The following is a 115,343-nucleotide window of genomic DNA, read 5'->3' as shown; positions in this document are numbered from 1 at the left end:
TCGTGTACGGATAGAGCAGCACGACGTCGCCGCCGTCGTTGCGGAACACGGCCGGACGCGCGAGCTTGTCGCGAAAGAACTGCGCGACGGCCGGCAATCGTTCGACGATGCCGGCCCACATCTGCACGAGCGTATCCGCCAGCACGTCGTCCGGCGCGGCGAGCAGCGCGCGCCACGCAGGCGGCACATCGACATCGGCCGGAATCTCGTGCGCCGCGAGCCAGACGCTGCCGCTCGCCCGGAAGCGCTTCAACTCTGCCGCATAAACCGGTGCGGTCAACTCGATCATCGCGTGTCACCCTCGAAGGCCGGAACCCGCGCATTCTACTGCCCGCGTCGTCGCATCGATCGCGAATCGTCGCGCCCAGGCCACCTGCCATGCGCGTCTTCTTGGTGCCCCACGCTGCCGCGAGTATGCTTGCAGTTCGCTAACCGTCATTCACCCCCACCGATGGATTTCGACGTCATCGTTCTCGGCGCAGGCATCGTCGGCGTATCGGCCGCGCTGCATCTGCAGGATCGCGGACGCAAGGTCGCCCTGGTCGATCGCGGCGCGCCCGGCGAAGGCACGAGCTTCGGCAACGCGGGGCTGATCGAGCGCTCGTCGGTCGAACCGTATCCGTTCCCGCGCAGCCCGTTCACGCTGATGCGCTATGCGCTGAACCGCTCGACCGATCTCTACTGGCACAGCGCGTCGCTGCCCGCATTCGCGCCCTGGCTGGCACGTTTCTGGTGGGAATCGGCGCCGCTGCGTCACGCGGCAGCGTCGCGCGACATGCTGCCGCTGATCGAGCGTTGCATCGTCGAGCACGACGCGCTGATCGCGCGGGCCGGCGCCGGCGAGCTCATCCGCGCAAACGGCTGGCTGGAAGCGTTCCGCACGCCGGCCGCATTCGAACGCGGCGTGGCCGACGCCGGACTCACCGCGCGCCGTCACGGGCTCGGCATCACGCCACTCGATGCCGCCGCGCTGCTCGCGCACGAACCGAGCCTCGCGCCCGGCTTCTGCGGCGCGCTGCACTGGCTCGATCCGAAAAGCGTCGTCGACCCGTCTGCGCTCGTCAAAGCGTACGCGCACCTCTTCGTGCAAGGCGGCGGCACGCTGCTGACGGGCGATGCCGCGAGCCTCGAGGCCCTGTCGCCGGGCTGGCAGGTCAGGACGCAGGACGGCATGGCCGCCGCGCCGGCCGTGGTCGTCGCGCTCGGCCCGTGGTCCGACACGGTGTTCGGCAAGTTCGGCTACAAGATCCCGCTGCGCGAGAAGCGCGGCTATCACATGCACTACGCGCCGTCCGCGCGCGGCGTGCCGTCGGCGCCGATCGTCGATCGCGAATACGGTTACGTGATCGCCCCGATGAAGCGCGGGCTGCGGCTGACGACCGGCGTCGAAATCGCGCGTCGCGGCGTACCGCCCACCGGCGTGCAGCTCGAACGCGCGGAACGCGTCGCGCGGCCGGTGTTCGGTTTTGGCGAGCGGCTCGACCCGCAACCGTGGCTCGGCTTCCGGCCGTGCACGCCCGACATGCGCCCGGTGATCGGCCCCGCGCCCGCGCATCGCGGGCTGTGGTTCGCGTTCGGGCACAACCATCACGGGCTGACGCTCGGCCCCGTCACGGGCCGCCTGCTGGCCGAGATGATGACGGGAGAAGCGCCATTCACGGATCCGACGCCGTATCGCGCCGATCGCTTCTGACCCGGCACCGCATCGACGCGCGCTCAGTCGAGCGCGCGGCCGAAGATGCGGATCACTTCGTCGAGATGTTCGGCCATCGCGCGGCGCGCGGCGTCCGGGTCGCGTGCGCGGATCGCATCGAGGATCGCGCGGTGTTCCTGCTCCGACCGGTGCGGCATGTCGTTCGGCATGTACAGCGACTGCAGCCGCTGGAACATCAGGTCGTACTTGTGCGCGAGCAACTGCTTGATCATCAGCGCATACGCGGCGTTGTCGCTCGCTTCCGCGATGCGGATATGAAACAGCCGGTCGCCCGGATGCGTGAGCGAGCCGCTGCGGTTGTCGTCCTGGTTGCGCAGGAACGCTTCGTGGATCCCTTCGATCTGCTCGTCCGAGCCATGCTTCGCGGCAAGCGACGCGGCTTCCGGCTCGATCAGCCGGCGCGCCTGCAACAGCGCGAACGGCGGGATTTCGGTATCGAGGTCGAGTGCGATACCGAGTTCGGGATCGATCTCGATGATCGTGAAGGGCGTGGCCTTCGCTGCGAGCTCGGGCGTGGGCTCGGGTGCGGCGGCCGTTTCGGGATGGCGCACCTTCACGCCGTCGCCGACACGCACGCTCACGAGGCCGCTCACTTCGAGCGCGATCAGCGCCTCGCGCACCGACGTGCGCGATACGCCGAACTGTTCGGCCAGTTCACGCTCGGGCGGCAGATAGCTGCCCGGCGGAAAATCGCCGGACTCGATCATCGCACTGAGCTTGTCGGCGATCTGCTGGTAGAGACGGCGGTTCTGAATCGGCTGGATGGACATACGTTGATGCAGGTGATCGGTTTCGTTCCGGACGGTCTGACGAATCGAACAGACCGTTCGCGCCTATTTTATATGCCGCGCTTCACCGCGCCCGGCACCGCGTAACAACGCGCGGCGGACCCGCCCCACAGCGCGTGGCGCTCGGCCGCCGACAGCCGCGATTCGGCCCAGCGTTCGACGATCGACGCGACTTCGTCGTACGACGCGGCCAGCAGGCACACGGGCCAGTCCGACCCGAACATCAGCCGCTGCGGGCCGAACGCGTCGAGCGCCGCGTCGAGACACTGCTCGATATGCCGGACGTCCTTCCCGCGCAGGCCGCGCTTCCAGTCGGCTTCGGTCACGAGGCCCGACAGCTTGCACGCGACATGCGGCAGCGCGCCCAGCTCGCGCAACGCGGCGCGCCAGCGCGCGAGCGCGGTGTCGTCGCGCTCGAAGTCGGCGAGCGCGGGCTTGCCGACATGATCGAGCACGAGCCAGTGCGCGTCGTGCCGCGCGCAGAATGCTTGCACGTCCGGCAACTGGCGCTCGAACACGAGCACGTCGTACACGTAGCCGTGCGCCTGCAGCCACGCGATGCCGCGGTTGAAGCCCGGCTCCGCGACGAACGCGCCGGCATCGGCTTCGTCCTGCACCTGGTGGCGGAAGCCACGCAGCTTCGGGCTGCGCCATTCGGCGATACGATCCGCGAGCTGCGGCGCGGCAAGATCCTCCCAGCCGACCACCGCCGCGATGCGCGCATCGTCGCGCGCGAGATCGAGCAGGAACGCCGTCTCGTCGCGCCCGGCGCGCGCCTGCACCGCGATCGACGCGCCGAGCGCCTGCGCATGCATCAGCGGCCATAGCGCGTCGGGCAGGTAGTCGCGGGCGAGTACCCCCATCCCGGCGCCGATCCACGGGTAATCGGCGGCGCGATAGCGCCAGAAGTGCTGATGCGAATCGATGCGCACTGCGCCCATGATGCCCTCGTGTCCGGTCGCGACGGCGGCAGCACGCGCCACCGCCGCTCGACGCAACGTTCAGTCGTACAACACCGCCGCGATCTTCGGATCGTCGATATTGGTCTTGTCGTACCAGTAGAAACCGGTATCGATGACCTTCGGCAGCTTCTCGCCCTTGATCGCCTTCACGGCCGCCTCGACGGTCTTGTAGCCGATCCCGATCGGGTTCTGCGTGATCGCGCCGGCCATCAGCCCGCTGCGGATCGCGTCCTTCTGTTGCTTGCCGGAATCGTACCCGACGATCACGACCTTGCGCTTCATCTCGCGCACGCCATTGACCACGCCGATCGCCGAGCCTTCGTTGGTGCCGAACAGCCCCTTGAGCTTCGGATACGCCTGCAGGATCGACTTCGTCACCTCGGTCGACTTCAGCTGGTCGCCTTCACCGTACTGCACGGTCACGACCTGCACCTTCGGATGCGCCGCTTTCATCCGTTCGAGAAAGCCGTCGCGGCGGTCGATGCCGGTGCGGCTCGTCTGGTCGTGCGCGACCACGGCCACCTCGCCTTCGTCGCCGATCAGCGCGGCGAGCTTGTCGGCGGCGAGCGACGCGGCGGCCTTGTTGTTGGTCGCGGCCGTCGTCACCGGGATGTCGCTGTCGACGCCCGAGTCGAACGCTATCACCGGGATCTTCTCGGCCTGCGCCTTCTTCAGGAGCGGCAGCGCGGCCTTGCTGTCGAGCGCCGCGAAGCCGAGCGCAGCCGGCTTCTTCGCGATCGCGGCCGACAGCATGTCGATCTGCTTGTCGACCATCGCCTCGGTCTCGGGGCCTTCGAACGTCACCTTCACCTTGTAGTCCTTCGCGGCCTGCATCGCGCCCGCCTTCACGGCCTGCCAGAACTGATGCTGGAAGCCCTTCGAGATCAGCGGGATGTAGGTTTCCTGCGCCTGCGCGGCGGCCGTGACGCCGACGGCGAACGTCAGCCCGACGATCGCGTTCAACACCTTGCTCCTGATCACTTCGCGTCTCCTTTTTTCGTATCGACTGGAACGACTGGGACGCCGGCCGGAACCGGCGATGAAGCACATGCCTGCGTGAATGCGTGCGTCAGCGGCGGCGCCGGCGCAGGATGTCGACGTAGACGGCCAGGATGATGATCACGCCCGTCACGACCGTCTGCCACTCCTGCGCGACCGACATGATGCGCAGGCCGTTCGTCAGCACGCTCATGATGAACGCGCCGATGATCGTGCCGACGATGCTGCCCGCGCCGCCCGACAACGACGTGCCGCCGATCACGACGGCCGCGATCGCATCGAGCTCGTAGCCCTGCCCGAGCGCGGGCTGCGCGGAATTCAGCCGCGATGCGATCAGCAGCCCGGCGATCCCGCACACCGCGCCGCTGAACGTGTAGACCGCGATCTTCCACGCGTCGACGTTGACGCCCGACAGCCGCAGCGCTTCCTCGTTGCTGCCGAGCGCGAACGTGTAACGGCCGAAGATCGTCCGGTTCAGCACGATCGATGCGCCGATCGCGACGAGGAACAGGATCAGCACCGCGTTCGGAATCGGCAGCGCGGGGATCAGGTTGCCGATCAGTGAATCCTGCGCGATCGACGTGAAGCCCGGCGTGTCGTTGAAGTAGATCGGCCGCGTGCCCGAAATCACGAGCGACAGCCCCTTGAGCAGCATCATCATGCCGAGCGTCGCGATGAACGGCGGCACCTTCATCTTCGCGATCACGAAACCCGACACGCAGCCCGACAGCGCGCCGAAGAACAACGCGGCCAGGATCCCGAGCGGCAGCGGCATGCCCCAGTTCGTCAGCACGACGCCGGCCATCACCGCGCAAAACGTCATCAGTGTGCCGACCGACAGGTCGATGCCCGACGTGATGATCACGTAGGTACAGGCGACGGCCAGCACGCCGTTCACTGCAGTGGCCTGCAGGATCGCGACGAGGTTGTCGACTTCGAGAAAGTTCGGCGACGCGATGCTGAAGAACACGATCAGCAGCACGAGGCTCGCGAACGCGAGCAGCTTCTGGCGCGCAGCCGGGTTGAAGAAGCGGGCGCGGAAGCCGGATGCGCCGGCCGGCGTGTCGCCGGACGCGAGAGGCGGAACGGGATGCGTATCGTTGGACATGATCGTAGGGGCTGAATCAGGACAATACGGTCGACTCGCGCTGCGTCGCGAGCTGCATGATCTTTTCCTGCGTGGCGTCGGCCGCGCGCAATTCGCCGGTCACACGCCCTTCGCACATCACGAGAATCCGGTGGCTCATGCGTAGCACTTCCGGCAATTCCGACGAGATCATCACGATCGCCTTGCCCGCGGCGGCGAGCGCGTCGAGCAGCTTGTAGATCTCGCTTTTCGCGCCGACGTCGATGCCGCGCGTCGGCTCGTCGAAGAACAGGATGTCGCAGTCGCGCAGCAGCCACTTCGCGATCACGATCTTCTGCTGGTTGCCGCCCGACAGCAGCCGCGCCGGCTGCGCGACCGACGGCGTGCGGATCGCGAGCTGCCGCACGTACGACTGCGCGGTGTCGCGCAGCGCGCGCGCATCGAGAAACACGCCGCGGCGCACGAAGCGGCGCAGGCTCGACAGCGCGATGTTGTTCTGCACGTCCATCCCGACCGCGAGCCCGAAGTGCTTGCGATCTTCGGACAGGTAGCCGATGCCGTGCTTCACCGCATCGGCCGGCGTGCGGATCGTCACGGTCTTGCCGTGCACGCGGATCTCGCCCGCGTCGACCGGATCCGCGCCGAACACCGCGCGCGCGACCTCGGTGCGGCCTGCGCCCATCAGCCCCGCGAAGCCGAGAATCTCGCCGCGCCGCAGCGTGAAGCCGACGTCGCGAATCGCGCGGCCGCGCGACAGCCCGCGCACTTCGAGCGCGACGTCGTTCGCGGACGTATCGGGCGGCGTGCGGGATTCGGTGGCGAGCTGGCGGCCGACCATCATCGCGATGATCGCGTCCATCGACGTGTCCGCCATCGGCACGGTCGCGACGTACTTGCCATCGCGCATCACGGTCACGCGATCGGCGATCTGGCGCAGCTCGTCCATCTTGTGCGAGATATAGACGATGCCGACACCGTGCGTGCGCAGGTCGCCGATGATGCGGAACAACTCGGCGATCTCCGCGTTGTTGAGCGCGGCGGTCGGCTCGTCCATGATCAGCACCCGTGAGTCGAACGACAGCGCCTTCGCGATCTCGACCATCTGCTGCTTCGCCACCGTGAGCCGACCGACCGGCGTGCGCGGGTCGAGATCGAGCCGCATCCGCGCGAAGATCGCGGCCGCGTCGCGGTTGAGTGCCGCTTCGTCGACGAACACGCCGAAGCGGCCGCGCGGCTCGCGGCCGATGAAGATGTTCTGCGCGACGCTCAGGTGGTTCATCAGGTTCAGTTCCTGATGGATGATGCCGATCCCGAGCGCCTGCGCGGCGCGCGGATCGGCGATCTCCACCGCGCGGCCGTCCATCCGGATCTCGCCTTCGTCGCGTGGGTAGACGCCCGCGAGGATCTTCATCAGCGTGGACTTGCCGGCGCCGTTCTCGCCCATCAGCGCATGCACTTCGCCGGCACGCAGGTCGAAACGGCAATCGTCGAGCGCCTGCACGCCCGGGAAGCGCTTGCCGATGCCGGTCAGCGCAATCAGCGGCGGCACGGTGTTCGGGTTCAGGTCGGGTTGCATGGATCGCCGCCCTTAGCCGATCGCACGGTCGAGATGCGTATAGCCGCCGTCGACGAACAACCATTGGCCCGTCGTGTGCGATGCGCGTTCGGACAGCAGGAACACGGCCGTATCGGCAATTTCCTCGGCCGTCGTGAAGCGCTTGCCGAGCGGCACCTTGCCGGCGATGGCGGCCAGCTTCGCGTCGGGATCGTCGAAACCGGCGAGCCAGTTCCGGTACAGCGGCGTCATCACCTCGGCCGGGATCACCGCGTTCACGCGCACGCCGTCGTCGCGCAACGCGACGGCCCATTCGCGCGTCAATGCAAGCTGCGCGCCCTTCGCTGCGCAATAGCCGCTCGTGTTGCCCTGCCCGGTCACGGCCGTCTTCGACGACAGGTTGACGATCGCGCCGCGCGTCGCCTTCAGGTGCGGCACGCAGTAGTGCGCCATCACGTAGTAGTGGATCAGGTTGCGTTCGAGCGACGCGACGAACGCATCGCGCCCGGCATCGAGCCCGATGCTGTCGTTGACGCCCGCGTTGTTGACCAGGCCGTCGAGGCGGCCGAAACGCGCGATCGTTTCCGCAACCGCGTCGCGGCACCGCGCATCGTCCTGCAATTCGACGGACACGCACGTGGCCTGCGGCTGCTTCTGCACGAGTGCGCGCCAGAACGCATCGTCGGGCGCGTGGCGCGCGAACACCACCGGGATCGCGCCCTCTTCGGCCAGCCGCATCGAGATCGCGGCGCCGATGCCCGACGCGCCGCCGGTCACGATCACGACCTTGTGTTGCAGATTCAAATCCACTTCGCGTCTCCGTCGTTCATGTTGTCGGCACGCATGACGCGCGTCGCGCGCGGCCGTGCTTCAGCCGCGGAACCGGTATTGCTCCAGCGATTCGGGCTTCATCTCGATCGAGAAACCGGGCGCCGTCGGCGGCATGTACGCCGCGCCGCGCACCACGCACGGCTCGACGAAATGCTCGTGCAGGTGATCGACGTACTCGGTCACGCGCCCTTCCTTCGTGCCGGAAATGCACACATAATCGATCATCGACAGATGCTGCACGTACTCGCACAACCCGACGCCGCCCGCATGCGGGCACACGGGCAGCCCGTACTTCGCGGCCATCAGCATCACCGCGAGAATCTCGTTCACGCCGCCGAGCCGGCACGCATCGATCTGCACCACGTCGATCGCGCCGCGCGCGATGAACTGCTTGAACAGCACGCGGTTCTGGCACATCTCGCCGGTCGCGACCTGCACCGGCGCGATCGCCTCGCGGATCTTGCGATGCCCTTCGACGTCGTCGGGGCTCGTCGGCTCCTCGATGAACCAGGGCCGCGCGAACGCCAGCTCGCGCACCCAGTCGATCGCTTCGTCCACTTCCCACACCTGGTTCGCATCGATCATCAGCTTGCGATCCGGGCCGATCACCTCGCGCGCGATCGTCACGCGGCGGATGTCGTCTTCCAGGTTCGCGCCGACTTTCAGCTTCACGTACTCGAACCCCGCTTCGACGGCTTCGCGGCACAGCCGCCGCAGCTTGTCGTCGCTGTAGCCGAGCCAGCCGGCCGACGTCGTGTAGCACGGGTAGCCGTCGCGCTCGAGCAGCGCGATCCGTTCGGCCTTGCCCGGCGCCTGCCGGCGCAGCAGGTCGAGCGCTTCGTCCGGCGTCAGGCAGTCGGTCAGGTAGCGGAAGTCGATCGTGCGCACCAGCTCCTCGGGGTGCATCTCGGCCACGAGCCGCCACAGCGGCTTGCGTTCGGCTTTCGCCCATAGATCCCATACCGCATTGACGACGGCGCCCGTCGCCAGATGGATCGCCCCCTTGTCGGGGCCGATCCAGCGCAACTGGCTGTCCGACGTGACGTGGCGCCAGAAGCGGCCCATGTCCGCACGGATCCAGTCGAGGTCGAGGCCGACGACGAGGTGACGCATCGCGTCGATCGCCGCGCAGCAGATCTCGTTGCCGCGCCCGATGGTGAACGTGAGCCCGTGACCTTCGAGCCCGTCGCGGTCGGTTTCGAGCACGACGTAGGCCGCCGAATAATCGGGGTCCGGATTCATCGCATCGGAGCCGTCGAGCTGGCGCGAGGTCGGGAAGCGCACGTCGAGGACGCGCATCGATCGAATGATAGGCATGACGAATCGTCCGCGAAAGTAAATCAGGCCTGCACGGTGCGCTGGCGTTGCTCGCCGAGACCGTCGATGCCGAGCGTGATCACCTGCCCGGCGCGCAGATAGACGGGCGGTTTCTGCCCGAGACCGACACCCGGTGGCGTGCCCGTCGAGATCACGTCGCCCGGCTGCAGGCTCATGAAGCGGCTCAGGTAGCTGATCAGGTGCGGCACGCGGAACACCATCGTCGCGGTCGTGCCGTTCTGGTAGCGATGGCCGTCGACGTCGAGCCACAGCCGCAGCCCATGCGGATCGGGCACGTCGTCGGCCGTCACGAGCCACGGACCGAGCGGCCCGAACGTGTCGTTGCCCTTGCCCTTGTCCCACGTGCCGCCGCGTTCGAGCTGGAATTCGCGCTCCGACACGTCGTTCACGACGCAGTAGCCGGCGACGTGCGACAGTGCGTCGCCTTCCGCGATGTAGCGGCCGCCCTGGCCGATCACCACGCCGAGCTCGACTTCCCAGTCGGTCTTCTCCGAGCCGCGCGGAATCTCGACGTCGTCGTTCGGCCCCGAGATCGCACTCGTCCATTTGCCGAACACGACCGGCTCCTTCGGTACGTCCATCCCCGATTCGGCCGCGTGGTCGGAATAGTTGAGCCCGATGCAGATGAACTTGCCAACGCGGCCGACGCACGCGCCGAGCCGCGGCGTGCCTTCGACCAGCGGCAACGACGACGGTGGAATGCCACGCAGCCGCGCGAGCGAGGCCGGTAACAGCGCGTCGCCGGCGATGTCGTCGATCACGCCGGACAGGTCGCGGATCTGGCCCTGCGCATCGAGCAGGCCCGGCTTTTCGTGGTGTTTGTCGCCAAATCTCAGCAGTTTCATGTCGTCTTGAGCGGAAACGGAAAGTGAAGGGGAAAGCGCGGTCAGTTTGACCAGCCGCCGTCGATCAGGTGGATCGCGCCGGTCGTGAACGACGCTTCGTCGGATGCGAGGTACAGCGCGAGCGCGGCCACTTCTTCCGCGCTGCCGATGCGGCCGATCGGCTGGCGCGCAACGAACGCCTGGCGCACCTCGTCGGTGGACACGTGGCGCGTGCGCGCCTGGTCCGCGATCCGCTGCTCCAGCGACGGCGACTCGATCGTGCCCGGGCAGATCGCATTGCAGCGGATGCCCCGCTCGACGAAATCGGCGGCCACCGCCTTGGTCAGCCCGATCACGGCCGCCTTGGTGGTGCCGTAGACGAAGCGGTTCGGCACGCCCTTCACGCTCGATGCGGCCGACGCCATGTTGACGATCGACGCGCCGCCGGCTGCGAGCATCGCGGGCAGCAGCGCGCGGATCAGCCGGTACATCGACGTGACGTTCAGGTTCAGCGAGAACGACCATGCGTCGTCGTCGCAGTCGAGGATCGAGCCGTGGTGCACGAAGCCCGCGCAGTTGAACAGCACGTCGAATGCGCGCTCGCTCGCGGCGAGCGCCGCGACGTCCTGCGCATCGGTGACGTCGAGCCGCCGCGTGGTCAGCCGGCCGCCCGCGCGTTCGGCGTCGGCCTCCAACCGCACGAGCGCGGCTTCGTTGATGTCGGTCGCCAGCACGTCGGCGCCCTCACTCGCGAACCGCAGCGCGGTCGCGCGGCCGATGCCCTGCCCGGCCGCCGTCACCAGCGCGCGCTTGCCCTGCAATCTCATGAGCAACTCTCCCGAAAAAGCCGGCCGCCCGTCGGCCGATTGGCACAAAGGACTAAAGGTCCAACCAATCATAGGAAGTGATTTCGCGTTTGTCACGGAATCGGGATTCAGTATTTACCCGGGCGGGGAAATCGGGCGGTTGCGCAAAGATTCGGCATTCGACGGTGCCCGGGAGCCCATCCAGGGATCCGCGCAACGCCAATACCGGCGGGTTTCCTGGCCGATTGACGGCACACGCCCGGTGCCGCAGCGCGCCAAACTGACAAAAAAGTCATGTTCGCGTCAGGGTCTCAACGGGATGCGCGCGCCATCATGGCGTACCGGACTGCGCCTCCGGTCCATCGCCACCCCGCCCGCGTTCGATCCCTGCGGGCACCTCCGTCCCCCGGCGATGGGCTCCGTGACTGGGCGAGCAGACACGGCGCGCAGGCCGATTTTCCGCCCCGGACTTCGTGTCCGGGGCGTTTTTGTCTGTGGTTTCCCAAGAAAATAAGCGTGGATTGTTTCTAAATCGGCAAAAGGTAATTTGAGCCAGACAGGATGTTTTTTCCGGTCACAGACGCTTACATTTAGCGCACCACTCATGGAAACCGCTACGGATTCGCCATCGGGTAGTGACATCCACTGCCACGGCCGAACCGCACGAGCTTTAGGAAACGGCAAAATGAAGGCCTCCAAATCCCTGCCTGCGCTCGATCCCGCCGACGTCCACGTCGAAATCCTCGAACGTTCCGATACGCTGCTCGTCGTCCGCTGGGTCGAGCCCGGCCGCTGTCATTACGGTGAACAGCGCTGGCGCCGCCGCTTCGCGCAACGCACCGGCACCTGCGCGCTGTCGCGTCAGGTGATCCAGCGCGGCGACGAAGTCTTCCGCCCGGCCGAGCGCCCGGCACCCGCGAACGCGGCCGCGATGATCTCCGCCGCCGAAGTGCTCGCACTGGCCGGCGGCAGGTAAATCCTGCCGGCCGCGCGTCACGGCACGCGGCACCCTACGATGCGCCAGCGCTAGAAGCGCCGGTCTAATTCCCCCGCTTGTCTGCCACGCCCGCGCACACTATCGTTACACCACTCAATGTAACGATTACGCGCCGCGGCCGCCCGGTCGCGCCGATGGAGGCAGACATGCATGCATGGAGCGCGCGCCACGTCCCGGCGCAAGGCGGCAAGGTCGCGGTCGTGACCGGCGCCAACAGCGGGCTCGGCTGGCAACTCGCGGAAACGCTGGCCGCGAAAGGCGCGACGGTCGTGATGGGCTGCCGCGACGCCGCCCGCGCCGCGCAGGCGGCCGACGCGATCCGCCGGCTCCATCCCGATGCCCGCGTCGAAGTCGACGCGCTCGACCTCGCCGATCTCGCGTCGATCGCACGCTTCGCGGCCGATGTGGCCGAACGCCATGGCCGCGTCGACATCCTCTGCAACAACGCCGGCGTGATGTTCCTGCCGCGGCGCCAGACGCACGACGGCTTCGAGATGCAGTTCGGCACCAACCACCTCGGCCATTTCGCGCTGACCGGCCATCTGCTGCCCGCGCTGCGCGCCGCCCGCCGGGCGCGCGTCGTGACGATGTCGAGCGGCTTCAACCGCGGCGGACGGATCCGCGTCGACGACCTGCGCGCCGAGCACCGCTACAACCGTTATCTCGCCTATTGCGACAGCAAGCTCGCGAACCTCGTGTTCGCGATCGAACTGCAGCGCCGGTTCGAGCGCGCGGCATTCGCCGGGATCAGCGTGGCCGCGCACCCCGGCTACGCGGCGACCAACCTGCAGTTCGCGGGCCCGGCGATGGACAGCTCGCCCGCCCGTGCCGCGCTGATGCGGGCCGCGAACCGTTATCTCGCCCAACCAGCCGACCAGGGTGCGCTACCCGCGATTCATGCGGCAACCGCGCCCGATCTCGCGGGCGGCGCGTATCTCGGGCCGTCCGGCTGGTTCGAGTCGCGCGGGCTGCCGGCGCCCGCGCGCGTGCCGCGTGCGGCGCGCGACGTGGCCTCGGCGGCGTTGCTGTGGGAAGCCTCGGAAGCCGCGACGGGCGTGCGTTTCCTCAGTTCGGGCGCGCCGGCCGGACGCGCGCCGGGACGACCGTTCGACACGACGGCCGAGGTGCGCTGAAACACGCATCGCCCTCCGTCACAATCTTCATACTTATTGCATCACCCGAAAAGAAAGCAGGTTGAAAGCCTGATTTGACGCGCTACTGTTACCACCCAGGAAACAATCTATCGTCAAAATCAGCGTTTACCCTGAACCCTCCGATGACTAAGATTTGATCAATCGCTTAAGACATGGTGTCGCGAGCGAACTCAATAAAACACCGGAGGTCATCATGAAATCGCTCGTTTCCGCAGTCGTTGCCGCTGCCGCCCTGTCCGCTTCGTTTGGCGCATTCGCTCAAAGCACCGTGACCCGCGCTCAAGTGCGCAACGAACTGGTTCAGCTCGAAAAGGCCGGCTACAAGCCGGGTCTGGCGAGCCCGTACTACCCGAACGACATCCAGAGCGCCGAAGCGCGTGTTCATGGTGCCGACACCAGCGGCTACGGCGCACAACCGGCTCCGGCCGTCCACTCGGGCGCCCCGGCTGCAGCGTCGTCGAACGCTCGCGACTCGATCTTCTTCGGCCAGTAAGCCGATGCGCCCTCGGCGGGCGCCGCGCGTCGCGCGATGAAGAAATATCCGGACGAGCCCCCTTGCGGGGCTCGTCCTTTTTTATGAAACGCATACCTCCGCCGCCCGGCAACGGGTGGCTTCGCCCGGGCGCCTCGCGTCCGGGCGCTTTTTCATTTCCGAGGGATGCGTGCTAGCAGGATGAAGCCGCGCGCACCCGTCAATGCGGCACGGCCGCGGCGGGCGCCGAACGCGACAACACGCGCCACCGCGACAGCAGCTCGTCGCGATCGATGTAGCAGCCCTGCAGGTGCCGGCGGCCGGTGGACGGATCGAACTCCGTGCGCGCATGCATCACGCGCCGGTTGTCGAACGCCCACATGTCGCCCGCCCGCAGCCGGCGCTGCACGCGAAAACGCGGCTCGCGCGCGAGCGCGAGGAACCGCCGGTACGCACGATAGACGGCCGCGACCGAGCCGGCCGGTGCATCGAGCGGCCCGCGCAGGAAGTTCGCGACGCGCACCTCGGTGACGTTGCCGCGCGCATCGAGCCCGATCACCGGCGCCGAGCAGCGGTAGTCGCTGTGCGCACTCTTGTTCCAGAACTCGAACGGCGTCGACGCGAGTTGATCAAAATCGGCCGGATGCTCGCGCCGCAGCGCATCCGCGAGCGCGAAGCCGTCGAGGAACACGCTGTCGCCGCCGGTCGCGTCGTTCGCGAGGCAATGCAGGAACTGCACGCCCGGCTGCAATTCGCGGGTCGGCAGATCGGTATGCGGCGGCAGGTTCAGCGACGTATACGCATTGCTGTCCGGACGCGGCTTCGATTCGACGTCGAACAGCACACCGAAATTGCTCTCGCGAATCAGGCCGATGCGGCGCGCGATCTCGTCGACACGGCCGCGCTCGGCCGGCACGCCTTCGACGAGCGTCAGCCCGGTGCGTTGCAACGCGGCGAGCCACGCGAGCAACGCGCCGTCGTCCTCCATCACGTCGCGCCACGCGAACACGCCGATGGCCGTCGCGTCGTCGCCGGCCCACACGTGCCGCCCGTGCGCGGCCTGGCGCTCCGCGCGCGACGCGTCGTCATACGCATGCGCGCGCAACCAGCCGGGCGACCACGCGCTGCGATGCCCGTCGTTCCACTCGACATGCAGCGCGCCGTCGGTTTCGACGTGCACCGTGAGCGCGGCGAGATCCTCGCGCGCGTCGGCGATCTCGAACACCTGTTCACGCGTGACGGCGTGCACGCACGCGGAACACGCGCAGTTGTCGCGCAGCCAGTCGAAATGAAACGGCGATCGTCGCGTGTCGCTCCACTCGACGTCCACCGCGCCATCGGCGATCGTCGCCGCTGCAATGGCCGCGTCGGCCGAAAACGTCCGCCAGTCCTCGATACGGTGTTGCGCTGCCTGCATCGTTGCCTCCCGGAAACGCCCGCTACGCGTGTGGTGCGAGCAGAAACCCGCCGACCGTCCGGTGCAGCCGCGCCGCCTGCGGGCTCGTTTTGAGCGCGCGCCAGCAGCCGTGCACCAGCCCCTCTCCCATCCAGTAGTGCGCGACACCGCCGGCCGCGCGAATCCGTTCGACGTACACGCGCGCATCGTCGCGCAGCGGATCGTGTTCCGCGCCGATCGCGAGCACGGGCGGCAGGCCGTCGAAACGCGCCGCCGCGAGCGGCACCGATGCGCGCAACAGCGGGTTGCCGTCTCCCAGCGCATCGAGCAAGCCGCCTTCCCAGTACAGCGCGCGATAGCGATGGACGTCGTCGAGCGTCAGCATCGGCGCGTGCGCTTCCGTTTCGCGCGCGGGCGATTGCGGTTCGAACCCGAGCATCGGATAGACGAGCGCGATGCCGTCGACACCGCCTTCGTCCGCATCGCGCAACGCGGTGGCCACGGCTGCCGCGAGCATGCCGCCCGCGCTGTCGCCCGCGAGCGTCAGCGGCTGCGCGCACGGCCCGAACGGCCAGCGCGCATCGCGCGCGGCGCGCGTGACATCCAGACAATCTTCGAGCGCGGCCGGCGCGCGATGCTCGGGCGCCAGCCGGTAATCGACTGCGATCACGTCGAGCCCCGTATCGGCCGCCAGTTGCGCGGTGATCAGCGCATGACTGCCGAGCGAGCCGACGACGAAGCCGCCGCCATGAAAGAACAGCACGGTGCCGCGCGGCGCACCGTGCGCGGACGTGTAGCGCCGCAGCGCGATCGCGCGGCCGTCGGGCGCCTGCCAGACGGCGTCCTGCTGCACGATCCCGGCCGGCAGCGCGGCCGGGGTCCATTCGGCCGCGAAGCGGTCGTAGAGGCGGCGCTGCTCGCCGGCCGAGCGTGCCGCCGCGTCGGCCGGATACCACGCGTCGACGGCTGCAACGAACGTCGCGATTTCCGGTTCGAGCATCGTGTGCGTTCCGCGGTCGAAGGTTCGCGCCGCCTAGCGGCGCGGCGGCAGCCCGATCACGCGGCCCGCATACGCGGGTGCCGCGCAATCGCGCTGCAACGCATTCAGCTCGGCCACACGCGCGGCCACGTCGTCGTCGAACGGCGCCGACTTCGTGCCGTCGCGCGTATCGACGTGCAGCAGCATCTGCTCGCTCGCCGATACCGCGCCGTCATGCCCGGCCGCGAACAGTTCGAGATACAGGTGCAGCCGCTTCGCGTCGTGCGCGAGCACCCGCGCATCGACGCGCACCTGCGTGCCTTCCTTGATCTCCTGCAGGTAGTTCACATGCGCTTCGAGCGTGTAGACCGAGCGGCCCCGCTCGCGACGCGCGGCGTCATCGAGGCCGATGCGATCCAGCAGCGCATCGGTCGCGAAGCTGAAAATCAGCAGGTAGAACGCATCGCGCAGGTGGCCGTTGTAGTCGACCCATTCGGGTCGCACGACGTCGCGGTAAATCGTCAGCGGGGTATCGCCGGTCATCGTCTCTCGTCCTCAGTCTTCGAATCGCATGCCGTGCCGCGCCTTCACCGCGGCGATCGACTTCAGCACCTCGGTGATGCACTCGTCGCGATAGCGTTCGAGTTCCTTGATGCTGCGCGTGCCCTGCTGTTCGGTCGTACCTTCGACGACGCTGTCGATCAATGCATCGGTGAGCGTGGGCGCGACCAGCTTCGTCCACGGCAGTTCGAGCGCGGGGCCGAACTGCTGCATGAAGTGTCGCATGCCCGCGTCGCCGCCGGCGAGCGTGTAGGTCAGGAACGTGCCCATGAACGACCAGCGAATGCCCGCGCCGAAGCGGATCGCGTCGTCGATCTCGCCGGTCGTCGCGACGCCTTCGTTGACGAGGTGCAGCGCCTCGCGCCACAGCGCTTCGAGCAGACGATCGGCGATGAAGCCCGGCACTTCCTTGCGCACGTGCAGCGGCCGCATGCCGAGCTTGCGATAGATCTCCATCGCGCCTTCGACCGCTTCCGGCGATGTGCGCGCGCCGCCGAGCACCTCGACGAGCGGCAGCAGGTAGACGGGATTGAACGGATGGCCGACCACGCAGCGCTCCGGATGCGTCGCCCGCGCGTAGAAATCCGTCGGCAGCAAGCCCGACGTCGACGACGCGATGATCGCGTCGGGCTTCGCCGCGCGGCTGATCTGCTCGTGCAGTTCGAGCTTCAGCGCCTCGCGCTCGGGCGCGCTTTCCTGGATGAAATCCGCATCGGCGACGCATGCCTCGATCGTCGATACGAAACGCAGCCGTGCAGGATCGGCGCCGGGCGCCAGGCCGACGCGTTCGAGCGCGGGCCACGCGTTCGCGACGTTCGCGCGCAGCCGCTCTTCCGCGCCCGGTGCCGGGTCCCAGACGACCACGTCGAGACCGTGCGCGAGCGCGCGGGAAATCCATCCGCTGCCGATCACGCCGGTGCCGATGGCGGCGAACGTCTTGATGTCGGTCTTCACAGCCATGTCAACGCATCCTTCAAATCAGGGGAAATCGGTGGGCGGCCGCGCCTGTGCGTGCCGCCGCGTCATGTCAGTCAGTCGGCGAAACCGCTCACGCGAACTCGGCGATCGCACGGCGTTCGAGCGGACGCTCGCCGCGCGCCGGCAAGCCGAGCTTGCGGCGGCCTTCGGCCGGCGTCAGCACGCGGCCGCCGAGCCGTTCGACGATCTCGCGCGCGCGCTCGACGAGCGTGCCGTTGGTCGCATGCACGCCACGATCGAGCCAGATGTTGTCTTCGAGGCCGACGCGCACGTGACCGCCGAGCAGCATCGCCTGCGCGACCATCGGCATCTGCATGCGGCCGATCCCGAAGCCGGCCCAATGCGCGCCCGGCGGCAGGTTGTCGACCATCGCCTTCATCGTGCCCGTGTCGGCCGGTGCCCCCCACGGGATGCCGAGGCACAGCTGGAACAGCGGCGGATCGTCGAGCAGCCCTTCCTTCAGCAGTTGCTTCGCGAACCACAGATGGCCCGTGTCGAAGATCTCCAGCTCCGGCTTCACGCCGAGTGCCTGGATGCGCTTCGCACCGGCGCGCAGCTGCGCGGGCGTCGACACATAGATGTAGTCGCCGTCGCCGAAATTCAGCGTGCCGCAATCGAGCGTGCAGATCTCGGGCAGCAGCTCCTCGACGTGCGCGAGACGCGTGAGGCCGCCGACCAGGTCGGTGCCCTTGCCGAAACGCATCGGGTCCTCGCCCGGGCCGATCTCGAGATCGCCGCCCATGCCGGCCGTCAGGTTGATGATCACGTCGACGTCGGCCGAGCGGATGCGGTCGACCACTTCGCGGTACAGGTTCGGGTCGCGGCTGCCGCGCCCCGTCTGCGGATCGCGCACGTGGCAATGCGCCACCGTCGCGCCGGCCTTCGCGGCCTCGATCGCGGCGGCCGCGATCTCCTTCGGCGTGACCGGAATCGCCGGATGCTTGCCGACCGTATCGCCCGCGCCGGTGACGGCGCAGGTGATGATGACTTCATGGTTCATGCTGGTTGCCTCGCTTGAATCAGGTTGTGTCGCAATGCGGATGTTTCGTCAGGGCGCGCCGGGTGCGGCGCGCAAGCCGTCACAGGCCGAGATATGCCTTCACGGCCGGCAGCCCGTCCTTGCCGTCGAACGTCTTGACGCCCGCGAGCCACGGATCGAGCACCTGCGGGTTCTTCTTCAGGTACGCCTTCGCGGCATCGGCCGGCTTCGTCTTGTTCATCACCGACTGCATCAGCTGGTTCTCGAGCTGCGTCGAGAAGCGCAGGTTCGTGACGAGCTTGCCGGCGTTCGGGCAGCGCGAGATGAAATCGGGCGCGGTGAGCGTGTACACGCGCGCTTCGCCGTAGTTCGGCCCGAACGACGCGTCGCCGCCAGAGAGATAGTTCATGCTGAGCTGGATGTTCATCGGATGCGGTTCCCAGCCGAGGAAGACCACCCACTTCTTCTCGCGGATCGCGCGCTCGACCGTCACCAGCATCCCGGCCTCGCTCGATTCGACCAGCTTGAAGCCGCCGAGCCCGTACTGGTTCGTGTCGATCATTTTCTGGATCGTCGCGTTCGCGCTGCTGCCCGGCTCGATCCCGTAGATCTTGCCGTCGAGTTCCGCGCGGTGCTTCGCGATGTCCTCGAAGGTCTTCAGGCCGGCCTGGTATTCGTAGCTCGGCACCGCGAGCGTCGCCTTCGCGCCCGACAGGTTCGGCGGTTCGACGACGTTGATCGACTTGTTGTCGAGGAACGGCTGGAGCTGCTTCTGCTGCACGGGCCACCAGTAGCCGAGCGACACGTCGAGCTGCTTGCTCTTCAGGCCGGCGAACGAGATCGGCACCGACGCGATCGTCGTGGTCGGCTTGTAGCCGAGCGCCTCGAACACGGTCGAAGCAAGCGCCGTGGTCGACGTGATGTCGGTCCAGCCGATATCCGCGAAACGCACGGTACGGCACGTCGCGGCATCCGTTTCGGCCTGCGCCGCTTGCGTGAACGCGCCGGTCGCCAGCACGGCCGCGGCAAGCGCGGCGATCTTCGTCGACTTCATGGTTCGGTTCCTCCCGGTTGGACTCGCGGCAGCCGGTGCGCGGGGTGTGCCCGGCCTGCATCGTGGGAGTAAAAGTAACGAGCCATATTGGCCGCGAGAAGACCGGCGGCGACCTGTTCTTGACTATTTGCGACTATGAGTGGAAACCACTAGGTTTCTTGAGAGGCTTGATGGACGGGGTTTTCATGGGAATGACAGATGGATTCAGCTTGTCCACATGCGGCGCGACATATTCCCTTCTGCCGGGCAGGGACGGCGTGCCGGTGCAGCGCCGGGCTCGGGGCGTGCGCGCCGCACCGACGAACGGGTGTCATGGGCACGTGTGAAGCTGGCCCGGCCTCCAGCAGCCGAAAGCGCGTTTCGTATTGCGGAATCCACGTCGAATTCCCGCGCCGCCGCCTTTTCGTCGCTTGAAAACTTGTTTTGCATTGCAAAAATCGCAACGTATCCCATTGAAAAACAAGAAAAAATAATGTCTTATGTCTTATATAAGACATCGCCAAAAGCTCAACGGGCGGCGTTACTATTTATCCCATGCAGTTCGCTTCGACAGACGTAGCGGGCACGCTCAACCAGTTACCCAAACGCGCTTTGCTCTCAGGAGATTGACATGGCCCAGTATCAAGACGACATCAAGGCAGTTGCCGGTTTGAAAGAAAACCACGGCAGCGCGTGGAATGCGATCAGCCCCGAGTACGCCGCCCGCATGCGTGCCCAGAACAAGTTCAAGACGGGCCTGGACATCGCCAAGTACACCGCCAAGATCATGCGTGCCGACATGGCCGCCTACGACGCCGATCCGGCCAAGTACACGCAGTCGCTGGGTTGCTGGCACGGCTTCATCGGCCAGCAGAAGATGATCTCGATCAAGAAGCACTTCAACAGCACCGAACGCCGCTACCTGTACCTGTCGGGCTGGATGGTCGCTGCGCTGCGCTCCGAGTTCGGCCCGCTGCCGGACCAGTCGATGCACGAAAAGACCTCGGTCAGCGCGCTGATCCGCGAGCTGTACACGTTCCTGCGCCAGGCCGACGCCCGTGAACTCGGCGGCCTGTTCCGCGCACTCGATGCCGCCACGGACGCTACCGCGAAGGCCGCGATCCAGGACAAGATCGACAACCACGTCACGCACGTCGTGCCGATCATCGCCGACATCGACGCCGGTTTCGGCAACGCGGAAGCCACGTACCTGCTGGCCAAGCAGTTCATCGAAGCAGGCGCCTGCTGCATCCAGATCGAAAACCAGGTGTCCGACGAGAAGCAGTGCGGCCACCAGGACGGCAAGGTCACCGTGCCGCACGAGGACTTCCTCGCGAAGATCCGCGCGATCCGCTACGCGTTCCTGGAACTGGGCGTGGACGACGGCATCATCGTGGCCCGTACCGACTCGCTGGGCGCCGGCCTGACCAAGCAGATCGCCGTGACCAGCACGCCGGGCGACCTGGGCGACCAGTACAACGCGTTCCTCGACTGCGAAGAACTGTCGGCCGATGCACTGGGCAACGGTGACGTCGTCATCAAGCGCGACGGCAAGCTGCTGCGTCCGAAGCGCCTGCCGAGCAACCTGTTCCAGTTCCGCGCCGGCACGGGCGAAGCGCGCTGCGTGCTCGACTGCATCACGTCGCTGCAGAACGGCGCCGACCTGCTGTGGATCGAAACCGAAAAACCGCATATCGCACAGATCGGCGGCATGGTCAGCGAGATCCGCAAGGTCATCCCGAACGCGAAGCTGGTGTACAACAACAGCCCGTCGTTCAACTGGACGCTGAACTTCCGTCAGCAGGCGTACGACGCGCTGAAGGCAGCAGGCAAGGACGTGTCGGCCTACGACCGTGCGCAGCTGATGAGCGTGGAATACGACGAGACGGAACTGGCCAAGCTGGCCGACGAGAAGATCCGTACGTTCCAGGCCGACGCATCGCGTGAAGCAGGCATCTTCCATCACCTGATCACGCTGCCGACGTACCACACGGCTGCACTGTCGACCGACAACCTGGCCAAGGAATACTTCGGCGACCAGGGCATGCTCGGCTACGTGGCCGGCGTGCAGCGCAAGGAAATCCGCCAGGGTATCGCCTGCGTGAAGCACCAGAACATGTCCGGCTCGGACATCGGTGACGATCACAAGGAATACTTCAGCGGCGACGCAGCGCTGAAGGCGGCAGGCAAGGACAACACGATGAACCAGTTCTGATTCCGGTCATCTCCAGGCGAAACGCCAACCCTTCGGGGTTGGCGTTTTTTTTATCCGGCGCAATCGCGCGCGGCGTGCTCGTCAACCATCGACCTGCGTAATTTCCGCGACCACCCGCACGAACACATCCGCCAGCACCGTCGGCTCGACCGGCACCACCAGCGCGCACACCGACCTTGCGTCTTCATCCCCAATCGGCACGAAGACGACCCCGTCGATCCCGAGGCTCGCCATCCGTTCCGGCACGATCGCCACGCCGTGCCCGGCCGCGACGAGATTCAGCATCGACGTCTTCGGCGACACGATTCGGGCGGCAGCCGGGACGAATCCCCGCTTCAGGCAAAGATCGATCACGACGCGCGCGAGCCCGCCCCGCTCCCGATACACGGCCGATACGAACGGCTCGTGCCGCAGCCGCGAGATCGCCGTGCGCTTGCGGCCGGCCAGCGGATGCTCGGCCGGCACCGCCACGCACAAACGCTCGGCCGCGAGCTCGACGAAGCGCACGCGCGGATCGCGGCGCAGCACCGGCAAACGAACGATCCCGATATCGGCGTTGCCGTTCGCGATCTCCAGGACCTGATCCTCGGACGATGCGCGGTCGAGATCGATCCGCGCGCCCGGACACGCGCTCATGAAGCGCTCGAGCACCGGCATCAGGCTGCCGACGGGAACGGTGCTGGAATGCAGGAGCCGCAATACGCCCGCCTCGCCGCGCGACAACTGCGCGCCCTCGTCGGCCGCGGCGGTCAGCGTTGCCGGAATCGACGCCACGCGGTCGCGATAGATTGCGCCGGCCGGCGTGAGCCGCACACCCCTCGGCTCCCGGTCGAACAGCAGGAACCCCAGTTCGTCTTCCAGTTGACCGATCTGCCGGCTGAGCGCCGACTGCGCGACGTGAAGCGCGCCCGCGGCCGGCGTGAAGCCGCCGAGATCGGCCACGGTCAGGAAATACTGGATTTGCCTCAACGATGGCATGCCGAAATGAGATGGATAAGCGCCTGATTTGATATTTGCGTTATACCGTCGCGCTTCCCAGAATGGAAGCCTGCCGTGCCGGACCCACCGTCACCGCCACCTCGCCGGAGCCGCCCTCGTCGTGACTACTCTCCTGTCCTATCTGCTGGTCGTTGCCGCCGGTGTCAGCGTGGCATTGCAACAGGTGCTCAACGCCAACCTCCGCGCGCAGCTCGGCTCGCCGTGGTGGGCCGGCTCGGTCAGCTACCTCGTCGGCCTGGCCGCGATGCTCGCCGTCGCGCTCCTGTCCCCGCATCCGCGCCTGAGCGGCACCGTCACCGGTGCCGGGTCGTGGTTCAGCTGGACCGGCGGATTGTTCGGCGCGGTGTTCGTGGGCATCGCGATCCTGATGGTGCCGCGACTGGGCGCCGCGACGACGCTCGCGCTGATCGTCGTCGGGCAGATGACCGGCGCGCTCGCCTTCGACCACTTCGGCGTGCTCGGCATCCAGCAGCATTCGGCCAGCCCGATCCGCATGGCCGGCGCGGCGTGCCTCATTCTCGGGGTGGTGCTGGTTCGCGCGTGACGCGTCCGCGCCCGATCAGAAGTTGTGCTTCAACCCGGCCGTCACCGCCAGTTGCCGACGGCTGGTCGAGTTCGGCAGGTTCGGAATCTGCGCGTAGTTCGCCGAGCCGCCCGTCACAGGATCGGTGCCGATGCCGTGCCCCGCCGCCTGCTGGAAGATGCCGACCGTATAGAGCGTCGTCTGCTTCGACAGGTTGTAGGTCATGCCCAGGTTCGCCTGATGAAACTTCGGCGAACCGCTCGCGTCGCTCTTCATCGCGTTGTAGATATACGCGGCGCCCAGCGTAAGCGCCGGCGTGACGGAGAAAGTCGCGTTGACCTCGACGATGTCGAAGCGCGCGTCGGCGCCATGCGGATGCGTGGTATCGGCGAAGTACAGGCTGTCGTCGAGCGTCGTATGCGTATAGACGACGCCGAGCGTCGCCGGCCCGATCGCATACGACCCGCCCGCGCCGATCGCCCTCAGCGCGCGCGCGTTCTGTAGCTGACAGTACATGGCTGCCGGATTCGAACACGCGAAATCGCCGATATAAGCTTGCGCGCCGCCCAGCGCCGCATCGAGCGGATGATTCAGGTCGAGCACGCCGACGCCGAACGAGAACGGCGCGTGGTTGTAGCTCGCCGCCAGCGCCCAGCCGCGTTGCCGCGAAAAATCCCCGGCGACGCCACCGAACGAAAACGTGCCGCTGAACGCAAACCCCGCCACGGTGGGGCTCGCGTACTGCACCGCGCTGTTCAGGTTCAGCGCCGCATTGAGGTTGTCGACGTCGCCGATATGCGCGCCATACAGCGTCGCCCACGGAATGCTCGACGCGTACGGCGCGAGCGTCGTCGTGTAGGAGTCGAACTGGCGGCCGATCGTCAGCGTGCCGTAGCGATCGTTGGTCAACGCAATCCATGCGTTCTGGTTGAACAGCGTATCCGCCTGCAGAAGATTGCCGTTGTTCATCCAGAAGCTGTTCTCCAGCTTGAACGCGACAGCCGTGCCGCCGCCGAGATCCTCGTTGCCGGTCAGGCCGATGCGCGGCGGTGCGAGGTTGCCGCCCGTCAACTGAACGTTGCGGCCGCCGCGTACCGCACCATCGGCGCCCGTCGTCTGCTGGTTGTTCGTGATCGTGATGCCGGCGTCCACATCGCCATACAGCGTGACGCTGCTCAACGCATGCGCCCCTTGCGTGACGGCGAGCGCCGCCACCGCCGCCGCGATCCTGCGCGGCGTCGTCAGATCCTTCATCGGTCGTCTCCCCCTGATACGTCGTATCCGTGTCGCGGCGCATACCGGAATCGGAATGCGCCGGCCCGTCAGCATGCGTGCGCGGCCGAAGTACCGGCCACGCACGCACCCGCCGCTACGCTCATGCGTAGTTCATCATCACCGACTTGCTTTCCGTGTACTGGTCGATCGCAGCGCGCCCCAGTTCGCGACCGAAACCCGCCTGCTTCATCCCGCCGAACGGCATCGCGTTGTCGAGCAGCGGGAAAATTTCGTTCGTCTCCATCTTCGATCTTCCTCGAGTTCCTGAATGGGTTGGTCAGTAGCGATCGGCGACGCCGTCGATCCCGCGTGCCTGCAACGCGCGAACGAGGCCGGCGCGCACGGTCGCGACGTCGGAAAAGGCAGGACGGCGATGCGCGGCGACTTCGGCGGCCGTATAAGGCTTGAAGTCGCGCGGCAGCGCGTCGCGGTTCAGGGTCGTGAGTACCCAGTTGAGCACGTCGGCCAGATCCTGGTCCGACAGCGCCGAGTTAGACGCGCCGGGCACGCGCATCACGTACTCGCGCCCGGCCGGCAGATGCGTGAAATAACCGAGCGAGTTCGCGAGCGGCGGTACCTTGCCGGGGATACCGCCACCCGTCGCCGTGTGGCAGCCCATGCAGTTGAGCACCCAGTGCTGCCGCGCGAGCGTCGCGTCCGCCGCGCCTTCGGCATGCACGGGTGCTGCGGCCAAACCGACCACCGCCCCGGCCAGCATCAGCAGCGACGACAGGCGACACGACACACTGCCGAGCCACGACGACTCCGCGCACCGCGTGAGCGATGCGGCGTCGCCAACACGAGGCGCGCGGGCGAGCCTCACAGGCCGAGCCCCTTGACGACGACTTCGCGTTGCGCATGCACGGCCGTGCCGTCCATCGCCTTCGCGCGCGCCGCGCGGATATCGGCCGCGGTGAACGGCTTCGCGTCGCCGTGCTGCGCGTTGAGATCGAACACGACGTAGTTGAGCACGTGCGCGATGTCGTCATCGCTCGCGCTCGCAAACGACGGCATCTTGAAGTTGTAATGCTTGTCGCGCACCTTGATCTCGCCGAACATCCCGTGCAGCAGCGTCGCGACCAGCTGCGCGCGCCCCGCCTCGGCCGTCGCGTACTTGCCCGGATACTCGGTCAGCGGCGGCGCGAGGCCGTCCTGCCCCTTGCCACCCGCCTGATGGCACACCGCGCACTGCGCGTCGAACACGCTCTTGCCGGCCGGGTAATGCACGGTTTCCTGCGCGCCGGCCGCGCCCGCCAACACGAAGGCCGCCACGGCCGTCAAGCATACGACGGCGATCTTTCCAGCTTGCTTCCCTTTCATTGTTTTGCAGCTCCCAGCAGAACCGAAACCGAACAGTGATAGTTCGAATTACCGTTGGCCATGCACCAGTTGATGTCGTTGTTCAACGACAGCTTGTACAGCGGCTTCTCGCGCTCGTTGCGGTTGCAGAAGCACTTGCCGCACGACGTCTTGCCGCAGCAATCGTTGTACGACACGATGTAGTCCGAACCGTCGTGCGGATTGCGGCACGTGCCGATCCACGTGATCGGCGATGGCGTCGTGCCCGGCGGGCAACTGCTCGACGTGCCGCCGCAGCAGCTGCACAGCCAGCCGTCGATCGCGCAGTATTTCCAGTAGTCGCAGCTCATCGGGTCATCGCTTGCCGCCGTTGCGGCGCCGCCCGATGCCGCCGACGCGCCCGACGCCGCATCGGCCGCATACGCGGTGCGATCGACCGGCAGCAGCGGCAGCATCGCCGATCCCACCAGCACCTTGCCGAGCTTCGCCATCGCGCTGCGCCGCGAACTGTGCTGCGCGACGCCGCGCGCCGACCGCTCGAACCATGAATCAAACAGGCCCATGTCGTTGTTCTCCCTTGACGTTGAAAGAGGGTCGGCCGGTCATGCGTGCTGCGCGTGCGCGTCGTGGTCGTGGCCGTGATCGCCATGCACGAACTGCTGCAGCGATGCGACGCCGCGCTCCTTCGCCTCGAACAGGCTCTCGAGATGCTCGCGCGTGTTGACGAGCCCCTTCGCGCGCACCGTGCCGGTTTCATCGAGTAGCACCGCATACGGCAGCTTGCCGATCTGGTACGCGAGGCCGAGCTCCTGCGACAGCACGTACGGGAAGCGCCCGAGATCGTGCTTGCGCGCGAAGCGCGTGTGTTCGTCGACCTCGCCGTCGCTCGCGAGCACGATGTTCACCGGCGTCGCTTCGCTCGCCTGCAGCGAGGGCAGCAGCGGCAGCAGCTTCTTGCAGACCGGGCACGTCGGCGACAGGAAGAACAGCAGCGTCGCCTTGCCCGACGCCTCGAAGCCGCCGACCTTCACCTGCGAGCCGCGAATGTCGGTCAGTTCGAAGGTCGGCGCGATCGCGCCGACTGCCGGCCCCTTGTCGATCATCAGCGCGCCGGCCGGCATGATGCGTTCGTACAGGATGCCGATCTGGCGCACGAGCGCGAGACAGATCGCGCCGAGCGCGAGGACGGCCACCCACAGCAGGGCGGTGGAAACGGTGAGAGCGGTTTGCATCATGAATTCCTCAAGTGGGAAAGGCGCGGGTCGTTGGCGAGCAGCACGTCGACGGTGAGCAGCGCGCAGACGATCAGCAGCACGGAGAAGAACAGCGTCAGGTAGTCGAACCACACGACCGCGCGTGCGCCCGGTTCGACGAGCGCGGTCGCGGCCAGCGCGGCGAGCAGCAGCGCGCGCCCGGCATGCAGCCAGCCGATGCCGCGCGGTGCATCGGTGCGTGCCGCTGCGAAGCCGGAACAGCCGCAGTCGATGTCGGTGTGGCCGCGCAGGAGATTGATCGCAATCGCGGCGGCGAACGCCAGCAGCAACGCGATCAGGCCGAGCGCGCCGGCCGTGCGCGTATCGGGAAACAGCAGCGCCGCGGCGCCGACGACTTCCGCGAGCGGAATCGCGAACGCGACGGGCGCGGTCAACGCGTCGGGCAGCAGCCGGTAGCCGGCCAGCGCCTGGCTGAAGGCGGCGGGCCGGCGCATCTTCGCGACGGCACCGAGCAGCACGACGACGGCAGCGCCGGCCTGCGCGCTGGTGGCAAGGACGGGATCGAGTGTCATCGCGGCCTCACGGGTTGACGAGCAGCGACGACGTATTGCCGATCTGCTTCTCGACGTGCTGCAGCTTGCCCGTGCGCGCATCCAGCACGACGAGGTCGGACGTCGCCGTCAGCCCGTAGAACAGCGGCTTGTCGTCCTCGCTGACCTGGATCGACACGAGCGGATCGATCTTCTGCTGCGCGAGATCCCAGCGCGCGATGCGCTGTTTCGACTTCAGGTCGACCACCCACACCTGCGTGCCGGGATCCTTGTGCGAGCCGTCACCGCCCTTGTGCATCAGCACGTAGTAGCGGTTCTGCCTGGCCTGCACGGCGGTCTGCTGCATGCCGCCCGGGCGCCAGCCTTCGGCGCGCTCGGCGTCCGTCAGCAGCGGCCACGACTTGCCGAATACCGGCTTGTCGCCGCTGAAGTCCGCGCTGCGAACGTTGCCGCCGTAGGTCGTGAACAGGTAGTCGCCCTTGTAGCGCGACGCGTTCACGAACGCCGGATCCTGGTCGACGTCGATGAACGCCTCCGACATCGCGCGCTTCGTTTCCTTGCCGTTCGCATCGAGCGTGACGGTCAGCGCCTTGCCGCTTTCGCACAGCGCGGTGAAGCGATCGTTGCCCGACGGATAGGCGAGCACGCAGGCCGCCGTGTCGATTTCCGACAGCACCTTCTTCGATACGGCGTCGATCACCGTCACCGACGCGGCCGGCGTGATGTTCGCGACGTACAGCCGCTTGCCGTCCGCGCTGAACGCCGTGTTGTACGGCGACGGCACATGCTGCGCATGCTTCGCCGGAATCGCGATCTCGCCTGCGTGATCGAGCGTCGTGTTGTCGGTCATCTCGACCACGTCGGTGCGCGTGCCGTGCGAGCCGCGCGAAAAGTAGGTCGTCGCGACGAAGCTGGTCCGGTGATCGGGCGAAATCGCGAAGCCGGGGCCGAAGCCGCCGTCGATCTGGCCGAGCAGCTTCTTCGCATCGGCGTCGTACGCGTAGATGCGCCCGTCGGTCATCGACGGCATCGAGATGTCGACGATATAGACCTCGTGCGGATGCCACGGCGGCATCTTCTGCACGACCAGCTCCTCCGGTTGTTCCGTCGCGTTCGCGCTGCCGATCCATGTCGCCGCGAACGCCAGCGTCGCCGCGAGCACCGCGGTTCGTCGCCTTGTTCTCATGTCGCCTCCAGTTGGGGAATCACGTGATGTGGGGCGACTGTAGTTCGACAATAAATCCGGTCAGCACCCGGACCGGCACCGCGTGCGTGCCGATTCGGGATATTGGAAAACCGCCTGAAAGCCACGCCGGCTGGCGGCTTCCGACCCTCTGACGAATGTGCCCGGAATAGCGCTCCCCCTTATTGCGCCGACCGCACGGTCGGTTTAATCTTGCGCGGTCCTGATCGATGCACCTGGAGGCGCTGTGTTCGTGTTTCACGAGAGGTTCGACAACGCGGACCGGCATGCCGAGGCGCTGCGCGGCTGGAACCAGCGTTACGACCAGATCGGCTCCGGCCCGTATCGCAGCGCGATCAAGCATGCGGTGCTGGACGGCATGCAGCTGTTCCAGGAAGCCGCCAACGTTCGCATCATCCAGCGCGGACGATTGCCGCATGACCATACGGTGTTCGGCATGCCGCTCACCGGCTCGGGTGCGTTCGCATTCGGCGGCGTGCGCATCGAACACGGCACGATGGTGATGGCGCGCGGCGGTGCGCCGTTCGAGCTGCATTCGCCCGACGACATGTCGCTGATCGGCGTCGTCGCCGACGGCGAACTGATGCAGCAGGTCGAGGATGCGGCCGACGTCCACCTCGACGAAGCCACACTGCGACGCGGCATCGTCGACATGCCCAACGCCGTGCTGATGCGCGCGAGTGTGCAGATCGCCACGCAACTCGAGCGCGTGCTGTCGGCACCCGATACCTACCGCGACGCACGCGCGCAGCGCGAACTGCGCGGCGAGATCGGCAACGTGCTCGTCGATCTCCTCACCTACCGGATTCCCGAACCGTCGAACCGTCTCACGCACGCCTGCCGCGCCGACATCGTGCGCCGCGTGCACGACTACGTGATCGGCCATCCCGAAGCACCGGTCGACGTGCTGAGCCTGTGCGCGCAATTGCGCGTGAGCCGGCGCACGATGCAGAACAGTTTCCAGTCGGTCGTGCAGACCAGCCCGCTGCACTACGTGCGCTCGCTGCGCCTGTCGCAAGTGCGGCGCATGCTGCTCGATACGCGGCAGGCCGACCTGCCGATCAGCGACGTAGCCGCGCGCTGGGGCTTCATCCATCTCGGCCATTTCGCGAACGCGTACAAGGCGCAGTTCGGCGAGTTGCCGTCGACCACCGCGCGCCGCTCCGTGCGCGGCGCAAAAACGCGCTGACGCCGCGCAAAACCCGCGATAATCTCCCGCTGACCGTTCGGCGCGCGCGAGCCGGCCGCAACGCATGCCCATCCGCTCGCCGCCCCGTGCGATGCGCGACGACCACCGGATTCCATCCCCTGCCCCGATGCCCGAGGATTTTCACTTCCTGCTGCTGCCCGGCTTCTCCGCGCTTGGCTTCATGTCCGCGGTCGAACCGCTGCGCGTCGCGAACCGCTTTCGCACCGAGCTCTATCGCTGGCACGTGATCAGCGCCGACGGCGCGCCCGTCGCCGCGAGCAACGGCATTCCGGTCGCCGCCGAAGCCGCGTGCGCGGAGGTCGACAAGGTCGATACGGTGTTCGTCGTCGCAGGCTTCGATCCCCTGACGTGCTATACGCGCGCGATCGGCGACTGGCTGCGCCGCCAGCACCGTCATGGTGCAACGCTCGGCGGCATCGACACCGGCAGCTTCGTGCTCGCGGAAGCCGGGCTGTTCGACGCGTCGCAGCCGCTCACGCTGCACTGGGAAGCGCTGGCCGCGTTCCGTGAACGCTACCCCGGCCTGAACGCGACGCAGGAGCTGTTCGAGATCGACGAGCGGCGCATCACGTGCGCGGGCGGCACCGCGTCGATCGACATGATGCTCGACCTGATCGGGCGGCGGCACGGCGCCGATCTCGCGGCGGCGATCTCCGAGCAGTTCGTCGTCAGCCGGATCCGGCAGCGCTCGGACAGCCAGCGGCTCGAGATTGCGGCGCGCTACGGCGTGCACAACCGCAAGCTGATCCAGGTGATCGGCACGATGCAGCGGCACATGGAAAACCCGCTCGGCTCCGATGCGCTCGCGCAGGAGGTATCGATCACGCGGCGCCAGCTCGAGCGGCTGTTCAGCGCGACGCTGAACGACACGCCGACGCATTTCTATCTGAACCTGCGCCTCGATCGCGCACGTGAACTGCTGCAGCAGACCGACATGAGCATCACCTCGGTATGCGTCGCCTGCGGGTTCGAATCGCCGTCGCATTTCTCGCGCACGTATCGCGCGCGATTCGGCTTGAGCCCGCGTAGCGACCGGCGTGCGACGCGCTGATCGTCACGGGTTTCAAGCACAATCCGGCGCGGTATTGCGCGTTCCGGCAGCGTTTCCCGACGCTCGCTGAACAATGCCGGTGATTGATCGACGGACTGAAGCGGTCATCGAAAATAAATTGGAATGTCGCTGAAAATGTTCTGTAACATACCAAAAAAAGTTAGATAGGCAGCCTAACGACATGCGTGCCGCATCCCGACGCATGTCGAGCGCCGCGGGCTGCCAACCGATATCGATCCGATCCGAGGGGTATGACATGACGATGCACGATTCTCCGTCGCCGCACCTGCCTGCCGTTCGCTTCTTCGCGCGCTTCTCGGCCTGCTTCTCCCGCTCTTCGCCCGCCTGTTTCTTTTCGACCTGACATTTAGGGTTCCTTAGTCAGTCGACACCCCCAACACCGCTTCGCCGCACCGGCTCCATCGAGCCGGCGCACGGGCCGTGTCGTGCCTGCGCGCCACGAACGCGCGGGCGTGTCCAACCGTTGAGATGAGGATCACGTATGCAGACATCACGCAAAGCACTGCCGCTCGCCCTGGGTCTCGCGCTCGGTTTCGGCATCGTCGGCGGCACCGCGGCCGATACGAAAGTGTCGAATCCGCAAGCAACGAGCCTGCGCGAAAGCCTGACACGCGGCGTCACGCCGCCGGCCGCCAAGGCCGATACGGCCGCCGGGCAGTTCCGCGCCGACGGCGTCGCCGTCACGCTGTACGCCCCCGCGTATCGCGCGAAGAAAACCGCCACGACGCCCGCTGCTACCGCACGCGACTTCGTCGCGTCGCAGGCCACGCAGCTCGGGCTCGACGCGACCGCGCTCGCAAGCCTCGTCGTCACGTCGGAGCGCAGCGATGCCGATTTCACCGTCGTGCGCCTGCAGCAGCAGGCAGCCGGATTGCCCGTGTACGGCAGCGATATCGCGGTGACGGTCGCGAAGGACGGCCGCATCCTGTACGTCGCGAGCAACACGATCAACGGCGTGGTCGCGACCTCGCGCAAGTCGCAGGCCGTCGACCAGCAACAGGCGCTCGACCGCGCCCGCGCGTATCTCGGCGTGAGCGGCTTCACGAACCTGGATGCGCAGCTCGTCGCCTTCGTCGACAAGGCCGGCACGCATACCGCGTGGAAAGTGCGCGGCCGCCCGAACGACGGCCCGAAAGGCGACTGGGAACTGCTGATCGACTCGGGCAGCGGCGAAGTGCTGCGCGCCGAGGACAAGGCGTTCTACGCGACCGACGGCACGGGCTTCGTGTTCCGGCCCGACCCGCTGTCGCCGACCAAAAGCAGCTACGGCAGCACGGGCTACAAGGACAACAACGACGCCGATTCGTCGCAACTCACCGCCGCACGCGTGCGCGTGACCTTGAAGGATCTCGCGCAGTCGGGCGCGCGTTACTCGCTGTCGGGCCCGTATGCGGTATGCGTCGATTTCGACGCGCCGCTCGACAACGCGTGCCCCGTACAGTCGACGCCCGCGTTCGAATTCACGCGCGGCAACCTGTATTTCGAGGCCGTGAACGCGTACTACCACATCGACACGTTCCTGCGTTACGTGAACCAGACGCTCGGCATCAAGGCGATGCCGTACCAGTACACGGGCGGCGTGCAGTACGACCCGCACGGCGAATCGGGCGACGACAACTCGTCGTATTCGTCGAGCAGCGGCCGGCTGACCTTCGGGCAAGGCGGCGTCGACGATGCGGAGGACGCGGACGTCGTGATCCACGAGCTCGGGCACGGCATCCACGACTGGGTGACGAACGGCGGCCTGTCGCAGCAGGAAGGGTTGTCGGAAGGCACCGGCGACTATCTCGCCGCCGCGTACAGCCGTGACTTCAACCAGTGGAGCCCGTCGGATGCGCAGTACCACTGGGTCTACAACTGGGACGGCCACAACGAGTTCTGGGGCGGCCGCGTGACCAACTGGAACGTCGGGCGCACCTATGCGCAGGCGCGCGGCGCGGAGATCCATACGGCCGGCCAGTACTGGGCCTCATGCAACCTCGTCGCGCGCGACGCGATCGGTGCGCAGGCGATGGACAAGGCGTTCCTGAAGGGGTTGTCGATGACCAACGGCTCGACCAACCAGAAGGCCGCCGCGCAGGCCGTGCTGACGGCTGCGTCCGCACTGGGCTACAGCAGCGCGCAGCTCACCGCGATCGGCAATGCGTACAACCAGAGTTGCACGTACGGCGTGATCGTACCGAAGAAGTCGTAATTCCGCAGCAGGCGGGGGCGTATCGCACGACCTGCGGCACGCCCTCTTCCTCGACATCGCCATCCTCACGAGATCGAACATGCCTACTCTGAAACTGACCCGCCTGAGCGCCGCGCTCGGCGGCATGCTGCTGACCGCCGCCGCGCACGCGACGCCGGTATGGATCACGCTCGGCGACGCGGCGTTCCGCCAGTTGCAACGCATCGACGCGAGCGCCACCGCGCAATACAGCACGACGCTCGACGCCGGCAAGACGGCCGACGGCGCCGCGCGCCGCGAAACCGTCCACGTCGTCGAGATCGACGATTCACGGCTCGGCGAGCTGGCCCATGCCGTCCACCATACGCGCGGCCACGGGCCCGGCTATGTCGTGCACGACTCGTTCGACGAAGCACGTCAGGCACTGCAGCCGTTGCCGCCGACCCTCGCGAAGCAGGCCGCCGCCTCCGTGTACAAGGTCTCGAATGCGCCGCAGATCGGCACGTGGATCCAGCAGCTGCAGGCCAGCAACATCGTCGGCACGATCACGTCGCTGTCCGGCTTCACGAACCGCTACTACACGACGTCGCACGGCGTCGCCGCATCGGACTGGCTCGCCTTGCAGTGGAAGCAACTGGCCGGTTCGCGCGCCGACATCGCCGTCGAACAGTTTGCACACACGGGCTTTCCGCAGAAATCCGTGATCCTGACGATCCGCGGCAGCGATCCGGCCGCGGGCACCATCGTGCTGGGCGGCCACCTCGATTCGACGGTCGGCCGCACGACGGAGAACACGCGCTCGCCCGGCGCGGACGACGATGCGTCGGGTATCGCCAGCCTCACCGAAGCGCTGCGCGTGCTGCTGGCGAACAACTACCGGCCGAAGCGGACGATCAAGTTCGTCGGGTACGCGGCCGAGGAAGCCGGCCTGCTCGGCTCGAAAGCAATCGCGAAGCAGTTCCGCGCGCAGAATGCGAACGTGATCGGCGTGCTGCAACTCGACATGACGAACTACAAGGGCGATCCGAAGGATATCTACCTGATCACCGACTACACGAACGCGTCGCAGAACACCTACCTGACGAATCTGGCGAAGATCTACCTGCCGGAACTCGCGATCGGTACGTCGCAGTGCGGGTATGCGTGCTCGGATCACGCGTCGTGGAATGCGCAAGGGTATCCGGCGTCGTTCCCGTTCGAGGCCGACCAGAACGACAGTCCGTATATCCATACCGTGAACGACACGCTGGAGAATTCGGATCGGCAGGCGAATCACGCGTTGAAGTTCGGCAAGCTGGCGCTGGCCTACGCGGTCGATCTCGGTGGCAATGGCGGCACCGCTGTAAAGCCCTGACGGCGTGCGGCCGGGAAGGAGGCGGCGGCATGTGCTTCCTTCCCGGCGCCCCCGGACAAATTCAGATGATCTCGTCCAGCGTCCCGTAAAGACGCATGCCCACCGCCCGCGCAACTGCCGCGGAAGCCGGATTGTCGAGCTGGCACCGGTACTGCGGCTCCAGCCCTTCGCGACAGGCCGCGACACTCATCGCGCGCACGACGCCGCGCGCGTGGCCGTTGCCCCTGAATTCAGGCAGCGTCAGCACGCCCATGTCGGCCAGGCAGGAATGCCACCACGCATAGACGCTACCCGCGCATACCAGCCGAACCTGCTCGAATGCACCGAAGACGCGCCAATGATCGAGTTCGACGCTGGCCGTATCGAAGTCGTCCGCCGGCATCGCGGCGGTGAATGCGTCGAATACCGGTCGATCCGCCGGCGTCAGCGCCCGGACCGTCGCGGGAATCGCGTGATTCGGCAGATCGGCCAGGGCCGGCGCGGAATAGTAGAAAAGATTGTCCGCACCACACAAACCGCCGCCCGAGGCCGACAGGCGATCGACGAACGCGGCCATCGTCCACGCATCCGCTTCCTCCAGGCGCAGCGTGTGCGCAACCTTTTCCTGCACGACGATCCGGTTTTTCCCGTCGGTCGGCACGAGGATCATGCCCTGCTCGTCGTCGAGCGCGGAACTGACGGCGATCTGCAGATCGTTGCCGTCATGAACGCATCGGTCTCCCGAAAACTTCTGCTGCCAGAACGCGTCGATCCATTCGTTAAACACTGCCCACCTCTCGATTGTTTGACCGGCCGCCTCGCGATACCGCGACGGGCTCACCGCCAGCTTCGTGCGCGCGTCCGGATAGAATCGGCGTTCGACCACTCCGCTTTCGAGGTTCCGCCATGACCGATACCAGCCGCTCCTTCGACGATCTGTCGCCCGCTCGCGTCACGACGGCTTTCGACCTGCCCGGCCACACGACCGTCCGCTCGCTCGGCGTCGCGCAAGGCATCATCGTGCGCTCGCGCTCGATCGTCGGCTCGTTCGGCGCATCGCTGCAGACGATCTTCGGCGGCAACATCACGCTCTATACGTCGCTGTGCGAGAAGGCCCGCCAGCACGCCTTCGACAAGATGCTCGCCGATGCGCGCAAGCTCGGCGCGAATGCGATCGTCGCGATGCGCTACGACTCGACCGAGATCGGGTCGGGGGTAACCGAAGTCATTTGCTACGGCACGGCCGTCGTCGTCGAACCGACATGATGCCGGACGCCGGCGAACCGCGTGACGCCGTTCCGCCGGACCGGCCGGCCGTGCGCCGCCCGCTGTCCCGAAATTGTTTCGACGCATCGCCGGCCGTACCCGATCGCACCCGGGCAACCTGCCGGCGAAGCCGCGTAAAACGCATGCGAAGTTTTCGATTGACGCGCCGCGCGGTTCCCTCTTAACATCGCACTCGTTTTCATTCATGGAGGCTTCTGTGCCTACCGATGCGAGTTGTAGTTGGTCCTGTACCAACCTGACTGCCGCCTGAGGAAGCTTCGCAGAGCCTTGTCTTCTGCCGCATCCCGGGATAGCAGGATGCGGTGTCTTTCAGGATCGGCGTGCCGTCGATCCGAAATTCCCGTACTCGACAATTCAATCGCCGCTCGACACTTGGGCGGCTTCCGTACGTGACCCGCGTCGCGTGCGCGTGTCCGGCCGCATGCTCGCGCGTGCGCAGCCCAGGTTCACGCACGTGTTGCGCAAATAGACAGGAGTTCGAAATGGACGACGACCCTAGCCGATTAAGCTGCGCCGGCGCGCGTTCGCACGCCATGCCGGCGAACACCCGACTCCCAGCCTCTTATCAGCCGATCGCGCCCGACGCGGCGCGGCGGGAAGCGTTCGTCCGTCGTTGACGTCGTGACGCTCCCGCCGTGTGCCGCCCGGCGCCTGGAGCACGCATGACACGACTCGATATCTCCGCTCAGCCGCACCGGCAACACCGGCTCGGCCACGGCAGCCGCAAGGACGCTCACCCGCGTCGCCACCTCATACGTCATGTGCGTCTAGCCGCCACGGTTCCGTCACACGCTCCGCGATGACGCCGACCGGATCGCGCACACCACGCCCCGCCTTCTCATGTGCCGGCAACGCGGCAACGACCGCCGTTCGGCACCACGCCATGTCCGATGTACCGGGAGAACACCATGCAAAACCGTATGAAACTCCACGCCAGCCGGCTGATCCGCGACAGCTACGTCTACTTCAAGATGCCGTACGCACTGCTCATGCATTTCGACCGGGTCGCGGCAGCCTATGACCAGCTGGATCGCAAGCAAAAGCTCGCGTTCTCGTTTCCGGACCAGACCGACGGCTTCCTGCCGTTCGGGCTCGAATACTCGCATACGCCCGAGCGGCCGGATCTGTGCGACCGATTCTGCTACTGGGTCGCGCGCCGCGACGCGCATCGCGGCTTTCCGCTGGTGAAGTCCACGTTCTACCGCGAGTTGGCCGCCTATGAAGCCTGCATCAGCGCGATCGCGCAGGATCTGCTCGACGCGGTGTGCGACAACCTCGGCGGCACGCCGCAGCCGCCGGTCCGGCACAGCTCCTACCTGCAGCTCTGCGCGTACGACCAGCATCACGGCAGCCATGACCGCGCGTATCTGCAGGATCCGCACGAAGACGGCCACCTGCTGTCGTTCATCCGGCCGACCGCACCCGGCTTGATCCTGCTGCCGGATGCGTCGCCGATTTCCGCGCTACCGCGGTCCGACGAAATGATCGTGCTGGCCGGCTCGCTGCTCGAAGCGCTCACCGACGGCGAAGTGCCGGCGATGCAGCATGCCGTCGAACGCCCGCGCACACGCACACCGCGCAAGTCGCTGATGTACTTCGTCAATCCCGACCTGTCGGCCGGGCACGCCAGCACGATCGTCAACCAGCGTCCGCTGGACTTGCGCGCGCTCGCGGAACGCCGGCACGTCGCGTTCGGCAACCGCATGCTGTGCCGCCCGTGCGCAGCCTGACCCGCGTCATTCCGCCCACCTTTTCCCCGGAGAATCCATGCTTGGACGCTTCCTCCCCGTCGAAAACCGGTTTTTCGACCTCTTCGACACGCATGCGCAGCACATCGTCCTGGCCGCGTGCGAGGTTCAGATGCTTCTCGACAATCTCGACGATGCCGAGCTGGCCATGGCCAACGTCCAGACCACCGAACGAACCGGCGACAAGCTCGCGCACGATGCGATCGACCTGTTGCACAAGACCTTCATCACGCCGCTCGATCGCGACGAGATCCACAAGCTGGTCACGACGATGGACGACATCCTCGACCTGATGGAGGACGTCGCGACCACCGTCGTGGTCTACGACCTGAAGTCGGTCACCGCGGAGGCCAGCGAACTCGCGGACATCGTCGTGCAGGCGGCGCTGCAGGCGCAAATCGCGGTGAACCGGCTGTCCGACATGAAGCTGTCGGCGGAGATCCTCAAGGCATGCGAAGAGATCGACACGCTCGAAACCCGTGCCGACCGCGTGCTGCGATCCGCGATATCGAAACTCTTTCGCGACGACATCGACGTGAAGACGCTCATCAAGCTGAAGGGCGTCTACGACCTGCTCGAACGCATTACCGACAAATTCGAGGATGTCGCGAACATCATCGAAGGCATCGTGCTGGAAAACGCCTGAGCGAATCAACAAGATGCATTCGATACAACTCGCCCTATGGATGGTCGCGACACTGGTGCTCGTCGCGCTCGTATTCGACTTCATGAACGGCTTTCACGACGCGGCGAACTCGATCGCCACCGTCGTGTCCACCGGGGTGCTGAAACCCCAGCAGGCCGTCGTGTTCGCGGCGGCGTTCAACGTCATCGCGTATTTCATCTTCCACCTGAAAGTCGCGCAGACCGTCGGTAAAGGCACGATCGATCCCGAGATCGTCGACCACTACGTCGTGTTCGGTGCGCTGATCGGTGCGATCGGCTGGAACGTGATCACGTGGTACTACGGGATTCCGTCGAGCTCGTCGCATGCGCTGATCGGCGGCCTGGTCGGCGCAGCGCTCGCGAAGTCCGGCTGGAGTTCGCTGAACATCGACGGGCTGCTGAAGACCATCGCGTTCATCTTCATTTCGCCGCTGCTCGGTTTCATCCTCGGCTCGCTGTTCATGCTCGGCGTGTCGTGGCTGTATTTCCGTACCGCACCCAGCAAGGTCGACCGGCGCTTCCGTCGGCTGCAACTGCTGTCGGCCGGGCTGTACAGCCTCGGCCACGGCGGCAACGACGCGCAGAAGACGATCGGCATCATCTGGATGCTGCTGATCGCGACGGGCTACGCGTCGGCGACCGCCGATGCGCCGCCCGCGTGGGTGATCGGCGCGTGCTACCTGTCGATGGGCCTCGGCACGCTGTTCGGCGGCTGGCGCATCGTGCGCACGATGGGCCAGAAGATCACGAAGCTCAAGCCGGTCGGCGGTTTCTGTGCGGAAACCGGCGGTGCGATGACGCTGTTCCTGGCATCGTTCCTCGGCATTCCGGTGTCGACCACGCACACGATCACCGGCGCGATCGTCGGCGTCGGCGCGACGCAGAAGCTGTCGGCCGTGCGCTGGGGCGTGGCCGGCAACATCGTGTGGGCGTGGGTGCTGACGCTGCCCGCGGCTGCGTTGTTCGCAGCCGGCGGATGGTGGCTTGGGCACCGGATCTTCTGATGCAGGCGGCCCGCGCGCTTCACCGCGGCGGGCTGCCCGTATCGGTCGAGCCCACCGTGATGCCGAACAGACGTTGACCTTCCGGCGTGTCCTCGACTCTCCAGCCCTCGGCGCTCAGCGCCGCCCGGATCCGGTCGGCTTGCGCCCAGTCCTTGCCTGCCCTCGCGCGCTCACGATCGTCGAGCAACACGCGGACGTGTTCCGGAACGTCGATCGCAACCGGCCGCCATTCACGCAAACCGAGGCCAAGCACGGCGTCGAAGCCGTCGACGGTCGCTTTCAGGGTCGCCGGCGGCAGATTGCTCCTGACCAGATCCCACAGCACCGCGAGCGCCCTGGGCAGATTCAGGTCCTCGTTCACTTCGGCGTCGAATCGCGCAGCGAAATCCGCATCGACACGCCCGCCGTCCGGCCAGCCGGCATAGACCTGCCGCAGCCGATTCAGTGCGGTTTGTGCCGCCTCGAGCGACGCCCACGAGAAACGCAGCTTGCTTCGATAATGGGCCGTCAGGCACAGGTAACGGTACGCGAGCGGATCGACATTCCGGCTCTGCAAGGTCTGCAGACGGACGAAATCGCCACTCGACTTCGACATCTTCGCATCGGCATCGGCCTCGTCCTCGGCCTCGCGTGTCAGAAAGTGCCCGTGCATCCAGTAATTCGCGAGCTGCGTGCCGTGGGCCGCCCGCGTCTGCGCGATCTCGTTGCTGTGATGCACGGCGACGTGATCCTCGCCGCCGCAATGGATATCGAACAAGGTCCCGAGATACTTCGCCGACATCGCCGAGCATTCGATATGCCAGCCCGGAAAGCCGCGCCCCCACGGGCTGTCCCATTCCATTTGCCGCTTGACGTCGGCCGGGCTGAACTTCCACAACGCAAAATCCGTGATGCTCCGCTTCTCGCCCAGCGCTACCCGCTTGCCCGCCTGCAGCCCGGTGCGGTCCAGCCGCGCGAGATAACCGTAGTCATCCTGCCGACTGGTATCGAAGTAGAGGCCGTCGTCCGTCCGATAGACGTAGCCGGCCCGGTCGAGCGTCTCGATGAACGCGATCTGTTCGGCGATGTGATCGGTGGCGCGGCACCAGACCGTCGGCTCGAGCAGGTGGAGCGCGCGCCAGTCCCGGACGAACGCCTCGGTGTAGCGCCGGGCGATCTCCCACGCCGATTCGCCGGTTCGACGGCTCCCCTTCTCCATCTTGTCTTCGCCTTCGTCCGCATCCGAAGTCAGGTGGCCGACGTCGGTGATATTGACGACGTGCCGGACCGCGTATCCGTTGCGCTCCAGCACGCGGCGCAGGAGATCCTCGAACACGTAGGTTCTCAGGTTGCCGATATGGGCATCGTCGTAGACCGTGGGGCCGCAGCAATACATGCCGACCTGCCCGGGATGGATAGGCGTGAACGGGCGCACGGTACGCGACCAGGTGTCATACAGCGCAAGCGGCATCGAGTTTCTCCGTCCGGAAAGGGTCGGCCCAAAAACAAAAAGGCCGCCTGTTTTGCATCACAGGCGGCCGGAAGGCGATTGCTTGAATGTTTAGCGAGTTCGCTAGACGCAACTTCCCCCAGGCATGTTCTGACAACATGCGCGGATCAGCGAGGAGGGGGAAATGGTGCGATCAAGCATGCGGACGATGCTAACGCCTATAGACGGCAATGGTCAACACCGTCGAGCCGTCGTTCCCGGTGACGATCCCGTGGCAGTGGCCACGCGGCCGGCACTGACCGGACGGATCTCATGCCCGCTTGCACCCGGCAAAAAAAAAGCGCGAACCTCGGTTCGCGCCAAAGAGAGACCTCTCGCTGAAGACGTCACTACCCCACACAACACTGCTCAGAACGAATGCCGCATCCCGATCCGCACGTCGGCCTGCGTCTGCGTCGTCGACGGCGTGAAGCTGTAGCCCACCACCGCATCCACGCCTTGCGACGCGCGCAGGTAATCGCCGGAGAGGTACACGTCCGTGCGCTTCGACAGCATGTAGTGCAGGCCCGCCGTGCCCTGGTTCCAGTGATGGCCTTCGAAGCGCGTGTGCTGGTAGCCGGCGATCAGGCTCAATGCCGGCGTGAACTGATACGAGCCGCCGCCTTCATAGACCTGCATGTGCGACGACTGGCCGAAGCCCTTGATCGTCGTGTACGAGAAGTTGCCGTCGAGCGTCAGCTTGCCGATCGTGTAGCTCGTGCCGATGCCGAAGGTGCCCTGGCTGTCGACATCCATCGGCGTGTTCGCGAACAGGTCGGTGCGTGCGCCGGTCGCCGGATCGACGGTGACGGTCTGCTGGCCGAGGAACGTATGCGTGCCGATCATCGCGTACGGGTCGAACGCATAGATGCCGTTCGGGTTGTTCAGGCGCGTGTACGCGGCACCGATCGAGAAGTCGCCCTTCGTGAAGCTCGCACCCGCGCTCCATGCGCTGTTGCGATGGAAGTTGCCCGCGACGTTGCCGAACGAGTACATCGCACCGAACTTGAAGCCGCTGAGGTCGTTCGACAGGAACTTCACCGAGTTCGGCAGGCGGTCGCCGTTGAAGCGGTCGAAGTCGCCCTGGTGGATCGCATAGCCGCTGCCCCACGCGGAGATGTTGTAGATCGATACGAGTTCGTTCGTGATGTCGAGCTGGTTACCGAACGACAGCGTGCCCCAGTCGTTCTGCAGGCCGACATACGCCTGGCGGCCGAATTCCGAGCCGCCGAAGCCGAGCTGCCCGGTGCCGAGGCGGAAGCCGCTCTCGAGGGTGAACACGGCCTTCAGGCCGCCACCAAGATCTTCCGTGCCCTTGAGGCCGAAGCGGTTCCCGTACGCGACGCCGTCGTCGAACTTGACCACGTGCGAGCCGCCCGTGTTGTTCACGTACGTGATGCCCGCGTCGAGAATCCCGTACAGCGTCACACTGCTCTGCGCATGCCCGATGGCAGGTACACAGGCCGCGCATGCAAGCGCGGCGGCTACGGCAACTTTCGTATGCTTCATTATCGACCACCCTCCCTGAACCGTTCGATGGAAAGAACCTCGTGCCGGCGCGCGCTGCGATGCGCCGGTGGATTCGAATTCGGTACGCCCGCTGGCTTTGGTATTTCGTTTTCCGCAATAACGCAGCCATTGGCGAAAAATACAAACCCATATTTCGCGCCACCCGTCTGAAGGCGACACCAAATGGTCACGATGCGACTGGTCGGGAAAACACGTAGACGGGCGGCACGGTAAAAACCGGCCGCCGCGAGGGCGGGAATCAGCGACCGTCGAGGGCCGCGCGCACGGCCGGCAGGCCCGGTGCGCCGGCCGCCGTCGTCACGCCGTCCAGCCAGCCGGCCACCAGCGCCGGGTCGGCCTTCAGCGCATGCTGCGCCGCGAGCGCGGGCGACGTCTTGTGGTCGAGCATGTCGGCGATCATCCGGTTCTCGACGTCGACCGAGAACGTCATCTGCCGGAACAGCCGCGCGAGGTTCCCGCACTGGCCGGCGAACCCGGCGCGCGTGACCGTATTGACCGTCGCGCCGCCGTAGTTCGGGCCGAAATACGCATCGCCGCCCGACAGGTAGGTCAGGTGGAACTTCGTGTTCATCAGATGCGGCTCCCACGCCAGAAACACGATCCAGCGCTTGTCGCGCACCGCGCGCTCGACCTGCGTGAGCATGCCCGTCTCGCTCGATTCGACGAGCGACCAGTTCGCCGGGCCGAGCGCATGGTCGGACAGCAGCCGCTTGATGTTCTGGTTCGCGGGCGCGCCGGGCTCGATCCCGTAGATCTTGCCGCCGAAGCGGTCCGCGTAGCGCGCGAGATCGGCGAACGTATGCACGCCGGCGGCCGCCACGTAATCGGGCACCGCGAGCGTGAACTTCGCGCCGCTCAGGTTCGCGTGCAGCACGTCGATCGATTTCTCGTCGACGAACGGCTTCACGAGCGGCGCCTGCGCGGGCATCCAGTTGCCGAGGAACACGTCGACCTGCCCTTTCTTGAGCCCCTGGTACGTGATCGGCACCGACAGGTTCGCCACGTCCTGCCGGTAGCCGAGCGCCTTCAGCACGACGCCCGCCATCGCGTTCGTCGCATCGATGTCGGTCCAGCCGGGCGCCGCCATCTTCACGTCGCTGCACGTCTGCGGGTCGGCCGCGTGCGCGGCCTGCGTCGTCATCACGCACGCGGCCGCGGCGAGCGCCGCGCCGATCCGGATTGCTGCATTGCATTGCCGTTCCATCGTCCGCTTCCTCCGTCGTTCGTCAGTGATCGCGATCCGGGACGCTCAGCGCCCGACGCGCGGAAAACGCGCCATCGCCTCGAGCGTGTCGAGTTCGATGTGATTGCGCATGTAGCGCTGGCTCGCGTCGGTGAACGGCTGCCAGTCCCACGCCTGGATGCGGCCCTGCGTCGTCGCCGCGTAATGGAAGCGCCGGCGCCGCTGGCTCGCGCGCACCTGCCGGTCCAGTTCGGGCAGGTTCCAGCGCTGCGCGGCTTGCGCGCGGAACGCGGCGAGCACGTCGGCCGCCTCCGGCGTGCCGGCGAGGTTCGTCAGCTCGCGCGGGTCGTCGGAGAGGTTGTAGAGCTGGTCGGGATCGGCCGGGCAATGCACGTACTTCCAGTCGCCGCTGCGGATCATCACGACCGGTGCAACCGCGCCTTCCGCGAGGTATTCGCCGAGCGCAACGTCGTGTGCGGGCGTGCCGTGCAGGTGCGGCACGAGGCTCGCGCCATCGACCGGGTCGGGCCAGCCGCCGGCCGGTGCGGCGCCGGCCAGGTCGACCAGGGTCGGCAGCAGGTCGACGTGCGACACGGGTCCGCGCACGCGCGCGGCACCGAAGCGGCCCGGCGCATGGACGATCAGCGGCACGCGGCAGCCGCCTTCGAAGAACGTCATCTTGTACCAGAGCCCGCGTTCGCCGAGCATGTCGCCATGGTCGGACGTGACGATCACGATCGTGTCGTCGGCGAATCCGCATTGTTCGAGCGCGGCCAGCACGCTGCCGAACTGCGTGTCGACGTAGGACGTCGCGCCGTAATAGGCGCGGCGCGCGGCGCGGATCTGCGCGTCGGTGGGCGGCGTGCGGTCGTTCTCGCAGACGAAGCGCAGCCGCTGCGAATGCGGATCGCTTTGCGCCGCGTCGAGCCGCACGGCCGGCATGTCGATCTCGTCGTCGCTGTATTGATCCCAGTATTCGCGCGTGATCGCATACGGGTCGTGCGGATGGGTCAGCGACACGACCATGCAGAACGGCCGTGCATCGTGCCCGGCCGCGCGTTCACGCGCGACGTCGTACAGCTTCTGTTTCGCGGCGAACGTGACCTCGTCGTCGAAATCGAGCTGGTTCGTGCGCACGCACGGGCCCGCCTCCAGCACCGAACTCATGTTGTGATACCAGCTCGGCCGCTCGGTCGGGCTGTCCCAGTCGGGCACCCAGCCGAAATCGGCCGGATAGATGTCGGTCGTGAGCCGCTCCTCGAAGCCGTGCAGCTGATCGGGCCCGCAGAAATGCATCTTGCCGGACAGCATCGTCCGATAGCCGCCCGCGCGCAGGTAGTGCGCGAACGTCAGCGTTTGCGCCGGTAATTCGGCGGCGTTATCGTAGGCGCCGATCCCCGACGGCAGCTTGCCGGTCAGCAGCGAGAAACGCGACGGCGCGCACAGCGGGCTCGCGCAATACGCGGCGTCGAATACGACGCCTTGCGCGGCGAGACGGTCCAGCGTCGGCGTGCGCGCGACGCGATTGCCATAGGCCGGCAGCGCGAACGGCGTGAGCTGGTCGGCCATCAGGATCAGGATGTTGGGTGTCGGGTTCGTCATCGGCAGTCGTGGGGAAAACGGTGTTCGAATGGAACGGCGCGCCGCTCGCGCGGCGAGACGTCCGGCATGACGGAAGCAGCACGAAGAAAGTGCCGCACGTGCGGCCCGCGACTGGCTAGAATCGCGGAATGCCTTGCGCGGCGGCCCTGAAGCGGGAGGCGAAGCGCATGTGCCGTACCGTCCGATGCACTATCGCCCGCCCGAATTCGCGCGGGAAGGCGTCCGGCCCTTATGGGGCCATTAGAGAGACTTATGTCGAAATCCGAACCGTTACCGTCGATGCAGGCGCTGCGCGCGTTCGAATCGGCCGCCCGGCTCGCGAGCTTCACGGCCGCCGCGCGCGAGCTCGGCTCCACCCAGCCGGCCGTGAGCCAGCAGGTGTTCCAGCTCGAGGCCGAACTGGGCGTGCCGCTGTTCGAGCGCAGCCCGCGCGGCGTCACGCTGACGGCCGACGGCCAGTGCCTGTACGAAGCGGTGCGGGTGAGCCTCGACACGCTGCGCGGCGCGACCGCGACCCTGCGTGCGCGCCGCGAGCATGGCGCGCTCACGATCGTCACCGACTTCGGCTTCGCGACCTACTGGCTGATGCCGCGCCTGGCCGGGCTGAAGCGCGTGATGCCGGATGTCGACGTGCGCGTCGTCACGTCACAGGATTACGACGCGCAGCGCGACCACGGCGACATCGCGATCCTGTTCGGCGACGGCCACTGGCCGTCGTGCACGGCCGCCCGCCTCTTTCCGGAATCGGTCACGCCCGTGTGCTCGCCCGCGTTCCGCGACGCGCACCCGCACGTCGCGCGGGCCGAGCACCTGCTCGGGATGCCGTTGCTGCACGTGCAGCCGACTCGCCCCGAGCGCTGGCTGTCGTGGTCCGGCTGGTTCGACGCGCACGGCCTCGATACGGCCGCCGCCGCGCGCGGCGTGACCTTCAACAGCTACGCGCTCGTGATCCATGCGGCGCTGCTCGGCGAAGGCGTCGCGCTCGGCTGGTCGCCGCTCGTCGACGAACTCGTCGCATCCGGGCAGCTCGTCAAGCTCGTCGACGCGCCGGTCGTCACGTCGCGCGGCTACTTCCTGGTGCGGCCGCCGCAGCGGCCCGAGCCGGACGCGACCCACGTGTTCCGGCGCTGGCTGCTCGACGCGTGCGCGAGCGCGTAACACCCCTTCCCGCCCCCGCGCGCTGGCGCACCGATACCAGCCACACGGCGCGTTGGTTCTATCCGCCCCAAAATCGTCCTGATTTACTTGAGCCTCCCGCTACCCGCGCGGCGCGGCGCTTTCGTGCGCCGCCGCACGGCCGTGCGCCCATGCCATCCGAGGAGTCTCATGACCGCCGAGCACCGCCCCGATCAATTCGTCCTGACACTGTCGTGCCCGAGCGCGGCCGGCCAGGTCGCCGCCGTCGTCGGCTTTCTCGATCGCCATCGCTGCTATGTCGATGCGCTGAACGTGTTCGACGACGACCTCAGCACCCGCTTCTTCGTGCGCTGCGTCTTTCATCCGACGGATGAAACGCTGCAGATCGACGCGCTGCGCCACGAATTCGCGCCGATCGCGGCCAGCCTCGGCGGCGAGCAGGGCGACATGCAGTGGGCGATCCACGACGTGAACGCACGGCCGAAGGTGCTGATCATGGTGTCGAAGCTCGAGCACTGCCTCGCGGACCTGTTGTTCCGCTGGCGGATGGGCGAGCTGAAGATGGACATCGTCGGCATCGTGTCGAACCATCCCGACTTCGAACCGCTCGCCGCGCAGCACGGGCTGCCGTTCCGCCACTTCCCGATCACGGCCGACACGAAGGCGCAGCAGGAAGCGCAGTGGCTCGACTTCTTCGAGTCGAGCGGCGCCGAGCTCGTGATCCTCGCGCGCTACATGCAGGTGCTGTCGCAGGAGACGAGCGCGAAGCTCGCGAACCGCGCGATCAACATCCATCATTCGTTCCTGCCCGGCTTCAAGGGCGCGAAGCCGTATCACCAGGCGCATGCGCGCGGCGTGAAGCTGATCGGCGCGACCGCGCACTTCGTCACCGACGATCTCGACGAAGGCCCGATCATCGAGCAGGTCGTCGAGCGCGTCGATCACGCGTTGCGCCCGGAGCAACTGCTCGCGGTAGGGCGCGATGTCGAATCGCTCACGCTGGCGCGCGCGGTGAAGGCGTTCATCGAGCGGCGCGTGTTTCTGAACGGGGATCGGACGGTGGTGTTTTCCTAACGCGCGAAGGGCGCGACGCTCATGTGGAAGCCGACGGCACGCGCGCGTGCGTCGTGCCGATGCGACGCGCCCTGCGCCGCAGGTACAGGTTGTTCAGGATCAGCGCCGCGCCCGTCAGCGCGGCGCCTGCGATCTGCGCACGATTGGGCACGACGCCCGTGAATGCGGAAACGGCAAAGGCCGCGATGGGCACGATGTCCATGAACAGCACGCCGTTCATCGGCCCGAGAATCCGGTTGCCCGTCATCCAGAGCAGGATCGCGCCGAAGCCGGCCACCGGCCCCATGTACACGAGATGCGGCAGGACCGCGTGTACCGCGGCGAGTGACGGTGCCGCGATCCGGTGCGTGACGACCAGCAGCAGATTGACCGCGACGATCGTGGTCAGTCCGAGCCACGTCGTGAAGGTCGTGTATTTCAATGCCGACCAGCGGGTGAAGCGCGCCGCGCCGAACGTATAGACGACCCAGCACAACGCGCCGACGACGATCAGCGCGTTGGCCGCGTAGTGCTGCGGCTCGTGCAGCGCGGCGATCACGTCCCCGCGCGTGATGACGAGGGCCACGCCGGCAAAGGACAGCACGACGAACAGCACCGACACCGGCGCGGGCGCGACCCGCCGCACCAGTGCGTTGAGCAGCAGCCCCATCATCGGCTGCGTCGCCATCATGATCGACGCCGTCAGCGCCCCTTCGTCGCCGGCCAGTTGCTGGCCCAGGAACACGAACGACCCGAACCCGCAAAAGCCGATCGACCCGAGCAGCCACGCAAGCGCCACGGGCTCGCCGGCCGAACGGAACGCACCGGGCCCTTCGACGAGCCGCAGCAACGCGATGAAGCCGATGCCGGCGATCAGATAGCGCAGCGACGTGAACGTAAAGGGATCGATGTACCGCAACGCATCGGTCATCACCGGAAACATCACGCCCATCAGGATCGTCGCGGTCACACATGCCACGACGCCTTTCCCGTACGCGTTCGCGGCGGGCGTTGCGAGTGTTGCATCATTCATGACTGATCATTCCCAAATTAATTGAACAATGATGCCGGTGCGGCTGCGGCGCGAGTCAAGCTAGTTGTCGTCTCGGTCATGCTGCCAATGGCTCTATATCGGTCGAGCGCGTATACGTTTTGACGATGCAGTCGCGCTCGGGGTTCAGTGTTACCGCGCCGATAGGCGTCCAGTTCCGGGTGGCGCCCGACCAGCGCCGCGGATTTCGTTCTCGCGCCTGGAGATATACCTCGTGACGGGCGGCAAGGATCGCGGCATCTTCACCCGCATGACGCTGGGCGGGACTGACGTAGCGGATGCCACTGTGCCGGTGATCATGGTTGTACCAATGCACGAAGTGCGAAGCCCAGCGGCGAGCCTCATCGAGGTTGGCAAAGCCCTTGTCGGGGAACTCGGGGCGGTACTTCGCCGTGCGGAACAGGCTTTCGACGTAGGCGTTGTCATCGCTCACGCGCGGGCGCGAGTACGAAGGCTTGACACCCAGCCAGTTCAACATCGCCAGGACAGTCGTGGCTTTGAGGGTCGAGCCATTGTCGCCGTGCAGCACCGGCCTGGTCGCCATGGCATGGATGCCTTCGGCCAGCGCCGTACGCTTGACCAGATGCGCCGCATGGTCGGCGTCGTCACTGTCGTGCACTTCGAAGCCCACGATCTTCCGGCTGTACACGTCCAGAATCAGGTACAAATAAAACCAGCGCCCCACGATCTCGGCAGGCAAGTACGTCATGTCCCAACACCACAGCTGGCGCGGTGCAGTGGCGATATGCGTGGTTGGCGGGCGGCTCTTGCGCGGTGCCTTGGCGCGGCCCCGGTGCTGGTTCTGCCCATGCTCGCGCAGTACGCGCTGGAAGCTCGATTCGCTGGCCAGATACACGCCTTCGTCGGCCAGCATCGGGACGATGCGCGCCGGGGGCATGTCGGCAAAGCGCGGCTCGTTGGCCACCTGCAGAATCTGCTCGCGCTCGGTGGGTGTCAGCGCGTGGGCCGGTGTCGGCCGCACCGCGCCGGGTCTGCCATCACCCGATACGAGCCCATGGTTGGCCTTCCAGCGCTGCAGGCTGCGCTCGTCGATGCCGGCGACCTCACAGGCCTGCGCCAGCCGCGCACCGGCCTGTTGAGCCGCTTCAATGTCCTGGGCCAGGGTCTGGCGATCTTCGAGCCCGATCATTCGTCCTCGCTTCTGTTCTTGTTGAAGATCGCCTCGACTTTTTTTGACAGCACCAGCAGCGCTGCCGTCTCAGCCAGCGCTTTGTCCTTGCGGCGCAGCTCGCGCTCGAGTTCCTTGATGCGCCGACGGTCTTCCTTGGTCTGCTGCGGGCTGGCGCGCTTCTCCGCGGGTTCGGCAAGCGCTTGCGTTGCGCTGTCACGCCATTGCTGTAGTTGCTGTGGATACACGCCGTGTTCGCGGCACCAGGCGCTGCGGGTGGCCTCGTCCATGGCTGCCGTGGTAATGACTGCCTCCAGCCGAGCCGCTGCCGTCCAGCTGCGTTCTCGCGCCGGCTTGGCCAGTTCCTCACCGCGCCAGCGTTCCAACGTATCTGTGCTCACCCCAATCTCCCGAGCCACCACCTCCAGCGGGGCGCTCTCCGGCGGCAGCAACCGCGCCACCGCTCTGTCCTTAAAACCTTGTCCGTATCGAGCCAACTTGTTCTCTCATCATCGCCCCCTTGTTGCGGAAATCGGTGGCAAGGGGGCCGTCGCCTTCGGCGACGGCAACCCACCACCATCTACGAAACTTGAATTCAGGAAAGATTCAAGTTTCTATCGGGGCGACAACTATTTTGCCGCGGGGGGGCTGCGCGCAGCGGCCGTGTCACATCAACTTCGTTGCTGTCGTTGCCTGCCCTTCACGATTTCGATGCAGGCGCCCGGAATGCCTCCCGACATTTGAAACCGATCATTCTCAAAATAATCAAAAAAAATCAGGTCAGCGCCCGCATTGCGATATCGACGATCGATGCCAGTTCCGCCTCCGACGCGCTCGACTTGCCCAGCACGCGCATGCCCTGGATCAGGCACAGCAGGAACCGGCCCACCTCTTCCGGATCGAGATTCCGGTCGAACTCGCCCGACTGCTGGCCGCGCGCGATGGCCAGGCTGAATTGCGTGCCGATGCGCAACAGGGTCGATTCGATGTACGGGCGCAGCGCGTCGTCGCCGGGCAGAAGTTCGACGGCCGAATTCGTGATGAAGCAGCCGCGCCGCTCCGATAGCCGCACACCGATTTCCGTGTAGTACAGCAGCGCATCCCGGAGTGCCTGCCGGGGCGGCAGGTCCGCCGCGAGACGCTCCTTGAGCCGCGCGATCGCGCCTTCCGCGTAACGGTCGAACGCGGCGACCAGCAACCCGTGCTTGTCGCCGAACGTACGATACAGGCTGCCGCGAAAGACGCCGGTCGCCTCGCACAACGCGTCGATCGACGTCGCGTGATACCCCTGCTCCCAGAACACGCGTGCGGCCGCGTCGATCACCTCGTCGGTGTCGAATTCGCGTGGGCGCCCCCTGTCACGGGCGCCGGAAGATGTCGAGGTCGGGCTCATGGAAGCCGATATTAGAACCGATCATTCCCAAAATCAAGCGGCCGCGCCCGGTGGCGTGACCGGACTTCCGGAATGGGACACGCCGGCCCGATCAGCGTGGCGACGGATCGAAGCCGGGAAACTGCTGCGCGGCGTCGCCGGGCGAGAGGGTCGCAATCGCGCGCTCCAGCGCGCCGGTCCGGATCAACTGTCCGCACGCGCGGCAACGATAAAGCGTGGACTGCATGGTTTCATTCACGGCCATCTCATCGAAGTTCGACGTGGGCACGGGAAACCGCTGGCATTTGAAACACGGCATCGCCCCCTCCGGACGAGAATCCGATTCCCGGCGCGCGTTCAGCTTCCGGATTGATCCGTTCGAGAAGCGGCCAGCAAATCCTCGGCAAAATGATAAAACCCGTGTGCGGCGTGCGTGTTGACGATCCACCTGACAGGAATCCGCGTCTCGCCGTAGCTGGCGCCGGCCAGTTGGCCAAAGACGGCGCCAATGGTATCCGCGTCACCCGCGAGATTGACCGCCGCAAGCATGCCCGACTCGAAATCGTCGTTGTGATAGAACGCCCACAACGCAGCTTCCAGCGTATCGATCACGTAGCCCGACGATGAGATTTCATCGCGCGTCTTTTGCTTGTACGCGCCGCGCGCAATTCGCTCGACCGCCGGCGCGAGCGGATGTTGATCCCAATACCCCGGCAACGGTGAAAACCGGTCGCTCAGAATCTCCTCTTTCGAAAACCCCGCGAACGCCCCCCACATCAATGCCGCAAAGAACCGGCAGGCATCGACCGCTTCCTGCGCGCCATGCGTGAGCCGCGAGCTTTCGGCTGCGAAGTGCACGGCCTTGTCGAAGTCGCTCGCATAGAACAGCACGACGGGAGCGAGCCGCATCAGCGAGCCATTCCCGGCCGAATTCGGATGCGTATCGCCAGAAAACGCATTCCCCGTTTTCAAATAGCGATCGAGCGCGGCCCGCGTGGTGCCGCCGATATCGAAGCATTCCCCCGTCGGGCTGTATGCGCCGAACCGATACCAGTAGGAAAAAGCCAGCATCGCATGGTCGGGATTGAATCCATGCGAATGGACAAGACTGTACGCGAGACAGCATGCCATGCTCGTATCGTCGGTCCAGTCGCCGGCCTTCAGATGAAAGGGGCCGCCACCGACGATATCGGTGACCGTCGCCCTGTCTCGCGGCGAAAATTCGAGGGTGGTGCCCAGCGCGTCGCCGATTGCCAGCCCCAGCATCGCGCCGCGGAATCGATCGATGATATCCGAGCAATCGGCACCGATCTGCTGCTGAACGTCCCGTAGGGTTTCACGGTCAGCCCGCGGATTCCGGTTCCGGAACTTGAAATACTCGCTCAGCCACGGTGTCTTGAGCACCACATCCGCATTGGTGAATCGCCCGGAATACGGCATGAACCCCATATCTTCGGGATACTGACTTCGTCGCGCCGCACGCGCGGCAGCCCGCTCGACGGCCGCTCTCTGCTCTGCCGACAACGCGGCGTCCTTGTCGCTCATCACTGCTGTTCCATTGTGATATTCCATGAACCGTTCGCGGGATCGTGCGTCCGATCGAGCACGTTGAACGGGGTATCAGGCTTGAACAATACCTCCGCTTCCCGAGGATATTCGGAAAGCGTGCTGACCGAAACACCCGTGCGGGACGTGATGTTTATCGTTACCTTGCCCGGGAATACGCCATCCAGATCGGTCGTCGTCGACAGGAAGGCCTTGTCCTGGAAGACCCCGCCGACCGGGAACAACTGTTCAACCTGTTCATTGGTCAACCGCACGTTGCGCACGACGTCGCCCACATGCGCATATCCATTGTCTGCGAGCTTGGTCAGACCGTTCGTCGCCTCCTCGGTCAGCCGCGCCCATTCACCCGGGTTCCCGGCGCGCAATGCCGGGTTGATTTCCTCGTACAGGTTGGCCGTATAGCCGCGTACCGCGAGGTACTCGTCGTCCGTCAGCAACTTGTCCAGCACCGGATTGTTGCGTTTCGCCTCCAGCGCATCCGCAACGTTCTTGCTCCCCCACTTCTCCTTCAGGAACTCGCGGAATTCACACCCGGCAAGGCCGAGAGGGTCGACCCACTGGGTCGGATTGGCCACATAGCCGTGAGTCCGAATGCCGCCAGCCAGCCCGATCGGATCGACGGACAGATATTGTCCGGAATCCGGATCGTAGTACCGGTTCAGGTTGTAGTTCAGTCCGGTCTCGTCGTCCGCCCACTGGCCGGGAAAGCGCAGCGTCGTATCGATCGACGCGCGGCAGCCGTCGTTCGCAGCCCGTCTGGCCGGCAGCAACTTGCCCCACAACGAGTACGACGCCTTCCATACCGACTCGCCCTGTCCGTCGAACACCTCGGTCGGCAGGCCGACCTGGTCCGTCAGGACGGCGTACAGCCCGTCGTCGGTCTCCTGAGCGAGCGGCGAGTAGCTGCCCGGCTCGATATGCCACGTCACCACCTGCCCGGTCGTGCCGTCCCGTTGCTCGACCCAGCGCTCCGCCATGGTCGAGCCGTCCCACAGAAACCTCACGGTTTCGCGGCTGCCGGCCTGCTGCTTCTCGACCCGGCGGTTGAACGCGTCATAGCGATACAGCCAGACGCCGCGCTCGGGCGTCACGACCTTCACGAGCCGGTTGAGGCCGTCCCACGTGTATTGCCACGTTTTCGGCCGGAACCCGGGCTGCTCGACGGTCTTTTCGATCGTACGGCCGCGTGCATCGTACCGGTAGCGCGCATGACCGATCCGTTCCGGCAGGCCGCCGCGGCCGTAATGGTGAACGTCCACCGGCGCCTGCCGACCGTGCGCGGCGATGTTCATCGCCGCGTCGTAGCGGTAATGCTCGGCCGGCTGCACCAGACTGTCTGCCTGCACGACCTGGCCGCGCACGTCACGCCGGTAGGTGAGCGTGTCGGCGTCGGTGTCGACCCGCTCCAGTTGTCCGGCCACGTCGTAGTGATAGACCTGTCGCGTCAATTGCTCGAGCGCCCGTGCCGGGTCGGCCTGCAACGCGTCGATCGCCGCGGCAGGGCCGGCGACCTGCCGGCGGATCCGGCCCAGCGCATCGTATTGCCGCTGCGTGGCGAATTCCCCCGCCTGCCGCCCCGTCTCGCGTCCCAGGCTGTCGCGATGGATCGTCAGCCCGCCAACCTGCGTCAGCGCACCCAGTTCGTCGTATGCGTAGGCCGTCTCGCGGTGCGGCGTCATCCTCAGGCGACGCTGCCCGTCGGCGTCGTAGACGTGCCGCAGCAATTCGCCGTGCTGATCCTCGCCGATCAGACGTCCGTTCCGGTCGTAAGCGAAACGCGTCACATGGGACTGCTCGCCGTGCACCTCAGCGGACGCCGGTCGGCCCGATTCGTCGTAGCGATAGACGAGCTTCACGTCACCGGCGTCCACTTCGGTCAGCCGGTCCTGTGCGTCGTACGCATAGCGCCACTGGCCACCGTCGGGCAGCGTCTTCGCCAGCAAGCGCCCGGCGGCATCGCGCTGATACGCGGTCACGCGGCCGCCCCAGTCGATCTCGTCGGCGAGACGCCCGGCCGCGTCGTAGCGATAGGTGTAGACATCGCCCAGCGCGTTGACGACCTTCGTCAAGCGCGTCGCGTGATCGTATTCGAACCGCGTCTGCTGCCCGGCCGCGTCGGTCGACGCCACCAGCAGATCGAACGGACCGTACGCGCGACCGACCGTGCGCCCGAGGGGATCGGTCAACCCGACCAGCAGGCTCTCGCTGTTGTATTGCGCGCGTGAGGACGAGCCGTCCGCGTGCGTGACCGCCCGCAACTTGCCGCGCGGGTTGTCCGGGCCGTCGCTATAGTCGAAGCGGGTCGTATTCCCATCGGGCGACGTTTCCTCCAGCACCCGCCCCAGCACGTCGCTCCTGCGCCGAATGCGCGCGCCGCCCGGTAACGCGATATCCGTCAGCCGCAGTCGCCGGTCATAGTCGAGCCGTGTCTCGCGATCCCCCTGAACCACGCGCAGCAGTTCGCCGCGGGAACCGTAGCGATACTGCGTTTTGGCGCCGTCCGGCTCGGTTCGCGCAATCAAGCGGTGCAGATGATCGTACTCGAGCGTGATCCGGCCGCCGGTCGGCAGGCCGACCGTCGTGAGATGCCGCTCGTCGTACCCGAGGTCGATCGCTCGCCCCGAGCTTTCCGTGATCGACACCAGTTGCCCGATATCGTCATAGCGGTAGTCGGTCCGGCGCCCCAGCGGATCGATCCGCGCCATCAGCCGGCCAAGCTCCCATTCGGAGCGCGTGCAATGGCCAAGCGGATCGGTTTCGGCCGTCACGAGACCTTCGCCGTTATAGGCATAGATCCACTCGCCGTCGGCATCGAACACGCGCGTGCGGTCGGCCTCGTAGACGAACCGGCCGGTGTGGTAGCCCTGCCGGGTACCGGTCTCGACCACGCGCCCGGCGGTGTCGTACCGATAGCGGACATCGGTCTGGTCCGTATCCCGCCACTGGGTCATCCAGCCGTGCTCGTCGTAGGCGTAGTGGAACTGGCCGGACTGAAAGCTCGCCACGCGAGCCAGCATGCCGTCCTGATAGCCGTAGTCCACGAGCGTGCGAGCGCCTTCGTCCGGATCGTGAAGCACGATCCGCTCCGGCTGACGGTCCCGGCCGTGATAGACGACCTCCAGCCGATAGCCGTCGCTATGGATCAGTCCGCTCAGGCGCCCGGCGGCATCGTACGAGAAGCCGATTGCATTGCCGTCGAGGTCCTCGATCCGCTCGAGGCGGGACGAACCGCCGTCGACCAGCGGCGAGAAAATGCGCAATTGCCGCGTGTCGCGATCCAGCAGGCGCGGCTCGAACCGGCTGCCGATCAGCCGATAGCGCGGCTCGCGCAGGTTGATGCCGTCGAGCGCCGTGTCCGGTGCATCAAAGCCGATCGCGAGGCCGGCGCCGTCGTGGAATCGCACGAAGCGGCCATCGTCGAGCGTCAGGCACTGCGACCAGTTGTCCGACCAGCGGCGCCCGAGCAGCCCGCGATCGTCCGAGCGGGTCCGGTAGCGACGCTTGAGCTCGAGCGGCAGCACACCCGGAATCGCCAGATCGACACGTACCTCCAGCACTTCGCCGGTGGCGACGTCGACCGGGTCGTTCACGCACTTGCTCAGCGTATCCTTCACACCACCCTGCTCGGCCGATTCGGTCGATTTCGGCTTGAATCCCTTGCCGATGGTCCGCCCAATCGCACCGCCGGCCAGCGCGCCGAGCAGGCTCGCCCAAAACTCCTCGGCGGCCGTCAGCTCGGGATTTTTCGGACCATACTGCGCGGTCGTCTTGTCGATCCAGATACTGTTGCGACCGGCATTGACCTTCGCGCTGCAGTGCGTTTCGTGGCCGATCCGCACCAGCGGCAAGTCGTTCACGAACACGGTCCGGCTGCCTTCGACGAGCGGTTGCGGTACGCCCGAGTGCTGGTCGCACTTGACGAGATCGGTGACGCGCGCAACCTGGCGGCCCTCGAAGTACACGTCGTGCGAGCCGGTCAGGATCTGCCCGCAGTCGCTGCCCATCTGCTGGCTCGCAGACGCCAGCGCGCTGCCGAGGCTGAGGCCGCCCGCCATGCACGCGCCGACGATCACGGCGCCCGCCAGCCCGCCGGTCGCGACCGTTGCCACCACCGCCGCAGCGACGATCGCGCCGACCGCGACGCCCACCAGCAGGCCGCCGAAAAGGCCCCATGCGCCCATCGAGTGGGCAACCGCATCGCCGACACAGGCAGGATGCGGATCGCCATGGCCGATCGTGAGACCGAGCTCGTCGCCGATCGACACGAAACCCCGCGACATCGCCCCCGTGACACCGAGCTTGTCCAGTGCCCACGCGCCGCCGATCGCGATCGCGACGGGCGCGAGTTCGACCGCGAGCGCACCGGCGATCGCCGACCCCGATGCACCCGCGGTGATCCCCGCATCGAGGACGCTGGCCGTCGCCCAGCCGACGTCGCCGCCGAGCATCACATTGTTGACGTTCTCGTAGAACGGTTGCTCGGCGGCCTTGGCCGCCTCGCCATCTTCCAGATGGCCGAGACGCTCCAGGCGTTCCGCAGCGCTACCGCTCGGCTCGTCGTATACAGGCGTGTCCGACATGGTCAGGAGTCCGTCAATTCGGGTCGCGCAGCTGCAGGCTCTGGATCACCGCACTGACCTGCTCACGCTGCGTGTCGCTCAGCGCACCCGGTGCGGTGAAGGTCAGCATCATCGCGACCTGTCCGTACTCGACCATCGTCAATTGCTGATGAATCAACGCGTGGTTGTTGGTCCACGTGAATTCATGAACGTGTGCGTCGCGGCCCGAGACGGTCGCCTTCGCACTCGACACTTCCGCGTATTCGGGCACCTTCTTCGCGATCTTGCGAATCTCGCTCGCCACGTACTCGTCGAACTTCATCCCCCAGGGCAGCCGCTCGCGCGTAACCACCAGGCTGACGCCCTCGGTGCCGGTCGCTGCCGACACGAATACGTTCATCGTCTTGTCTTGCCATTCGACCGGCAGCGCCAGCGTGCCCTCATGCATCTGGTACATGTGTTGTTGTCCTGTTGTGTATCAGCCGTTCTTCGGATTGATGTCGGTACGCGACGCCTGGATGCTGATGTTCGCCGTATCGAGATGGATCACCGAATCGCCCTTGTAGATGTCGATCGCGTCTGCCGTCATGTGGATCCGCGTGCCGCCGTTGCCGCCGATCTTGATCCACAGCTCCTTCGCCTCGATCGTGTGCACGCCCTGCGGGGTCTGATGGAGCGTATTGCCTTGCGACACCACGTCCGTCAGGTTACCGACCGCCACCGTCGTCGCCTGGTTGCCCTTCCCGACCTGGACGGTCCGGTCGCCCTTGAGCACCGTGTTGATCTGCGCATCCTCGACGACGACGTTCATGTCCTTCTGCGCATGCATGTACAGCATCTGCGCGCCGGCAACGTCGCTCATCAGCAGTTCGTTCGAGCCTTCGCCCTTGTGCGTCTGGCTCTTGATCCCCATGGTCTGGCCCGCCGCGCCATGGTAAGGATTGCCCTGCTCGCCGTTGAACATGCGGCCGACGATCACCGGATTGTCCGGGTCGCCCTGATTGAAGGCGACGATCACTTCCTGACCGATCCGCGGAATGGCGGCCGCGCCCCAGCCATCGCCGGCCCAGGGCTGCGATACACGAATCCACATGGAATCCGCCCCATCGCGCTTGCCGCGGCGGTCCCACAGGAAATGCAGCTTGACGCAGCTCCCGTTCGTATGGATCTGCTCGCCCTTCGGGCCGACGACTATCGCGGACTGCGTACCGTGAATCACCGGCTTCGGCGTCATGCGTGGCGCGCGGAACGGAATCTTCATCGGCAACAGCACGAAGCTGTTTCGGTACGGCAACTGCGCGGAATTCTGCGTGTAGTCGTTCACCGCCTCGTGCCGCACATGCAGGATCGCGTAGTCCTGATTGTTCGTCTGCACCGGATGATCGACGACCTTGACCTGGCCCGACGTGGTCATCTTCCATGCGTAGCCGCTACCGAGATAGCGATGCGAGATGGCTTCCTCCGCCTCCATCGCATAACGCGCGTAGCGATTGCCGTCGTCGCCATGATCGTAGAGCGACTGGTGCTCGAACCGCTCGGTGGTCGCGAGCCGCGCATGATCGAGATGCTGCGGGCCGGCCTCGACCCGCATCAGTGGCGACGAAGGCTGCTGATGATTGAAATCCTGGTAGGTAATCTTGCCGACGCCGAAACGCCGCCCCTCGTCGAGCCGGTCGATCCCGTTGAGCTCGCTCGATTCGGTGCCCGAGAACGGCATCGATGCGAGGCCGTCGATCGGCCGGAAGACGAGATTGCCGTCCCCGATCACGAGGACGTGCTTGTCCTTCTCGTAACGGTGCGTCCAGACCAGGCCTTCCTGCTCCATCAGGCGCGCGCAGAAATTGAAGTAGGACTCCTGGTACATCACCACGTACTCGAGCGGTTTTTGCTCGGTGTGAAGATCGAACGAGAAATCCGCGAAGCCGTGCTCCTGGAAAATCTCGCGCAAGATGTCCTGCGCGGTCTTGTTCTGGAAGATCCGGCAGTCGGTCGAGCGCGTCAGAAACCAGAACCACGGCACCACGGTCATCTGGTATTGCGTCACCTTGCCGGGATTGCCGACGCGATCGAACGACGACACGTAACCGTCGAAGTAGCGGGACTCTTCGCCGGCATTCGACGCGGTCAATCGTTCCAGCGACAGCATCCGCGACTGCTGATCGAACTTGAGCCGCACCGGCTGCCCGATCAATTGCTCCGGCGTCAGACTGTGACGGTGCGAGAGCAGATCCAGATGGATCTCCGGCAACCGATTCACGTACTCGTCAACGATCGCCGCGCTGACCAGCAGGACGTCGGGCCCGAGCGGCGTCTCGATCGTCGCGTAGCGGTTGAGCTGGGTCAGGCGCGCGACACCGCCAGCGGCGTCGTTCAATGCCTGGGCGACCGCGGTGGGCGTTTTCTCCATCAGGGAGAAGCCGGTTTGCGCGAGTTGCAGCGCACGCTGGACCGTGTCGACATGGCCGGCTACGCCGGCCAGCGGCCCCAGGTTTCCTGCGATAGTCGATGCCGCAGGCCCGATCAGGCCGCCGAGCGCGCTCAACGAACCCAAAGGGCTGCCGCCGAGGCCGCCCGGCAGGCCGCCATTCGGAGCAAAACTCATTTTCTATTCCTTTCCGTCTCAGGTTCCGCCCCGACAGGCCATCGGCCCGAGGCACCGTCACTCTAGGGGATATCACGTCGGAGTGGAAGTGTAGCTCAAGCGAATGGCGGTTCAGTCTTCGCGTGCCAGGGCGGGCCGCCGCGATGCGCGTGGGTAGCGGATATCGATACGAAACGGTACGGTTTTCGCGCCGGGGGGCGAATCCCGGCCCGGACACCATCGCGACCGGTTGTTCCGACGGCCGGTTTTTCTGACGGTCGGTCGAGCGAAGCGGCGACGGGAAAGCGTATGACGCGGAAAGGGAATCGCGCCGAAGAAAACGGCGACAGAACAGGCGAGCGTGAAATGTCCCGATGAACGGAACACGCATGCCGTCGTTGGAAGCGGCCGCCGCGACATCGGCGGCCTGATGACCGGGGGCAACGCACCTGATCCGCCGCGCGATGACCCCGTGTGCGGTTTCCGGGGCCTCGCGCGACGAGCCAGGGTCAAGTGCTCACTTCACCCAGGCAAAGTAATACGACAACCAGATCGTCAGCCCCGCGCCGAGCAGCGCCGCATAGGGCATCAGGTTCAGCCACATCGCGCGCTTCGGCACTTCGAGTTCCATGTCGCGCTGCATCTGCGCGGGGAAGCGGCCGCGATCCTGCCAGTAATGGCGGAACAGGAACACCGGCACGATCAGCAGCATCGCGATCAAGCCGTTGCGCAGCGTGCCGTCGCCCTGCAGGTTCGCCCCCGCGCCGACATACACGAGGTTCGCGTAGCCGCAGATCGAGCCGGCGACGAGCAGCCACGTCGGACAGCGGAACGGCCGATCCCAGTTGCCGCGATCCATCCGGTGGATCCAGCCCGACTGAAGATTCAGGAATACGAACAGCATGTAGCAGACGTTCGAGATCGACAGCACCGTCATGTAGTCCGACATCATCAGCAACACGAGGTTGAAGCCGAGATCGGTCCACATCGCGCGTGTGGGCGAGCCGTGCTCGTTCACGTGCGACAGGTACTTCGGCAGCCAGCCGTCGACCGATGCCTGGTACAGCGTGCGCGACGAGCCCATCATCGACGTCATCACGATCAGCAGGATCGACAGCATCAGCATCACGACGACCGCATTCGCGACCCATGCGCCGCCGCCGACGATCTTCGCCATCGCGGCCGCGACGCCGGTGCCGTCGCCGATCGACGGATCGAGCATCGCCTGCGTGCCGAGCGCACCCTGGAACGCCAGTGGCACGAGCGTCATCACGACGAGACACAGCGCACCCGACCAGAAGATCGCCTTGGCGGTATCGCGACGCGGATCGCGGAATTCACGCGTGTAGCAGACGGCCGTCTCGAAGCCGTACGACGCCCAGCCGGCCATGAACATCGCGCCGAGCGCCATCGTGACGCCCTGCCCGTTCCACGAGCCGAACGTCGCGGCCGTGAGATTGCCGTGCGCGTCGTGACCGAGCGGCAGCAGCGGGAGCAGGTTCGACATCGGCACGTCGCCCGTGACGAACGGCACGATGCCGACGATCAGCAGCGGCGTGAGCGACGCGATACCGAGAATGCGCTGCGTACGCGCAGCCTTCGATGCACCGCTGTGCTGAAGCTTGAACGTAATGAGAAGCAGGATCGTCGCGATGATGAACGTCGCATTGATCCGCAGGGACAGACCCGGCTTGATGAACCCGAGATCCGCAACCTTGAGCTGCCAGTGCAGCACCGCCGCATCGGCGGGAAAGAGACTCGTGAGCGCATAGCTCGCCGCGAGGCCGCAGCCGAGCGCGAGCATCGGCGACCACGCGAGCCAGTTGCACCACACGGAAACCGGGGCAATCAGCTTGCTGTAACGGACCCAGCCGATCGCGCCATACACGGACGCGCCGCCCGATTTATGGGGAAATAGCCCCGATATTTCCGCATAAGTCGCGCTTTGAACCAGCCCCATCGTGATCGCGGCGATCCAGATCGCCCACGCGGGCTGACCGATCGTCGCGCATACGCCGCCGATCGTGAACAGCACGCCTGCCGGCACGCCGCTCGTTACCCAAAAAGCGTCTTTCCAAGTCAGGCCACGATGCAGCGTGTGGCCCGTCGAATCATGTGAGATGGTTGCCTCAACATCACTGGTGCGGTTCGCACGCAGTCCTGCCTGACTCATCCAATTCCTCCTGTGATGACTCCGCACAAGGGCCGTAGTGTAACAATTTACGGGCTTTTTTGCAGAATCAAAAAAATAATTCCGGGATAAGGCCGTGTCGCAGTGTGATTATTTCGCACTCCTGCCAACCCATCCCGGACTGTCTCTTTATCTATTTATCGAGGTGATTCATCTCTGGCTTACTGCGCGCCTTCCGTCCACGCATTCACGCGATCCGCGTGCGCGGCGATCCACGCATCGGCGGCCGCATCGGGCTTCGAGCCGTTCTGGATCGCCAGCATCACGCTGTCGATTTCACCCGGCTTCCACTGAAATTTTTTCAGGAACGCGACCACCGGCTTGGCCTTGGTTTCGAGCCCCGGATTCACGACGCTGTCGACGTGCTCCGCGCCGCCGAACACCTTCTTCGGATCCTCGAGGAAGCGCAGCTTCCACTTCGCGAACATCCAGTGCGGCGCCCAGCCCGTCACGATGACCGGCTTGTTCGCATTGACCGAACGCGACAGCTCGGCCGTCATCGCACTGCCCGAGCTCGGCATCAGCGTGTAGTTCAGCCCGTAGCTCTTGATCGCATCGTCGGTCTTGCGCATCACGCCAGCGCCTGCATCGATGCCGACGATCCGGCCGCCGAAGCTGCCCTTCTCCGCGTTCAGGTCGTCGATGCTCTTCGCCTTCACGTAGGCGGGCACGATCAGGCCGATCTTTGCATCCGGGAAATTCGCGCCGAGGTCGACGACCTTGGCCTTGTATTCATCCCAGTACGAGCCGTGCGTGACCGGCAGCCACGCGGACAGCGTCGCGTCGAGATCGCCGCGCGCGACACCCTGCCACATGATCCCGGCAGCGACCGGCACGAGCTGGACCTGGTAACCGAGCTTCTTCTCGATCACGCGTGCGGCGACGTTCGACGTCGCCACGCTGTCGTCCCAGCCTTCGACGTAACCGATCTTCAGCGTGGGCTTCGTATCGGCGAGCGCCGAAGCGCTCAGTGCCACCATTGCCGACAGTGCGCCGGTCCACAACAGTTTTCCGAACAGCTTCATGGTCGATCTCCTTGATGTGCGCACCGTGCGCGTTGTCTCTCTAGGTTCTTCAACCACAAATCCGCGGTATCGTTGTTTTCCGACGGATGCTTGTCCGGGCGCGACGCACCCGGACAGTCAATGGCGTGTTGCGACTACTTGTCGATCACGAGATCCGACAGCGGCTTGCTGCAGCACAGCAGCACCATGCCCTGGTCGATCTCGCGCTGGCGGATGCCGCCGTTGTGTTTCATTTCAACCTGCCCCGACACGAGCTTCACCTTGCAGGTGCCGCACATGCCCTGCGTGCACGAGGCCGGCAGCCGCACGCCCGACTGGCGTGCCGCGTCGAGCACGTGCTGCTCCGAGCCGCACGAAATCTCGCGATTGCTCTTTGCGAAGCTGACCGTGTACTGCTTCGTGTCGGTGTCGGCGCCTTCGGCCGGCGGGGTGAGATCGGCGAGCAGTTCGTCGCTCGCGGTCTGCGCGAGCGTTTCGAACGAGAAGCTTTCCTCGTGATACTGCTTGCGATCGAAGCCGGCTTCGTCGAGCAGGTCGCGCACGGCCTTCATGTACGGCGCGGGGCCGCACGTGAAGATTTCGCGCTCCATGAAATCCGGTGCGATCAGCTTCAGCAGCGGCAGCGTCAGGAAGCCCGTGACGCCCGGCCAGTTGGTGCGCGCACCGACACGCTCGACGACGAACGACGTGCGGAAGTTCGTGTGGTTCGACGCGATCAGGTCGAGCTCGCGCGCGAAGATGATGTCGTCCGGCGTGCGCGCGCTGTGCACGAACAGGATGTCGCGATCTTCCGCGAGATCATGGTGCGCGCGGCTCATCGACATCAGCGGCGTGACGCCCGAGCCAGCCGACAGGAACAGGTACTTGCGCGCCGGATGCCGTGCGCACGTGAACTCGCCGGCCGGGCCGAGCACGCGCACCGGTGCGCCCGGCTGCAGGTTGTCGTGCAGCCAGTTCGACACCTTGCCGCCCGGCACGCGCTTCACCGTGATCGACACCGTGTGCGGCCGCGCGGGCGACGACGAGATCGTGTAGCAGCGGTTGATGGTTTCGCCGTCGATGTCGAGCTCGAGCGTAAGGAACTGCCCGGGCTCGAACGAAAACGAGCGGCCCTGCGGCGAACGGAAGAAGAAACTCTTCACGTCGTGCGTTTCCTGCCGCACGTGGCAGCACACCAGCGTTTCCTCGACGTCGCTCGTCCAGCGCTCGGGAAGGGCGTTCCAGAACGCCGGGTGCGTCACCCGGCTGTCCGTCGGCTCGAAGTTGGCCGCATCTCGCATCATGTCTAACTCCGCTTGTCCGCTGCTTTACGCTTATTCGCCGGTTTTTTCGGCGAGCCGGCCGATGTACCAGGCCGAGAATTTTTCGACGAGACCTTCCGTGAACGGCGAATACGGGCCCGGCTCGTACGCACTGCTGGTTGCGCCGCGCTGCGAGAACTCGACGAGCGCGCGATCCTGGTCGTTGGTCGCGTTCCACACGGCCGTGAGGTTCTTCACGTCGTAGTCGATGCCTTCCTTCGCGTCCTTGTGCACGAGCCACTTCGTGCGCACGAGCGTCTTGCCGGCCGACAGCGGGATCACCGAGAACGTCACGATGTGATCGCTCATGAAGTGGTGCCACGAGTTCGGCTGCGTCCAGAACGACAGCCCGCCGAGGTCGGCCTTGTCGAAACCGCCGAGCAGCTTCTTCGATGCGACCTTCGCGTCGAGCGTCTGCGATTCGCCGTGGCGATCGAGCGGCAGGCGCTGCGTGCGGAAACCCGTCACGTCGAGCAGCTTCTCGATCTCTTCGGACGGCAGGCCCATTTCGGCCCACTCCTTGCCGCGGCGCACGCACGTTTCAGCGAACGCGTCCATGCCTTCGGCGTTCGCGTCGGAACGCTGGTAGCCGAAGCCGTATTCGTACAGCGAGATGGTCAGCTCCGGATGGTTCGCGACGCAGTGATAGCACTCGCGGTTGTTCTCCATCGTGAGCTTCCAGTTGCCTTCCTCGATGATGTCGATCTGCGCGGCGATCTTCGTGCTCGGCAGATCGTGCGGCAGCAGGTACGGCTCCATCTCGGCGCGCAGCTGCGCGAAGTCGGCGGGCGGCTCGTCGGCGAGGCAGACGAAGATCAGGCCCGCGAGGTTCTCGACGTGCACCGACTTCAGGCTGTGCTTGCAGCGGTCGAACTTCTCGCCCATGTGCTCGGCGAACATCAGCTGGCCCGTCAGGTTGTAGGTCCAGCTGTGGTACGGGCACACGATGTTGCCGACCGAGCCCTTGTCCTCGTTGCACAGGCGCGCGCCGCGGTGACGGCACACGTTGTGGAACGCGCGGATCGCCATGTCGTCGTCGCGCACGATCAGGATCGAATCGCTCCCCAGTTCCACGGTCACGTAGTCGCCCGGCTCCGGAATGTCCGGTTCGACCGCTACCTGGATCCAGTGCTGGCGGAAAATCGCCTCCATGTCGAGCGCGAAGATGTCCTCGCTCGTGTAGAACGGCGCTTCGAGGCTGTGCCCTTCCTTGCGCCGCTCGATCAATGCACGAATGTCTGCCGATACTTTCATCGTTTGCTCCGGATTCCTTGCATCCCTGGGTTCTTGCCGACAGGCATCAAAATCAGTAGTCGATGAGCTGATGCTCGCGCAAATACGCGAGGATCACTTGTGCTTTTTCGACCGAACTCCCTTCATTTACGACGTTGCCGCCACGGCTTTCGGTCGTCGTCGCGGACAGCATCCGGGCATGCCCGGAGCGCTTCTCGGCGGCGACCAGCTTTACGGGTTTACGCTCGATCGGGCCGACCTTCCACGCAGCCGCGTCGGCGTCCGCGCCGGGCGCCGCGAGCGCGGGCCGGATCGCGCCGGCGCGCAGCCGCGCATACGCGTAGCGCGGCTCGGCGCTGGCCAGCGGATGGACGGCGACGACGGCCGGCAGCGCCGCGTCGACGCGCCGCCGCAGCCCTTTCGGCAAAAATTGCCGGACCGCCACGCGACCGCCTTCGACCGTCACGTCGACGGCCGAGCCGACGAGCGGATAGCCGAGCGTCGCGGCGATGCGATACGGCAGCATGCCGGTGTCGTACGCGCCCTCGGCGCGGGTGCCGGTCAGCACGAGGTCGTAGTCTTCGACGCGCGCGGCGAGCGCGTGCACGGCATCGTCGTCGTCGCGGCAGGCCAGCACCTCGACCTCCCGTGCGCCGAGCGCGAGATATTCGGCAAGCGCCGCATTCGCGGGGTCGCCCGCATGGATCACATCGAGCTTCGCGCGATGCCGCTCCGCGAGCTGGCGGCCGGTTTCGAGCGCGGCGGCGTCGTTGCGGCTATAGCGCGCGACGCCGCTGACCGGGTGGCGGCCGACGGACACGAGCACCGCGATGCGTTGCAACTGGCGGGGGGCGTTCATGCGGCGACTCCTTCCGGTTCACGAGTGCCGACCGCGGCCGGCGATTCGCCACGCGCGGCGCGCGCGGCCTGCACCTGTTCGATCAGCGCGGCGATCGTGCCCTGCGCGTCGCCCACCACCGTCAGGTTCGCGCGCTTCGCGATCGGCGCGCTGCCGTCGAGGTTCACGGCGATCACGTGGCGGCAGTCCTTGATCCCCTGCAGGTGCTGCACCGCGCCCGAGATGCCGAACGCGATGTACACGCTCGCCTCGACCGTCTTGCCGGTTGCCCCCACCTGCTTGTCGCGCGTGAAGTGGCCGTTGTCGACCGCGACACGGCTCGCGCCGATCGCCGCGCCGAACGCGCCGGCCAGCCGCTCGAACGCGCCGATGTCGGACACGCCGTTGCCGGCCGACACGATGAAATCGGCTTCCTCGAGTGCGACCTGGGCCGCATCGATTTCGTCGAGACCGAGATCGCGGTACGGCTGCGCGGCGTCATGTGCCGGGCGGATGAAGTCGGCGGCCAGGCGTTCGCCCGCGCCGACGAACGGCAGCTTCGCGTCGACCGCGTTCTGCGCGAGCAGGATCACGTCGGGCAGCGCTCGGGTCGCGAATGCGCGCCCGGCCTGCGCATACGCGCCGACATGCTTGGCGTCGATCTCGACGACGTGCGTCGCGACGCTCGCACCGGCAGCCGCTGCGTAACGCCGGCCGAGATCGCCGTCGCCCGTCGCGTTGTCGGGCACGAACACGTGTTTCGGCGCGAGTGCCGCAACGCATGCCTGCAACGCTTGCAGTTCGCTTTCAGGGTCGAACGCGCGGCGCTCGAAGCCGGCGAGTTCCAGCAGCTTGTCGACGCCCAGTTCGGCCACGTCGTCCTTCAGCTCGCCGAACGCGAGCAGCGCGACTTCGGTCTGCGCATCGGCGAGCAGCGCGGCGGCAGCGATTGCCTGCCGCGAATGATCGTCGAGCGCGCCACGTTCGCTGTGCGCGACCACCAGCATCACGTGCTTCGGATCCTGCACCGCGCGGCGCGGCTTCGCGGCCGCTGCGCCATGACCGTGCACGGACCCGTGCGCGGCGTTCTCATCGGCGCTGCCTTCCTCGCCGAGCGTGATGCGCTTCAGGCCGGCGGCCGTGATGATGAACGGCCGGCGCGGATCGATTCGTTTGATCGTGTTCATCGACTCACTCCAGCGAGGCGGCAACGAGTTCGGCCACGTCGAGCACGTCGGGGCGCGGGCCCACGACGCCTTCGAGCATCGCCGTGCAGTTCGGGCAGGCAACCGCGACCACGTCCGCGCCGATCGTGCGTGCGTCGGCAATGCGGATGTCGGGAATGCGCTGCTTGCCGGGGATGTCGGTCAGCGGCGCACCGCCGCCACCGCCGCAGCAGCGGCCACGCATGCCGTTGCGCTCCATCTCGACGACCTGGATGCCGATCGTCTTCAGCAGCTTGCGCGGCGCTTCCGTCTCGCCGTTGTAGCGGCCGAGGTAGCACGGGTCGTGATACGTGGTGCGCTTCTCGCGCAGCGCTTCGACGGCCTTCGGCGCGATCTTGCCGCTCTCTGCCAGTTCGGCGAGATAGGTCGTATGGTGCTTGACCGCCACGCGCAGCCCGAGCGCACGGTATTCGTTGCGCAGGCTGTGCATCACGTGCGGGTCGGCCGTCACGATCTGCTTGTACGACAGCGTGCCGAGCGTGCCGATCAGGCGCTTCGCCATCTGCTGGAACGTCGCTTCGTCGCCGAGCCGGCGTGCGACGTCGCCCGTATCGGTTTCGGTCGAGCCGAGCACCGCATAGTCGACGCCCGCCTTGTTCAGCACCTTGACGAACGCGCGCAGCGTACGCTGGTAGCGCATGTCGAATGCGCCTTCGCCCGCGACGAACAGCACGTCGACCGGCTTGCCGGGCTGTGCGACGGGCGCGCTCAGGTCGACCGACCAGTCGTAGCGTGCGGCCGTGTCGTAGCCACCCATCGTGCCGGTTTCACGCAGGTTCGCGAGCACTTCCTGGCCCTTGCCCGGCACCGTGCCGTGCACGAGCGTGCGGTTGCGGCGCATGTCGACGATTGCGTCGACGTGCTCGATCAGCATCGGGCATTCCTGCACGCATGCGCGGCAGGTGGTGCACGACCACAGCGTCTGCTCTTCGATCAGGCCCGACACGATCGGGCCGTTCGGCTCGCCGCGATGCTGGCCGACCGCGAGGCCCGGCGACGGGCTGCCTGCGTATGCCGCATCGGTGCCGCCCGCCATCCCGACGACGAGATCCTGGATCAGCTTCTTCGGGTTCAGCGGCTGGCCCGACGCGAACGCGGGGCACGCGGCTTCGCACTTGCCGCACTGCACGCAGGCGTCGAAGCTCAGCAGCTGGTTCCAGCGGAATTCGACCGGCTTCTCGACGCCGTACTCCTGATGCTCGATGTCCGGCAGCTTCAGCGCGGTCGGCGGCGTGGCCGTACCGTTGCCCGTGAACGATTCGCGGGTGGCCGCGAAGCGTTCCTGGCGCGGGTGGAAGGCCAGGTGCAGCAGGCCGGCGATCGCATGCTTCATCGGGCCGCCCTTCGCGGCGCCGACCGTCATCGTGAATGCACCGACACCGATCAGCACGGCGCAGAGCACCGCGAACGCACCCGACATCGCGCCGGTCGGCACCAGCATGAACAGCACGAGGCCGAGCGCGAACGAGCCGAGCAGCCAGGGCAGCGTATTCCACGGGCCGCGCGACAGGCGGGCCGGCACATCCTTGGCCGCGCGCCGGCGCCACACGAACACCGCGCCGACCAGCATCGCGAGCGCCGACAGGAAGATCAGCTTGTCGAGCCACGGCGAGTAGATCGCGAGGCCGTAGTTGATGAACACCAGCGCGAGCGCGCCGATCGCGCCGCCAGCCGTCGCGACGTGCGTCTTCGCGATGTACGGATCGCGGGCGACCACGTGGTGCAGGTCGACGAAGTAGCGCTTCGGGATCGCGAACAGGTTCGCGACGCCGAACGAGCCGGGCGCGGTGGCCCGGCCGAGACGCCAGTAGGACGAGCGCTTCGAGACCGCGAACGCGAGCCCCGCCACCGACAGCCACAACAGGGCGGTAATGAGGAAGGACGGGTTCATCGTTTAGAAATCCTTCACGAGACGCAGCGAGTCGTAGATCGCACCGTGGACGTTGTGCATCGAGATGCAGTCGCCGACACGGAACAGCAGGAAACGGCCGTTGCCGAGCTCTTCCGACAGGCACGGCTGCGGCTCGGCCGCGAACAGCGTGTGCGGATCGATCTGGCCGCGGTTCACTGATTCCGGCTTGAGCTTCCAGTACAGTTCGTCGTTCGGCGACGAACCGTTCTCGATCACCACCTGGTCGACGGCGCGCTCTTCGAGCTCTTCCGTGTACTCGTTGCGCAGCACGGCGATCAGCTTGCCGTCTTCTTCATAGACGCGATCGAGCATCGTGTTAGGCGTCGGGATCACGCCGAATGCGTACAGGCGGCGATAGAAGATCGGGAACGTCGTGCCGCCGCAATCGTCGGCCACCTTTACGTCAGGCGTGACGACCTCGACCTTCGAGCCGCGGCTCGCCATGAAGTCGGCCACGCCGGCGCCCGCATGCGTGCTCACGCCGTCGAACAGCAGCACGTTCTGCTTCGGCTCGACCTTGCCGGTCAGGATGTCCCACGAGCTGACGGCGAGGCCCTCGGCCACGCCCCAGCCCGGCACCTGCCACGTGAAGCTCGACCCGCCCGTCGCGAGCACGACGATGTCCGGCTTCTCGGCCATGATCATCTTCTCGTCGGCGGCCACGCCGAGGCGTCGATCGACGCCCAGGCGCTTCGTTTCCATGTCGAACCAGCGGATGATCCCCGACATCTGTTCGCGTTGCGGCGCCTTCGCCGCGATCATCACCTGCCCGCCGACTTCCGCGTTCTTTTCGAACAGCACGACGTCGTGGCCGCGCAGCTTCGCGACACGCGCCGCTTCCAGGCCCGCCGGGCCCGCGCCGACCACCACGACCTTGCGCTTCGGGCCGCGCGATTTCTCGATGATGTGCGGCATCGTCGCTTCGCGCGACGTCGCGGCGTTCTGGATGCACAGCACGTCGAGGCCGTTGTACTGGCGGTCGATGCAGTAGTTCGCGCCGACGCACTGCTTGATTTCGTCTTCGCGGCCATCGCGGATCTTGATCACCATGTGCGGATCGGCGATCTGCGCACGCGTCATGCCGACCAGGTCGATCATGCCGGTCGCGAGCAGGCGCTCGGCCTGGCCCGCATCGCGGATGCTCTGCGCGTGCATCACCGGAATCTTCACGACCGACTTGATGCCGGCCGCGAGGTGCACGAACGGCTCCGGCGGCAGCGCCATCGGCGGCATGCAGTTGGCGATCGTGTTGTGCGTATCGCCGCCCGAGCCCACCACGCTCAGGTAGTCGATCAGGCCCGTCTCCGACATCGCCTGCGCGATTTCCTTCAGCGCTTCGTGATCGAGGCCGTCCTCGTGGAATTCGTCGCCGCACATGCGCAGGCCGACGCAGAAGTCCTTGCCGACCGCCTCGCGCACCGCCGTCAGCACTTCGATGCCGAAGCGCAGGCGGTTCTCCAGGCTGCCGCCCCATTCGTCGGTGCGGTGGTTCGAGCGCTTGCTCCAGAACTGGTCGATCAGGTGCTGATGCGCAGCCGAGATTTCGATGCCGTCCATGCCGGCCGCCTTCACGCGCTTCGCGGCGGCCGCGAAATCGCCGATGATGCGGCGGATTTCCTCGATCTCGATGATCTTCGCGTTACCGCGGTGCACGGGTTCGCGCACGCCCGACGGCGACATCAGGTGCGGCCAGTGCTCGCCGTGGAACGACGAGCGGCGGCCCATGTGCGTCGCCTGGATCATGATCTTCGCGCCGTGCTTGTGCATCGCGTCGGCCAGCCGCGTAAGCGGATCGATGATCTTGTCGTTCGACAGGTTCACCGATTTCCACCAGCCCTGCGGGCTGTCGATCGACACCGGGCTCGACCCGCCGCAGATCGCGAGGCCCACGCCCCCCTTGGCCTTTTCTTCGTAGTAGCGGATATAGCGGTCGCCCGGCAGGCCGCCCGGCTCGGCATACACCTCCGCATGCGCGGTGCTGACGATCCGGTTGCGCAGCGTCAGCTGGTTCAGCTGCATGGGTTTGAACAGGTGGGGATAACGCATCGCTGGCGACCTCTGGCGTTCGAATGTCTCGTGTTGCGGGTGTTGTTCTGTTTCGGTGAATCAGTGCGTCAGGGCATCAGTGCGCGATCGGCGACACTTCGAACACGCAGTGATCGTGATGCTCGGCCGCGCACTGCACTTCCTTCGATTGCGCGCGCGGGGCACCCTTGCCTTCCGGCGTCGTGTCGTTGACCCAGTCCATCGCGCCGGCGAACCAGCCCGCGAACATGTAGCAGAGCTTGCCTTCCTTGCCCGGCTGCTGGAGCACGAACGACGAGTGGCGCAGCTCGATCCTGGCGCGCGCGCTGGCCGGATCGGCCTCGATGATCGAGAACAGGCCCCAGCCGCGCTGCGACAGGCGCTTCAGGTAGTGCTCGAACACGGCCATGCCGGTCAGGCCGTGCAGCTTGGCTTCCTTGTCGCACCAGTGGTATGCGGACTTGTAGCCGGCCTTGTAGAGGATCTCGGCATACGCTTCGACGCCGAGCGCTTCCTCGACGGCGACGTGGTTGTTCGTGAAGAAGTGGCGCGGCACGTACAGCATCGGCAGCGCGTCGGTGGTCCAGACGCCGGTATCGGGATCGACGTTGATCGGCAGTTGCGGTTGCATCGTGTGACTCCGTGAGGAAAGTGGCCGCGCGGCTCAGTGCGCAGGCGCGACATCGTCCGCGCGCCCGCGCGGCTTGCGCGGGCACGTCCCGATTTCTTGTAATGTTGAATCGCTGGGGGTGGTTCGGCGTTCGCGGCGCTTATGCGCCCCACACGTCCTTGAACACGCGCACCCAGTTCTCGCCCATGATCTTGCGGATACGCGACTCCTTCCAGCCGTGGCGTTCCATCGCCGCGGTCAGGTTCGGGAATTCGCCGATCGTGCGGATGCCGTCCGGGTTGATCACCTTGCCGAAGTTCGTCAGCTGGCGATAGCGACCCTTGTCGTGCGTCAGCATGTCGAAGAATTCCTTCGCGAAATCCTGCGTGAAATCCGTGCCGATGCCGACCGCGTCTTCGCCGATCAGGTTCACGACGTACTCGATCGCCTCGATGTAGTCGTCGATGTTCGCTTCGATCCCGCGCTTCAGGAACGGCGCGAACATCGTCACGCCGACGAAGCCGCCTGCATCGGCGATCTCCTTCAGTTGCTCGTCGCTCTTGTTGCGCGGATGCTCCTTCAGGCCCGACGGCAGGCAGTGCGAGTAGCACACCGGCTTCTTCGAGAACGCGATCGCTTCCGACGACGTGTTGCCGCCCACGTGCGACAGGTCGACCATGATCCCGACGCGGTTCATCTCGGTGATCACTTCGCGGCCGAAGTCAGACAGCCCGCCGTCACGCTCGTAGCAACCGGTGCCGACCAGGTTCTGCGTGTTGTAGCAGAGCTGCACGACGCGCACGCCCATGTCGGCGAACGCTTCGATGTAGCCGAGGTTGTCCTCGAACGCATGCGCGTTCTGGAAGCCGAGGATCACGCCCGTCTTGTTTTCCTTCTTCGCGCGGAAGATGTCTTCCGTCGTGCGCACCAGCGTCAGCAGCTCGCCGTTGTCGCGGATCTTCTTCTTCATCACGCCGATGTTGTCGACGGTCTTCGTGAAGTTCTCCCACACCGACACCGTACAGTTCGCGGCGGTGATGCCACCCTTGCGCATGTCTTCGAACACCGGCTTCTCGAACTTCGAGATGTTCAGCCCGTCGATGATGATGCTGTCTTGATGCAGCGTGCTCATGTGTTGCTCCAGTATTGTCGGGTCGGTGGGATCAATAGATCGGGAAGCGTTCGCACAACGCGAAGATCTCGCGGCGCACGCGCTGTTCGGTCGCGTGGTCGCCTTCCGGGTTCGCGCGCAGCGCGTCGAACACTTCCAGGATCAGGCGGCCCACCTCGCGGAATTCCGCGACGCCGAAGCCGCGCGTCGTGCCGGCCGGCGTGCCGAGGCGGATGCCCGACGTGACGGTCGGCTTCTCGGTGTCGAACGGAATGCCGTTCTTGTTGCAGGTGATGCCCGCGCGTTCGAGCGCCTGCTCGACCGGCGCGCCCTTCAGGCCCTTCGGGCGCAGGTCGACCAGCAGCAGGTGGTTGTCGGTGCCGCCCGTGACGAGATCGACGCCGCCGGCCTTCAGCACTTCGCCGAGCGCCTGCGCATTCGCGAGCACGTTGTCGATGTAGGTCTTGAAGTCCGCATGCAGCACTTCGCCGAACGCGACGGCCTTGCCGGCGATCACGTGCATCAGCGGGCCGCCCTGCAGGCCGGGGAACACGGCCGAGTTGATCTTCTTCGCGATGTCCTCGTCGTTGGTCAGCACGAAGCCGCCGCGCGGGCCGCGCAGCGTCTTGTGGGTGGTCGACGTGACGACGTGCGCATGCTCGACCGGGTTCGCGTGGCGGCCCGCGGCGATCACGCCGGCGATGTGCGCCATGTCGACCATCAGCTTCGCGCCGACGCTGTCGGCGATCGCGCGGAAGCGTGCGAAGTCGAGTGCACGCGGGTACGCCGAGAAGCCGGCGATGATCAGGTTCGGCTTGTGTTCGTGCGCGAGCGCTTCGACCTGGTCGTAGTCGATCAGCATCGTGTCGCGGTTCACGCCGTACTGCACGGCGTTGAACCACTTGCCCGACAGCGCCGGCTTCGCGCCGTGCGTCAGGTGGCCGCCCGCGTCGAGCGACATGCCGAGCACCGTGTCGCCCGGCTTGGCCAGCGCGAGCATCACCGAGCCGTTCGCCTGCGCGCCCGAGTGCGGCTGCACATTCGCATAGCCGGCGTTGAAGATCTGCTTCACGCGCTCGATCGCCAGCGCCTCGACTTCGTCCGCGAACTCGCAGCCGCCGTAGTAGCGCTTGCCGGGATAGCCTTCCGCGTACTTGTTGGTCAGCACCGAGCCTTGTGCCTCCAGCACCGCACGCGACACGATGTTTTCCGACGCGATCAGCTCGACCTGCGACTGCTGACGCTCGAGTTCCTTCAGGATGGCGCTGCGCACCGGCGCGTCGCGCTCGGCCAGGGGCTGCGAGAAGAAAGGCTGGGTGTTCGACATAGTGCGTCCGTGACGAAGAATAAGGGGCTGAAACCGAAGCTCAAGGCCCGCCCTGCCTGGGTTTCCCGCTCGTCCCGTACAAGGCTGCCGACGGCTCTATTCTTGTCGTTCGGATTTTCGGCGGATTGATGAATTTAGACGCGTTCTTTGCCTTTTCCGCCATCCGCGTCCGTTTTATACAAGTGACCGGTCGTGCTTTTTCGGATGACCAAGCAAACCGCCTCCTGTCGTTCACCTATGAACAGGCACGCCGGCGGTGCGATTGCCGCCCGGTCGGGGTGCAACGCGTCACGAATACGGTGCAGTGCAGCATGCCGCTTTCAGCCATACAACGTATGGAGCTAGGGTTTAGCCGTATGGCACGCTTGTTGCGCTGGCTCACACAATACCGCAGCCCGATCCGTGCCTCCCGGGCGTATAGCTATTAGAGATTCAAGGAACGCTCCCCATGTCGCCCGACCGCACAGCGTCGCTGTCCCACTTCGCGTTCATGCCCTTACCGAATTTCACGATGATCGCGTTCACCAATGCGATCGAGGTGCTTCGGATGGCGAACTACCTGAGCGGCCAACCGCTCTACCGCTGGTCGGTCATCAGCCCGGACGGCGGCCCGGTCACCGCGAGCAACGGCCTGACGGTCGACACGGGCCCGGCCGAATGCGTGGGGCAACCGGACATCGTGTTCGTGTGCGGCGGCGTCGACGTGCAGCGCGCGACCACGCCCGCCCATCTGTCGACGCTGCGCCGCTTCGCGCGCTCGGGCATCCCGCTCGGCAGCCTGTGCACGGGCACCTATGCACTCGCAAAGTCGGGGCTGCTCGCGGGCTACGCATGCGCGATCCACTGGGAAAACATGTCGGCGCTGAAGGAAGAGTTTCCGGACACGCGCTTCCTGAAGGAACTGTTCGTGATCGACCGCGACCGCATCACGTGTACGGGCGGCGTCGCGCCGCTCGACATGATGCTGAACCTGATCGCCGCGCGCGTGGGCACCGCGCGCGTCACGCAGATCGCCGAGCAGTTCATCGTCGAACACGTGCGCGACACGAGCGCGCAGCAACGCATGCCGCTCGTCGCGCGCCTCGGCTCCGCGAACAAGTCGCTGTTCGAAGTGATCTCGCTGATGGAAAACAACATCGAAGAGCCGCTGTCGCGCGAGGAGCTCGCGCGGCTCGCGAACATGTCGCAGCGGCAACTGCAGCGCCTGTTCCGCGAACACCTCGGGATGACGCCGACGCACTACTACCTGACGCTGCGGCTGCGCCGCGCGCGCGAACTGCTGCTGCAGACCGACATGTCGATCATGCACATCACGATGGCATGCGGCTTCCAGTCGGCGTGCCATTTCAGCAAGAGCTATCGCGACGCGTTCGGCGTCGCACCGACCCGCGAGCGCCGCAAGCAGGTCGCGCCGCTTGCACAGGGTGCGACGAGCGCCAGCCCCGCCTTTCCGGCGCATGTGCTGCATGCTTGAACTTCACCTCGATTGACCCATGAAAAAAACGACCTCGAAGGTCGCTTTTTTCTTTGCGCTTACGATCCCCACACCTGCATTTCGTCGAGCGAATAACCCCACTGCGTCGCGCGCTTCGTGCCATACATCCGCACATAGCGCCCATGCCCGTTCAGGTTCGGCAGCGTCACGTGGCCGTAGGACACGCCGTTGTTCGTCGAGTAGATCGTCGTCCAGTTCGCGTTGTCGTTCGACACCTGGATCTGGTAGACGAGCGCGCCCGCGTCCCAGTAGAGATCGATGCTGTTGATCGTCTTCGTCGCACCGAGATCCACGGAGATCCATTGCGGATCGACGCCCGCACCTTCCGGCGAATCCCAGCGCGTGCTCGTGGTGTTGCCGTCGAACGCCTTGTCGGGCGTGAGCGATGCGTTGTAGCTCGCCGATGCGGCAGCCGGGTGGCCTTGCGACAGCAGCGTCGGCTGCGCGGCAGCCGGGCCACCGTAGTAGCTCGACCCGAGCTTGGCCTTCGTCGTGTCGGCGTTCACGCCGAACTGCGACAGGCTCCAGCGCTGGCCGGTCGTCACGTCACCGACGTAGAGCTGATAGCCGCCCGCCGTCGTCGACGAGAAGAACACGTAGTTCGTGCCGCTCACCGGTGCCGGATCCGAGTTGTTGCTCACGCAGTCGTTGATCGGCAATGCGTTCGGCGTCGCCGCCGGGTCCGCGGTCTTCGTATAGATCTGGTCGGCCTGGCCGCTGTCTTTCCAGCGTGCATAGAACACCATGCCGTCCCCACGCACGATCGGGTAGTACGTCTGCAGCCCGGCCGGGTGATCGAACGTGGCGGTGACGCCGGTCGCGAGCGTGCGCTTCATCAGCCCCATGTTCGCGCCGGTGCCGGTCGCGTAGTACACGGCGCTCGCATCCGGCGCGAGGAACGGCATCGAGTATTCGGCGCCGGCCGGCGCATTCGTCACGCTCACGACCGACGTGAAGACCGGGCCCGCGCTCGTGTACGACAGCGTCGCCTGCTTGACATCGCCGTTCTGCTTGAACACGAGCGTCTTGCCGTCCGCGCTGAATTTCGGATCCTCGTTGCGCGTCGCGCCGGTGCTGTTCGTCAGGTTGACCGGCGGCGTGCCCGCGCCGAGCTGCAGCATGAACACGTTCCATGCGCCGTTGCTGATGCCCATGAATGCGAGCCACTTGCCGTCGGGGCTGAACACGCCGTTCATCGGATCGGTGATGCCCCATGCGCTCTTGCTCAGTTGCGTCAGCGTATGGGCCGAGAAGTCGTACAGGAACAGCTGGCTCGTGCCGTCGCCGTACTTGACGTAGCTGTGATAGACGAGCTTGCCGGTCAGTGCGGCGGGAAACGTCGCGTTGGATTGCGTCGGCGGATTGCTGATGCAGGCGGCCTGCGCGGCGCCGCCGAGGAGGTTGAGGGCGAGGCCGGCCACGAGGCCTGCGACGAGAGTGTTCGATTTCACGCTGAAGGTTTCCGGTTAGGGTCATGACACCGCTGACTAGACCTCGCACGCACCGGCGCACGGGCCACGGATCAGCCGGCGGACAGCGTGAATTCCGTATCGGTCAATGTCGGGAACGAAGATTGCTCGAGGGGCGAAAGCATGCCAGCGAGTCGCCCCGAAAAACAGGATCAGAGCCCGTGAAAAACAAGCGGATCACGGGATAACGAGGCCTGTCGCGCAGCGCGCGCCGTGCTACTCTTTTTTCGGCACAAAGCTGCTCGACTTGAGGCACGCATGAAGCGTTATGCGATGCTCGCCCGGACGATTTCCGAGTCGATCCGGCGTGGAGATCTGGCCCCCGGTGCGCGCATCCCGACCGTGCGTGCCGCGTGCCGTGCGTATGGCGTCAGCCCGTCCACCGTGTTTCGCGCGTACTACGCGCTCGAAAGCGAGGGTCTGATCGTCGCGCGCGCACGGTCCGGATATTTCGTTGCGAACCTCGAAGACAAACACCTTCGATTCGGCCACGATCCGCCGCGCAAGCCGGCCGCCGCACCCATCGGCGGCGACGACACGCTGTTGCGTCTGCTTGATTCGCTCAAATGCGACGACGTCGTGCCACTCGGCTCCGCATTCGCCAGCTATTCGCTGTTCCCGATGAGCAGCCTGTGGCGCTACGTTGCGTCGGCGGCGCGCAGCATGGACCGCACGAAACTGCTCTCGGGATTGCCGCCCGGCTACGACGCGCTGCGTCGCCAGATTGCATTGCGCTACCTGAACGCCGGCGCGGCGTTGCCGATGGACGAGATCGTCATCACGACCGGCGCGCTCGAAGCGCTGACGCTGAGCCTGCAGGCGCTCACGCGCCCCGGCGACATCGTCGCGATTGAACGGCCCGCGTTCCATGCGGTGCTGCATGCCGTGCAGCGCCTGCACCTGAAGGCCGTCGAGATTCCGGTCGACCCGCGCACGGGCCTCGACCTCGACGCACTCGCGCAGGCGCTCGACACGCATCCGGTGCGCGCGTGCTGGTTCATGACGTCGTTCCACAACCCGACCGGCGCGACACTGACCGACGAGCGCAAGCGTGCGCTGATCGACCTGCTCGCGGCACGCAACGTGCCGTTGATCGAGGACGACGTCTACGGCGAGCTGCATTTCGGCACGGCACCCACGCGCCCCGCCAAGCTGTATGACGACAGCGGGCTCGTCCTGCATTGCGGTTCGTTCTCGAAATGCCTCGCGCCCGGGTTCCGGATCGGCTGGGTCGCGGCCGGACGCTACGTGCGGCAGATCCGTCAGGCAAAAGGCGCGAGTGCGCCGGCAGCCGACGTGCCCGCGCAGATGGCGATCTCGAGCTACCTGCGCGACGGCGCGTACGATCGCTTCCTGCGCAAGCTGCGCCGCAATCTCGCCGCGCATCAGGCGCAGATGCTCGCGGCCGTGCGCGCGTATTTTCCGGCCGGCACCGAGGTATTCGTGCCACGCGGCGGGTATTTCCTGTGGATCGAACTGCCGCCGCGCGTGGATGCGATGCATCTGTTCGACGATGCGATGGAAGGCGGCGTCAGCATCGCGCCGGGGCCGATCTTTTCCGCGACCGGCGGATTCCGCCGCTATCTTCGGCTCAATTACGGCCGGCCGTGGACACCGGCCGTCGAGCACGCGATGCAGACCATCGGGACGCTCGCGGCCCGGCAGCGGCAAGACGGCTAGCGTGGATCTGACGAATTTCGGCGGCCTGTTGTGCCTTGCGTTTCACGCGCCTGCGACCAAGAATGAAGCGGTAGGCCGCCACGGACGAACGCGCTCCGCGCACCCGACGTCATGGAGAACCTCATGAGCACCGCATGCGAACGACCCTCGACGACGCACGCTCCGCCGGATTCCGGCACGGGCCGACCGGCTGCCTGGCAGGAACGGATCATGACGACCGGCGAACGTTCGCCGCGTTGACGGCGCCCACCCGCTTCCAGCGATGCGAGTCCTGCCCAACCGGACAAGCCGCGCGCGCGACGACTGGCGTGCGATCCTGAACGCGCGAGCCGAAGCGCGGCGCACCACCTGCTGCCGCTGCAGGGAATGCGGCTTCGTGGCCTTCCGCGCACTCGAGCACTGCCCCGTCTGCGGCCAGCGGAACTGGCCGTTCGACCCGGTGCGCCAGGCCTCGGACGACTCGCATGCCCCCCATGCGGCGCACTCCTTTCATACGTGGTCATCGCGCGTCGCACGGGCGCTGCGCAACGCGGCGTTCCGGCGGCCGCGCGCATCGAGCGCACCGATCCTGAGCATCCTGACGCTCGTACTGCTGGTCGGCGGCTACGTGACGGTCGACCGGACCTGCAAGGCCGATCCGGTCTGTCGCGGTTCGAATGGTTCGGGCGTGACGGCAAGCGATGCCGGCCCGTACGCGTCGAACGATCCCGTGCTGCCGGTCTTGCCGGCGCCCGTCTATCCGTTTCATTCGACTGACGGAACGCAGGTGGCGGCCGCCCGGCAGGACAGCCCGGATCTCGGCGAATCGGCCGGACGGGCGGCCGTCGCGCGAGCTGTGCCAGCCATGCGTGCCCGCGACCGGTCGCCCCCCACCGCCACGGTTCGCCTGGCGGACTGGAAGGCCAGCCGCAGTGCCGCGCATCGTGCCCGCGCATTCCACCGCGTGAGCGTGCACACCGTGCATGCGCGACGTGCCACCGCCAGCAATACGCAAATCGCGCAGCTCTATCGCGGCCACTGAGCGCACATGCGCAGTCCGTGCATGCGTGTCCGTCGATTCATTTTTCTAAACCGCCCGTCACAAAACCTCGTTTGCGTCGCGGCTCGCGCGTGACGTTCAATGGGTCATTCGCCCGCGCCGGCGCGTATCGCGTTCCGGCCGGTCGCCCGATCCACCGAACGGAGTCGTCGATGAATGCACTACAGCTCGTGACCCTGGCTGCCATCTGGGGCGCGTCCTTCCTGTTCATGCGCATGGGCGCACCGGAATTCGGTGTCGTCCCGCTGATCGCGCTGCGCGTCGCGATCGCGGCCGTGCTGTTGTCGCCGGTGCTGCGCCACGCGCAGGCGCGACAGGAATTCCGCTCGCATCTGGTGCCGCTGTTCGTCGTCGGCATCGCGAATTCGGCGCTGCCGTTCTGCCTGCTGACCTACGCGGCGCTGTTCGTGTCGGCCGGCACCGATTCGATCCTGAATGCGACGACACCGCTATGGACCGCGATCGTCGCGTACGTGTGGCTGCGCGCGCCGCTGACGAAGCCGCAGGCGCTCGGTCTCGCGCTGGGCTTTGCCGGCGTCGTCGTGCTCGCCGGTTCGGCGGTCGGTGCCGGTACACCAGGCGCACCGCGCGCGATCGCCGCGGCGATGCTCGCGACGCTGTCGTACGGGTTCGCCGCGCATTACTCGAAGCGCAAGCTGGCGAACGTCAGGCCGTTCGTGTCGGCATTCGGCAGCCAGTTGTTCGCAGCGGTCGCGCTCGTGCCGCTCGCGCTGCCGATGTGGCCGCACGGCCCCGTTCACACGTCTGCGTGGATCGCAGTGGTGCTGCTCGGCTCGATCTGCACGGCCGTCGCCTACCTGCTGTATTTCGGGCTGATCCGCCATGCGGGCGCGCAATATGCCGCGTCGGTCACGTTCCTGATCCCGATCTTCGGTGTCGTATGGGGGGCGATCTTCCTGCACGAGACGATCTCGGTGCAGACGGTCGCCGGGTGCGCAATCATCCTGCTCGGCACCGCGCTCGCGACCGGCAAGCTCAAGGGGTTCGCGGCCAACGCCGTGCGCGGGTCACGCCAGTAGATCGCGCGGGCCGTCGTCGCGGCTGCCGATCTCGCTCGCGAGCCAGTCGCGGAACGCGGCGATCTTCCACTCGTGCTGGCGCGCTTCGCTGCACACGACGTAGTAGGACAATTCGGTCGGCCAGGGCCGTGCGAGCACACGTACCAGCCGGCCGGCCGCGACTTCGTCCCGCGCATAGATGTCGCGCACCAGCGCCATGCCCTGCCCGGCGACCGCCGCCTTGATCAGCAACGCATCCTCGCTGAAGCTCGCGCCGCGCGGCGCACGGGCATCCTCGATCCCCTGCGCGCGCAGCCACAGCGCCCAGTCGGCACGATCCGCGTCCTGCAGCAGAGGGTACGACAGGCAGTCGGCCGGCGTGGCGACCGGACGGGCGGGATCGAGCAGTAGCGGGCTGCACACGGGCCACAGCTCGGGCGTCCAGATGCGGAACGACGCGTGTCCGGGATAGCGGCCCAACCCGTGCCGGATCGCGACGTCGACATAGTCGCGACGCAAGTCGACCAGTTGCCCGCGCGTCTCGACCGTGATTTCGATTTCGGGGTACGCGGCATTGAACCCGCCGAGGCGCTGCACGAGCCACGTGTTCGCGAAGGACGCGGTGGTCGTCACCGCGAGGCGGACGACGCGCCGATTGGCGCCGTGCACGTTCGCCCACGCGGCCTCGATCTCGTTGAAGCCGCCGGCGAGCTGGTCGAACAGCGCACGGCCCGTGCCGGTCAACTCGAGTTCGCGGCCGGTGCGCTCGAACAGGCGCACGGCGAGGCGATCCTCGAGATTGCGGACATGCTGGCTGACGGCGCCCGGAGAAATGCAGAGCTGGTCGGCCGCCTGTTTCATGCTGCCGCAGCGCGCCACTTCGACGAACGTGTGCAACGCTGCGAGGGGAAGTGACTTGGCCATCCGTGGATGTGCCGCCGGACGGCGGCGGTGGGGTCGGGAACGGGCGATGATTATCGCAGCAATTTCGGACGGCCGGGATCGCCGGGCGCCAGCGTTCCGGGCCGCGCGGCGTGCGACTTCGCCCAGCCGAGGCCGAAGCGGAGGCTCAGGCTGCCGTGCTGCGCGGCCTTGTCCTTCGCGCCCGGATCGTCCGTCACGTACCGGCCCGGGATGCCGATCGCATCGGCCGGCCGCGTGATTTCCATCCATGCGCCTCAACGACGGCCAACCGCGGACGCCCGCGGTCGAACACGCGATGCAGCCCATCGGTGCGCCGGCCTCGCGGCAACGGCACACGCACCAGCCCTGGCACGGACGATGCCACCCGAGCGCGCGCCAATCAGGCGCGGCACGCGCCTTGCGTTCTGGCCGGTGCGCGACAAAGAATGAAATCGGCAGGCGGCGTGACAATGTGACGAAGTGAACAGCGAGCGGCCGGCACGGCCGCGTGGCGGTTTCAGCGGAGGAATTCCATGAGCACCGAGAGCGCACTCCAGGCGACGATCCAGGCACTCGTTCAGGATGGCAAAGGCTTGCTGGCGGCCGACGAAAGCGGGCCGACCATCGCGAAGCGCTTCAAGACGATCGCGGTCGAATCGACCGAAGAGAACCGCCGCGCATGGCGCACCCTGTTGCTGTCGACGCCGGGCCTCGGTGAATTCGTCAGCGGCGTGATCCTGTACGAAGAGACGCTAGGGCAATGTGCGGACGACGGCACGCCGTTGCCCGAACTCGCCGCTCGCCAGCAGATCGTGCCCGGCATCAAGGTCGACGCGGGCAAGATCCCGCTCGCGCTCGCGCCCGGCGACGAAATCACGCAAGGGCTCGATGGGCTTGCGGCGCGCCTCGACGGCTACCAGCGGCAAGGCGCGCGGTTCGCGAAATGGCGCGCGGTGTACAACGTGTCCGCCACGCTGCCGGGCCATGCGGCGATCCAGGCAAACGCCGAAGCGCTGGCGCGCTATGCGGCGATCTGCCAGGAGGCCGGCGTCGTGCCGATCGTCGAGCCGGAAGTGCTGATGGACGGCGATCATTCGATCGGCCGCTGCGCGCAAGTGACCGACGCCGTGCTGCACGCCGTGTTCGACGCGCTGCACCGGCACCGGGTCGTGCTGGCGCACATGTTGCTCAAGCCGAGCATGGTCGTCGCGGGCAGCACGCACACCGCACAGCCGGCCCCCGCCGAAGTCGCGGAGGCAACGGTGCGCCTGTTGCGCCGCGCCGTGCCGGCCGAAGTGCCCGGCATCTTCTTCCTGTCCGGCGGACAGACGCCCGAGGAAGCGACAGCGCATCTCGACGCGATGAATCGCATTGCCGGGCGGCCGTGGCTGCTGAGCTTTTCCTATGGGCGCGCACTGCAGGAGCCGCCGCTGGCCGCGTGGAAGGGACAGGCGGCCAACGTACGCGCCGCGCAGGATGTGTTGCTGCTGCGCGCACGCCTGAACGGTGCGGCCTGCCGCGGTCAGTACGACGCCGCGATGGAGCGCACCGCGTGAACGGAGCCGGGCGAACGTCGCCCGGTCGATCGTTCACGCGTGAGCTGCTCGCCCGGCGCTATCGCGGGCGCTGAGCGCACGCATTCCCGAATGCACAAAGGGCCGGGGCGCTCAAGCGCCCCGGCCCCTTCGATTGCCGCGTGGTGGTCGGTCGCGTTACGCCGCCAGCAACCCGTGCGGGTCGATGACGAATTTGCGCGGCGCGCCGCCGTCGAACTTCTTGTAGCCTTCCGGCGCCTGGTCGAGCGAGATCACTTCGACGTTGACGATCTTCGCGATCGGCAGCCGATCGAACAGGATCGCCTGCATCAGGTTACGGTTGTACTTCAGCACCGGCGTCTGGCCCGTGAAGAACGAGTGCGACTTCGCCCAGCCGAGGCCGAAGCGGATGCTCAGGCTGCCGTGCTGCGCGGCCTTGTCCTTCGCGCCCGGATCGTCCGTCACGTACAGGCCCGGAATGCCGATCGCGCCGGCCGGCCGCGTGATTTCCATCAGCGAGTTCAGCACCGTCGCGGGCGCTTCTTCCGAATGGCCCGACGAGCCGTGCCCATGCGCCTCGAAGCCGACGCAGTCGACCGCGCAGTCGATCTCCGGCACGCCGAGGATCTGCTCGATCTGCTCGCCGAGCGAGGCATCTTTCGACAGGTCGACCGTCTCGAAGCCCATCGCCCGCGCATGCGCGAGGCGTTCCGCGTTCATGTCGCCGACGATCGTCACCGCCGCGCCGAGCAGGCGCGCCGATGCCGCCGCCGCCATCCCGACCGGGCCCGCACCCGCGATATAGACCGTCGAGCCCGGCTTCACGCCCGCGCTCACCGCACCGTGATAACCGGTCGGCAGAATGTCGGACAGGCAGGTCAGATCGCGGATCTTCGACATAGCCTGATCGCGATCGGGGAATTTCAGCAGGTTGAAATCCGCGTACGGCACCAGCACGTACTCGGCCTGGCCGCCGATCCAGCCGCCCATGTCGACGTAGCCGTAGGCGCCGCCCGCACGCGACGGGTTCACGTTCAGGCACACGCCCGTATGCGTGTCCTTGCACATCGCACAGCGGCCGCATGCCACGTTGAACGGCACCGACACGAGATCGCCGAGTTTCAGCGTCTCGACGTCGCGGCCGATCTCGACCACTTCGCCCGTGATCTCGTGACCGAGCACGAGGCCGACCGGCGCGGTCGTGCGGCCGCGCACCATGTGCTGGTCGGAACCGCAGATGTTCGTGCTGACCACTTTCAGGATCACGCCGTGGCCGATTGCACGGCCGGTCGGATCGACCATCTTCGGATAATCGATTTTCTGAACTTCGACCTGGCCCGGCCCAAGATAGACGACACCTCGATTGCTGCTCATCGTATTGTCTCCATGTCTCGTTGGATGGCGCCGCGGCGCGCCGGCTCATGCGGCGCACGCGCAACGTGCTGTTCGAGAGTAGTCCCGGAGGCAGGGGCGCCGATGTCTCAAACGCGACATGCGTTTGAACGGCGCCGACATCGATGGCGGAAAACCGAAAGTCGGGCGGGAAACGACGGGAAGGTGGCGCACGCGGCATTCACCCGCAGCGTGACGCGCCGGCGGGCGGGCCGGTCCTGACGACCGGCCTCCCCCGCCTTGGGGCAGGCGCTACCCGCCCTGATTCTCGCGGATGATCGCGGCGGCGGCGCTTTCCGCTTCGCTCGCGACGCCGTCGTGCACGCGCGTGCTGACGGCCGGCGTCGGCGGCTCGCTGTCGAGCGCGTGGCCGTTGCGATCGTGCGTGTCGACCGTCGCGCGCATCGACAGCCCGACGCGCAGCGGATGCGCGGCGAGATCGCGCGGCTCGATCGCGATCACGACCGGCACGCGCTGCACGACCTTGATCCAGTTGCCGGCCGCATTCTGCGACGGCAGCATCGAAAACGCGCTGCCGGTGCCCGCCGAGAAGCCCTGTACGCGGCCGCGATAGCTCACGCGCGAACCGTACAGATCCGACACGATCTCGACCGGCTGCCCGATGCGCATGTGGCGAATCTGCCCTTCCTTGAAATTCGCCTCGATCCACAGCTGATTGAGCTGCACGATCGACATCAGCGGCACGCCGGGCCCGACCTGCTGGCCGACCTGCACCGAGCGCTGCCCGATCGTGCCGTCGACCGGGGCGACGATCGTCGTGCGCTTCAGGTTCCGGTACGCGAGCTTGAACTGCGCGGCCGCCTGCACGACGGCCGGGTTTTCGTCGACGGGCAGCTTGCTGCCGAGCGCGCGTGCCGCGTCGAGCTGCGCCTGCGCGGCCGCGAGATTCGCCTGGGCGCCGGCGACCGCCGCTCGCGCACGCGCGAGTTCCTCGGGAGCGACGATCTCGACCGACGCGCCCGAGCGTGCGGCGAACGCGCGCTGCGCGAGCGACAGGTCGGCGCGCCGCGCGTTCACGGCCTCGACGTACATCGTGTTCGAGATCTTCGCGTTCGCAACCTGCCGCACGGCCTGTGCGAGCTGCGCCTTCGCCTGCGCGAACGCGACCGACGCCTCGGTGTCGTCGAGCTTCACGAGCGTCTGGCCGGCGCGCACGGCCTGCGTATCGGCGACCACGACGTCGGTCACCGATCCGGGGATCTGCGCGGCGACCTGGACGATGCTGCCGGCGACGTATGCGTCGTCGGTGTCTTCGTAATAGCGATCGCTCAGCAGCCAGTACGCGATCCATGCAAGCGCGGCCACCAGCACGACCGCGAAGAACACGATGAAGCGCTTGCGGCGCGTCGCGCGGCGCGCGTCGAGTGCCGGGTCGTTCAGGGCAGCCGGCGGCGCGGCGGTATGAAGGTTGTCGTGGTGCATCAGTCGCTTTGCGTAACGATCAGACGATCGTGCTGGAACAGGGGGATCGGCGGCATGACCGACGGGCTCGGCGCCGGATTCGCCGCAGCCGCGCGCGCGAGAACGGGATTAGCGCGAAGCGTCGTGCCGACAGCCGGCGTGTGTGCCACGTCGTCGCGTCGTGCAGTCCCCGCATTCGATGCAACGACGGCCGGCGGCACGGCCGCACTCGCCGCCCGCGCATCGGCCGACGGCCCCGTCGTCGACCGGCTCGCGGTCGCGGTCGCGGCAGCGGTCGACGCGGGCGTGACGGTCGCAGCGGGCGCGACAGTCGAAGCGCCTCGCTTCGCCGCCCCGCCACGCGCCCGATGCCCGGCCGGCGCCTGCGCGACCGTTGCGCCCGCATCGAACCCGCCGCCCAGCGCGCCGATCAGCCCGACGCGCAGCGTCCGCTGCCGGCCGAGCAACGCGATCATCTGCGCGCGCTCGTCGATCAGCGTGAGATCCGCGACATCCACGTCCTTCTGCATCAGCACGCCGCGCCGGTGACGGTCGGTCGCGATCTCGACGATCTTCTGCGCGGCCGCGACCGCGTCCTGCTGCTCCGCGACGAGTGTCTGCGACGTCTGCAGCGACGTGACGATCTGCGCGACCTGCCCGAGCGCATCGTCGACGGTCTTGTTGTACAACCCGATCGCGACGTCGGCCTGCGCGACATCCGCACCGAGCTTCGCCTTCAGCCGGCCGCGATCGAAGATCGGCAGCGAGATCGCCGGGCCGATGGAACCGGCGAGCGCATCGCGCGAGAACAGCGACGCGGGCGTCAGCGCGAACACGCCGCCGAGCGCGACGAGGTTCACGTCCGGATAGAACTGCGCGCGCGTCGAATCGGCATTCGCGAACGCGGCTTCGACGCGCAACCGCGCAGCGACGATGTCGGGCCGGCGGCCCAGGAGATCGGCCGGCAGCCGCGCGGGCAGCGCGCCGCCCGCGAACGCGCCGACGCGCGGCCGTTGCAGCGCGAGCCCGCGCTCGGGGCCGCGGCCCGACAGCACGCCGAGCTGCAATTGCGCGAGCTTGATCTGCTCGTCGTTCAGCGCGATCTGCGCGAGCAGCTTGCTGCGCTTGATCGATGCGTCGCTCGCGTCGTATGCGTTGTCGAGCCCGCGCGCGGTGCGCTCGCGCAACACGGTCGTCACGCGCTGGCTGACCTTCAGTTTCTGCTGCAGCAGCTCCTGCGTCGCATACGCCTGATCGAGCTGGCAGTACACGGTGACGATCGCCACCGCGAGCGTGAGCCGCACCTGCTCGGCCTCGACCCGTGCCGCTTCGCGCAGCGACATCAGGCTTTTCGTCGCGGCGCGGTTCTTCCCCCACAGGTCGAGCTGGTAGGTCAGCCCGACGAACACCGACGATGGCGAGGTGTTCGGATCGCCGAAGATCTCGACGGGTACACGATAGCCGCCGGCCGATACGTCCGCGACGTCGTTGCCCGGCTTCGGCATGCGCGCGCGGCTGACCGTCGCGCCGGCCGTGCCCGTCAGCCCCGTCAACGAATCGAACTGCTGAAGCTGCGCCTGCGCGATCCGCAGCCGCGCCTGCGCGACCTGCAGGTCGGGGTTGTGCTGCGATGCCTCGGCGACCAGTGCGTCGAGTTGCGGATCCCGCAACTGCTTCACCCAGTCGGGCGCGGGCCACGCGCCGTTCACGCCGGGGCCGGCCGTATGCGCGAGCGCATCGTCGGCCGGCGCGCGCAACGACAGCGACGGCAGGAAGCCCGACGGCACGCATCCGCTCAACGCCAGCGACACCGCCGCGGCGACGATCATCATCGAACCGCCCTTCACGCCACGCGCCCGATCCACCGTCTTTTTCACCCGCCGCATCGCGCCCCTCATCCCTGCTGAACGCGCTGCGCACGCGCGGCCAGACGCGGCCGCGTGCGCTCGAGCGGGCCGAGCCGGCCGAACAGGCCGTCCGCGACGCCGAACAGGATGCCGGCGAGCTTCGCGCGCTTGTCGCGTTCGACGAGCGCGATCTGCACGACCTGCCACACGGTCAGCAGGTTCGGCACGATCGCCACCGGAAAGCGCAGCCCGTACTGCATCCCGAGCTGTACCGCATTGCGTGCGCTGTAGTAGCGCCGTTGCCACGAGTGATTCATCGACGTCATTTCAAAAGGGCCGATCGCGTGACGCTGCTTCGCGCCGATCCGGTGCGGCAGCACCAGCGACGGCACGACATAGAGCGGCACGTTGCGCGCCAGCGCGCGGAAGCTGTATTCGGTGTCGACGTGATCGATGAACAGCGTCTCGTCGAAGCGGCCGAGCACGTCGAACGCGATGCGCGACACGACGCAGCCCGACGAGATCAGGAACGCGCAGCGCTGCAGCGGCGCGCCCGGCTCGATGCGCAGGCGGCGCAGCCCGATCCCGTTGGTCGACAGTTCAGGCAGGAAGCTGCGCGCGTTCTCGTCGAAGATGCGCGGGCCGGCCAGGAACGCGCGCCCCGCGAGCCCCGCGCAGACGTCGCGCATCGCGGGGAAATACGCGGCCGGCACCGACGAATCCTGGTCGAACAGCGCAACGGCATCGATGCAGTCGCGAAACAGCACCGCAAGCCCCGCGTTGTACGCGCCCGCGATCCCGCCGCGGTTGCCGTGATGCAGCAGCGCGATGCCTTCGCGCGCGCACAGCGCGCGGGCGCGCGCATCGGGCTGCGGCGTGTTGTCGACGACGAGCAATGCGTCGCACGCATGCCGCCACGCGCCGAGCGCGTCGAGCTGTGCATCGCTCGGGTGATACAGGATCACGAGTGCGCCGAGTGTCGTCATGTTCCTCTCCTCAATGCCCGAACGACGCGGCCGCGCCGCGCTTTGGCCGCGTCAGCCACATCATCGCCGCGAGCGCGAGACACGTCATGCTCGCCATCCAGAACATGTCGTTGGTCGCCATCATGTACGCCTGCTGCATCACGACCTGGTGCAGCGTGGATAGCTCGCGCACGCCGTCCACCCCCATCCCGTTCAGCGTGTGCACGAAGCGCTGCGTATTCGCCGATGCCTGCGTGACGGATTGCGACACGACGTCGTAGTGATAGGTCGCACGGTTGTCCCACAGCGTCACGCTCATCGCGGTGCCAAACGCGGCCGACAGCGTGCGCAGGAAGTTCGACAGGCTCGACGCAGCCGCGAGCCGGTCGTCCGGAATGCGCGACAGCGTCGCGGCGGTCAGCGGAATGAAGAAGCACGGCAGCCCGATCCCCTGGATCAGCCCCGGCGCGGCGATCTGCGCGAACGTCATCTTCAGCGTGAAATGCGCATCCCACGCGAGCACGGCCGCGAACACGAGGAAGCCGAAGGTCGCGAGCACGCGTGCGTCGAAGCGATGCGCATGGAGCCCGACGACGATCGAGAACACCAGCGCGAGCACGCCGAGCGACGCGGTGGCGAGCCCCGCGTGAAACGCGTTGTAGCCCATCACGGCCTGCATCCACAGCGGGAACACGACGCCGACCACCGAGAAGCTCATCATCCCGAGCGAGATGATCAGCACGCAGAACGAGAACGTGCGATCGCGGAACAGGCTCAGATCGACGACGGGATGCGCTTCGCCCGCCTCCCAGATCAGCAGCGACACGATAGACAGCCCCGCGACCACCGCGAGCGTGACGATCAGCGGCGACCCGAACCAACCGCGATCGTGGCCGAGATCGAGCATCGCCTGCAGCGAGCCGACACCGATCACCAGCAGCACGATGCCCGGCACGTCGACCGGGCCGGCCGCGCCGCGTTGCGCATCCGGGCGCAGCATCGCGGTGCAGACCGCGAACGAGAACAGCCCGATCGGCAAATTGATCAGGAAGATCCACGGCCACGAGAAGTTGTCGACGATCCAGCCGCCGACCACCGGCCCGAAGATCGGCGCGAGCAGCACCGTCATCGCCCACAGCGCGAGTGCGATCGTGCGCTTGTCCGGCGGGAACGTGCGCAGCAGGATCGTCTGCGACAGCGGCACCATCGGCCCCGAAAACAGCCCCTGCAGCGCGCGACAGATCACCAGCACGTGCAGGTCGCGCGCGAGCCCGCACAGCAGCGACGTCAGCGTGAACAGCAGCACCGCGCCGACGAACAGCCGCAACTCGCCGACACGGCGCGCAAGCCAGCCCGTCAGCGGCACCGCGATCGCGGCCGCGACCGAATACGAGCTGATTACCCACGTGCCCTGGCTGTTCGAGACGCCGAGACTGCCGGAGATCGCCGGCACCGCGACGTTCGTCACGGTCGAATCGAGCACCTCGATGAAAGTCGCGAGCGACAGCGCGAACGTCAGCAGCGCGAGCCGGATACCGCGCACCGGCTGCGCGGCCGGCGCGGGGGCCGGCACGTCGAACGCGGATGGCGCGACGGGCCCGTCGCGAAGCGGCGACGCGGTGCTCATGCGCCGGCCACCGCGACTTCGGGCCGCGCGGCCGCTCGCCCGCGCGTCGGCGCGAACCGTTCGATGAAATCGGCGGCGGCTTCGCAACCATCCCGCTCGGCCGCCAGCAGTGCGCGTGTACGCGTCGCGTGCGCGGCAATCGCGGGCTCATCGAGCACGCGCGCGAGCGCCGCGCCGAGCCGCGCGCCATCGATCGGGCCGTCGACCCGCACGCCGCAGCCGCTCACGGCGACCCGCTGTGCGTTGTCGAACTGATCGTGCGCGAACGGCGTGACGACCTGCGCGATCCCGGCTTCGAACGCAAGCGCCGCCGTGCCGATCCCGCCGTGATGCACGAGTGCGCGGCAGCGCGGCAGCAGCGTGCGCATCGGCACGAAGCGGCGCACGAGCAACTGGTCGCTGTCCGGCGCCGCATCGTGCGGCGTCAGCAGGATCCCGCGCGCGCCGGTCGCGCGCAGCGCGTCCGCCACCGCGCGCGCATAGGCCGCGTGATCGACGCGTGTCGAACCGGCCGTGAACACGACCGGGGGTTCACCGGCCGCGAGATACGCATCGAGTGCCACATCTTCTTCGGGAGTCGCAATATCGTTGAACAACGGGAAGCCGCTTTGCAGATGATTCGACGGCCAGTCCGGCTGCGGCGGCGCGAACCAGCCGGGAAACAGGCACAGCACGCCGTCGGTCGAATGCAGCCAGCGGCCCAGCACGCGCCGCGCGGGCGCGAGCCCGAGCGCGCGGCGCACCGTGTTGAGTGCGGGGCCGCAGGTGCGATCGAGCACCTGCCGCTCGATCAGCGTCATCAGCGCCGCCTTCACCGGCAACGGCCAGCGCGCGGGAATCGTCAGGCGCGGGTGGGTCGGCGGCGCATGCGCGGACAGCAGCGTCGACGGCGACACCTGCACCGACACGTACGGCGTGCCGTGCAATTCCTGCATGAAGCGCGCGGAGAACGCCCACAGCGTGCCGACGAGCACCGTATCGTCGTCGGTCAGCGCGCGCAGCGCGTCGTAATGCGGGCGCAGCGTCGGCGCGATCACCTGCCACAGCGTGCGAAACGACGTGCGCGAATCCCACAGCGCGGGGTTCGCCATCGCGGCCTCGTATTCGGCCGCGGAGCCGATCGGCACGAACGCGAACCCGCAACGGCGCACGACCGCCTCGAACGGCGCGTGCGTGCAGAACACGACGTCGTGACCGCGCGCCGCGAGCGTGCGCGCGACGCCGAGCAGCGGATGCACGTCGCCCGCCGAACCGATCGCGGTCACGATCATCTTCGCCATCGCGCGCCTCGCGGGTGTCAGTAGAAGCCGGGAATCAACGCCGCGACCTCGCGGCGATACTGCGTGTACGCCGGCCCGAAATACCCGGTCAGCCAGCTCTCCTCGACGCGCACCTTGTACGCGAGCGACGCGAACACGAGCAGCACGCCGATCGCGCCGCGCCATTCGCCGCCGATCAGCGCGGCGCCGACGAGCGCGATCAGGCAGCCCGTGTAGATCGGGTGACGCACGAGCCCATACGGCCCCGTGCGGACGAGTTCATGGTCTTCCTTCAGCGTGACCGACACGCTCCAGTTCGTGCCGAGGTGCAGCCGCGCCCACACCGAGAACAGCAGGCCGACCACCAGCACCGCGAGCCCGCCCTGCGCCTGCAGGCCGAAGCGCTGCCAGTCGGGCACGAGCGCCTGCCACGACGGATCGGGCAGGATGATCAGCGCGCCGCCGACGATCAGCGGAATCGACTGCAGCGTGCGCGAGCGCGACGCTTCCTTGCGCACGGTCGTCTTCGCGCCGTGCGAGGTGGCGATCCAGTAGGCGAGCCACGCGGCCCACGGAACGACGATGGCGATGGTCTGAACGATATTCACGGCTGGCCTGCCTCGTTGGGATGGGAATTCGATTGCGTCCGGCGTACCGGCCGCCCGGCGTGCGGTGTCACGACGACAGCGCGTGCATCGGTGCAGGCACGCACGCCTGCGCGGCGGCCAGCGCGATGCCGGCAGCCAGCGACGACCCGCCGCAGAAAAAGTCGAGCAGCGCCGAGCGCGTGTATTCGCGCTGCGCGCGGCCTTCGATGTCGAGGAAATGGCCGGCGTCCGGCACCGTCGCGAACCGCGCGCGCGGCACGTGCGCGCCGAGCTGGCGCACGTCGGCGGGCGTCGTGTATTCGTCGCGCTCGCCGTTCAGGAACAGCAGCTCGCAGCCGATGTTCGAGAACTCGCTGAGGTAGCGCTCGGGCTGCAGCGACAGGATCTGGTCGACGTGAAACGCGACCTGGTCCTGCTCGTCGCGCGGCAGGCGCGTGAGATAGCGGTAGTTGTACAGCTTCATGATGCGCGGCAGGTAGCGGCCGACGGTATCGTTCAGCAGCTGCGCGGCCTTCAGGTTCTCGCCGGCCGCGATGTGGTCGCGGGCGCGCGTCACGTAGTCGACCATCGCGTCGTTCAGGAACGGCGAGAACGAGCAGATCGCCGCGCGCCGCACGCTCGGGCAGCCGCGCGCAAGCGCGAACAGCGACGCGACGCCGCCCCACGACACCGACACGAGGTACGACGGCGCGAACCGTTCGACCAGATGCTGCAGGATCGCGGCTTCGTCGTCCTTCGTCAGGATGAAGCAGCCCGGGTTGTGCTGACGCGACTGCCCCGCATACGGCAGGTCGAAGCAGATCGTGTTGATCCGCTCGCCGAGATACTGGACGGTCTGCCCGAACGACGCGGTCGTCGCGAGCGCGCCGTTGACGAGCATCGCCGTGTCGAACGCCGGGTCGAACACGTTCCGTTCGACGTAGACCTTCAGACCATTCGGCAGCGGGACCACGTGTTTTTCGGTCAGCATCGTCGTTCTCCGGTGGATGCGGCGTCTCGACGTCGCGGCATGCTGCAGGTGCGCAATGACTGCGCCGGTTGTTTGCGCGCAACCCGAATCGCGCGATTGGCCAATGCACCGCGGCAATACCGGCGGCATAGATTCATTCCTCGTAGTGCGGCGCCATACTAATACGGACAATATTACTGACTCAAGTCATTCCAACGATATCCTCTACTCTGTTAGGAAATTCGGCAGATTCAAATTATTCCCGCATTTTTTATGGTAAGCGGAATGCTTTCGAGGGTGAGCGCAATCGTTTGCGGAGCGGTGATCCACATCCACTCAACAGACCCGCACCCCTTTAAAATCAATGATTTACTTCGTTTAATTCGATTATTTAAAACGGATTTTCATGAATGAATCGTGACACCGCTTCGCAGGCCGACTTCCCTGTTTCATCGAATATCACACAGCTCAATACTCTTTCATTCCGTAATCGCTTCGGCACCCGCAATGATTAACCCGATTGATTGCTCGCTTCAGAATGCGTTTTAAACAAACTCCAGCTTTTTTAATCATCTTTCAATTATTTTTCCGCACCTGCACAACGCGCGAGCGGGGGCCGCGCTCACCGCCGGACACTCGCGCTCACCGTCAGACCCCGATTTTTTGTTGATTGAACGATCAATAAAAAACCGCTAAGCTCTCGACTTCCATGGACGGCCCGTCCGGGCGAAGGGAGTCGCGATGCCGAAAGTCGGAATGCGGGAGATTCGCCGCGCACAGTTGATCGACGCCACGCTGCGCTCGATCGACGAGGCGGGCCTGCCCGGCACGACGCTCGCCTCAGTCGCGCAACGCGCGAACATCTCGACGGGCATCGTCAGCCACTACTTCGGCGACAAGGACGGCCTGCTCGAAGCGACGATGCGGCACGTGCTGCGCGATCTGTGGTCGGCCACCACGCGCCGCCGCGGCGGTACGCGCAAGGACCCGCGTTCGCGGCTGCGTGCAATCGCCGCCGCGAACTTCGACGACACGCAGGTCAGTGCGCCCGTGATGAAGACATGGCTCGCGTTCTGGTCGCAGAGCATGCACGACCCGATGCTCAAGCGCCTGCAGCACGTCAACACGCGGCGCCTCCATTCGAACCTGTGCGCGGAATTCGCGAAGGCGCTGCCCCGAGCGAAGGCGCGCGAAGCCGCCAGCGGCCTCGCCGCGCTGATCGACGGCCTGTGGCTGCGCGGCGCGCTCGCCGGCGGCCCGATCGACACCCGGGCTGCATTGAAGCTCACCCACGATTACATCGACCTGCTGCTCGCGTCCGCCTGACGCGCCACGCAGTCGCCCTCTAGGAGATCCTCATGTCCGTATACGGTTTGCAGCGCCTCTACATCGGCGGCGGTTACGTCGACGCCACGAGCGGCAAGACTTTCGACACCTTCGATCCCGCCACCGGCGAACTGCTGGCGCAAGTGCAGCAGGCGAGCGCCGCCGACGTCGACCGCGCGGTCGCGTCCGCGCAGGAAGGCCAGCGTGAATGGGCCGCGATGACCGCGATGCAGCGCTCGCGCATCCTGCGCCGCGCCGTCGACCTGCTGCGCGAGCGCAACGACGAACTCGCCGCACTGGAAACGCGCGACACGGGCAAGCCGATCGGCGAAACGCTCGCCGTCGACATCGTCACCGGCGCGGACGTGATCGAGTACTACGCGGGCCTCGCGACCGCGATCGAAGGGCTGCAGGTGCCGCTGCGCGCCGAGTCGTTCGTTTATACGCGCCGCGAGCCGCTCGGCGTGTGCGCGGGCATCGGCGCATGGAACTACCCGATCCAGATCGCATGCTGGAAGACGGCACCCGCGCTCGCCGCAGGCAACGCAATGGTGTTCAAGCCGAGCGAAGTCACGCCGCTCACCGCGCTCAAGCTCGCGGAAATCTATACGGAAGCCGGCGTGCCGGCCGGCGTGTTCAACGTCGTGCAGGGCGACGGCTCGGTCGGCGCGCTGCTGACGGGCCACCCGGACATCGCGAAGGTGTCGTTCACGGGCGGCGTCGAGACCGGCAAGAAGGTGATGTCGCTGGCCGGCGCGTCGTCGCTGAAGGAAGTGACGATGGAGCTCGGCGGCAAGTCGCCGCTGATCGTGTTCGACGATGCGGACCTCGACCGCGCGGCCGACATCGCGGTCACCGCCAACTTCTTCAGCTCGGGCCAGGTCTGCACGAACGGCACGCGCGTGTTCGTGCACCGTTCGATCAAGGATGCGTTCACGCAGCGCGTGCTCGAACGCGTGAAGCGCATCCGCGTCGGCAAGCCGACCGATGCCGATACCAACTTCGGCCCGCTCGTGTCGGCCGCGCAGCTCGACAAGGTGCTCGGCTTCATCGAGAGCGGCAAGGCGGAAGGCGCGAAGCTGCTCGCGGGCGGCACGCGCCTGACCGACGGCCACTTCGGCAGCGGCCAGTACGTCGCGCCGACCGTGTTCGGCGATTGCCGCGACGACATGAAGATCGTCCGCGAAGAAATCTTCGGGCCGGTGATGAGCATCCTCGATTTCGAATCGGAGGACGAAGTGATTGCCCGCGCGAACGACACGCACTATGGCCTCGCGGCCGGCGTCGTGACCGAGAACCTGTCGCGCGCGCACCGCACGATCCATCGCCTCGAAGCCGGCATCTGCTGGATCAACACCTGGGGCGAATCGCCGGCCGAAATGCCGGTTGGCGGATACAAGCAATCCGGTGTCGGACGCGAGAACGGCATCACGACGCTCGAACACTACACTCGAATCAAGTCGGTGCAGGTCGAGCTCGGCCGTTACAACCCGGTGTTTTGAGAATCACGAAAGGAGACTGACCGTCATGACGACACGCGAATACGACTACATCATCTGCGGCGCAGGTTCCGCGGGCAACGTGCTCGCAACGCGCCTGACGGAAGATCCGGACGTGACGGTGCTGCTGCTCGAAGCGGGTGGCCCCGACTACCGCTTCGACTTCCGCACGCAGATGCCGGCCGCCCTCGCCTATCCGCTGCAAGGGCGCCGCTACAACTGGGCATACGAAACCGACCCCGAGCCGCACATGGACAACCGCCGGATGGAATGCGGGCGCGGCAAGGGGCTCGGCGGCTCGTCGCTGATCAACGGCATGTGCTACATCCGCGGCAACGCGCTCGACTACGACAACTGGTCGACGCACAAGGGCCTCGAGAACTGGACGTATCTCGACTGCCTGCCGTACTTCAAGAAGGCCGAAACGCGCGACGTCGGCCCGAACGACTATCACGGCGGCAGCGGCCCCGTGTCGGTCACGACCAGCAAGCCGGGCGTGAACCCGCTGTTCGAGGCGATGGTCGACGCGGGCGTGCAGGCCGGCTATCCGCGCACCGACGACCTGAACGGCTATCAGCAGGAAGGCTTCGGCCCGATGGACCGCACGGTCACGCCGAAGGGCCGCCGCGCGAGCACCGCGCGCGGCTACCTCGACCAGGCGAAGGTGCGGTCGAACCTCGAGATCGTCACGCACGCGCTCGCCGACCGCATCCTGTTCGACGGCAAGCGCGCGTCGGGCGTCACGTACCTGCGCGGCAGCGAGCGCGCGACCGCGCATGCACGCCGCGAAGTGCTCGTGTGCAGCGGTGCGATCGCGTCGCCGCAACTGCTGCAGCGCTCGGGCGTCGGCCCCGGCGCGTGGCTGAAGGAACTCGACATTCCGGTCGTGCTCGACCTGCCCGGCGTCGGCCAGAACCTGCAGGACCACCTGGAGATGTACATCCAGTACGAGTGCAAGGAGCCGGTGTCGCTGTATCCGGCGCTCAAATGGTGGAACCAGCCGAAGATCGGCCTTGAATGGATGCTGAACGGCACGGGCCTCGGCGCGAGCAACCACTTCGAGGCGGGCGGCTTCATTCGCACGCGCGACGACGATCTGTGGCCGAACATCCAGTATCACTTCCTGCCCGTTGCGATCAATTACAACGGCTCGAACGCGATCGAGATGCACGGCTTCCAGGCGCACGTCGGCTCGATGCGCTCGCCGAGCCGCGGCCGCGTGAAGCTGCGCTCGCGCGACCCGAACCAGCATCCGAGCATCCTGTTCAACTACATGGCCGAAGCGCTCGACTGGCGCGAGTTCCGCGATGCGATCCGCGCGACGCGCGAGATCATGCGGCAGCCCGCGCTCGACCGCTATCGCGGCCGCGAGCTGAATCCGGGTGCGGACTGCAAGTCGGACAAGGAACTCGACGCGTTCGTGCGGGCCCGCGCGGAGACCGCGTTCCATCCGTCGTGCTCGTGCAAGATGGGGTATGACGACATGGCCGTGGTCGATGAAGAAGGCCGCGTGCATGGGCTCGAAGGCCTGCGGGTCGTCGATGCGTCGATCATGCCGATCATCACGACCGGCAACCTGAATGCGCCGACGATCATGATCGCCGAGAAGATCGCGGACAAGATTCGCGGGCGCAAGGCGCTTGCGCGGGTGGAGGTGCCCTATTTCGTTGCGAATGGGGCGATGGCGAGGAATGTCGCGAAAGCTGTGCGGCAGCCGGAGACGGTTTGACGGCGGCGGGAGATTACTAAGACGGGTGTGGCAGGGAGACGCGGAAGTCCGCTGTATTCCCGCCGGCCCGCTTGATGACGCTCCTCTTCGCGGTCAGTAGCGATGCGCTGCGTGCTTGCGGTAAATCACTTCGAGCACGCAGCGCATCGACATCCTTGCCGACTCCGATCGTGCTTGTCGGTTGCGGGATAGGATCGTCCTGATATTTATCCATCGAAGTCGCTCGACTCAGCGTCAGGAGACTGACGTGTAAATTGGTCGCCCCTTTGCATCGACCAATTCATAGCCACGCTCTCCGGCATAGCGGTAGAAAACATCTGTCCGGGATTTGACCGGCGTCGTGTCGAATTCGCTCAGGTCTGCATCCGGCGCACACAAGCGCTCCACCTCTTCGGGCCAGCGATAGGTGGCCTTTTTACGTGTCACCCACCAGTCAATCAGTGGCCCTGTCGCACACCAGTAGAGCAGGCGCACAAAGGGACGACCAATATACAAGTCCCACCAGTCCGGGTTGGGTGTACTGGCCGGAAAGCCGCTTGGTTTGTGCACATGGCCGAGCCTGCGCAACTGATCATCGGGTTGAATCGCTTCCAGACCGTGCTCCATGTAGCGACGAATGAACTCGAGGCGATCCAAGTTAGCCCAGAAGGTCACGCCATCGCCTGAATCGAAATGGCTGTCAACATTGAATGGATGGCTGTAGTAACTACGAATAAATTTCTTTGAAACGCTTCCGAAAATCTGCGGCCGCTGAGGAAAATATAGGCGCAAATTGAAACCACCACTCAAGCTTCGCCCCATTTCCGTAAATGGTCGCACCTCACGCCAATTCAAATTCAAAACCTCCCCCTTTACTCCAACCATGTGGATGATCTGCGCCTGTCGGTTGAATCGCGGAGGAGAAGATATTGCACCAATGAAACAAAACCAAAATAAATATCCCAACAAGATCAAAAAGAATGCATAGGATAAAGCACTAGGAAGAAGCGCTAAAAAATAATTCCATTTAGCAAGATGCGTCACAACCGAATCATCAAACAATCCATATATAACCAAGAAAAAGACGAAGTGATGAATCAGCGCGCAGAGATACAGAACCAATGAACATCGTCCACGCCAAAAATCAGGCTGTATATAGCGCTTGTTAAACATACCCTGATCAGATACATCGTCGCTGAAATGCAAGCTAGGTGACCACATGGCCAGCGTGATATCTGGCAAACCAATATGGTCGCTTCGAGCACGTAGCGCCTCAATCTGCTTTTCGAAGCCAGCCATATCCGTCGGTTGTAGAGTGGGATCGTCCTGAGTCGTGCTCATAGATAATTTCTTGAAGGCAGCATGTGTTGCGGTTCAGTAAAGTCGTTCGGCCAGTATTCCACGTCAGTCCGGCCAACCAATGTATCGCTCGACAAAGTAAGGACGCCGACGCCCGCCTGCTCCACCACCAGCGCGGGGTCTTCATAGGTGGCAATAGTCCCCAACGCGCCGCGAACCTGCTTCACCTTATATTTACTAATCTGTGATTTCCACCCCGGGAAAGTGACTGTTATACGACGCAATTCTCCCAACCCCGCCCCCGGAATTGTCAACGCACCGATCGAGTTGAGCACTTGTACGTCCGTTGTGATGATTGGCTTGAGGAATAACTTATAAAACGCTTTTAGTTCATTATAATCATCCTCGTATGGATTTAGCGGTGTGCGCTCGAAGTAGCTACTGTTGCGCCCATTGCCCCAGACACTGCGGGCAATCCATTCGGTAACCGCTTGTTCTGCGGCAACACGGTCATGCATAACGCGAGCTACTGAGTAGAGGCCCAATGGCCGCGCATATGATTCGAATCAACCATATATACATCGACACCGTAAATCAAATGAACAGATCACGGATAGATAAGGGATTAAGCGAAATTTCCACGTAAGACTTATCGAGATGTGCCGAGGATATAGATAACGGTGCCTGACTTTCTCGGATAATTTCATCGGGACTTGGGAGATCTCGTTGGCAACCTAGACAGTGAAGATTGAGCTTAGTTTTCGCCATCAGAGATCCTCGGTTATTTCGACAGCGGCAAACCCGATCAAGCATCACGGCGCCGTCCTCGACTCGCGATCCATGTCAGCCGGCCACTCAACTTTGGGCGCTAGGCGTAGGGCAAGGTTGTACGGGGCAACGTCGTTGGCGTCACGCGGCTCAGCATGATCGGGATCGAGGCCCTCGATGCCGTTTTGCATGTACGAGCAGACATGGGCCCACAGGTTCGTAGTGTTGGCGGCGGTAGTGCTGAAGTCGAACCGCGTGATGAAGTCGTTGGTACCGGGCTTCACGACGGCGATGGAGACACCTTCTCTGATGATAGGTGCACCACCTGCGGTCGCAGCCCTGGCCTTCCACTTCTCGGCGCGCAAATCGTCCCAGTCATAACTCGCCGTAATGACGTACCAGCGTGTGAACGGATTCCACCACACGGAATGGAATCCGTAGACATAGACCTTGCGACGCAGACGGTTGAAACGCAGCGGCAGATCGCGTGGCACTGAGACATCAGCACGATACATGGCATATGTAGCCCACACTCCCAACAATAGTGGACCGATGACCATGAGCACCGAAGCGGCGCTATCGAGAATAGTGCTCGTTGAAAGTATTTCAGTCGTTGCGAAAATCCAAACCTGAAAAACCGCACAGAAAATGGTCGACAATGCCACTAACAGCGAAAGCAACAACACTAGACCACGTATCTTCAATGTATTCCGCGCAATCTCCATATGGACAGTGTCAAGATACGACGGAGCTAACCATATCAAGCTGGGACTTTCTTGAGTAGGCTCATTTGGCCCAGCAAGGTCACGTTGCCATCCGGGGCAAGGAGGATTGAGTTTCGGCTTTGCCATTAGTTGCTCCCCGCCCACACCGGTGACAAGTCACGTAGCCTCCATGTACTCCGAATTCAATAGACCTCACGGTGCCGTCCTCGACTCGCGATCCATGTCAGCCGGCCACTCAACTTTGGGCGCTAGGCGCAGGGCGAGGTTGTACGGAGCAACGTCGTTGGAATCACGTGGCTCGGCGTGGTCAGGGTCGAGGCCTTCGATGCCGTTTTGCATGTACGAGCAGACATAGGCCCACAGATTCGTAGTGTTGGCGGCAGTAGTGCTGAAGTCGAACCGCGTGATGACGTCGTTGGTACCGGGCTTCACGACGGCAATGGAAACACCTTCTCTGATGATAGGTGCACCACCTGCGGTCGCAGCCCTGGCCTTCCACTTCTCGGCGCGCAAATCGTCCCAGTCATAACTCGCCGTAGTGACGTACCAGCGTGTGAACGGATTCCACCACACGGAATGGAATCCGTAGACATATACCTTGCGACGCAGACGGTTGAAACGCAGCGGCAGATCGCGCGGTACTGAGACGTCCGCACGATACATGGCATACGTGGCCCACACTCCAAACGAACACATACTGACGTCCATGAGAGCAAAACCGGCCATATCGAGAATGGTACTCATTGCAAGCATTTCAGTCGTTGCGAAGAGCCAAATCTGAAAAATGACGTAGAAGATAGTTGCCAATGCCATCCCCAGCGAAAACCACAACACTAGGCCACGAATCTTCAACGTATTTCGCTCAAGCTCCATATAGACCGTGTCAAGATACGACGGAGTTAACCATATCAAGCTGGGAATTTCCTGAGTAGACTCATTTGGACCAGCAAGGTCACGTTGCCATCCGGGGCAAGGAGGATTGAGTTTCGGCTTTGCCATTAGTTGCTCCCCCACCCACACCGGTGACAAGTCACGTAGCCTCCATGTACTCCGAATTCAATAAACCTCACGGCACCGTCCTCGACTCGCGATCCATGTCAGCTGGCCACTCGACTTTGGGCGCTAGGCGCAGGGCGAGGTTGTACGGGGCAACGTCGTTGGAATCACGTGGATCGGCGTGGTCAGGGTCGAGACCCTCAATGCCGTTTTGCATGTATGAGCAGACATAGGCCCACAGATTCGTAGTGTTGGCAGCGGTAGTGCTGAAGTCAAACCGCGTGATGACGTTGTTCGTACCAGGTTCAACCACGGCTATAGAAACGCCCTCTTTGAGAATCAGGGCGCCGCCAGCAGTCGCTCCACGTACCTTCCACTTCTCAGCACGCAGATCGTCCCAGTCGTAGCTCGCCGTTGTGACGTGCCACCGCGTAAACGGGTTCCACCAGATCGAGTGAAAGCCGTACACATACACCTTACGGCGCAAGCGGTTGAAGCGAAGAGGCAGGTCGCGCGGTGGAGAAACGTCCATACGATAGAACACCGCACTTGCCCATACAGCCACCGCCATAGTGCCCCACAAGATGATCATTACCACAACTCTGTCGCCAGAAATGTTAAATTCCCGAACGTCAAATAAATTAAAAACGGCCGTGAATATTGACTGAGCCAACCATACAGCCATCAATACCGCAAACCAAATGAGTACGCCATGAACAGATAATGCATTACGAGAAATTTCCATGTAAATTTTATTGAGATGCACCGGGGATATAGATAACAGCGCCGGACTTTCCCGGACAGTTTCGTTGGGATCCGGGAGATCTCGTTGCCAACCTGTACAGGGGGGATTGAGCTTAGGTTTCACCATCAGATATCCTCGGCTATTTCGACAGCAGCAAATCCAGATTGATCAGTCTTATCGGGCCAGAAGATCACCATTAAAGTTGCCGACTTAATCTTGTTGACCGGATCCAACCAGTATCGACCACTCAGCACCGGCCGCTTCCCCGTAGGTTTTGTTTCGTTCTCCAACGAGTAATCCGGTCGCTTCAGCACGGTAGGTTGCTTAAGCGTACCCGTATCGTTGAATTGACCTGATGCCATTACATGAGAGGAGAGGCTTGGTAAGCGTCTGCCGGTGGGCGAAACGCCAAAGCGCTCCGTAGTGAGGGTAAAGCGATAGCGTGATTGCTGAACGTCGAATCCTGGCAAAACTGCGCTATAAACTAGCTCGCTTCCTCTTTCAACGGCACCACCATTCTTTAGTATCTCTACATCTTCGGTGATGAGTTCGTCAATCGGTCTAGGACGCGTTCCGCTTTCAAAACTGAGGGTCACGTCCATGCCCAGTACTGCGGCATTGAGTGCCGCGATGGCACGGTCCATATCTTTCTCAGGATCGCGCCAACGCTGTTTGTCTTCTGCCTGTCCGAAGTAGCAACGTCGAGCCCATTGCTCAAGGGCGTCGGACTCGTTGCTTTTGGCATACTGAACTGCCGCAAAAGCGAGAAGCCCGAGCGCAATACCAATCCCCAGGGGACCAGATAACGATGCAGAACCGAAAGCCGCCCAAGCAGACCCCAAAGATCCCCAAGCCGTAAAAAAAGCACCGCCAATAGACAAAATTGCGGCGCCGGAATATATTCTCGCCGCCGTTGAGTCCCCAACCTTCGCCACACGTATTGCTGCCCTAATACTTGCAGCCGCATCCGAAATTCCTGCCAAGGCTGCAATCGCCCCTCCGACCGCCACCATCTTCGTGCCCAACCCGACGACGCGGCTAAGTACCGGAGTCTTCTCAGCCCCCCAGCGCAATGCAAACTCCTTAGTGGCCTCCGCCGGGATCTTGATCGCCAAGCCAGCCGCTTCGACGCCTGCTCCGATAATGCCAACGGAAGCGCCATAGAACGCTGCAACCGCTTCCGGATGGCGTGCCCCCACCTTCGCATCCAGATCAGCCAGCGTGCTCTTCAGGCTGTCCTGCAGAAAGTACAGCCCAACAAACGACAGTCCCCCATCGACGCTGCCAACGGACAAGCTCTTGATGCCAGCGAAACTGCTACCAGCGAAACGACGTGCGCCTGCGGCACCGATCTGCAAACCATTGAGCACCTTGGCGGCGGCTGGCTCCAGATTCTTCAGGCCGGCCTTGACCTGACGCAACGCAGCCTTGGCTTCCCGCTTCACGTCCTCCCCGAGCACTTCGGCCCCCCGCTTGACGTCGCGCACGCCCTCCCTAGCGTCCTGACCGAGTTGCATGAGTCGTTGCTTGACCTCTTCAGCCGAGCCACTGGCCCAGAGCGTCACATCGATGAGCACGTTGCGAACGTTGGCGTTCGGGATAGTAATCAGGCTACCCAGCAGCATCGCACGTACTCCCTTGCCAGCTGCTTTTTGCGCCGCATTTGCGTGGTTGCGGATTTCGTCCGAAAGCAGGTCGAAGCATTCGCCTACTGTGAGCTGAATGGTGACCTGCGTGAGCTTGGTTTTACCGTACAGCCATGCCGCGCCTACATGGAGGGTGCCCAGCGCCGCCTTGGCACCCACGCTCAGGCTGCTGTCCAGACGATTGGCAGCATCATGCATGGCAGACAGTAACTGATCCGCCGCACCAACGATGACACCTCTGCGCCATTCGTCGCCATCGCTACTGGTCGCAATGAGCTTGATCAGGTCATAGTATTTCTTGCCCGCATCGTTGGGCATGGCGCCAGCTACGAATTGCGGTTCGAACGCTTTCTGCAGGTCGGTATGCTGCCCATTCAGGGCGATGTATGCGGGGCTGTTGGGGTCTTTCAGTAATTGCTGCCATACCTTGCCGCTCGGACCGAGCACCTCGGGTTTGGGTTTCTCGCCCGGTTTGGCTGGCGGCGATGGCGCATCGGTGACACCACCCATAAGACAGTCGGCGGTCGTGCCAAGCCGGCGTTGTCGCGAACGCGGATCGGTGTCGGCATAGTCGAGCATGATGACGCGTCGCCAGTCGGCACCGGCCACCTGCGCTCCCCAGTCGGTCGCATAAGCGTCGATCTGCTTCTGAAAATCGTTGATTTGCTTGTCGTACGCGTCCTGGAATGTCTGTCGTCCCTTCGGGCCGGTTTCCCAATAACGCTCCTCGAGCCTGGCAACTCGGCTCTTGGTCGTGCTCTTAACCGTGGCGTCGCGTTCTTTTGCCGGGTCCTGAAACACCGGCGGGCTACCCGCTTCGCTAGGCATCCAGAAATCACCCGCAGGTGGCGGTGTCTCGGCATCCACAAGCTGAGCGATGTAGGTTTTGATGCCGAGCAGGCATTGCGACGTGAGGTAGGCATACCGTCGCTTGGGGTCCTCGCGCCAGTGCTGGCGTAGGGTAACGACGGAGAGCCGCAGACTGTTGAGCTCCGCCGCCATACCGACCGGATCGGGCAAGATCAGGCCGGCCACCCCCTTGGCGAGCCCATATTGCTTTTCGAGCAGGTGCAATTGCGCGCGCATCGCTTGCACACGCGGCTGGCGCGGATGCCACCCGTGGATGCTGTTGAAGTCGCTCGCGCCCACTGTGTATTCAGCCACATGTTCGTGGAGTAAATCACCGTGTTCCAAGGCGAGTGCCTGGTTATTGGCCTTTGGATCGGCTTTGAGGCCAGCCAGGTTGATCACCTTGAAGCGCTGGCGATAATCCGCCGGCAGCGGCTCGCCGTTGTCGTACTTGCCTGTACGATAGGCATCGAGCGTGGCCTTGGGCCAGGGGTCCTGTGCGAAGGCGATCCAGGCCTGTTTGTATGTCGCCGTGTCGATATTGATGAACGCCGCACGCAGATCATGCCCCGCGCCCAGGCATGCCTTGGAAAGCGGCTCGGGATTCGTACGTGGCATGGCAAACGGATTGCATTGGCGAAAATAGCCTTCGGGCGTGACCTGATAAGCGTGCCAAATCTTTCCATCCAGCAGCACATAGATGTAGCCCTGCCGCATCACACGCAACGCGGTCTGTACCGATTCACTACGCAGGGTACCTTGCCGCTTGAGCCCTTGAGCAACCGGCATGACCGCGAGACGCAGCGGTAAGATCGGCAACCCGGTTCGCTCACAGGCGTTGCAATCGCCGGTGCGATTGGGCGCAGCCTGGCGGCCGGCCCTGGTAAGAGTTTGGCTGGTGCTCATGAATAGCTCACTGCTTTGGGTAGCGATGCGACGATGCGCATCCAGGCCGGATCGTCGTAGGTCTCAAAGCGAGCCTGCAACGTGGACTGGCCGGCCGTCGCGCATGCAATGTCGGCCTGGACATCGGGATTCAGTGGCAGAGCCGGGTGGATGAACACACGATGCGTGCACAGGTCGATGATGTCGGCACTCAGGCGTAGTCCACATTCGCGCGCGTGGCGCACCAACCGGAACGCATGGACTGCCGCTTGAGGCGGCAGGAGCGTGTCACCGCGCCAGCGCCACGGGGCGTAGGCCATGGGAAATCGAAGAGCAAGGCGCCAGACATCAAGGAAGTCGTTGATCAGAGGTACGGCCCGTTGGGTCTGGCGAACCAGCGCGGGGATGTCCAGCCCGGACCCGGTGGCCTCGCCGCGAAACACGGTACAGGTGCCCCAACTAGTCGGGCAAAGCCAACGTCGGATGGGCCACATCAGATCGGGAAAGATATTCCCTGCAGAAGCGGACAGCAGTTCAAGCCGCAACGGTTCGAACCATGGCGACACGCTTTGGGTACTCGCCGATGCAATATCCACGCAACGCAAGACCAGATGGTCGACGAGCACGTCTGGCGAATACTGACTCAGCAGCCAGCCGCAGACGTAGCGTTTCTTGTAGCTCGCATCCTCGCGCGCATACCGTTCACTCGCGGCCAGCAGCGCCGTCATCGGAAACTCCCCGGGCGATGCGAGTTGAACCAACGCCGGACATGCTTCAGGGGTGTGAGCGAGGTCCGGGCGCAAGACACGCGTGATCGCCTGTTCACCCAACGTCTGCGTCAGAGACGTGATACTCAGCGGATTTTCAGGATCGCACTCTGCCATCGGATCCAATAGCAGGTAGAGATAGTCGCTTGCTGCACGTTCGCTAAGGGCAAACGCCTGTACGGTACGCTCGATCATCTGGCGCGCTCCAGACAATCGGCCAACTGCCCCTCCAGAACTTGACTACCCAGGGACAAGCTATTCCCGCCGCCCCCGCCCTGTTGACTCATCGGTCCCTTCACGCGAATCGCCACACCATCCAGCGTGATGCCGCTGCTGTCGATACGCAAGGTCCCACCGGGACCTTTGATGACGACAACCTCGGCTGCGCGAATCTCGTAGGCCTTGGTGCGATGCTGGATGGCTTGCCCGGCCTCGACCTCCACCCTGCCTTGTACGCGCTGCTCCAGGTGCCCGCCAATGTCCACCGTGTGGCTGGCAGCCGTCTTGTCGCGGCGGTTGTTGCCGACCTCTTCCGTGCGATCCTTCGCGGTTGTGATCGTGTGGTTGCGACCGATGGTCAGGAAGTCATCGTCACCGATATCGTGCCGGCGATCCCGCCCGATCGTGACCTGTTCGTCGTGCCCAACCGTCTCCTTGCGATCATTGCCGATCGCAATCGTCTCGTCGTGCTCGACCTGCTCGCTGCGGTCATTGCCAACGAAGGTGGTTTCGTCGTGGTTGACGTGGATGTTCTGATCGCGCTGCGCGTGAACGTAGATTTCCTCTTGTCCGGCTTCGTCTTCGAAGCGCAGCTCGTTGAAACCTTCGCCCTTGTGCGTCTGGCTCTTGATCGTCATCCGCGTCTTGTGCCGCGGCAGTTCGTACGGCGGTAGCTGCAAGCGGTTATAGGTGCGGCCGGTGATGACCGGCTGGTCCGGATCGCCGTCGAAGAAGTCGACGATCACCTCCTGACCGATGCGCGGAATCGCCATATGTCCCCACAGCGCCCCCGCCCAGTTCTGCGCGACGCGGATCCAGCACGAGCTGTGCTCGTCATGCCGGCCCTGACGATCCCACGGGAATTGCACCTTCACTCGGCCGTACTCGTCGGTGTAGATCTCTTCACCCTCCGGGCCCACGACCACCGCCGGCTGCGGGCCGTCGATGCGCGGGTGGGGCAGCGGCTCGGCGCGCCATTCGGCATCGTCCGGCACCAGTACCGCTTCGTAGCCGTAATACGTGCCGTGTTGTGCGTCGGCGCTTTCTTCCGCCTGGCTGGTGTGTTGCTTGCCGTGATGCACCAGGCTCACCGGACGCCAGCTCCGGTTCATGTCGTCACGCGGGTGGCCCGTGAGCGCGAAGGCAATGCCCGGCTGCAAGCGCGCGTCGTCACCACTGACAAACGCCACACGTGCATCGCGCCGGTGGCCGCGCAGACGATCGTGAGTGAACGCCTTGCCGCTGGCTTCGTGTTTATATCGGCCCGGGTAGTCGTAGCGTGCGTAGCCTCGACCCTGATGATCTAGGTCGGTGCCGTCACGCGGGTACTCGTGGTTGAAGCGCGGATTCTTGAACGTGTAGTCGCGTTGTACCTGGCGCGCGGTACGCACGCTCTCGGTGTAAGCGAAGGTCCGTAGACTGGGTTGTGGCTGATCGCCGCCCGGCGTCGGGTTGTAGATCACCGGCTCGCCGTCGAGACGACCGAAGATGAACAGCCGATCGCAGTGAATCAACCGGTGCCCCTCTTTGCCGTGCTGGAAGGCGTAGAAGAAGCCTTCCTCGCGCAGGATGCGTTCGACGAAGTCGTAGTCAGTATCACCGGCCTGTACGCAATACTCACGGGCGAGGTGTTCGTTGGTGGCGCGTTGCTCGTAGTCCATCGTCAGGCCATGGGCCTTGAGAACGGCGACTGCGATCTCGGTCACGCTGAGCGTCTGGAAGATCCGCCAGTCGGATGAGAGCTTGAGGCGTGCGAGGCGCGGCTCGACCACCGCCGAATAGCGAGTACGTCGAAAACCGGTATCGCCCTGAACGAACGACGAAACCGCACCATGCACGTAGCGCACGGGCTGGCCACCCTGCCAGATGGTCAACAGCCCATTCCGATCGAGCACCTGTCCAAAGTCGATGGCCGGATTGGCACTGGCCAGTTCAACCTGCAAGCGAAAGGTCTCGGACAACCCCTCACGCAGCGTGAACTCGACGACCTCAAACGACTCGTCTCCGGCAGTAAAGGTAAAGCGCAGGTCGGATTGCGTGGGCATAGAAGATCCTTGCCGACCCGGGACCGGGCAGCGGTCATCAATGGCGAATAGCGGCAAACGACGCAAATAGCAGTCGATAAAGTGCCTCGGCCCAGCCCCATCCGCTGTCACGGACAGGTCGGCGCCGATACTGGGTGGGGATCAAAAGTATCGAGCTATCGCTCTAGCGTCTATCGGACGAATCTGAAATTCACGGAAAGATTCACCCACGCACGATCCGCCCGCGAGCGAGCCCATAGCATCGTGCTCGCATCGAGCCGACGGGTCTCGATGAAACGAAGCGCGCTGAAACGCGACTGCCGATGGCCAGTGGACTATCCGGGGATCATCGAAATGGAGAAAAGAGAATGGCGCGTCGGCTCGCCATATCGCGGAAGCGGTGAGACGCCCCGGCCGGCCTTCCCCATGAAAAACGCCGCCGACATTGACTGTCGGCGGCGTTTTTCATGTCCGGCTCAACCGTTGTTGACCTGCTGCCGCAAACGCTCGATATCGACGTTTTTCAAGTAGTTCGTGATGTTCTGCCAGATCGGATGGAACCCATAACCACCGTGCTGCAGCTCATCGAGCGCCTGCTCGCGTGTCCAGCCCTGGTACACCACCCGGTACAACGCCGACACGAGGCCGGTACGATCGGCGCCGTGCTGGCAGTGGATCAGCACCGGGCCGTCCTGGTCGGCCGTCCGCAGCGCCCTCAGCGCGGTGACCATGTCTTCGTCGCGGATGTCCCACGTGTTGATCCGGATGCGTTGCATCTTGATTTGCGTGCCGGCCAGGATGCTGTCGTCCGCGTGAAACGAACGGAAGCTGATGACCTTGCGGATCCCGAGCTTCTGCAACTCCGGCACGTCGCTGCGCGACAGCTGCGCGCTGCGGTACAGCGACGGCGTGATGCGATGCAGGTTGTTCACATGCGCATCGGTCACGCTCTGCGCCCATTTGATCGGCCGTGCGGACGCCTCGGAGGCCGGGTCCGCGCAGGCCGGCTGAGCGAGCCCGGCAAGCGTGACGGCGAGCGCGGCAATGATGGCGATTTTCATGTCGGGTCGGGGATCAATAAAACGCGCGCTTGCGCTCGCGGGAAACGATGAACAGCACGATCGCGGCAGCGCTCATCGTCCAGTAGTCGGTCGGGGCCACACCCAGCCAGTGGATATGCCAAGGCACGTTGGCCGGATTGAAGCGGGCCAGGCCGTATGCCGGGTTCAGCACGAACCACAGGAAATCCTCGGTCAGCCAGAACACCATGATGCACGCGACGATGCGCGCCTCGATGCGCCACGACCAGCGCCCGTTGAACACGGCCGGCAGGTGAAAGAACAGCGCGACGAACGGGAACACCCACGCGTGGTAGCCGGTCATCGGCCGCCCGCCCCAGAAGATGTCGAGCAGCCAGTGATGTTCGATGCGCCAGGTCGGCAGGTTGGCGGCCCAGCCCGCGCTGCCTTCGATCTGGATCTCGACGTTCGCGAAGAAGTACGCGAGCAACACGACCCACGCGACGACGAACACCGTATGGCGCGTCGGCACAAAACGCGCGACGCTCATGCAGCCGGCTCCAGGCCCAGCACGCGATCGAGCACGAAGCGGCCGGCGAGCGGCCGCCCGAGCGGCGCGAGACGGCGGCGCATGTCGGCGAGACGCTCGGGTGTCTGCAGCAACGCGCGGATCCGGTAGACGAGCGCATCGTCGTCGATCGCCTTCAGCGCGACACCCTGCTCGAGCAGGAAATCCGCATTGCGCTCTTCCTGGCCCGGAATCGGCGAGTTGACGATCATCGGCAGCTGCATCGCGAGGCATTCGGACGTCGTCAGGCCGCCCGGCTTCGTGATCACGAGGTCGGCGCAGGCCATCAGGCGTTCGACCTGCTGCGTGAAGCCCTGCGGAAACAGCCGGCCGGGATGCTGCGCGGCCAGTGCCTGCAACGACGCCAGCATCGCCTGGTTCTTGCCGGCCAGCGCGATCAGCTGGAAGTCGGCATCCATCTCCAGCAGGCGCGCGGCCAGCACGTCGAGCCCGCCGAGGCCCGCGCCGCCGGACATCATCAGGAAGGTCGGGCGCGCGGGATCGAGGCCGAATTCGGCCGCGCAGGCCGCGCGATCGAGCGGCTGGCCGAACGCCGGCATGATCGGGATGCCGCTGACGTGCACCGTGTCGGGCGCCATGCCGCGCGCATGCATGCGCCACGCGATCTCGTCGTTGGCCGCGAAATAGCCGCGCATGTTCGGCACGACCCACATGCTGTGCAGGTCGAAATCGGTGACCTGCACCCACACCGGCGTGTCGACGCGCCCCTTGCGGATCTCGCGCGACAGCAGTTCGGCGGGCAGGAAGTGCGTGCAGATGATCGCATCCGGGCGCTGCCGTTCGATCTCCGCGAGCAGCGGCCGGCAATTGAGCCGCTCGATCGCACGCCGGATCTTCTGCGACGGCGCGGCGGGATCGACTTCGTCGGTCTTCTGGTACAGGTAGCCCCACAGCGCCGGCTGGCTGCTGACGAGCTTGATGTAGAGATCGGTGTACAGCTTGCGGAAACCGGTGGACACGAAATCCATCACGTCCAGGTGGGTGGCGTCGACGCCGGCGGGATGGTGGTCGGCGAACGCGCGGATCGCTTCGGCCGCGCGGGTATGGCCGGCGCCGGCGCTCACGCTCAGGAGGAGAATCTTCTTGTTTTGCTTTGACATCTGACTGACCGTTTCGATGAAGGTGGTCCGGACGCGGGTTCGCGGCGACGCTCTCACGCGGCGGCGGTTCGTGTCCGGCTTACAACAAGCTTGGCAGATCTTCGACGGTGCGGGCGGTTACAGCAACGCGATCGCCGGCATCGTCTGCGGAATCATACTGCGTTCGGTCGATGGCGCCCGGATCGGCGGTGACACGCAGGCGGTCAGGATGACGTGGCAAGGCGCGTGGCCCGTGTAGACACCGACGGTATGACGTCTTGGCGTACCGCCTCTTGACGCCCGTTCGCGTGTGCGAACGGGGCCCGGCATTTCGGCGCGAACTGGGGTGCTCGCGCACAGATCGTTTGGAATCCTTGCGTATCGGTTCAGCACAGGCGGTGCATCCGCCCGCCTTGTCCCCATGCTCGCCGAATCAGGACGTCACAACGGCCCGCTTCCCCATCCGCTTCCCGCGGACGATCGGATTCCATCGCGACGTCAGGCTCATTGCGCCGCGCAAGCGCTCGAACGCGGCGTCCTCCTTCGGCCCGAAGCGGCTCACTGCCGGCCAGGCGAGCACGTGATCGAGCCATGCCTGCCACTCGTCGCCATGAAAGCGGCCACCGATTTCCCGCACGGCCTCCGGCGCCGCGATCACGATGCCCGCCAGCAGGTAGCAAGCCCAGAAACTGCCGCCACCGACGAGTTGATCGAGCCTGCACACGGAAAGCGCCGCGAGCAGCCCGTCCACCGACGCGAGATCGGCACGATGCGTGCGGATCGCCCGCGCAACGAGGTTGTGCTGACCGCCATACGCGGCGATGGACGTTCCGTTGCCGGCGGCAAGCGCGGCCGAGAACGCCACGAGCGCCGCCATCTCGTCGATGCGCGATGCATCGTCGCGCGGCCCGCACGCGCGCAGCACGATCGCATCGATGACGGCGCCCGGCATGGCCGACGTTTCTCCACCCGCAGCCGCGACGACGGCCAGCCTGTCTCTCAGGTTCTTCGCAGAAAGCGTGTTGCCCTGTGCGCCCTTTTCATGTTCGGTACATTCGCCCTCATCACCTCCGTTGCATCCGACACCGTCGGCAATCCGCCCGAGTGCGGCCCAGCCGACATCGGGGTCGCCGAATGCGCATGCGTCGATCACGCCGTGTGCGGTGTCGAACGCGGCGCGCGAGCCGGGGCAACTGCGTTCGGCTTCGTCTAGTTGCTGCATCGAAGGCACGTGCGAGCACGCACCGAATGGGTCGGTCAGGTCGCAGGCGCACGCGCCGCCGTCCGCTGCGATCCACGGCGCGAGCCGGTGAAGAACGGTCGCTGCGTCGCGAGACAGATTCGCACCTGTCCGCACACGTATCGCCCGTGACTCGGCGACGGTCGTGTCATCAGTGTCAGCCGTCATCGCTACACAAGCGGCAGCGTCGAGTCGCTCGATCAGGTACTGCAGCCACGCGGCCGTGCGCAGCCGGTCAGGCGTCGCGCCGCGGGCATCGCCATACTTTGCTGGATCGGTAAGCATGGGTCTTCCGGGATTGTTCTGGCCAATTGGAATTGTGTTGTTTCAATCGAATCGGGCAGCACGGCACGCCGCGCCAGCCCTGCATGTCCACCCGGATCGGATTGCGACACGGGCGGTCAGCCGGCCGTCGCGCCGATACGCGCGACGACACGAATGCAACGAGAAATGGGGAGTCCGCCATACATATCGCACGGCCCTCGTGCGCAACGGGCACCCGCGTCGATTCGCGACGCGCTTACTGCACGTGGAGCTTCGGCGACGCCATAAGCGTTCCGGAAAACTTACAATCCGGCGTCAATTCAGCATTGATGAAAGTCATTGACGCATTCGAATCGTTCCATTTCGCCACGAGCTTGCTCGGCCCGCACCCTCCAAACACCTTGAAGTCCACCTGCGCGTTGTTGACCGAAAGCTGTGTCGCGCTGTCCACCTGCCCTGTCCATGGCGAAGAGCCGCTCGCGCTACCGCTAACCAGCTGACACAAGCTGCCCCCGCTGAACTGCACCGACGCGATATTGACGATACCCGCCGGCGTAATCGTTCCGTTGAACGTCACGGAACAGTTGGCGACGATCTGCTTTATGCTGAGCGCTGTCAGCCCCGTCGCCGAAAACGGCTCACCATTCGGATTCATCGGCTGCCCGTCCGCGCGCGACACGGTCACCGCAGAAGCAGGCGCGGCCGAAACCGCGGTGAACACCACTGCAGCAACAAGCGATGCAATTTGACGAATTTTCATCTGTACGGCCCTCTCTCTTGATATGTGGCGGCCTTACACGAAAAACACGACCGCTCTGCCGAACGAATCCGGCCGCCGCGCCGATACACGCGGCAGCACGAACCCATCGAAACCGCGGAAACCCGCCGCACATATCGCACGGCCCTCGTGCGCGGCGGGCACCCGCTTCGATCCGCGACGCTTACTGCACGTGGAACTTCGGCGACGTCAGGACCGTACCGCCCACCGTGCAATCCGGCGTCAGCACGGCGCTGTTGAACGTCAGCGACGAGTTCGTATCGCTCCACGCCGTTACGACCTTGCTCGGCCCACAAGCGCCGAGCAGCGTGACGTTCACCTTCACGTTGTTGATCGTCAGCTGCGTCGTGCTGTCGGCCTGACCCGTCCACGGCGACGTGCTGCTCGCGCTGCCGCTGATCAGCCCGCACGTCGCGCCGCCCGAGAACGTCGTCGACGTGATGTTGACGATGCCGGTCGACGTGATCGTGCCGTTGAAGGTCGCGTTACAGGCCGCACTGATCGATCCCTTGCTGAGGTTCGTGAGCCCGGTCGCCGAGAACGGCTCGCCGTTCGGGTTCATGGCCTGGCCATCGGCCCGCGTCACGGTGACTGCGAAAGCAGGCGCGGCTGAAACCGCGGTGAAAGCCACTGCAGCAACAAGCGATACGATTTTGCGAATGCTCATTTGAACTGCCCCCTCTCTTCACAAATGGCGGCACGCCGCCAGGAACGCGACCCTCCGAGCCGGAGTGACCCGGCCAGCCGGTCGCAGGAAACCGCCAGCGCGCGTCATGCGCGCCGGACGGCTCAGAACTTGTAGGAAATCCCGACGAACGTGATCAGCGGATCGGCCTTCAGCCGCGTGCGCGTGGTGGCGAGTGTCGAGCCGTCGGCCGCCTTGATCACCAGCGACGAGTAGGTCTTCAGCGGCATGTAGGTCAGCGTCGCCGTTACGCCCCAGTGCTTGTCGATCGCATAGCTCGCGCCGACGTTGTAGACCGGCGTGAACGACGACGACGCCTTGCCCTCCACCGACGTCGCTCCGGGCTTGCCGGCGCCGGCCGCGAGCACGCTGCCGAGGTTCTCGTTGATGTCCTTCGCGAAGTTGCCGTTCAGTTCGATGTTGCTGAACCAGCTGTAGGCCACGCCGATCCCGACGAACGGGCGGAACCGCGCCGTCGGCGAGTTGAAGTAGTACTGCAGGATGACCGTCGGGCTCCACTGCCGCGCGTTCTTCACGGCCGGCTGGTTCGCCGACTTGTCCATGTCGACGTTGCCGAGCGCGCCGGCCGGGCCCGGCGGTTTGATCACGCCGTGGCCGGTCAGCGTGAACTCGGGCGGCACGCCGAGCACCGACGTCACCGCGATGTGGTCGGTGAAGAAGTGCGTGAGCGTGAGGCCGACCGTATCGGCGTTGTTGACCGTCAGGCTCGTGCCCGGCGACGTGAACGAACCGGGCAGGCGCAGCGGC

Annotated in this window: 99 protein-coding genes and 1 pseudogene (2 of these 100 cut by a window edge); 25 read left to right on the top strand and 75 right to left on the bottom strand. The window is 65.5% G+C overall.

Translation table 11 applies throughout. The annotated features are described in order from the left end of the window. Positions 1–289: the start of an SMI1/KNR4 family protein gene (locus ACN8ZM_RS18780; RefSeq protein WP_420212016.1), read on the bottom strand. 437 nt of this gene lie to the left of the window's left edge; 289 of the gene's 726 nt are visible here — the first part of the coding sequence; it begins with the start codon at positions 287–289; its stop codon lies beyond the left edge, outside the window. 162 nt (positions 290–451) lie between these two features. On the opposite strand from ACN8ZM_RS18780, the gene ACN8ZM_RS18775 reads away from it, so the two are divergent. After that, entirely contained in the window at positions 452–1,693 is a 1,242-nt protein-coding gene (locus tag ACN8ZM_RS18775) for an NAD(P)/FAD-dependent oxidoreductase (protein WP_420212015.1), read from the top strand. Positions 1,694–1,716: 23 nt separating this feature from the next. Here ACN8ZM_RS18775 and ACN8ZM_RS18770 read toward each other — a convergent pair whose 3' ends face one another. From ACN8ZM_RS18770 to ACN8ZM_RS18730, 9 genes are all read right to left on the bottom strand, one after another. Beyond that, positions 1,717–2,484, bottom strand: a complete 768-nt coding sequence (locus tag ACN8ZM_RS18770) for a FadR/GntR family transcriptional regulator (protein WP_089452055.1) — start codon at positions 2,482–2,484, stop codon at positions 1,717–1,719. A 68-nt stretch (positions 2,485–2,552) separates the two neighbouring features. After that, positions 2,553–3,443 (bottom strand): amidohydrolase family protein, encoded by an 891-nt coding sequence (locus ACN8ZM_RS18765; RefSeq protein WP_420212014.1) that lies wholly within the window; start codon positions 3,441–3,443, stop codon positions 2,553–2,555. A gap of 60 nt (positions 3,444–3,503) precedes the next feature. Next, positions 3,504–4,445, bottom strand: coding sequence for an ABC transporter substrate-binding protein (locus tag ACN8ZM_RS18760; RefSeq protein WP_043180352.1), 942 nt, complete (start codon positions 4,443–4,445; stop codon positions 3,504–3,506). A gap of 88 nt (positions 4,446–4,533) precedes the next feature. Beyond that, complete coding sequence (locus ACN8ZM_RS18755) at positions 4,534–5,571, bottom strand: ABC transporter permease (RefSeq protein WP_043180355.1); 1,038 nt, start codon at positions 5,569–5,571, stop codon at positions 4,534–4,536. A gap of 16 nt (positions 5,572–5,587) precedes the next feature. Then, positions 5,588–7,126, bottom strand: a complete 1,539-nt coding sequence (locus tag ACN8ZM_RS18750; RefSeq protein ID WP_420212013.1) for a sugar ABC transporter ATP-binding protein — start codon at positions 7,124–7,126, stop codon at positions 5,588–5,590. A gap of 12 nt (positions 7,127–7,138) precedes the next feature. Continuing rightward, a complete protein-coding gene (locus tag ACN8ZM_RS18745) occupies positions 7,139–7,915 on the bottom strand; it encodes an SDR family oxidoreductase (protein WP_043180359.1) in 777 nt (258 codons plus the stop codon). Between the two features lie 60 nt (positions 7,916–7,975). Beyond that, on the bottom strand, positions 7,976–9,253 hold the full coding sequence (locus tag ACN8ZM_RS18740; RefSeq protein ID WP_043180362.1) for an L-fuconate dehydratase: 1,278 nt from the start codon (positions 9,251–9,253) through the stop codon (positions 7,976–7,978). Between the two features lie 23 nt (positions 9,254–9,276). Continuing rightward, positions 9,277–10,119, bottom strand: coding sequence for an ureidoglycolate lyase (locus ACN8ZM_RS18735; protein WP_043180364.1), 843 nt, complete (start codon positions 10,117–10,119; stop codon positions 9,277–9,279). 41 nt (positions 10,120–10,160) lie between these two features. Then, entirely contained in the window at positions 10,161–10,925 is a 765-nt protein-coding gene (locus ACN8ZM_RS18730; protein WP_420212012.1) for an SDR family oxidoreductase, read from the bottom strand. A gap of 664 nt (positions 10,926–11,589) precedes the next feature. On the opposite strand from ACN8ZM_RS18730, the gene ACN8ZM_RS18725 reads away from it, so the two are divergent. From ACN8ZM_RS18725 to ACN8ZM_RS18715, 3 genes are all read left to right on the top strand, one after another. After that, a complete protein-coding gene (locus ACN8ZM_RS18725) occupies positions 11,590–11,880 on the top strand; it encodes a DUF3331 domain-containing protein (RefSeq protein ID WP_043180367.1) in 291 nt (96 codons plus the stop codon). A 167-nt stretch (positions 11,881–12,047) separates the two neighbouring features. Beyond that, positions 12,048–13,034 (top strand): oxidoreductase, encoded by a 987-nt coding sequence (locus ACN8ZM_RS18720; protein WP_420212011.1) that lies wholly within the window; start codon positions 12,048–12,050, stop codon positions 13,032–13,034. A 214-nt stretch (positions 13,035–13,248) separates the two neighbouring features. Further along, positions 13,249–13,548 carry a DUF4148 domain-containing protein gene (locus ACN8ZM_RS18715; RefSeq protein ID WP_043180371.1) on the top strand — a complete coding sequence of 100 codons (300 nt, stop codon included), beginning with the start codon at positions 13,249–13,251 and terminating at the stop codon, positions 13,546–13,548. Between the two features lie 199 nt (positions 13,549–13,747). On the opposite strand, the gene ACN8ZM_RS18710 is transcribed toward ACN8ZM_RS18715, so the two are convergent. The 6 genes from ACN8ZM_RS18710 to ACN8ZM_RS18685 all read right to left on the bottom strand — a co-directional run bounded on the left by ACN8ZM_RS18710 (position 13,748) and on the right by ACN8ZM_RS18685 (position 19,474). Beyond that, entirely contained in the window at positions 13,748–14,944 is a 1,197-nt protein-coding gene (locus ACN8ZM_RS18710) for a TauD/TfdA family dioxygenase (RefSeq protein WP_043180372.1), read from the bottom strand. A 22-nt stretch (positions 14,945–14,966) separates the two neighbouring features. Beyond that, positions 14,967–15,923: an alpha/beta hydrolase gene (locus ACN8ZM_RS18705; protein ID WP_420212010.1), complete on the bottom strand. Its 957-nt coding sequence runs from the start codon at positions 15,921–15,923 to the stop codon at positions 14,967–14,969. Between the two features lie 33 nt (positions 15,924–15,956). Then, a complete protein-coding gene (locus ACN8ZM_RS18700; RefSeq protein WP_420212009.1) occupies positions 15,957–16,445 on the bottom strand; it encodes a thioesterase family protein in 489 nt (162 codons plus the stop codon). Positions 16,446–16,457: 12 nt separating this feature from the next. Next, positions 16,458–17,423 (bottom strand): L-carnitine dehydrogenase, encoded by a 966-nt coding sequence (locus tag ACN8ZM_RS18695; protein ID WP_011354221.1) that lies wholly within the window; start codon positions 17,421–17,423, stop codon positions 16,458–16,460. Positions 17,424–17,511: 88 nt separating this feature from the next. Then, positions 17,512–18,441, bottom strand: a complete 930-nt coding sequence (locus ACN8ZM_RS18690) for a 3-keto-5-aminohexanoate cleavage protein (RefSeq protein ID WP_175903626.1) — start codon at positions 18,439–18,441, stop codon at positions 17,512–17,514. A 79-nt stretch (positions 18,442–18,520) separates the two neighbouring features. Next, a complete protein-coding gene (locus ACN8ZM_RS18685; protein WP_043180377.1) occupies positions 18,521–19,474 on the bottom strand; it encodes a choline ABC transporter substrate-binding protein in 954 nt (317 codons plus the stop codon). A 610-nt stretch (positions 19,475–20,084) separates the two neighbouring features. Here ACN8ZM_RS18685 and ACN8ZM_RS18680 point away from each other — a divergent pair. Beyond that, positions 20,085–21,668 (top strand): isocitrate lyase, encoded by a 1,584-nt coding sequence (locus ACN8ZM_RS18680; RefSeq protein WP_043180378.1) that lies wholly within the window; start codon positions 20,085–20,087, stop codon positions 21,666–21,668. Between the two features lie 81 nt (positions 21,669–21,749). Here ACN8ZM_RS18680 and ACN8ZM_RS18675 read toward each other — a convergent pair whose 3' ends face one another. Continuing rightward, on the bottom strand, positions 21,750–22,646 hold the full coding sequence (locus ACN8ZM_RS18675) for a LysR family transcriptional regulator (protein ID WP_420212008.1): 897 nt from the start codon (positions 22,644–22,646) through the stop codon (positions 21,750–21,752). Positions 22,647–22,767: 121 nt separating this feature from the next. Here ACN8ZM_RS18675 and ACN8ZM_RS18670 point away from each other — a divergent pair, with 121 nt between their 5' ends. After that, positions 22,768–23,211 (top strand): DMT family transporter, encoded by a 444-nt coding sequence (locus ACN8ZM_RS18670; protein ID WP_205822321.1) that lies wholly within the window; start codon positions 22,768–22,770, stop codon positions 23,209–23,211. Between the two features lie 15 nt (positions 23,212–23,226). Here ACN8ZM_RS18670 and ACN8ZM_RS18665 read toward each other — a convergent pair whose 3' ends face one another. From ACN8ZM_RS18665 to ACN8ZM_RS18630, 8 genes are all read right to left on the bottom strand, one after another. Next, positions 23,227–24,444 carry a porin gene (locus ACN8ZM_RS18665; RefSeq protein ID WP_420212007.1) on the bottom strand — a complete coding sequence of 406 codons (1,218 nt, stop codon included), beginning with the start codon at positions 24,442–24,444 and terminating at the stop codon, positions 23,227–23,229. A gap of 121 nt (positions 24,445–24,565) precedes the next feature. Continuing rightward, positions 24,566–24,694 (bottom strand): aldehyde dehydrogenase family protein, encoded by a 129-nt coding sequence (locus tag ACN8ZM_RS18660; protein ID WP_420212639.1) that lies wholly within the window; start codon positions 24,692–24,694, stop codon positions 24,566–24,568. Positions 24,695–24,742: 48 nt separating this feature from the next. After that, positions 24,743–25,183: a c-type cytochrome gene (locus ACN8ZM_RS18655; protein WP_230624242.1), complete on the bottom strand. Its 441-nt coding sequence runs from the start codon at positions 25,181–25,183 to the stop codon at positions 24,743–24,745. Between the two features lie 101 nt (positions 25,184–25,284). After that, entirely contained in the window at positions 25,285–25,785 is a 501-nt protein-coding gene (locus ACN8ZM_RS18650; protein WP_420212006.1) for a c-type cytochrome, read from the bottom strand. Continuing rightward, a complete protein-coding gene (locus ACN8ZM_RS18645; protein ID WP_089475427.1) occupies positions 25,782–26,327 on the bottom strand; it encodes a methylamine dehydrogenase light chain in 546 nt (181 codons plus the stop codon). Before ACN8ZM_RS18645 ends, ACN8ZM_RS18650 begins: the two co-directional genes overlap by 4 nt. 39 nt (positions 26,328–26,366) lie before the next feature. Beyond that, positions 26,367–26,999, bottom strand: coding sequence for a methylamine dehydrogenase accessory protein MauD (gene mauD / locus ACN8ZM_RS18640; RefSeq protein WP_174936500.1), 633 nt, complete (start codon positions 26,997–26,999; stop codon positions 26,367–26,369). Beyond that, a complete protein-coding gene (locus ACN8ZM_RS18635) occupies positions 26,996–27,550 on the bottom strand; it encodes a MauE/DoxX family redox-associated membrane protein (RefSeq protein WP_420212005.1) in 555 nt (184 codons plus the stop codon). The genes mauD and ACN8ZM_RS18635 overlap by 4 nt, the downstream gene beginning before the upstream one ends. 7 nt (positions 27,551–27,557) lie before the next feature. After that, a complete protein-coding gene (locus tag ACN8ZM_RS18630; protein ID WP_420212004.1) occupies positions 27,558–28,715 on the bottom strand; it encodes an amine dehydrogenase large subunit in 1,158 nt (385 codons plus the stop codon). Between the two features lie 244 nt (positions 28,716–28,959). On the opposite strand from ACN8ZM_RS18630, the gene ACN8ZM_RS18625 reads away from it, so the two are divergent. From ACN8ZM_RS18625 to ACN8ZM_RS18610, 4 genes are all read left to right on the top strand, one after another. Continuing rightward, on the top strand, positions 28,960–29,922 hold the full coding sequence (locus tag ACN8ZM_RS18625) for a helix-turn-helix domain-containing protein (RefSeq protein ID WP_043180400.1): 963 nt from the start codon (positions 28,960–28,962) through the stop codon (positions 29,920–29,922). A gap of 127 nt (positions 29,923–30,049) precedes the next feature. Then, a complete protein-coding gene (locus ACN8ZM_RS18620; RefSeq protein ID WP_043180401.1) occupies positions 30,050–30,994 on the top strand; it encodes a GlxA family transcriptional regulator in 945 nt (314 codons plus the stop codon). 502 nt (positions 30,995–31,496) lie between these two features. After that, positions 31,497–33,209, top strand: coding sequence for a peptidase (locus ACN8ZM_RS18615; protein ID WP_420212003.1), 1,713 nt, complete (start codon positions 31,497–31,499; stop codon positions 33,207–33,209). A gap of 79 nt (positions 33,210–33,288) precedes the next feature. Beyond that, positions 33,289–34,542 carry a M20/M25/M40 family metallo-hydrolase gene (locus ACN8ZM_RS18610; protein WP_420212002.1) on the top strand — a complete coding sequence of 418 codons (1,254 nt, stop codon included), beginning with the start codon at positions 33,289–33,291 and terminating at the stop codon, positions 34,540–34,542. A 61-nt stretch (positions 34,543–34,603) separates the two neighbouring features. Here ACN8ZM_RS18610 and ACN8ZM_RS18605 read toward each other — a convergent pair whose 3' ends face one another. Continuing rightward, positions 34,604–35,308, bottom strand: coding sequence for a GNAT family N-acetyltransferase (locus ACN8ZM_RS18605; RefSeq protein ID WP_420212001.1), 705 nt, complete (start codon positions 35,306–35,308; stop codon positions 34,604–34,606). 119 nt (positions 35,309–35,427) lie between these two features. Here ACN8ZM_RS18605 and ACN8ZM_RS18600 point away from each other — a divergent pair, with 119 nt between their 5' ends. The 4 genes from ACN8ZM_RS18600 to ACN8ZM_RS18585 all read left to right on the top strand — a co-directional run bounded on the left by ACN8ZM_RS18600 (position 35,428) and on the right by ACN8ZM_RS18585 (position 39,226). Then, complete coding sequence (locus tag ACN8ZM_RS18600; protein ID WP_043180408.1) at positions 35,428–35,787, top strand: YbjQ family protein; 360 nt, start codon at positions 35,428–35,430, stop codon at positions 35,785–35,787. A 941-nt stretch (positions 35,788–36,728) separates the two neighbouring features. After that, positions 36,729–37,538: a 2OG-Fe(II) oxygenase family protein gene (locus tag ACN8ZM_RS18595; RefSeq protein ID WP_420212000.1), complete on the top strand. Its 810-nt coding sequence runs from the start codon at positions 36,729–36,731 to the stop codon at positions 37,536–37,538. Positions 37,539–37,575: 37 nt separating this feature from the next. Further along, positions 37,576–38,202, top strand: coding sequence for a DUF47 domain-containing protein (locus tag ACN8ZM_RS18590; protein ID WP_043180410.1), 627 nt, complete (start codon positions 37,576–37,578; stop codon positions 38,200–38,202). Positions 38,203–38,215: 13 nt separating this feature from the next. After that, on the top strand, positions 38,216–39,226 hold the full coding sequence (locus ACN8ZM_RS18585) for an inorganic phosphate transporter (protein ID WP_043180412.1): 1,011 nt from the start codon (positions 38,216–38,218) through the stop codon (positions 39,224–39,226). 19 nt (positions 39,227–39,245) lie between these two features. Here ACN8ZM_RS18585 and cysS read toward each other — a convergent pair whose 3' ends face one another. From cysS to betC, 4 genes are all read right to left on the bottom strand, one after another. Further along, positions 39,246–40,676, bottom strand: a complete 1,431-nt coding sequence (gene cysS / locus ACN8ZM_RS18580; protein WP_420211999.1) for a cysteine--tRNA ligase — start codon at positions 40,674–40,676, stop codon at positions 39,246–39,248. A 387-nt stretch (positions 40,677–41,063) separates the two neighbouring features. Then, positions 41,064–42,203, bottom strand: a complete 1,140-nt coding sequence (locus ACN8ZM_RS18575; RefSeq protein ID WP_043180415.1) for a porin — start codon at positions 42,201–42,203, stop codon at positions 41,064–41,066. A gap of 259 nt (positions 42,204–42,462) precedes the next feature. Beyond that, positions 42,463–43,428, bottom strand: a complete 966-nt coding sequence (gene choX, locus ACN8ZM_RS18570) for a choline ABC transporter substrate-binding protein (protein ID WP_420211998.1) — start codon at positions 43,426–43,428, stop codon at positions 42,463–42,465. Between the two features lie 45 nt (positions 43,429–43,473). Further along, positions 43,474–45,009 carry a choline-sulfatase gene (betC, locus tag ACN8ZM_RS18565; RefSeq protein ID WP_205823443.1) on the bottom strand — a complete coding sequence of 512 codons (1,536 nt, stop codon included), beginning with the start codon at positions 45,007–45,009 and terminating at the stop codon, positions 43,474–43,476. A 252-nt stretch (positions 45,010–45,261) separates the two neighbouring features. Between betC and ACN8ZM_RS18560 the strand changes: the two genes are divergently transcribed. Together ACN8ZM_RS18560 and purU are read left to right on the top strand one after the other, a co-directional pair. After that, positions 45,262–46,167 (top strand): choline sulfate utilization transcriptional regulator, encoded by a 906-nt coding sequence (locus ACN8ZM_RS18560; protein WP_420211997.1) that lies wholly within the window; start codon positions 45,262–45,264, stop codon positions 46,165–46,167. 168 nt (positions 46,168–46,335) lie between these two features. Continuing rightward, a complete protein-coding gene (gene purU / locus ACN8ZM_RS18555; RefSeq protein WP_043180421.1) occupies positions 46,336–47,220 on the top strand; it encodes a formyltetrahydrofolate deformylase in 885 nt (294 codons plus the stop codon). A gap of 19 nt (positions 47,221–47,239) precedes the next feature. On the opposite strand, the gene ACN8ZM_RS18550 is transcribed toward purU, so the two are convergent. The 19 genes from ACN8ZM_RS18550 to ACN8ZM_RS18460 form a co-directional block, all read right to left on the bottom strand. Continuing rightward, entirely contained in the window at positions 47,240–48,232 is a 993-nt protein-coding gene (locus ACN8ZM_RS18550) for a DMT family transporter (RefSeq protein WP_420211996.1), read from the bottom strand. Between the two features lie 76 nt (positions 48,233–48,308). Next, positions 48,309–49,876, bottom strand: a protein-coding gene (locus ACN8ZM_RS18545; protein WP_089454866.1) for an IS3 family transposase whose coding sequence is annotated in 2 segments (ribosomal slippage) — positions 48,309–49,438 and positions 49,438–49,876 — 1,569 coding nt in all. Because the reading frame shifts where the segments join, the coding sequence is not laid out codon by codon here. A gap of 278 nt (positions 49,877–50,154) precedes the next feature. Then, positions 50,155–50,772 carry a TetR/AcrR family transcriptional regulator gene (locus ACN8ZM_RS18540; protein WP_089452017.1) on the bottom strand — a complete coding sequence of 206 codons (618 nt, stop codon included), beginning with the start codon at positions 50,770–50,772 and terminating at the stop codon, positions 50,155–50,157. A gap of 91 nt (positions 50,773–50,863) precedes the next feature. Next, entirely contained in the window at positions 50,864–51,040 is a 177-nt protein-coding gene (locus tag ACN8ZM_RS18535; protein ID WP_420211995.1) for a hypothetical protein, read from the bottom strand. 68 nt (positions 51,041–51,108) lie between these two features. Then, complete coding sequence (locus ACN8ZM_RS18530) at positions 51,109–52,296, bottom strand: ADP-ribosylglycohydrolase family protein (RefSeq protein WP_420211994.1); 1,188 nt, start codon at positions 52,294–52,296, stop codon at positions 51,109–51,111. Next, positions 52,296–56,897 carry an RHS repeat-associated core domain-containing protein gene (locus tag ACN8ZM_RS18525; protein WP_420211993.1) on the bottom strand — a complete coding sequence of 1,534 codons (4,602 nt, stop codon included), beginning with the start codon at positions 56,895–56,897 and terminating at the stop codon, positions 52,296–52,298. The genes ACN8ZM_RS18530 and ACN8ZM_RS18525 overlap by 1 nt, the downstream gene beginning before the upstream one ends. A 13-nt stretch (positions 56,898–56,910) precedes the next feature. Then, the gene (locus ACN8ZM_RS18520; RefSeq protein WP_420211992.1) at positions 56,911–57,333 is read right to left on the bottom strand and encodes a DUF1795 domain-containing protein; all 423 of its coding nucleotides are present in this window, start codon (positions 57,331–57,333) and stop codon (positions 56,911–56,913) included. Between the two features lie 21 nt (positions 57,334–57,354). After that, positions 57,355–59,478, bottom strand: a complete 2,124-nt coding sequence (locus tag ACN8ZM_RS18515; RefSeq protein ID WP_420211991.1) for a type VI secretion system Vgr family protein — start codon at positions 59,476–59,478, stop codon at positions 57,355–57,357. Between the two features lie 496 nt (positions 59,479–59,974). Further along, complete coding sequence (locus ACN8ZM_RS18510; protein WP_043180433.1) at positions 59,975–61,630, bottom strand: APC family permease; 1,656 nt, start codon at positions 61,628–61,630, stop codon at positions 59,975–59,977. A gap of 179 nt (positions 61,631–61,809) precedes the next feature. After that, positions 61,810–62,673: a glycine betaine ABC transporter substrate-binding protein gene (locus ACN8ZM_RS18505; protein WP_043180436.1), complete on the bottom strand. Its 864-nt coding sequence runs from the start codon at positions 62,671–62,673 to the stop codon at positions 61,810–61,812. A gap of 134 nt (positions 62,674–62,807) precedes the next feature. Then, entirely contained in the window at positions 62,808–63,956 is a 1,149-nt protein-coding gene (locus tag ACN8ZM_RS18500) for a hybrid-cluster NAD(P)-dependent oxidoreductase (protein ID WP_043180438.1), read from the bottom strand. Between the two features lie 30 nt (positions 63,957–63,986). Next, positions 63,987–65,228: an aromatic ring-hydroxylating oxygenase subunit alpha gene (locus tag ACN8ZM_RS18495; RefSeq protein ID WP_043180441.1), complete on the bottom strand. Its 1,242-nt coding sequence runs from the start codon at positions 65,226–65,228 to the stop codon at positions 63,987–63,989. A gap of 52 nt (positions 65,229–65,280) precedes the next feature. After that, positions 65,281–66,066 (bottom strand): electron transfer flavoprotein subunit beta/FixA family protein, encoded by a 786-nt coding sequence (locus ACN8ZM_RS18490; RefSeq protein WP_420211990.1) that lies wholly within the window; start codon positions 66,064–66,066, stop codon positions 65,281–65,283. Continuing rightward, positions 66,063–67,232 (bottom strand): electron transfer flavoprotein subunit alpha/FixB family protein, encoded by a 1,170-nt coding sequence (locus ACN8ZM_RS18485; protein WP_043180444.1) that lies wholly within the window; start codon positions 67,230–67,232, stop codon positions 66,063–66,065. Before ACN8ZM_RS18485 ends, ACN8ZM_RS18490 begins: the two co-directional genes overlap by 4 nt. A gap of 4 nt (positions 67,233–67,236) precedes the next feature. Next, positions 67,237–69,162: a (Fe-S)-binding protein gene (locus ACN8ZM_RS18480; protein ID WP_420211989.1), complete on the bottom strand. Its 1,926-nt coding sequence runs from the start codon at positions 69,160–69,162 to the stop codon at positions 67,237–67,239. Between the two features lie 3 nt (positions 69,163–69,165). Then, on the bottom strand, positions 69,166–71,229 hold the full coding sequence (locus tag ACN8ZM_RS18475) for an NADH:flavin oxidoreductase (RefSeq protein ID WP_043180448.1): 2,064 nt from the start codon (positions 71,227–71,229) through the stop codon (positions 69,166–69,168). Between the two features lie 76 nt (positions 71,230–71,305). Then, positions 71,306–71,839, bottom strand: a complete 534-nt coding sequence (locus tag ACN8ZM_RS18470; RefSeq protein WP_043180450.1) for a DUF5943 domain-containing protein — start codon at positions 71,837–71,839, stop codon at positions 71,306–71,308. A 139-nt stretch (positions 71,840–71,978) separates the two neighbouring features. Then, the gene (locus tag ACN8ZM_RS18465; RefSeq protein WP_043180452.1) at positions 71,979–72,950 is read right to left on the bottom strand and encodes a dipeptidase; all 972 of its coding nucleotides are present in this window, start codon (positions 72,948–72,950) and stop codon (positions 71,979–71,981) included. 31 nt (positions 72,951–72,981) lie between these two features. Further along, positions 72,982–74,256 (bottom strand): serine hydroxymethyltransferase, encoded by a 1,275-nt coding sequence (locus ACN8ZM_RS18460; protein WP_043180455.1) that lies wholly within the window; start codon positions 74,254–74,256, stop codon positions 72,982–72,984. Between the two features lie 448 nt (positions 74,257–74,704). Here ACN8ZM_RS18460 and ACN8ZM_RS18455 point away from each other — a divergent pair, with 448 nt between their 5' ends. Then, the gene (locus ACN8ZM_RS18455; protein WP_089452004.1) at positions 74,705–75,730 is read left to right on the top strand and encodes a GlxA family transcriptional regulator; all 1,026 of its coding nucleotides are present in this window, start codon (positions 74,705–74,707) and stop codon (positions 75,728–75,730) included. A gap of 59 nt (positions 75,731–75,789) precedes the next feature. Here the strand turns inward: ACN8ZM_RS18455 and ACN8ZM_RS18450 are convergent, their stop codons facing one another. Continuing rightward, on the bottom strand, positions 75,790–77,202 hold the full coding sequence (locus ACN8ZM_RS18450) for a discoidin domain-containing protein (protein WP_420211988.1): 1,413 nt from the start codon (positions 77,200–77,202) through the stop codon (positions 75,790–75,792). Between the two features lie 276 nt (positions 77,203–77,478). Between ACN8ZM_RS18450 and ACN8ZM_RS18445 the strand changes: the two genes are divergently transcribed. The 3 genes from ACN8ZM_RS18445 to ACN8ZM_RS18435 all read left to right on the top strand — a co-directional run bounded on the left by ACN8ZM_RS18445 (position 77,479) and on the right by ACN8ZM_RS18435 (position 80,979). After that, positions 77,479–78,900, top strand: coding sequence for a PLP-dependent aminotransferase family protein (locus tag ACN8ZM_RS18445; protein WP_089452002.1), 1,422 nt, complete (start codon positions 77,479–77,481; stop codon positions 78,898–78,900). Between the two features lie 262 nt (positions 78,901–79,162). Continuing rightward, a complete protein-coding gene (locus tag ACN8ZM_RS18440; protein WP_420211987.1) occupies positions 79,163–79,921 on the top strand; it encodes a hypothetical protein in 759 nt (252 codons plus the stop codon). Between the two features lie 170 nt (positions 79,922–80,091). Further along, a complete protein-coding gene (locus ACN8ZM_RS18435) occupies positions 80,092–80,979 on the top strand; it encodes a DMT family transporter (protein WP_420211986.1) in 888 nt (295 codons plus the stop codon). Here the strand turns inward: ACN8ZM_RS18435 and ACN8ZM_RS18430 are convergent. Together ACN8ZM_RS18430 and ACN8ZM_RS18425 are read right to left on the bottom strand one after the other, a co-directional pair. Then, positions 80,968–81,882 carry a LysR substrate-binding domain-containing protein gene (locus ACN8ZM_RS18430; protein WP_420211985.1) on the bottom strand — a complete coding sequence of 305 codons (915 nt, stop codon included), beginning with the start codon at positions 81,880–81,882 and terminating at the stop codon, positions 80,968–80,970. The genes ACN8ZM_RS18435 and ACN8ZM_RS18430 overlap by 12 nt on opposite strands. Positions 81,883–81,989: 107 nt before the next feature. Next, positions 81,990–82,127 (bottom strand): annotated as a pseudogene (locus ACN8ZM_RS18425) (formaldehyde dehydrogenase, glutathione-independent); the annotation flags it as partial. 267 nt (positions 82,128–82,394) lie between these two features. On the opposite strand from ACN8ZM_RS18425, the gene ACN8ZM_RS18420 reads away from it, so the two are divergent. After that, a complete protein-coding gene (locus ACN8ZM_RS18420) occupies positions 82,395–83,417 on the top strand; it encodes a class I fructose-bisphosphate aldolase (protein WP_420211984.1) in 1,023 nt (340 codons plus the stop codon). Positions 83,418–83,573: 156 nt separating this feature from the next. Here the strand turns inward: ACN8ZM_RS18420 and fdhA are convergent, their stop codons facing one another. The 8 genes from fdhA to ACN8ZM_RS18380 all read right to left on the bottom strand — a co-directional run bounded on the left by fdhA (position 83,574) and on the right by ACN8ZM_RS18380 (position 93,486). After that, the gene (gene fdhA, locus ACN8ZM_RS18415; protein WP_043180475.1) at positions 83,574–84,770 is read right to left on the bottom strand and encodes a formaldehyde dehydrogenase, glutathione-independent; all 1,197 of its coding nucleotides are present in this window, start codon (positions 84,768–84,770) and stop codon (positions 83,574–83,576) included. A 270-nt stretch (positions 84,771–85,040) separates the two neighbouring features. Beyond that, entirely contained in the window at positions 85,041–86,231 is a 1,191-nt protein-coding gene (locus tag ACN8ZM_RS18410) for an efflux RND transporter periplasmic adaptor subunit (RefSeq protein WP_420211983.1), read from the bottom strand. Continuing rightward, positions 86,231–88,042 (bottom strand): efflux transporter outer membrane subunit, encoded by a 1,812-nt coding sequence (locus tag ACN8ZM_RS18405; RefSeq protein WP_420212638.1) that lies wholly within the window; start codon positions 88,040–88,042, stop codon positions 86,231–86,233. The genes ACN8ZM_RS18410 and ACN8ZM_RS18405 overlap by 1 nt, the downstream gene beginning before the upstream one ends. Positions 88,043–88,104: 62 nt before the next feature. Continuing rightward, on the bottom strand, positions 88,105–89,043 hold the full coding sequence (locus tag ACN8ZM_RS18400) for a glycosyltransferase family 2 protein (protein WP_420211982.1): 939 nt from the start codon (positions 89,041–89,043) through the stop codon (positions 88,105–88,107). Positions 89,044–89,053: 10 nt separating this feature from the next. After that, positions 89,054–90,649 carry a DHA2 family efflux MFS transporter permease subunit gene (locus tag ACN8ZM_RS18395; protein WP_420211981.1) on the bottom strand — a complete coding sequence of 532 codons (1,596 nt, stop codon included), beginning with the start codon at positions 90,647–90,649 and terminating at the stop codon, positions 89,054–89,056. Then, entirely contained in the window at positions 90,646–91,929 is a 1,284-nt protein-coding gene (locus tag ACN8ZM_RS18390; RefSeq protein ID WP_420211980.1) for a glycosyltransferase, read from the bottom strand. The genes ACN8ZM_RS18395 and ACN8ZM_RS18390 overlap by 4 nt, the downstream gene beginning before the upstream one ends. Before the next feature lie 17 nt (positions 91,930–91,946). Further along, positions 91,947–92,516: a methyltransferase family protein gene (locus tag ACN8ZM_RS18385; RefSeq protein WP_420211979.1), complete on the bottom strand. Its 570-nt coding sequence runs from the start codon at positions 92,514–92,516 to the stop codon at positions 91,947–91,949. 67 nt (positions 92,517–92,583) lie between these two features. Continuing rightward, positions 92,584–93,486, bottom strand: coding sequence for an alpha/beta fold hydrolase (locus ACN8ZM_RS18380; RefSeq protein ID WP_043180495.1), 903 nt, complete (start codon positions 93,484–93,486; stop codon positions 92,584–92,586). A 720-nt stretch (positions 93,487–94,206) separates the two neighbouring features. Here ACN8ZM_RS18380 and betI point away from each other — a divergent pair. From betI to betA, 3 genes are read left to right on the top strand one after another with little or no spacing between them, the layout of a single operon-like run. Further along, complete coding sequence (betI, locus tag ACN8ZM_RS18375) at positions 94,207–94,791, top strand: transcriptional regulator BetI (protein ID WP_043180498.1); 585 nt, start codon at positions 94,207–94,209, stop codon at positions 94,789–94,791. Between the two features lie 32 nt (positions 94,792–94,823). After that, positions 94,824–96,293: a betaine-aldehyde dehydrogenase gene (gene betB / locus ACN8ZM_RS18370; protein ID WP_043180500.1), complete on the top strand. Its 1,470-nt coding sequence runs from the start codon at positions 94,824–94,826 to the stop codon at positions 96,291–96,293. 25 nt (positions 96,294–96,318) lie between these two features. Continuing rightward, on the top strand, positions 96,319–98,019 hold the full coding sequence (betA, locus tag ACN8ZM_RS18365) for a choline dehydrogenase (protein ID WP_420211978.1): 1,701 nt from the start codon (positions 96,319–96,321) through the stop codon (positions 98,017–98,019). Positions 98,020–98,253: 234 nt separating this feature from the next. On the opposite strand, the gene ACN8ZM_RS18360 is transcribed toward betA, so the two are convergent. The 11 genes from ACN8ZM_RS18360 to ACN8ZM_RS18310 form a co-directional block, all read right to left on the bottom strand. After that, positions 98,254–99,339 (bottom strand): hypothetical protein, encoded by a 1,086-nt coding sequence (locus ACN8ZM_RS18360; protein WP_420211977.1) that lies wholly within the window; start codon positions 99,337–99,339, stop codon positions 98,254–98,256. Next, positions 99,336–99,815 carry a hypothetical protein gene (locus ACN8ZM_RS18355; RefSeq protein WP_420211976.1) on the bottom strand — a complete coding sequence of 160 codons (480 nt, stop codon included), beginning with the start codon at positions 99,813–99,815 and terminating at the stop codon, positions 99,336–99,338. Before ACN8ZM_RS18355 ends, ACN8ZM_RS18360 begins: the two co-directional genes overlap by 4 nt. 294 nt (positions 99,816–100,109) lie before the next feature. Then, a complete protein-coding gene (locus ACN8ZM_RS18350; RefSeq protein WP_420211975.1) occupies positions 100,110–100,916 on the bottom strand; it encodes a DUF6708 domain-containing protein in 807 nt (268 codons plus the stop codon). Positions 100,917–100,982: 66 nt separating this feature from the next. Further along, positions 100,983–101,789, bottom strand: a complete 807-nt coding sequence (locus ACN8ZM_RS18345) for a DUF6708 domain-containing protein (RefSeq protein ID WP_420211974.1) — start codon at positions 101,787–101,789, stop codon at positions 100,983–100,985. Positions 101,790–101,856: 67 nt separating this feature from the next. Then, complete coding sequence (locus tag ACN8ZM_RS18340; protein WP_420211973.1) at positions 101,857–102,657, bottom strand: DUF6708 domain-containing protein; 801 nt, start codon at positions 102,655–102,657, stop codon at positions 101,857–101,859. Further along, positions 102,657–105,932, bottom strand: a complete 3,276-nt coding sequence (locus ACN8ZM_RS18335; protein WP_420211972.1) for a T6SS effector BTH_I2691 family protein — start codon at positions 105,930–105,932, stop codon at positions 102,657–102,659. The genes ACN8ZM_RS18340 and ACN8ZM_RS18335 overlap by 1 nt, the downstream gene beginning before the upstream one ends. After that, on the bottom strand, positions 105,929–106,873 hold the full coding sequence (locus tag ACN8ZM_RS18330) for a hypothetical protein (protein WP_420211971.1): 945 nt from the start codon (positions 106,871–106,873) through the stop codon (positions 105,929–105,931). The genes ACN8ZM_RS18335 and ACN8ZM_RS18330 overlap by 4 nt, the downstream gene beginning before the upstream one ends. Then, complete coding sequence (locus tag ACN8ZM_RS18325; RefSeq protein ID WP_420211970.1) at positions 106,870–108,942, bottom strand: type VI secretion system Vgr family protein; 2,073 nt, start codon at positions 108,940–108,942, stop codon at positions 106,870–106,872. Before ACN8ZM_RS18325 ends, ACN8ZM_RS18330 begins: the two co-directional genes overlap by 4 nt. Positions 108,943–109,397: 455 nt before the next feature. Beyond that, positions 109,398–109,982 carry a dual specificity protein phosphatase family protein gene (locus ACN8ZM_RS18320; protein ID WP_420211969.1) on the bottom strand — a complete coding sequence of 195 codons (585 nt, stop codon included), beginning with the start codon at positions 109,980–109,982 and terminating at the stop codon, positions 109,398–109,400. Positions 109,983–109,995: 13 nt separating this feature from the next. Then, entirely contained in the window at positions 109,996–110,490 is a 495-nt protein-coding gene (locus ACN8ZM_RS18315) for a hypothetical protein (protein ID WP_043180508.1), read from the bottom strand. Next, entirely contained in the window at positions 110,487–111,629 is a 1,143-nt protein-coding gene (locus ACN8ZM_RS18310) for an MGDG synthase family glycosyltransferase (protein ID WP_420211968.1), read from the bottom strand. The genes ACN8ZM_RS18315 and ACN8ZM_RS18310 overlap by 4 nt, the downstream gene beginning before the upstream one ends. Before the next feature lie 16 nt (positions 111,630–111,645). Between ACN8ZM_RS18310 and ACN8ZM_RS18305 the strand changes: the two genes are divergently transcribed. Next, positions 111,646–111,867, top strand: a complete 222-nt coding sequence (locus tag ACN8ZM_RS18305) for a hypothetical protein (protein ID WP_089451983.1) — start codon at positions 111,646–111,648, stop codon at positions 111,865–111,867. A gap of 174 nt (positions 111,868–112,041) precedes the next feature. On the opposite strand, the gene ACN8ZM_RS18300 is transcribed toward ACN8ZM_RS18305, so the two are convergent. The 4 genes from ACN8ZM_RS18300 to ACN8ZM_RS18285 form a co-directional block, all read right to left on the bottom strand. Beyond that, positions 112,042–113,133: a hypothetical protein gene (locus ACN8ZM_RS18300; protein ID WP_420211967.1), complete on the bottom strand. Its 1,092-nt coding sequence runs from the start codon at positions 113,131–113,133 to the stop codon at positions 112,042–112,044. Between the two features lie 235 nt (positions 113,134–113,368). Further along, a complete protein-coding gene (locus tag ACN8ZM_RS18295; protein WP_420211966.1) occupies positions 113,369–113,872 on the bottom strand; it encodes an activator protein in 504 nt (167 codons plus the stop codon). Between the two features lie 181 nt (positions 113,873–114,053). Continuing rightward, on the bottom strand, positions 114,054–114,557 hold the full coding sequence (locus tag ACN8ZM_RS18290) for a hypothetical protein (protein ID WP_043180516.1): 504 nt from the start codon (positions 114,555–114,557) through the stop codon (positions 114,054–114,056). Positions 114,558–114,679: 122 nt separating this feature from the next. Beyond that, on the bottom strand, positions 114,680–115,343 hold the 3' portion of the coding sequence (locus tag ACN8ZM_RS18285) for an OmpW/AlkL family protein (protein WP_043180517.1). Its footprint extends 161 nt past the window's final position; only the last 664 of its 825 coding nucleotides appear in the window; its start codon lies beyond the right edge, outside the window — the gene reads right to left on this strand; its stop codon occupies positions 114,680–114,682.

The sequence above is a fragment of the Burkholderia aenigmatica genome (assembly GCF_048627025.1).
Classification (GTDB): Bacteria; Pseudomonadota; Gammaproteobacteria; order Burkholderiales; family Burkholderiaceae; genus Burkholderia; species Burkholderia aenigmatica.
This window is presented reverse-complemented; position numbering and strand designations above follow the sequence as displayed.

What these genes read in the sequence shown, in the direction of transcription:
- ACN8ZM_RS18775 (WP_420212015.1), top strand. Translation starts at nt 452, where the DNA reads ATGGATTTCGACGTCATCGTTCTCGGCGCAGGCATCGTCGGCGTATCG.
- ACN8ZM_RS18770 (WP_089452055.1), bottom strand. Translation starts at nt 2,484, where the DNA reads ATGTCCATCCAGCCGATTCAGAACCGCCGTCTCTACCAGCAGATCGCC.
- ACN8ZM_RS18765 (WP_420212014.1), bottom strand. Translation starts at nt 3,443, where the DNA reads ATGGGCGCAGTGCGCATCGATTCGCATCAGCACTTCTGGCGCTATCGC.
- ACN8ZM_RS18755 (WP_043180355.1), bottom strand. Translation starts at nt 5,571, where the DNA reads ATGTCCAACGATACGCATCCCGTTCCGCCTCTCGCGTCCGGCGACACG.
- ACN8ZM_RS18750 (WP_420212013.1), bottom strand. Translation starts at nt 7,126, where the DNA reads ATGCAACCCGACCTGAACCCGAACACCGTGCCGCCGCTGATTGCGCTG.
- ACN8ZM_RS18740 (WP_043180362.1), bottom strand. Translation starts at nt 9,253, where the DNA reads ATGCCTATCATTCGATCGATGCGCGTCCTCGACGTGCGCTTCCCGACC.
- ACN8ZM_RS18735 (WP_043180364.1), bottom strand. Translation starts at nt 10,119, where the DNA reads ATGAAACTGCTGAGATTTGGCGACAAACACCACGAAAAGCCGGGCCTG.
- ACN8ZM_RS18730 (WP_420212012.1), bottom strand. Translation starts at nt 10,925, where the DNA reads ATGAGATTGCAGGGCAAGCGCGCGCTGGTGACGGCGGCCGGGCAGGGC.
- ACN8ZM_RS18725 (WP_043180367.1), top strand. Translation starts at nt 11,590, where the DNA reads ATGAAGGCCTCCAAATCCCTGCCTGCGCTCGATCCCGCCGACGTCCAC.
- ACN8ZM_RS18720 (WP_420212011.1), top strand. Translation starts at nt 12,048, where the DNA reads ATGCATGCATGGAGCGCGCGCCACGTCCCGGCGCAAGGCGGCAAGGTC.
- ACN8ZM_RS18715 (WP_043180371.1), top strand. Translation starts at nt 13,249, where the DNA reads ATGAAATCGCTCGTTTCCGCAGTCGTTGCCGCTGCCGCCCTGTCCGCT.
- ACN8ZM_RS18710 (WP_043180372.1), bottom strand. Translation starts at nt 14,944, where the DNA reads ATGCAGGCAGCGCAACACCGTATCGAGGACTGGCGGACGTTTTCGGCC.
- ACN8ZM_RS18705 (WP_420212010.1), bottom strand. Translation starts at nt 15,923, where the DNA reads ATGCTCGAACCGGAAATCGCGACGTTCGTTGCAGCCGTCGACGCGTGG.
- ACN8ZM_RS18700 (WP_420212009.1), bottom strand. Translation starts at nt 16,445, where the DNA reads ATGACCGGCGATACCCCGCTGACGATTTACCGCGACGTCGTGCGACCC.
- ACN8ZM_RS18695 (WP_011354221.1), bottom strand. Translation starts at nt 17,423, where the DNA reads ATGGCTGTGAAGACCGACATCAAGACGTTCGCCGCCATCGGCACCGGC.
- ACN8ZM_RS18690 (WP_175903626.1), bottom strand. Translation starts at nt 18,441, where the DNA reads ATGAACCATGAAGTCATCATCACCTGCGCCGTCACCGGCGCGGGCGAT.
- ACN8ZM_RS18685 (WP_043180377.1), bottom strand. Translation starts at nt 19,474, where the DNA reads ATGAAGTCGACGAAGATCGCCGCGCTTGCCGCGGCCGTGCTGGCGACC.
- ACN8ZM_RS18680 (WP_043180378.1), top strand. Translation starts at nt 20,085, where the DNA reads ATGGCCCAGTATCAAGACGACATCAAGGCAGTTGCCGGTTTGAAAGAA.
- ACN8ZM_RS18675 (WP_420212008.1), bottom strand. Translation starts at nt 22,646, where the DNA reads ATGCCATCGTTGAGGCAAATCCAGTATTTCCTGACCGTGGCCGATCTC.
- ACN8ZM_RS18665 (WP_420212007.1), bottom strand. Translation starts at nt 24,444, where the DNA reads ATGAAGGATCTGACGACGCCGCGCAGGATCGCGGCGGCGGTGGCGGCG.
- ACN8ZM_RS18655 (WP_230624242.1), bottom strand. Translation starts at nt 25,183, where the DNA reads ATGCTGGCCGGGGCGGTGGTCGGTTTGGCCGCAGCACCCGTGCATGCC.
- ACN8ZM_RS18650 (WP_420212006.1), bottom strand. Translation starts at nt 25,785, where the DNA reads ATGAAAGGGAAGCAAGCTGGAAAGATCGCCGTCGTATGCTTGACGGCC.
- ACN8ZM_RS18645 (WP_089475427.1), bottom strand. Translation starts at nt 26,327, where the DNA reads ATGGGCCTGTTTGATTCATGGTTCGAGCGGTCGGCGCGCGGCGTCGCG.
- mauD (WP_174936500.1), bottom strand. Translation starts at nt 26,999, where the DNA reads ATGATGCAAACCGCTCTCACCGTTTCCACCGCCCTGCTGTGGGTGGCC.
- ACN8ZM_RS18635 (WP_420212005.1), bottom strand. Translation starts at nt 27,550, where the DNA reads ATGACACTCGATCCCGTCCTTGCCACCAGCGCGCAGGCCGGCGCTGCC.
- ACN8ZM_RS18630 (WP_420212004.1), bottom strand. Translation starts at nt 28,715, where the DNA reads ATGAGAACAAGGCGACGAACCGCGGTGCTCGCGGCGACGCTGGCGTTC.
- ACN8ZM_RS18620 (WP_043180401.1), top strand. Translation starts at nt 30,050, where the DNA reads ATGCCCGAGGATTTTCACTTCCTGCTGCTGCCCGGCTTCTCCGCGCTT.
- ACN8ZM_RS18615 (WP_420212003.1), top strand. Translation starts at nt 31,497, where the DNA reads ATGCAGACATCACGCAAAGCACTGCCGCTCGCCCTGGGTCTCGCGCTC.
- ACN8ZM_RS18610 (WP_420212002.1), top strand. Translation starts at nt 33,289, where the DNA reads ATGCCTACTCTGAAACTGACCCGCCTGAGCGCCGCGCTCGGCGGCATG.
- ACN8ZM_RS18600 (WP_043180408.1), top strand. Translation starts at nt 35,428, where the DNA reads ATGACCGATACCAGCCGCTCCTTCGACGATCTGTCGCCCGCTCGCGTC.
- ACN8ZM_RS18595 (WP_420212000.1), top strand. Translation starts at nt 36,729, where the DNA reads ATGAAACTCCACGCCAGCCGGCTGATCCGCGACAGCTACGTCTACTTC.
- ACN8ZM_RS18590 (WP_043180410.1), top strand. Translation starts at nt 37,576, where the DNA reads ATGCTTGGACGCTTCCTCCCCGTCGAAAACCGGTTTTTCGACCTCTTC.
- ACN8ZM_RS18585 (WP_043180412.1), top strand. Translation starts at nt 38,216, where the DNA reads ATGCATTCGATACAACTCGCCCTATGGATGGTCGCGACACTGGTGCTC.
- cysS (WP_420211999.1), bottom strand. Translation starts at nt 40,676, where the DNA reads ATGCCGCTTGCGCTGTATGACACCTGGTCGCGTACCGTGCGCCCGTTC.
- ACN8ZM_RS18575 (WP_043180415.1), bottom strand. Translation starts at nt 42,203, where the DNA reads ATGAAGCATACGAAAGTTGCCGTAGCCGCCGCGCTTGCATGCGCGGCC.
- choX (WP_420211998.1), bottom strand. Translation starts at nt 43,428, where the DNA reads ATGGAACGGCAATGCAATGCAGCAATCCGGATCGGCGCGGCGCTCGCC.
- betC (WP_205823443.1), bottom strand. Translation starts at nt 45,009, where the DNA reads ATGACGAACCCGACACCCAACATCCTGATCCTGATGGCCGACCAGCTC.
- ACN8ZM_RS18560 (WP_420211997.1), top strand. Translation starts at nt 45,262, where the DNA reads ATGTCGAAATCCGAACCGTTACCGTCGATGCAGGCGCTGCGCGCGTTC.
- purU (WP_043180421.1), top strand. Translation starts at nt 46,336, where the DNA reads ATGACCGCCGAGCACCGCCCCGATCAATTCGTCCTGACACTGTCGTGC.
- ACN8ZM_RS18550 (WP_420211996.1), bottom strand. Translation starts at nt 48,232, where the DNA reads ATGAATGATGCAACACTCGCAACGCCCGCCGCGAACGCGTACGGGAAA.
- ACN8ZM_RS18540 (WP_089452017.1), bottom strand. Translation starts at nt 50,772, where the DNA reads ATGAGCCCGACCTCGACATCTTCCGGCGCCCGTGACAGGGGGCGCCCA.
- ACN8ZM_RS18530 (WP_420211994.1), bottom strand. Translation starts at nt 52,296, where the DNA reads ATGAGCGACAAGGACGCCGCGTTGTCGGCAGAGCAGAGAGCGGCCGTC.
- ACN8ZM_RS18525 (WP_420211993.1), bottom strand. Translation starts at nt 56,897, where the DNA reads ATGTCGGACACGCCTGTATACGACGAGCCGAGCGGTAGCGCTGCGGAA.
- ACN8ZM_RS18520 (WP_420211992.1), bottom strand. Translation starts at nt 57,333, where the DNA reads ATGTACCAGATGCATGAGGGCACGCTGGCGCTGCCGGTCGAATGGCAA.
- ACN8ZM_RS18515 (WP_420211991.1), bottom strand. Translation starts at nt 59,478, where the DNA reads ATGAGTTTTGCTCCGAATGGCGGCCTGCCGGGCGGCCTCGGCGGCAGC.
- ACN8ZM_RS18510 (WP_043180433.1), bottom strand. Translation starts at nt 61,630, where the DNA reads ATGAGTCAGGCAGGACTGCGTGCGAACCGCACCAGTGATGTTGAGGCA.
- ACN8ZM_RS18505 (WP_043180436.1), bottom strand. Translation starts at nt 62,673, where the DNA reads ATGAAGCTGTTCGGAAAACTGTTGTGGACCGGCGCACTGTCGGCAATG.
- ACN8ZM_RS18500 (WP_043180438.1), bottom strand. Translation starts at nt 63,956, where the DNA reads ATGATGCGAGATGCGGCCAACTTCGAGCCGACGGACAGCCGGGTGACG.
- ACN8ZM_RS18495 (WP_043180441.1), bottom strand. Translation starts at nt 65,228, where the DNA reads ATGAAAGTATCGGCAGACATTCGTGCATTGATCGAGCGGCGCAAGGAA.
- ACN8ZM_RS18490 (WP_420211990.1), bottom strand. Translation starts at nt 66,066, where the DNA reads ATGAACGCCCCCCGCCAGTTGCAACGCATCGCGGTGCTCGTGTCCGTC.
- ACN8ZM_RS18485 (WP_043180444.1), bottom strand. Translation starts at nt 67,232, where the DNA reads ATGAACACGATCAAACGAATCGATCCGCGCCGGCCGTTCATCATCACG.
- ACN8ZM_RS18480 (WP_420211989.1), bottom strand. Translation starts at nt 69,162, where the DNA reads ATGAACCCGTCCTTCCTCATTACCGCCCTGTTGTGGCTGTCGGTGGCG.
- ACN8ZM_RS18475 (WP_043180448.1), bottom strand. Translation starts at nt 71,229, where the DNA reads ATGCGTTATCCCCACCTGTTCAAACCCATGCAGCTGAACCAGCTGACG.
- ACN8ZM_RS18470 (WP_043180450.1), bottom strand. Translation starts at nt 71,839, where the DNA reads ATGCAACCGCAACTGCCGATCAACGTCGATCCCGATACCGGCGTCTGG.
- ACN8ZM_RS18465 (WP_043180452.1), bottom strand. Translation starts at nt 72,950, where the DNA reads ATGAGCACGCTGCATCAAGACAGCATCATCATCGACGGGCTGAACATC.
- ACN8ZM_RS18460 (WP_043180455.1), bottom strand. Translation starts at nt 74,256, where the DNA reads ATGTCGAACACCCAGCCTTTCTTCTCGCAGCCCCTGGCCGAGCGCGAC.
- ACN8ZM_RS18455 (WP_089452004.1), top strand. Translation starts at nt 74,705, where the DNA reads ATGTCGCCCGACCGCACAGCGTCGCTGTCCCACTTCGCGTTCATGCCC.
- ACN8ZM_RS18445 (WP_089452002.1), top strand. Translation starts at nt 77,479, where the DNA reads ATGAAGCGTTATGCGATGCTCGCCCGGACGATTTCCGAGTCGATCCGG.
- ACN8ZM_RS18440 (WP_420211987.1), top strand. Translation starts at nt 79,163, where the DNA reads ATGCGAGTCCTGCCCAACCGGACAAGCCGCGCGCGCGACGACTGGCGT.
- ACN8ZM_RS18435 (WP_420211986.1), top strand. Translation starts at nt 80,092, where the DNA reads ATGAATGCACTACAGCTCGTGACCCTGGCTGCCATCTGGGGCGCGTCC.
- ACN8ZM_RS18430 (WP_420211985.1), bottom strand. Translation starts at nt 81,882, where the DNA reads ATGGCCAAGTCACTTCCCCTCGCAGCGTTGCACACGTTCGTCGAAGTG.
- ACN8ZM_RS18420 (WP_420211984.1), top strand. Translation starts at nt 82,395, where the DNA reads ATGAGCACCGAGAGCGCACTCCAGGCGACGATCCAGGCACTCGTTCAG.
- fdhA (WP_043180475.1), bottom strand. Translation starts at nt 84,770, where the DNA reads ATGAGCAGCAATCGAGGTGTCGTCTATCTTGGGCCGGGCCAGGTCGAA.
- ACN8ZM_RS18410 (WP_420211983.1), bottom strand. Translation starts at nt 86,231, where the DNA reads ATGCACCACGACAACCTTCATACCGCCGCGCCGCCGGCTGCCCTGAAC.
- ACN8ZM_RS18405 (WP_420212638.1), bottom strand. Translation starts at nt 88,042, where the DNA reads ATGATGATCGTCGCCGCGGCGGTGTCGCTGGCGTTGAGCGGATGCGTG.
- ACN8ZM_RS18400 (WP_420211982.1), bottom strand. Translation starts at nt 89,043, where the DNA reads ATGACGACACTCGGCGCACTCGTGATCCTGTATCACCCGAGCGATGCA.
- ACN8ZM_RS18395 (WP_420211981.1), bottom strand. Translation starts at nt 90,649, where the DNA reads ATGAGCACCGCGTCGCCGCTTCGCGACGGGCCCGTCGCGCCATCCGCG.
- ACN8ZM_RS18390 (WP_420211980.1), bottom strand. Translation starts at nt 91,929, where the DNA reads ATGGCGAAGATGATCGTGACCGCGATCGGTTCGGCGGGCGACGTGCAT.
- ACN8ZM_RS18380 (WP_043180495.1), bottom strand. Translation starts at nt 93,486, where the DNA reads ATGCTGACCGAAAAACACGTGGTCCCGCTGCCGAATGGTCTGAAGGTC.
- betI (WP_043180498.1), top strand. Translation starts at nt 94,207, where the DNA reads ATGCCGAAAGTCGGAATGCGGGAGATTCGCCGCGCACAGTTGATCGAC.
- betB (WP_043180500.1), top strand. Translation starts at nt 94,824, where the DNA reads ATGTCCGTATACGGTTTGCAGCGCCTCTACATCGGCGGCGGTTACGTC.
- betA (WP_420211978.1), top strand. Translation starts at nt 96,319, where the DNA reads ATGACGACACGCGAATACGACTACATCATCTGCGGCGCAGGTTCCGCG.
- ACN8ZM_RS18360 (WP_420211977.1), bottom strand. Translation starts at nt 99,339, where the DNA reads ATGAGCACGACTCAGGACGATCCCACTCTACAACCGACGGATATGGCT.
- ACN8ZM_RS18355 (WP_420211976.1), bottom strand. Translation starts at nt 99,815, where the DNA reads ATGCATGACCGTGTTGCCGCAGAACAAGCGGTTACCGAATGGATTGCC.
- ACN8ZM_RS18350 (WP_420211975.1), bottom strand. Translation starts at nt 100,916, where the DNA reads ATGGCAAAGCCGAAACTCAATCCTCCTTGCCCCGGATGGCAACGTGAC.
- ACN8ZM_RS18345 (WP_420211974.1), bottom strand. Translation starts at nt 101,789, where the DNA reads ATGGCAAAGCCGAAACTCAATCCTCCTTGCCCCGGATGGCAACGTGAC.
- ACN8ZM_RS18340 (WP_420211973.1), bottom strand. Translation starts at nt 102,657, where the DNA reads ATGGTGAAACCTAAGCTCAATCCCCCCTGTACAGGTTGGCAACGAGAT.
- ACN8ZM_RS18335 (WP_420211972.1), bottom strand. Translation starts at nt 105,932, where the DNA reads ATGAGCACCAGCCAAACTCTTACCAGGGCCGGCCGCCAGGCTGCGCCC.
- ACN8ZM_RS18330 (WP_420211971.1), bottom strand. Translation starts at nt 106,873, where the DNA reads ATGATCGAGCGTACCGTACAGGCGTTTGCCCTTAGCGAACGTGCAGCA.
- ACN8ZM_RS18325 (WP_420211970.1), bottom strand. Translation starts at nt 108,942, where the DNA reads ATGCCCACGCAATCCGACCTGCGCTTTACCTTTACTGCCGGAGACGAG.
- ACN8ZM_RS18320 (WP_420211969.1), bottom strand. Translation starts at nt 109,982, where the DNA reads ATGAAAATCGCCATCATTGCCGCGCTCGCCGTCACGCTTGCCGGGCTC.
- ACN8ZM_RS18315 (WP_043180508.1), bottom strand. Translation starts at nt 110,490, where the DNA reads ATGAGCGTCGCGCGTTTTGTGCCGACGCGCCATACGGTGTTCGTCGTC.
- ACN8ZM_RS18310 (WP_420211968.1), bottom strand. Translation starts at nt 111,629, where the DNA reads ATGTCAAAGCAAAACAAGAAGATTCTCCTCCTGAGCGTGAGCGCCGGC.
- ACN8ZM_RS18305 (WP_089451983.1), top strand. Translation starts at nt 111,646, where the DNA reads ATGAAGGTGGTCCGGACGCGGGTTCGCGGCGACGCTCTCACGCGGCGG.
- ACN8ZM_RS18300 (WP_420211967.1), bottom strand. Translation starts at nt 113,133, where the DNA reads ATGCTTACCGATCCAGCAAAGTATGGCGATGCCCGCGGCGCGACGCCT.
- ACN8ZM_RS18295 (WP_420211966.1), bottom strand. Translation starts at nt 113,872, where the DNA reads ATGAAAATTCGTCAAATTGCATCGCTTGTTGCTGCAGTGGTGTTCACC.
- ACN8ZM_RS18290 (WP_043180516.1), bottom strand. Translation starts at nt 114,557, where the DNA reads ATGAGCATTCGCAAAATCGTATCGCTTGTTGCTGCAGTGGCTTTCACC.